The sequence below is a fragment of the Paenibacillus agaridevorans genome (genome assembly GCF_018604145.1).
Taxonomy (GTDB): domain Bacteria; phylum Bacillota; class Bacilli; order Paenibacillales; family Paenibacillaceae; genus Pristimantibacillus; species Pristimantibacillus agaridevorans.
Genome location: NZ_CP075889.1, coordinates 7,225,343 through 7,340,685 on the forward strand (window position 1 = coordinate 7,225,343; position 115,343 = coordinate 7,340,685).

General features: G+C 54.2%; 89 protein-coding genes, 1 pseudogene and 1 riboswitch (2 of these 91 running past the window's edge). Of the genes and pseudogenes, 83 read left to right on the plus strand and 7 right to left on the minus strand.

What is annotated here, in order from left to right; all coding sequences use genetic code 11:
* Window positions 1-629, minus strand: partial view of a sigma-70 family RNA polymerase sigma factor gene (locus KJW29_RS29035; RefSeq protein WP_214627256.1) — the 5' portion only. It extends 334 nt beyond the left edge of the window; the window shows 629 of its 963 coding nt (coding positions 1-629); its start codon is at window positions 627-629; its stop codon lies beyond the left edge, outside the window.
* Between the two features lie 143 nt (window positions 630-772).
* On the opposite strand from KJW29_RS29035, the gene spoIIR reads away from it, so the two are divergent.
* The 20 genes from spoIIR to KJW29_RS29135 all read left to right on the plus strand — a co-directional run bounded on the left by spoIIR (window position 773) and on the right by KJW29_RS29135 (window position 26,448).
* Window positions 773-1,510, plus strand: coding sequence for a stage II sporulation protein R (spoIIR, locus tag KJW29_RS29040; RefSeq protein WP_214627257.1), 738 nt, complete (start codon window positions 773-775; stop codon window positions 1,508-1,510).
* Window positions 1,511-1,605: 95 nt separating this feature from the next.
* Window positions 1,606-3,378: a response regulator transcription factor gene (locus KJW29_RS29045; RefSeq protein ID WP_214627258.1), complete on the plus strand. Its 1,773-nt coding sequence runs from the start codon at window positions 1,606-1,608 to the stop codon at window positions 3,376-3,378.
* Window positions 3,375-5,150, plus strand: a complete 1,776-nt coding sequence (locus tag KJW29_RS29050; protein ID WP_214627259.1) for a sensor histidine kinase — start codon at window positions 3,375-3,377, stop codon at window positions 5,148-5,150. Before KJW29_RS29045 ends, KJW29_RS29050 begins: the two co-directional genes overlap by 4 nt.
* 127 nt (window positions 5,151-5,277) lie before the next feature.
* Window positions 5,278-6,678, plus strand: coding sequence for an ABC transporter substrate-binding protein (locus tag KJW29_RS29055; protein WP_214627260.1), 1,401 nt, complete (start codon window positions 5,278-5,280; stop codon window positions 6,676-6,678).
* 99 nt (window positions 6,679-6,777) lie between these two features.
* Window positions 6,778-7,665, plus strand: a complete 888-nt coding sequence (locus KJW29_RS29060; RefSeq protein WP_214627261.1) for a carbohydrate ABC transporter permease — start codon at window positions 6,778-6,780, stop codon at window positions 7,663-7,665.
* On the plus strand, window positions 7,662-8,492 hold the full coding sequence (locus KJW29_RS29065) for a carbohydrate ABC transporter permease (protein WP_214627262.1): 831 nt from the start codon (window positions 7,662-7,664) through the stop codon (window positions 8,490-8,492). The genes KJW29_RS29060 and KJW29_RS29065 overlap by 4 nt, the downstream gene beginning before the upstream one ends.
* Window positions 8,493-8,543: 51 nt before the next feature.
* The gene (locus KJW29_RS29070; protein WP_246608427.1) at window positions 8,544-10,517 is read left to right on the plus strand and encodes a glycoside hydrolase family 127 protein; all 1,974 of its coding nucleotides are present in this window, start codon (window positions 8,544-8,546) and stop codon (window positions 10,515-10,517) included.
* A 93-nt stretch (window positions 10,518-10,610) separates the two neighbouring features.
* Complete coding sequence (locus KJW29_RS29075; RefSeq protein ID WP_214627263.1) at window positions 10,611-11,546, plus strand: glycoside hydrolase family 43 protein; 936 nt, start codon at window positions 10,611-10,613, stop codon at window positions 11,544-11,546.
* Window positions 11,547-12,208: 662 nt separating this feature from the next.
* Window positions 12,209-13,861, plus strand: coding sequence for a transposase (locus KJW29_RS29080; RefSeq protein WP_214627264.1), 1,653 nt, complete (start codon window positions 12,209-12,211; stop codon window positions 13,859-13,861).
* A 541-nt stretch (window positions 13,862-14,402) separates the two neighbouring features.
* A complete protein-coding gene (locus tag KJW29_RS29085) occupies window positions 14,403-15,434 on the plus strand; it encodes an L-threonylcarbamoyladenylate synthase (protein ID WP_246608428.1) in 1,032 nt (343 codons plus the stop codon).
* 37 nt (window positions 15,435-15,471) lie between these two features.
* The gene (locus tag KJW29_RS29090; RefSeq protein ID WP_087569919.1) at window positions 15,472-16,059 is read left to right on the plus strand and encodes a manganese efflux pump MntP; all 588 of its coding nucleotides are present in this window, start codon (window positions 15,472-15,474) and stop codon (window positions 16,057-16,059) included.
* A gap of 52 nt (window positions 16,060-16,111) precedes the next feature.
* On the plus strand, window positions 16,112-16,702 hold the full coding sequence (locus KJW29_RS29095; RefSeq protein ID WP_214627265.1) for a low molecular weight protein arginine phosphatase: 591 nt from the start codon (window positions 16,112-16,114) through the stop codon (window positions 16,700-16,702).
* Window positions 16,703-16,774: 72 nt separating this feature from the next.
* A riboswitch (ZMP/ZTP riboswitch) is annotated at window positions 16,775-16,855 on the plus strand.
* A 247-nt stretch (window positions 16,856-17,102) separates the two neighbouring features.
* Window positions 17,103-17,561 carry a ribose 5-phosphate isomerase B gene (rpiB, locus tag KJW29_RS29100; RefSeq protein ID WP_087570017.1) on the plus strand — a complete coding sequence of 153 codons (459 nt, stop codon included), beginning with the start codon at window positions 17,103-17,105 and terminating at the stop codon, window positions 17,559-17,561.
* Between the two features lie 292 nt (window positions 17,562-17,853).
* Complete coding sequence (locus KJW29_RS29105; protein WP_214627266.1) at window positions 17,854-18,462, plus strand: TIGR01440 family protein; 609 nt, start codon at window positions 17,854-17,856, stop codon at window positions 18,460-18,462.
* A 39-nt stretch (window positions 18,463-18,501) separates the two neighbouring features.
* Window positions 18,502-19,749 carry a serine hydroxymethyltransferase gene (locus KJW29_RS29110; RefSeq protein WP_143810351.1) on the plus strand — a complete coding sequence of 416 codons (1,248 nt, stop codon included), beginning with the start codon at window positions 18,502-18,504 and terminating at the stop codon, window positions 19,747-19,749.
* Between the two features lie 995 nt (window positions 19,750-20,744).
* Window positions 20,745-22,427 (plus strand): peptide ABC transporter substrate-binding protein, encoded by a 1,683-nt coding sequence (locus KJW29_RS29115; protein WP_179215717.1) that lies wholly within the window; start codon window positions 20,745-20,747, stop codon window positions 22,425-22,427.
* Between the two features lie 133 nt (window positions 22,428-22,560).
* On the plus strand, window positions 22,561-23,493 hold the full coding sequence (locus tag KJW29_RS29120; protein ID WP_187103261.1) for an ABC transporter permease: 933 nt from the start codon (window positions 22,561-22,563) through the stop codon (window positions 23,491-23,493).
* Between the two features lie 3 nt (window positions 23,494-23,496).
* Window positions 23,497-24,453 carry an ABC transporter permease gene (locus KJW29_RS29125; protein WP_087569913.1) on the plus strand — a complete coding sequence of 319 codons (957 nt, stop codon included), beginning with the start codon at window positions 23,497-23,499 and terminating at the stop codon, window positions 24,451-24,453.
* Window positions 24,454-24,487: 34 nt separating this feature from the next.
* Entirely contained in the window at window positions 24,488-25,489 is a 1,002-nt protein-coding gene (locus KJW29_RS29130) for an ABC transporter ATP-binding protein (protein ID WP_087569912.1), read from the plus strand.
* Complete coding sequence (locus tag KJW29_RS29135; RefSeq protein ID WP_087569911.1) at window positions 25,486-26,448, plus strand: ABC transporter ATP-binding protein; 963 nt, start codon at window positions 25,486-25,488, stop codon at window positions 26,446-26,448. The genes KJW29_RS29130 and KJW29_RS29135 overlap by 4 nt, the downstream gene beginning before the upstream one ends.
* 1,099 nt (window positions 26,449-27,547) lie before the next feature.
* Here KJW29_RS29135 and KJW29_RS29140 read toward each other — a convergent pair.
* On the minus strand, window positions 27,548-29,758 hold the full coding sequence (locus KJW29_RS29140) for an Ig-like domain-containing protein (protein WP_246608910.1): 2,211 nt from the start codon (window positions 29,756-29,758) through the stop codon (window positions 27,548-27,550).
* Window positions 29,759-29,982: 224 nt separating this feature from the next.
* Between KJW29_RS29140 and KJW29_RS29145 the strand changes: the two genes are divergently transcribed.
* The 4 genes from KJW29_RS29145 to KJW29_RS29160 are packed head-to-tail and all read left to right on the plus strand — an operon-like array spanning window position 29,983 to window position 34,149.
* Window positions 29,983-31,071 (plus strand): D-alanine--D-alanine ligase family protein, encoded by a 1,089-nt coding sequence (locus tag KJW29_RS29145; protein ID WP_246608429.1) that lies wholly within the window; start codon window positions 29,983-29,985, stop codon window positions 31,069-31,071.
* A 4-nt stretch (window positions 31,072-31,075) separates the two neighbouring features.
* A complete protein-coding gene (gene alr, locus KJW29_RS29150; protein ID WP_214627268.1) occupies window positions 31,076-32,398 on the plus strand; it encodes an alanine racemase in 1,323 nt (440 codons plus the stop codon).
* A complete protein-coding gene (locus KJW29_RS29155; RefSeq protein WP_214631459.1) occupies window positions 32,382-33,098 on the plus strand; it encodes a D-alanyl-D-alanine carboxypeptidase family protein in 717 nt (238 codons plus the stop codon). Before alr ends, KJW29_RS29155 begins: the two co-directional genes overlap by 17 nt.
* On the plus strand, window positions 33,088-34,149 hold the full coding sequence (locus tag KJW29_RS29160; protein ID WP_214627269.1) for an acyltransferase family protein: 1,062 nt from the start codon (window positions 33,088-33,090) through the stop codon (window positions 34,147-34,149). Before KJW29_RS29155 ends, KJW29_RS29160 begins: the two co-directional genes overlap by 11 nt.
* 104 nt (window positions 34,150-34,253) lie before the next feature.
* Here the strand turns inward: KJW29_RS29160 and KJW29_RS29165 are convergent, their stop codons facing one another.
* A complete protein-coding gene (locus tag KJW29_RS29165; protein WP_214627270.1) occupies window positions 34,254-35,060 on the minus strand; it encodes a helix-turn-helix transcriptional regulator in 807 nt (268 codons plus the stop codon).
* Between the two features lie 164 nt (window positions 35,061-35,224).
* On the opposite strand from KJW29_RS29165, the gene KJW29_RS29170 reads away from it, so the two are divergent.
* From KJW29_RS29170 to KJW29_RS36970, 34 genes and pseudogenes are all read left to right on the plus strand, one after another.
* Entirely contained in the window at window positions 35,225-35,935 is a 711-nt protein-coding gene (locus tag KJW29_RS29170) for a hypothetical protein (RefSeq protein WP_214627271.1), read from the plus strand.
* The gene (locus tag KJW29_RS29175) at window positions 35,932-37,785 is read left to right on the plus strand and encodes an FAD-dependent oxidoreductase (RefSeq protein ID WP_214627272.1); all 1,854 of its coding nucleotides are present in this window, start codon (window positions 35,932-35,934) and stop codon (window positions 37,783-37,785) included. Before KJW29_RS29170 ends, KJW29_RS29175 begins: the two co-directional genes overlap by 4 nt.
* A gap of 300 nt (window positions 37,786-38,085) precedes the next feature.
* Window positions 38,086-38,715, plus strand: coding sequence for a uracil phosphoribosyltransferase (gene upp / locus KJW29_RS29180; RefSeq protein WP_087569500.1), 630 nt, complete (start codon window positions 38,086-38,088; stop codon window positions 38,713-38,715).
* Between the two features lie 235 nt (window positions 38,716-38,950).
* A complete protein-coding gene (gene wecB / locus KJW29_RS29185) occupies window positions 38,951-40,099 on the plus strand; it encodes a non-hydrolyzing UDP-N-acetylglucosamine 2-epimerase (protein ID WP_281426299.1) in 1,149 nt (382 codons plus the stop codon).
* 192 nt (window positions 40,100-40,291) lie between these two features.
* Window positions 40,292-40,525 (plus strand): AtpZ/AtpI family protein, encoded by a 234-nt coding sequence (locus tag KJW29_RS29190; RefSeq protein ID WP_214627274.1) that lies wholly within the window; start codon window positions 40,292-40,294, stop codon window positions 40,523-40,525.
* A complete protein-coding gene (locus KJW29_RS29195) occupies window positions 40,518-40,901 on the plus strand; it encodes an ATP synthase subunit I (protein ID WP_214627275.1) in 384 nt (127 codons plus the stop codon). Before KJW29_RS29190 ends, KJW29_RS29195 begins: the two co-directional genes overlap by 8 nt.
* A 9-nt stretch (window positions 40,902-40,910) precedes the next feature.
* Window positions 40,911-41,693 carry a F0F1 ATP synthase subunit A gene (atpB, locus tag KJW29_RS29200; protein ID WP_214627276.1) on the plus strand — a complete coding sequence of 261 codons (783 nt, stop codon included), beginning with the start codon at window positions 40,911-40,913 and terminating at the stop codon, window positions 41,691-41,693.
* Window positions 41,694-41,800: 107 nt separating this feature from the next.
* Window positions 41,801-42,013 (plus strand): F0F1 ATP synthase subunit C, encoded by a 213-nt coding sequence (gene atpE / locus KJW29_RS29205; protein WP_214627277.1) that lies wholly within the window; start codon window positions 41,801-41,803, stop codon window positions 42,011-42,013.
* A gap of 84 nt (window positions 42,014-42,097) precedes the next feature.
* Window positions 42,098-42,580, plus strand: a complete 483-nt coding sequence (gene atpF, locus KJW29_RS29210; RefSeq protein WP_214627278.1) for a F0F1 ATP synthase subunit B — start codon at window positions 42,098-42,100, stop codon at window positions 42,578-42,580.
* Window positions 42,577-43,116, plus strand: coding sequence for a F0F1 ATP synthase subunit delta (locus KJW29_RS29215; RefSeq protein ID WP_087569493.1), 540 nt, complete (start codon window positions 42,577-42,579; stop codon window positions 43,114-43,116). Before atpF ends, KJW29_RS29215 begins: the two co-directional genes overlap by 4 nt.
* A gap of 25 nt (window positions 43,117-43,141) precedes the next feature.
* Window positions 43,142-44,647: a F0F1 ATP synthase subunit alpha gene (gene atpA / locus KJW29_RS29220; RefSeq protein ID WP_087569492.1), complete on the plus strand. Its 1,506-nt coding sequence runs from the start codon at window positions 43,142-43,144 to the stop codon at window positions 44,645-44,647.
* A 325-nt stretch (window positions 44,648-44,972) separates the two neighbouring features.
* Window positions 44,973-45,833: an ATP synthase F1 subunit gamma gene (gene atpG, locus KJW29_RS29225; RefSeq protein WP_108994774.1), complete on the plus strand. Its 861-nt coding sequence runs from the start codon at window positions 44,973-44,975 to the stop codon at window positions 45,831-45,833.
* A 42-nt stretch (window positions 45,834-45,875) separates the two neighbouring features.
* Window positions 45,876-47,279: a F0F1 ATP synthase subunit beta gene (gene atpD, locus KJW29_RS29230; RefSeq protein ID WP_187103277.1), complete on the plus strand. Its 1,404-nt coding sequence runs from the start codon at window positions 45,876-45,878 to the stop codon at window positions 47,277-47,279.
* A 24-nt stretch (window positions 47,280-47,303) separates the two neighbouring features.
* A complete protein-coding gene (locus KJW29_RS29235) occupies window positions 47,304-47,696 on the plus strand; it encodes a F0F1 ATP synthase subunit epsilon (RefSeq protein ID WP_187103278.1) in 393 nt (130 codons plus the stop codon).
* Between the two features lie 316 nt (window positions 47,697-48,012).
* Entirely contained in the window at window positions 48,013-50,241 is a 2,229-nt protein-coding gene (locus tag KJW29_RS29240; protein ID WP_214627279.1) for a methyl-accepting chemotaxis protein, read from the plus strand.
* A gap of 194 nt (window positions 50,242-50,435) precedes the next feature.
* Entirely contained in the window at window positions 50,436-52,100 is a 1,665-nt protein-coding gene (locus tag KJW29_RS29245; protein ID WP_214627280.1) for a spore germination protein, read from the plus strand.
* Entirely contained in the window at window positions 52,097-53,359 is a 1,263-nt protein-coding gene (locus tag KJW29_RS29250) for a Ger(x)C family spore germination protein (protein WP_214627281.1), read from the plus strand. The genes KJW29_RS29245 and KJW29_RS29250 overlap by 4 nt, the downstream gene beginning before the upstream one ends.
* Before the next feature lie 9 nt (window positions 53,360-53,368).
* Window positions 53,369-53,608: a hypothetical protein gene (locus KJW29_RS29255; RefSeq protein WP_187103282.1), complete on the plus strand. Its 240-nt coding sequence runs from the start codon at window positions 53,369-53,371 to the stop codon at window positions 53,606-53,608.
* Between the two features lie 2 nt (window positions 53,609-53,610).
* Window positions 53,611-54,762, plus strand: coding sequence for a GerAB/ArcD/ProY family transporter (locus tag KJW29_RS29260; protein WP_214627282.1), 1,152 nt, complete (start codon window positions 53,611-53,613; stop codon window positions 54,760-54,762).
* Between the two features lie 313 nt (window positions 54,763-55,075).
* Window positions 55,076-55,441 (plus strand): NADH-quinone oxidoreductase subunit A, encoded by a 366-nt coding sequence (locus KJW29_RS29265; protein ID WP_087569483.1) that lies wholly within the window; start codon window positions 55,076-55,078, stop codon window positions 55,439-55,441.
* The gene (locus KJW29_RS29270; RefSeq protein ID WP_087569482.1) at window positions 55,432-55,950 is read left to right on the plus strand and encodes a NuoB/complex I 20 kDa subunit family protein; all 519 of its coding nucleotides are present in this window, start codon (window positions 55,432-55,434) and stop codon (window positions 55,948-55,950) included. The genes KJW29_RS29265 and KJW29_RS29270 overlap by 10 nt, the downstream gene beginning before the upstream one ends.
* Complete coding sequence (locus KJW29_RS29275; protein WP_214627283.1) at window positions 55,947-56,603, plus strand: NADH-quinone oxidoreductase subunit C; 657 nt, start codon at window positions 55,947-55,949, stop codon at window positions 56,601-56,603. Before KJW29_RS29270 ends, KJW29_RS29275 begins: the two co-directional genes overlap by 4 nt.
* Window positions 56,604-56,611: 8 nt before the next feature.
* Complete coding sequence (locus KJW29_RS29280) at window positions 56,612-57,712, plus strand: NADH-quinone oxidoreductase subunit D (protein ID WP_087569480.1); 1,101 nt, start codon at window positions 56,612-56,614, stop codon at window positions 57,710-57,712.
* Window positions 57,712-58,722 (plus strand): NADH-quinone oxidoreductase subunit NuoH, encoded by a 1,011-nt coding sequence (nuoH, locus tag KJW29_RS29285; protein ID WP_214627284.1) that lies wholly within the window; start codon window positions 57,712-57,714, stop codon window positions 58,720-58,722. The genes KJW29_RS29280 and nuoH overlap by 1 nt, the downstream gene beginning before the upstream one ends.
* Window positions 58,723-58,739: 17 nt before the next feature.
* Complete coding sequence (gene nuoI / locus KJW29_RS29290) at window positions 58,740-59,192, plus strand: NADH-quinone oxidoreductase subunit NuoI (protein ID WP_214627285.1); 453 nt, start codon at window positions 58,740-58,742, stop codon at window positions 59,190-59,192.
* The gene (locus tag KJW29_RS29295) at window positions 59,193-59,723 is read left to right on the plus strand and encodes an NADH-quinone oxidoreductase subunit J (RefSeq protein ID WP_108994781.1); all 531 of its coding nucleotides are present in this window, start codon (window positions 59,193-59,195) and stop codon (window positions 59,721-59,723) included.
* 4 nt (window positions 59,724-59,727) lie between these two features.
* On the plus strand, window positions 59,728-60,030 hold the full coding sequence (gene nuoK, locus KJW29_RS29300; RefSeq protein ID WP_214627286.1) for an NADH-quinone oxidoreductase subunit NuoK: 303 nt from the start codon (window positions 59,728-59,730) through the stop codon (window positions 60,028-60,030).
* A gap of 7 nt (window positions 60,031-60,037) precedes the next feature.
* Window positions 60,038-61,951, plus strand: coding sequence for an NADH-quinone oxidoreductase subunit L (gene nuoL / locus KJW29_RS29305; protein ID WP_214627287.1), 1,914 nt, complete (start codon window positions 60,038-60,040; stop codon window positions 61,949-61,951).
* Window positions 61,948-63,576, plus strand: coding sequence for a complex I subunit 4 family protein (locus KJW29_RS29310; protein ID WP_246608430.1), 1,629 nt, complete (start codon window positions 61,948-61,950; stop codon window positions 63,574-63,576). The genes nuoL and KJW29_RS29310 overlap by 4 nt, the downstream gene beginning before the upstream one ends.
* A 3-nt stretch (window positions 63,577-63,579) precedes the next feature.
* Window positions 63,580-65,133: an NADH-quinone oxidoreductase subunit N gene (locus KJW29_RS29315; RefSeq protein ID WP_214627288.1), complete on the plus strand. Its 1,554-nt coding sequence runs from the start codon at window positions 63,580-63,582 to the stop codon at window positions 65,131-65,133.
* Window positions 65,134-65,915: 782 nt separating this feature from the next.
* Window positions 65,916-69,275: a S8 family peptidase gene (locus tag KJW29_RS29320; protein WP_214627289.1), complete on the plus strand. Its 3,360-nt coding sequence runs from the start codon at window positions 65,916-65,918 to the stop codon at window positions 69,273-69,275.
* A gap of 52 nt (window positions 69,276-69,327) precedes the next feature.
* Window positions 69,328-69,573: a DUF1146 domain-containing protein gene (locus KJW29_RS29325; protein WP_108994785.1), complete on the plus strand. Its 246-nt coding sequence runs from the start codon at window positions 69,328-69,330 to the stop codon at window positions 69,571-69,573.
* A gap of 286 nt (window positions 69,574-69,859) precedes the next feature.
* A complete protein-coding gene (gene murA, locus KJW29_RS29330) occupies window positions 69,860-71,299 on the plus strand; it encodes a UDP-N-acetylglucosamine 1-carboxyvinyltransferase (protein ID WP_214627290.1) in 1,440 nt (479 codons plus the stop codon).
* Window positions 71,300-71,459: 160 nt separating this feature from the next.
* Window positions 71,460-71,650: pseudogene (locus tag KJW29_RS36970) on the plus strand (hypothetical protein); the annotation flags it as partial.
* A gap of 448 nt (window positions 71,651-72,098) precedes the next feature.
* Here the strand turns inward: KJW29_RS36970 and KJW29_RS29335 are convergent.
* A complete protein-coding gene (locus tag KJW29_RS29335) occupies window positions 72,099-73,754 on the minus strand; it encodes a sensor histidine kinase (RefSeq protein WP_214627291.1) in 1,656 nt (551 codons plus the stop codon).
* Entirely contained in the window at window positions 73,751-74,428 is a 678-nt protein-coding gene (locus KJW29_RS29340) for a response regulator transcription factor (protein WP_214627292.1), read from the minus strand. The genes KJW29_RS29335 and KJW29_RS29340 overlap by 4 nt, the downstream gene beginning before the upstream one ends.
* A gap of 258 nt (window positions 74,429-74,686) precedes the next feature.
* On the opposite strand from KJW29_RS29340, the gene KJW29_RS29345 reads away from it, so the two are divergent.
* From KJW29_RS29345 to KJW29_RS29390, 10 genes are all read left to right on the plus strand, one after another.
* Complete coding sequence (locus tag KJW29_RS29345; RefSeq protein WP_214627293.1) at window positions 74,687-76,414, plus strand: efflux RND transporter periplasmic adaptor subunit; 1,728 nt, start codon at window positions 74,687-74,689, stop codon at window positions 76,412-76,414.
* Complete coding sequence (locus KJW29_RS29350) at window positions 76,411-77,172, plus strand: ABC transporter ATP-binding protein (protein ID WP_425517471.1); 762 nt, start codon at window positions 76,411-76,413, stop codon at window positions 77,170-77,172. Before KJW29_RS29345 ends, KJW29_RS29350 begins: the two co-directional genes overlap by 4 nt.
* Window positions 77,114-78,286 carry an ABC transporter permease gene (locus KJW29_RS29355; RefSeq protein WP_214627294.1) on the plus strand — a complete coding sequence of 391 codons (1,173 nt, stop codon included), beginning with the start codon at window positions 77,114-77,116 and terminating at the stop codon, window positions 78,284-78,286. Before KJW29_RS29350 ends, KJW29_RS29355 begins: the two co-directional genes overlap by 59 nt.
* Before the next feature lie 483 nt (window positions 78,287-78,769).
* Window positions 78,770-79,993 (plus strand): stage II sporulation protein D, encoded by a 1,224-nt coding sequence (spoIID, locus tag KJW29_RS29360; protein WP_214627295.1) that lies wholly within the window; start codon window positions 78,770-78,772, stop codon window positions 79,991-79,993.
* 169 nt (window positions 79,994-80,162) lie between these two features.
* The gene (locus KJW29_RS29365) at window positions 80,163-80,894 is read left to right on the plus strand and encodes a M23 family metallopeptidase (protein ID WP_108994799.1); all 732 of its coding nucleotides are present in this window, start codon (window positions 80,163-80,165) and stop codon (window positions 80,892-80,894) included.
* A gap of 177 nt (window positions 80,895-81,071) precedes the next feature.
* On the plus strand, window positions 81,072-81,359 hold the full coding sequence (gene spoIIID / locus KJW29_RS29370) for a sporulation transcriptional regulator SpoIIID (protein WP_087569465.1): 288 nt from the start codon (window positions 81,072-81,074) through the stop codon (window positions 81,357-81,359).
* Window positions 81,360-81,509: 150 nt separating this feature from the next.
* Window positions 81,510-82,499, plus strand: a complete 990-nt coding sequence (gene mreB, locus KJW29_RS29375) for a rod shape-determining protein MreB (protein WP_087569464.1) — start codon at window positions 81,510-81,512, stop codon at window positions 82,497-82,499.
* Between the two features lie 244 nt (window positions 82,500-82,743).
* Window positions 82,744-83,607 carry a flagellar hook-basal body protein gene (locus KJW29_RS29380; RefSeq protein ID WP_214627296.1) on the plus strand — a complete coding sequence of 288 codons (864 nt, stop codon included), beginning with the start codon at window positions 82,744-82,746 and terminating at the stop codon, window positions 83,605-83,607.
* 31 nt (window positions 83,608-83,638) lie between these two features.
* Window positions 83,639-84,478, plus strand: coding sequence for a flagellar hook-basal body protein (locus KJW29_RS29385; RefSeq protein ID WP_087569462.1), 840 nt, complete (start codon window positions 83,639-83,641; stop codon window positions 84,476-84,478).
* A gap of 20 nt (window positions 84,479-84,498) precedes the next feature.
* Window positions 84,499-85,005, plus strand: a complete 507-nt coding sequence (locus KJW29_RS29390) for a DNA-directed RNA polymerase subunit beta (protein WP_214627297.1) — start codon at window positions 84,499-84,501, stop codon at window positions 85,003-85,005.
* Window positions 85,006-85,483: 478 nt separating this feature from the next.
* Here KJW29_RS29390 and KJW29_RS29395 read toward each other — a convergent pair whose 3' ends face one another.
* Both KJW29_RS29395 and KJW29_RS29400 read right to left on the minus strand, forming a co-directional pair.
* Window positions 85,484-86,977 (minus strand): MDR family MFS transporter, encoded by a 1,494-nt coding sequence (locus KJW29_RS29395; protein ID WP_214627298.1) that lies wholly within the window; start codon window positions 86,975-86,977, stop codon window positions 85,484-85,486.
* A 55-nt stretch (window positions 86,978-87,032) separates the two neighbouring features.
* Complete coding sequence (locus tag KJW29_RS29400) at window positions 87,033-87,632, minus strand: TetR/AcrR family transcriptional regulator (protein ID WP_214627299.1); 600 nt, start codon at window positions 87,630-87,632, stop codon at window positions 87,033-87,035.
* Window positions 87,633-87,839: 207 nt separating this feature from the next.
* Between KJW29_RS29400 and KJW29_RS29405 the strand changes: the two genes are divergently transcribed.
* The 15 genes from KJW29_RS29405 to KJW29_RS29475 form a co-directional block, all read left to right on the plus strand.
* Window positions 87,840-88,367 carry a CDP-alcohol phosphatidyltransferase family protein gene (locus tag KJW29_RS29405; RefSeq protein WP_214631371.1) on the plus strand — a complete coding sequence of 176 codons (528 nt, stop codon included), beginning with the start codon at window positions 87,840-87,842 and terminating at the stop codon, window positions 88,365-88,367.
* Window positions 88,368-88,542: 175 nt separating this feature from the next.
* Complete coding sequence (gene fabZ, locus KJW29_RS29410) at window positions 88,543-88,974, plus strand: 3-hydroxyacyl-ACP dehydratase FabZ (RefSeq protein WP_087569458.1); 432 nt, start codon at window positions 88,543-88,545, stop codon at window positions 88,972-88,974.
* Between the two features lie 38 nt (window positions 88,975-89,012).
* Entirely contained in the window at window positions 89,013-90,722 is a 1,710-nt protein-coding gene (locus tag KJW29_RS29415) for a phospho-sugar mutase (protein WP_214627300.1), read from the plus strand.
* Between the two features lie 43 nt (window positions 90,723-90,765).
* A complete protein-coding gene (locus KJW29_RS29420; protein ID WP_246608912.1) occupies window positions 90,766-92,880 on the plus strand; it encodes a DUF5693 family protein in 2,115 nt (704 codons plus the stop codon).
* Window positions 92,844-93,989 (plus strand): polysaccharide pyruvyl transferase CsaB, encoded by a 1,146-nt coding sequence (gene csaB / locus KJW29_RS29425; RefSeq protein WP_214627302.1) that lies wholly within the window; start codon window positions 92,844-92,846, stop codon window positions 93,987-93,989. The genes KJW29_RS29420 and csaB overlap by 37 nt, the downstream gene beginning before the upstream one ends.
* A gap of 7 nt (window positions 93,990-93,996) precedes the next feature.
* Complete coding sequence (locus tag KJW29_RS29430; RefSeq protein ID WP_214627303.1) at window positions 93,997-94,755, plus strand: WecB/TagA/CpsF family glycosyltransferase; 759 nt, start codon at window positions 93,997-93,999, stop codon at window positions 94,753-94,755.
* A 226-nt stretch (window positions 94,756-94,981) separates the two neighbouring features.
* Window positions 94,982-96,130, plus strand: coding sequence for a glycosyltransferase family 4 protein (locus tag KJW29_RS29435; RefSeq protein WP_087569453.1), 1,149 nt, complete (start codon window positions 94,982-94,984; stop codon window positions 96,128-96,130).
* Between the two features lie 387 nt (window positions 96,131-96,517).
* Window positions 96,518-100,687: an S-layer homology domain-containing protein gene (locus tag KJW29_RS29440; protein WP_214627304.1), complete on the plus strand. Its 4,170-nt coding sequence runs from the start codon at window positions 96,518-96,520 to the stop codon at window positions 100,685-100,687.
* A 558-nt stretch (window positions 100,688-101,245) separates the two neighbouring features.
* Window positions 101,246-104,107 (plus strand): hypothetical protein, encoded by a 2,862-nt coding sequence (locus tag KJW29_RS29445; RefSeq protein ID WP_214627305.1) that lies wholly within the window; start codon window positions 101,246-101,248, stop codon window positions 104,105-104,107.
* A gap of 124 nt (window positions 104,108-104,231) precedes the next feature.
* Entirely contained in the window at window positions 104,232-106,709 is a 2,478-nt protein-coding gene (locus tag KJW29_RS29450) for a hypothetical protein (protein WP_214627306.1), read from the plus strand.
* Window positions 106,710-106,776: 67 nt separating this feature from the next.
* Window positions 106,777-107,319: a hypothetical protein gene (locus tag KJW29_RS29455; RefSeq protein WP_214627307.1), complete on the plus strand. Its 543-nt coding sequence runs from the start codon at window positions 106,777-106,779 to the stop codon at window positions 107,317-107,319.
* 204 nt (window positions 107,320-107,523) lie between these two features.
* Window positions 107,524-107,805 (plus strand): alpha/beta-type small acid-soluble spore protein, encoded by a 282-nt coding sequence (locus tag KJW29_RS29460; protein ID WP_214627308.1) that lies wholly within the window; start codon window positions 107,524-107,526, stop codon window positions 107,803-107,805.
* A 321-nt stretch (window positions 107,806-108,126) separates the two neighbouring features.
* Complete coding sequence (metK, locus tag KJW29_RS29465; RefSeq protein WP_214627309.1) at window positions 108,127-109,335, plus strand: methionine adenosyltransferase; 1,209 nt, start codon at window positions 108,127-108,129, stop codon at window positions 109,333-109,335.
* Window positions 109,336-109,522: 187 nt separating this feature from the next.
* The gene (locus KJW29_RS29470; protein ID WP_214627310.1) at window positions 109,523-113,962 is read left to right on the plus strand and encodes an Ig-like domain-containing protein; all 4,440 of its coding nucleotides are present in this window, start codon (window positions 109,523-109,525) and stop codon (window positions 113,960-113,962) included.
* Between the two features lie 177 nt (window positions 113,963-114,139).
* A protein-coding gene (locus KJW29_RS29475; RefSeq protein WP_246608431.1) for a stalk domain-containing protein crosses the window boundary here: on the plus strand, window positions 114,140-115,343 show its 5' portion. 1,520 nt of this gene lie beyond the right edge of the window; the window shows 1,204 of its 2,724 coding nt (coding positions 1-1,204); it begins with the start codon at window positions 114,140-114,142; its stop codon lies off the right edge, out of view.

Sequence of the window (115,343 nt, forward strand, 5' to 3'; positions counted from 1 at the left end):
GTTTCGGCCGCCTGAATAAAGGCTTTGGCGAACGCCCAAGCCTGTTCCTCATGAACGTTCAAGTCTCCCCGCGCGGCTTGTTCGCTGCCGTCAACATTCGCTCCCTGGAGCTTTTCTTTTGCACGGCTGAAAATTTTGCGGCAGTTGGCCGCGGACTTCTGCACGATGCTTGCGATCTCGTCGTAATCGAAGTCCAGCGTCTCGCGCAGCAGGAAGACGGCGCGCTCGACAGCGGACAGCCGCTCCAGCATGACGAGCATGACATAGGTAATGCTCTCCTGCCGCTCGATATAGTCGGCGGGATTGCCGCCGCTGACGGCATCCCTTTGTCCCAGCAGGGCAGGAGCGCCTGAACCGCCGGCAAATCGTACGGCGGGCTCAGGGAGCCATTGCCCGACATACAACTCGCGGCGCTTGCGCGCCGATTGTTTGAGGTTCAGGCACCGATTGGTCACCATCTTGACTAAATAAGCCTTCTCGTGTTCGATTTCGCTGCGGTTTGTCGAGAGCGAGTAATCGGCAAGCGCATCCTGCACGATGTCCTCCGCATCGCCGAGCGAGCCCAGCATCCGGTATGCCAGCGATATCAGCAATGGACGGTACGAAAGGGCCGTCGTCGTATCCAACATCCTTTACTCAACTCCTAGCATCAAGTCTATCATTTTTTCGGAATAATAGGTTTATAGAGGGGCAAGTCGGGACATAATGACGGATAGAGACGTTCCGGAACGCAAGCAGACGCACCGGCGGGTGCGCGAGAGGAGCTTGTGTGATGTCCCACTATTATTCTTCGTCTTTCCATTATTCCGCTAAACCTTATCGTTTTCCATACCGCAAATCGTACGGATTCATTCTTATGGCAATTATTGTGCTCATTATGAGCTGGGAATCTCAAAAAATGGACGCTGCTCTCGCTACCGGCGACATTCCGACGGAAGCCATCCGTCTTCGTATATTAGCTAATTCCGACAGTGCCGCCGATCAGATGGTCAAGCGCATCGTGCGCGATGAGATCGTCAAAGCGATGAACGGCTGGGCAACAGGCCCGCAAAATATCGAAGAAGCGCGCCGCACGATCCAGTCTAAGCTTCCCGAGCTGGAAACGGTCGTAGCAAGCGTGCTTAAGAGCAGAGGCTTCGAATACGATTCTTCGGCCGAGCTCGGACTGGTCGAGTTCCCTACGAAGATGTACGGCAACAAAGTATATCCTGCCGGACAATACGAAGCGCTGCTCGTTACGATCGGCGAAGGGAAAGGTCAAAACTGGTGGTGCGTGCTGTTCCCGCCTCTTTGCTTCGTGGATGCGGCAACAGGCGAAGCGTCCGCGGCAGCTGAGGTTGAAACGGCCGTTGCGGCTGAGGCGAACGAGGAAGCCGCGACGAACGTAAAAGCGGCGTCGGCCACAGATGCCGGTGATGCCGGGTCCGATACTCCGGAAGCGCCGAAAGCAAAGTTTTTCTTGTGGGAAATGATACAGAAGTTCATCGACTGGATCAAGTCCTTGTTCTAGGGAAGAACAGCCAATCAAAGTCCACCTATCCAAATATTATCCCCCATGCCGCGCCCTGTCTTTTACTATAATAGAAGTGTGGGGAGGGATTGTGGATGAAGATATTGATCGTGGACGATGAACCGAGACATCGCAGAGGGATGAAAAATATGATTCTAACGCTGCGCCCCGCAGACCTCGTCCTGGACGCGAAGGACGGAGCGGCGGCGCTGGCGCTTATCAAGGAAGAGCGGCCTGACGTGGTGCTGACCGACATCCGCATGCCCAATATGGACGGACTGGAATTTCTCGGGATGCTGGAGCGGGAAAATGTGAAGCCCAAGGTTGTTATGGTATCTGCTTATGATCGTTTCGAATACGCGCAAACCGCGATGCGGCATGGCGCTTATGATTATTTGGTGAAGCCGGTGGACGAGGGCAAGGTAGAGAGCCTCTTGCAGCGGGTGGAAGCAGCCCTCAGGGCGGAGACGATTCGCGATTCGGAGTCCGAGACGCTTAAGCTAAAGCTCCAGGAGGCCGCTTCCGCTTACAGGAAGCGGCTGCTGCTGTCCTGGATGAACGGCATTCTAAGCGAAGCGGAACGGGAAGAGCTGGCGGGGCTGGATTGGCTGCGGGGGCCTGGCGCTATAATTCTGACCCAGTTCCATCCGGCGACTGGCGAAAGCGGCGATTCCGGGACCGGTGCGCTCATCGCCGAGATGGAGCGGGTGTGCGGGCGTTATGGCCCTGCATGCACCTTGCCGCTGGACGTGTCGCCGGGCGGCGGCTGCGAGCTGCTGACATTGTTGCCGTGGCTATCCCCGGCGTTTGCCGAAGGAGAACATGTTACGGGCCTGGCGGTAGGCGACAGCTGGAAGAGGTCGGACTCGTCCGAATCCGGCTACGAATGGAGCCGCAAGACCGACACTCTATCCGCGCCTGCTTCGGCTGATGAAGCGGAGCTGCTCCGAGACTTAAGGTCGCCATCCGTCCCTGCCCCGACAGACGCGGAGTGGCTGCTCCAGGACTTAAAGTCGCTAAACGAAGCTTGGCTTCGCCGCGGACGGTTGTGCCACACTGTTGGCAGAGCTCGGAATTCGATGTGGGAAGAGGGGCAGCGGGCATTTCGTCATGCTCGCTCTGCAAGCGCTTACCATTTTTACGAAAGAGAAGGCGGCGTGCTTTTGGGAGGTGAGCCGTCGGCATCATGGGATTCGGGCGCCGCGATCGACAGCGAAGCGTTGTACGAGCTGCTTCAGCGCAGAGATCCGGAAGCGGCTATCGAGATGAATGCGAAGGCTTTCGAACGGCTGGCCGACGGATGGCGGCTGCCGCCGCCGTCGCTCAAGGAGCATGCCGCGCTGCTGCTGATGAAGATCAAGAGCCGCAACCGCGAGCATGTGGACCGCGAGGTCGGGGGAGAGCTGGCCCAAGCCGCGGTGACGGGCGTGCCGGCATGCCGCACCTACCTGGAGCTGACGGCGCTGATGGAGGAGAAGCTGCGCGAGGTGCACGCCGCGCTGCATGCGGGCAAGGACGGGCGCGACAAGGAGCTGGCGGAGGAATGCCTCAAGTGGATCGCGGAGCATCGGAAGGAGCCGGTCACGCTGGAGTCGGCGGCCGAGCGGTTCTACTTCAACCCGTCGTACTTCAGCACCTGGATCAAAAATAATACCGGCCGGACGTTTACGGAGCATCTGCTGGAGGCCCGGATGAACAGCGCGGCCAAGCTGCTGGCCGACAGCCGACTCAAGATCTACGAAGTCGCCAAGGAATGCGGCTATTCGGACACCAAATATTTCTGCCGCGTCTTCAAAAAGCAATTCGGGCTGTCGCCCGAACGCCATCGACAGATGTCCCAGCGGCAAAGGAGAGACGAGACACCATGAGAACGACGTTCCGCACCCGCCTTCTGGTCAGCTACGTGCTTCTGATCGTAGTGCCGCTTGTGACGGCGGGCATCATCTTCTACAACAAAAGCCTTGAGGTCGTCGTCGGCCAGGCCCAGCAGAACGTCCAGAGCATCGTCGTCAAGAACAACGAAATCATCGATACGAAGCTCGGCATCGTGGATCGGAACAGCCAGGCCTTGTTCGTGGACAGGCAGCTGTTCGAGCTCTTTAACACGCTGGACACGAGCGACGAAGCGGAGCTGCTTGCCGCCGACAGGATAGTCGGCAGCGCGCTCCGCTCCTACTTCGCCCAGATCGAAGACGTCTACGCGTATCAGCTGTGGACGTCTTATTTCACATACGGGCAGACGCTGCCTCAGGGCAAGCCGCAAGACTCGGATATTTACCATGAGGCGCAAGAGGCAGGCGGCAAAACGGTCTGGTACCCGACTTACGACTTTGCGGACATGTTCGGCCAAGCTTATCTGGATGACAGCCGGCTGGACTTTCAATACTTGTATTCGGCCACGAGGGTGGTCGATTTCTCTTATCTCAGCAATTCCTCGCTGGAGCGGCTGGGACCGGACGTAGAACGGCCTGTGCTTGCGGTGAGCTTTAAGGCCGACTCGCTGACCAAGCTGTTCGAGCAGAGCATTCCCGCCAACTCCCGCTATATGGTTATCGATCGGAGCAATGTAATCGTTGCGGGAAGCGATACGGAGGCCATCAGCACGAGATACGAGGGGGAGTGGACTCAGGAGCTGCACGAGGAGGGGAGCGGAACGCGGCGGATGACGCTGGACGGCGAAGCCGTTATTATCTGCTTCGATCGCTCCAAGGTGACGGGCTGGCTGTCGATCGTCATTACCCCGGAATCGGTGCTGGCTCAGGAGCTGGTGCCCGTCATCCGTACCTCCACCGTGCTGCTCTCCCTTGTGATGGGCGCTGTCGCGCTGGCGCTCGCTTATTTTATCTCCGGCAAAATTACGAATCCCATCAAACGGCTGCTGGGCGCCATGAGATCGGTCGGAGAGGGCGACTTTCATACGCAGCTGGACGTTCGCTCCAGCGATGAATTCGGTCTCCTTATTCAGCGGTTCAACCGGATGAACGACCGCATACGGCTGCTGGTAACGGAGAATTACGAGAGCCGGCTCAAGGAGCAGGAAGCGGAGATTCGGGCTTTGAACATGCAGATGAATCCGCACTTCCTGTACAACACCTTAAACGTGATGAACTGGACCGCCATCGAGAATGGACAGAAGGAGCTCAGCAAGATGCTGGTCTGTCTCTCCCATATGCTGCAGTACACGACGCGCAAAGAATGGAGCTCCGTCCGGCTCGCCGAGGAGCTGGAATGGATGAAGAGCTACTTCTACATCATGTCGGCCCGGTTCGAGGACAAGTTCACGGTTCATTACGATATCGATCCCGAGCTGTACGACTGCAAGCTGCCGCGCCTGCTGTTTCAGCCGTTCGTCGAGAATGCCATCCTGCACGGCTTCGTCCACCTGGAGACGGGCGGCATTATTCATATACGCGCTCGCAAGGAAGGCGGCGATTGTCTATTCGAGGTGGAGGACAACGGCAAGGGGATGAGACCGGAGGCGGTGCAAGCCATTTTGGAGAAGGAATCGGCGTCCATCGGCATTAATAATACGATTGCGCGAATCCGGCTTGCCTATGGCGAGCGGTACGGAGTCGATATTATCTCAGGGCCCGGAGAAGGGACGCGGATCGTCATTACGCTGCCGCACGAAACCAATTAAAGTCCACCAATACAAAGATATTGGGAATATGTAAGCGTTACCGGGTGCTCTATACTGAAATCATCATAGACTGCAGCTATGAAAGAGATGGCATGATCATCGCTTATTCGGAAAGGGGTATATTCACATGTTGCGTAGTAAAAAAACGATAGCCTCGCTGCTGGCGCTAACGCTTCTTGGAACGACGATACTCGCCGGCTGCTCTCGTCCTTCGAAAGAAACGGATACGGGGGGCAATAGCGGGCAAGAGGGTTCGCCTGCGCCGATCACGCTGCGCATGACGGTATGGGGCGCGCCTGACGAGCTGGCTGCTTACAAGGTCGCCATCAAGCGATTCGAGGATAAATACTCGCATATTACAGTCGATCTGCAGCATATCGCCGCGGATTACGATACGAAGCTGACGACGATGGTCGCGGGCAACGATGTGCCCGACATCGCCATGATGGAGTCCGGCACCATCGCTTATCCGCTGGCCGAAGAAGGAAAGTTCTTGAATCTGCAAGAGTTTCTGGACAACGACCCGCAGATCAACGTCGACAGTCTCGTGCCGAACCTGCTCTATTCGCTGGAGCCGGGTCACGTGATCGGGATCGCGCCGGGGCCGGAATCGTTCGGCCTGTTCTACAACGAAGACATGTTCAAGGATGCCGGCGTCGAGCCGCCTCCTGCCAAAGCGAGCGAGGCATGGACATGGGATGAATTCGTAGAAGCGGCGAAGTTGATGACGATCGACTCGCAGGGAAGGAACGCGAACGACCCCGCTTTCGATCCGAAGAACATCAAACAATTCGGCATCAACTTCCCGACCTGGTGGGGCGGCTACAGCAATTTCATCTATTCCAACGGGGGCGACTTCGTCTCCGCGGACGGGAAGACCTTCGCTCTCAATCAGCCGGAGGCGGTCGAGGTGTTCCAAAATATCGCCGATCTGATGAATGTGCACCATGTGGCGCCGTCGCCGGTTCAGTCGAAAAACATTCCGGGCACCAATGTGGCGCTGCAGACTAAGAAAGTCGCGATGGTCATCGACGGCCAGTGGGCGTCCACTTCGCTTGCGCAATCCAACTTTAACTACAACGTGGGCGTGCTGCCGGTCATGAAGGAGCCTATGACGACGATCGTTGCCGGCATGTTCTCGATGTTCAAGTCGACGAAATATCCGCAAGAATCGTGGGAGCTGATCAAATATTTGATCGATCCGGAATCGTCCATCGACATGATTACGGCAGGCACCTGGATGCCGTCCTATAAGAGCTGGTACACGGAGAACGATCTTCTGGCCAGATGGACGGAAAATCTCGCTTCCCGTCCGTCGGGCTACAAGGACGCTATCGTAGAAGTGCTCCTGAACAGCAGCCATCAGACGCCTACGGGCTACGTCAAAAACTTCAGCAAAATCATGGATGTCGTCTCACCCGCATTGGATAAAGTCTGGCTTGGCCAACAGACGGCGCAAGAGGCGCTGGACGGCGTCGCCGCCAAAGCGCAGGAGCTTGTGCAAGGTCGCCGCGACATTCAGCAATAAATGATAACGGGAAGGGCGGCGGCATGAGGCGCGTGGTTAGACAGCCTCGGCCGCCGCGTCCCGGAGCATCGACAGGTCGGCCTGCAACGGGAGGTATACATGAGAAAAGGGCTATTGTACGGCTTGCTGTTCACGTCTCCCGCGATTTTGGGCTTCCTGCTGTTTACGCTGGGTCCCATGATCGCGAGCTTGGTGCTTAGTCTTAGCGACTATAGCGTGTTCAAAGAAGGAACTGCGTTCATCGGTTTTGATAATTATGTCCGCTTGTTCAGCGGAGAAGACGATTTGTTCTACCAATCGCTGGGCGCTACCTTCTATTTCGTGGCGCTGCGCGTGCCGGCGGTTATTCTGATCTCGTTCGCGGTCGCGCTGCTGCTCAACATGAACGTCAAGGGGAGGGCGCTGTTCCGCACCATTATTTATTTGCCCAGCATCGTGCCGGCCGTGGCGTCGGCGATGATCTGGATGTGGCTGCTCAATCCCGATCTGGGACTGATCAACACCGTGCTGGAGTGGCTTCATCTGCCTACCAGCAATTGGCTGTATGCTGAGAGCAGCGTTATTCCGTCCGTCGTGCTGACGACGTTATGGGGCATCGGCGGTACCGTCATTATTTTTCTGGCGGGCTTGTCCGGCATTCCGAAGCAATATTACGAGGCAATCGACGTGGATGGCGGCGGCTGGTACAGCAAGCTGCGCCACATTACGATACCGATGGTGACTCCGACGCTGTTTTTCAACACGATCATGACGATTATCAGCTCGTTCCAGGTGTTTAACGAAGCTTACATCCTGACGGATGGAGGCCCTAACAACAAAAGCTTGTTTTACGTGTTCTATCTATGGCGCACCGGCTTCCGGGATACGGAGATGGGTTACGCGTCGGCGCTTGCATGGGTGCTGTTCGTCATCATTCTGTTCTTTACCTTTATCGTGTTCAAAAGCTCCAAGTCATGGGTGTACTATGAAGGAGGAGGGCGCTCATGAAGACATCAAGACTTACGCTCGCAGCGGGTTATGCCGCGCTTATTCTCGTATCCGTCATGTTCATTACGCCTTTTATCTGGCTGATCCGAAGCTCGCTCATGAATTTGTCGCAGATCTTCACCATGCCGCCGGAATGGATTCCGAACCCCGTGCAATGGGGCAACTTCAAAAAGGCGCTAACGATTCTGCCCTTCGACACGTATTTCATGAACACCTTCATCATCGTCATCGGCGTGCTGGTCGGCACGATCGTGACAAGCACGGTCGCGGCGTTCGGGTTCTCGCGGATCCAGTGGAAGGGACGGGATATCGTGTTCGCCATCCTGATGTCGAGCATGATGCTTCCCGCCGCCGTGACTTTGATTCCGAGCTTCCTGGGCTGGCAGATGTTAGGCTTCTACGATACGTATTATCCGCTGATCGCTCCCGCCTACTTCGGAGGAGGCATCTTCAACATCTTCCTGCTGAGGCAGTTCTATCTGACAATTCCGCGGGACTTCGACGAGGCGGCGGTAGTGGACGGAGCCGGCTACTTCGGCATCTACTTCAAAATCATTCTGCCCCTCAGCCGCTCCGCCGTCATCGTCGTTGCGCTGTTCACCTTCCTCGGCACGTGGAATGACTTTATGGGTCCGCTCATCTACTTAAAGAGCGACCATCTGTTTACGCTGGCGCTGGGATTGCAGATGTTCCAGGGCACCTACACCGCCCAGTGGGACTTGCTTATGGCCGCGTCCGCCGCGGTCGTGCTGCCGTGCGTGATCGTATTCCTGGTCGGGCAGCGGTACTTCCTGGAGGGCATTACGCTGACTGGTTTAAAAGGATAGCATGGTTAGAACGGAGATCATCGATACCAACAAGAGAGAGGGAGAGTTTCCATGCCGATTGCTACATCCCCGCTGAAGCGCTGGGGCAACGTTCCGTTCACGAAGGTGGAGATCCATGACGGCTTCTGGCGCCGGCGCCTGGAATACGTGCGGAGCGTGACGCTGCCGGCTTGTCTGGAGAAATGCGAGACGACCGGCCGTATCGCCAATTTCGAGAAGGCGGGCGGCACGAAGGAAGGAACGTTCGAGGGAATCTATTTTAACGATTCCGATGTGTACAAGGTGCTGGAGGGCGCCGCTTATTCGCTTATGCTGAATCGCGATTCCGCGCTGGAGGCGGAGATTGACCGGATCGTCGATGCGATCGCGTCGGCGCAGGAGCCGGACGGCTATCTTTGCACCTACTACACGCTGACGGCGCCCGAGAGCAAGTGGACCGATATGGAGAAACACGAAATGTACAACGGCGGCCATCTGATCGAAGCGGCGGTCGCCTATTACGAAGCGACGGGCAAGCCGGCTATACTGGATGTCGCACGCAGGCTGGCGGATCATTACGACTCGCTTTTCGGGCCCGGCAAGCGTCATTGGGTAGAGGGGCATCAGGAGATCGAGCTGGCGCTGGTCAAGCTGTACCGGCTTACGGGAGAAGAGCGGTATTGGAAGCTGGCTCTGTGGCTGCTGGAAGAGCGCGGTCACGGCCATGGCGTCGGCCGAATCTGGGATATCCCGGAGTGGGGCCCCGCTTATTGTCAGGACGATGTGCCGGTCAAGGATATCGAGAAGGTGACGGGACATGCCGTTCGCGCGATGTATCAATACGCGGCCATGGCGGATGTCGTTCACGCTTCCGGGGATCCGGCATATACGGCGGCCCTGCACCGCGTATGGGCGCACACGGTAGAGCGGAACATGTATATTACCGGCGGCATCGGTCCGTCGCATCATAACGAGGGCTTCACGCACGATTACGATCTGCCTAACGAGACGGCTTATTGCGAAACCTGCGCGGCCATCGCGATGGCGTTCTGGAACCACCGGATGAATCTGCTGTTCGGCGACGGCGTCTACGCCGACATCGTGGAGAGAGAGATGTACAACGGCGCGTTGTCCGGCATCTCGCTTCACGGCGATCGGTTCTTCTATGTCAATCCGCTGGCCTCTCAAGGCGGACATCATCGCGTGGCGTGGTTCGACACCTCCTGCTGCCCGACGAATCTGGTGCGCTTTCTGCCTTCTATCGGCCAATATGCGTATGCCATCGCCGACGGCGGCATTGTCGTCAATCAGTATATGGGCGGCGAGTCGGAGCTGGCGTTGGCTGACGGGCGGTCCGTCAGGCTGAAGCAGACGACGAACTATCCGTGGGAGGGCAGTATCGCGATCGACGTGGTTGATCTGCGGTTGGCAGAGGGTTTGGGTTCGGGCTTAGTTACGGGCGGCTCGGGAGGCGATGTGGGGAACAATGTTGGAAGCAATGTTGGAAGCAATGTGGGAAGTTATGCGGAAGGCAATGCGGTACAATCGTCTGCGGCCTGCGACAGCTTCCCCATTCGGCTGCGGGTGCCGGGCTGGTGCGGGAGCTACCGGATTCTGCTAAACGGCGTTGCGCTCTCGGGAGCGGATGCCGTGACACAGAACGGCTATCTGGTTATCGAGCGGAGTTGGACTCCGGGAGACAGTCTTGTACTGGAGCTGGATATGCCGGCAGAGAAAGTGCGTGCGCGCGGCGAAGTGGAGTCGAATCGGGGGCGGGTCGCCATCCAGCGTGGTCCCGTCGTCTATTGCCTGGAGCAGGCGGACAACGGGGGGCTTCCCTATGACGGCTGCGTGATTGAGCCGGGCTCGTCCTTCGTCGCCCAACATCGCCCCGAGCTGCTTGGCGGCGTAACTGTGCTTAGCGGCTCGGCGTCAGACGGAACGCCTATCGCACTCGTGCCGTATTATGCCTGGGACAATAGAGAAGCGGGATATATGCAGGTGTGGCTGCGTACGGCGGAGGATCGCAGACTGTACTCCGTATAAGGGGGAGCGGTCGGCGAATGCTGAACCAGGTCGTTCGCAGCTGCATGTCCCCTTCGGCGAAACAAAGTTCGCCATAATCAGAGGAGGAAGCCAATGAACGTAAGTGAAAGTAAAGCTGCTGTGACATCGGGCAATCCGATTCTGCCGGGTTGGTACGCCGACCCGGAGGCGCGTATCTTTGAGGGAAGGTATTGGATTTATCCCACCTGCTCGGCTCCTTACGACGAACAGACCTGGTTCGACGCCTTCTACTCGGACGATCTCGTGCACTGGAGCAAGGCGGAGCGGATTCTCGAGATGAGCAGCATTTTGTGGGCGAAGCGGGCGTTATGGGCTCCATCCCCGATTGAGAAGAACGGGCGGTACTATTATTATTTTGCTGCCAACGATATTCAGAGCAACGAGGAGCTCGGAGGAATCGGCGTCGCTGTAGCAGACCGGCCCGAGGGGCCGTATCGCGATGCGCTGGATCGACCGCTGATCGACCGGTTCGTGAACGGCGCGCAGCCGATCGATCCCCACGTTTTTCTGGACGACGACGGGTCCGCCTATTTGTATTACGGCGGCTGGGGACGATGCAATGTCGTGAGGCTGGGCGAGGACATGATCAGCATCGTCAATTTCCCGGACGGAGAGACGTTCAAGGAAGTGACGCCGGAGAAGTTTGTGGAAGGGCCATGCATGATCAAACGGGACGGGTGCTACTATTTCATGTGGGCGGAGGGAGGCTGGGGCGGGCCGGATTATTCGGTCGCGTACGCCATCTCGGATTATCCCGTGGGACCTTTCGAGCGCGTAGGCAAAATCCTGCAGCAAGACGCCGCCGTCGCCACTAGCGCGGGGCATCATGGCGTGCTGCAAATTCCCGGTACGGACGAGTGGCGCATCGTTTACCATCGCCGGCCGTTATCGGAGACCGATCCGAATCACCGCGTCGTCTGCATCGACCGGATGACGTTCGCGGCGGACGGGACGATCGAGCCGGTTCGGATCACATTCGATGGCGTTGCTGCTCGTAATATGGGTTAAGGCAATAGACAGGCGGTTCGATGATAAAAGCGCAAGTCCGAGGGAACCGTTTCCCTGGAGCTTGTGCTTTTTCGCCGTATGGAATATTGCCAAAAATTAATGTCCGGTTGGAGCTCCGAAGGTACAGCTTCGAAAGTAGCTCCGGGGTATCCTGTAACCTGTTTTTTCGGGTTGCAGCTCCCAAAGTAACTCCGCGTTTACACTGTAACCTGTTTTTTCGGGTTGCAGCTCCAAAAGTAACTCCGCGTTTGCACTGTAACCCGACTTTTCGGGTTTCGGCTCCCAAAGTAGCCTCGCGGCACCCTGTAACCCGATTTTTTCGGGCTACAGCCCCAAAAGTAGCTCTGCGGCACCCTGTAACCCGACTTTTTCGGGCTACAGCCCCAAAAGTAGCTCTGCGGCACCCTGTAACCCGACTTTTTCGGGCTACAGCCCCAAAAGTAGCTCTGCGGCACCCTGTAACCCGATTTTTTCGGGCTACAGCTCCAAAAGTAACTCCGTGGCATCCTGTAACCCGATCTTTGAGACTGTCGATTAACTCTAGAACATGCACAAATAAAAATCCCTAAATATCCATTAAAACCACCCGTTTTCTTCAAATATCTCTAAATAACTCCCTATATCGTGGTATAATAGATTTATATTGAGGGGAGAGAATGACAATGGCAGTCGCGTTCAAACAGTTTGAGCAGCTTTCATTTGCGGATATCGAGGTTTACTCCGTGTTGCCCGAGCATCCGATCTGGAGTAAGGTCGATGAACTCGTGGATTTTAGCTTCGCGGATCGCATTTGTGCTCATCTCTACTCGTCGCGCGGTCCAAAACCCTATGCACCATCCATAAAGTTTAAGCTGCACGTTGTCCAGCGATATTACAACCTTTCGGATCGCGAGATGGAGGAGCGCGTCATTGGCGATCTCTTCATTAAGCGGTTTTTGGGCGTTCCGGTCAGTTTTATGGGGTTCGACCACAGTACGATCGGCCTTGACCGCGACCGGCTGGGTTCGGCATTGTTTGACGCTTGTCATCACCACATTCTCGCACAAGCCAAACAAAAGGGGTTGTGGGGCGACAACAAGGACATTTGGATTGTCGATTCCTTCGTAACGCAAGGGAATGCCGTTTACCGCTCATCCTATCGTCTAATCAAACATGCCTTTGTCCGGGTGCTCAATCATTTGAAACGTGCGTACCGGCAATTGTTTGACCGCGCACTTACCGGGCTTGACTTGCGTCCGTTGACCGCCAAGCTTCCTCCCCATGCGACGCCTGAGGATCTCGCCGTTGCTTTCAGCCAATTGGTTCTAATGGCGTACGAACTGCTGCACTGGTTTGAAAAGGATTCGATTCGCGACTTATTCTGGACATGGTCTTATCCGGAACGACGACTGGTTTCGTTGGAGCACCAGGCCATTCTGTTCCAGATTTTAATGGAGAATGCGTACCCGGAAGACCCGAATGATCCCCATGTACCCTACAAAAAAATAGAGCGTAAAAAACGGCTCAAAGACCGTATTGGCAGCGCAGTCGATCCGGAAAAGCGAAATGGTGCCAAAAGTAAAACCGTACAATTCTTCGGTGACAAGGTACAGGTGGTCATATCAGAAACCAATGGCATCGTGCTCAATGCGGAACCGATTGCAGGCAATGAGCCGGATGGCGAACGTCTGCAGGAACTCGTGAGCGCTGTGATGAAAGAGCATAACGCCAAGCCTGAGTATGTCTTGGGCGATTCTGCGTACGGATACGGCGCGCACCGTAAGGCGTTAACGAAAGAAGGCATGCAACTTGTAGCACCACTAAAATCGGTTGGCGTCAACGCGAAAGGACTCATGTCCAGCGACTTATTCCACTACGATCTCGAAACAGAATCGGTCACCTGCCCCCAAGGTCAAGTAACCACTCAGGCTCACGACATGCGGGGGGAGCTTGGCAAGCAATATATCTTCGCCAAATCGCAATGCAAGAACTGCCCGGTTAGAACGGAATGCACGACGAGCAAAAAGACCGGAAGAACCATTTTCATCAGTGATTACTATGCGGAATTCAAGCAAGCAGAAGTCTTTAATGCGACCGATGAAGGCAAGACTTTACTACAGAAGCGTGCGAACATTGAACGGAAATGTAATGAGATGAAAAACCACAACGGGCTGGGCAGAACGCGATTACGTTCCCGGGAGAAGCGACGTATAGACACAAAAATTGTGGCCGCGGTGACGAATCTGAAGCAAATCGTTAAACATGCGCAGGGTTCGCTTACGCTGAGTTTTCAGCGAAAGCGTGGCTCTGGTCAGCTACGGGCATTTTCCGGTTAAGGGGAGCAAAAGGAACAAAAAACGGGCATGATATGCCCGGATTTGGACGCCACAAGGGGCTAGAAGTAAAAAAATACAAAAAACACGATGCGGGATAGTCTGAGGGTTATTTAATCGACAGTCTCTCTTTTCGGGTTACAGCTCCAAAAGTAGCCTCGCGACGCCCTGTACCCGAATTTTACGGGCTACAGCTCCGGAAGTAGCTCCGCGACTGGGCCGGGAGGAGACTAAATACCGCTCCGATAAGGCGAATAAGGTCGTGTGTCTGTTACAGTAAACATACATATTCATATTGGAGGATAACGTCTTACCCGTCCTTTAGGAGGAAGGAGCGGATTTTTGAACTCGCACTTATACTGCGTGTCAGTCTAATCCTTTTCTTGTGCTATAATAACGGTGCAACGGTTATTTTAAATATAGCAAGGATTGAATCATACAGATGATCGAGACTATAGTTTGGCAATCAGGCCCTTCGAGCAATATGACTGGCGGCAACGCACCGGGCAGGAAGGAGCTCTCCACAGCCAAGGGGGAACTCTCCATGGCAAAGGATGAGCTCTCCATGGCCGCGGACAAGCTGCGTTCTGGCGGGCTGGTGGCCTTTCCCACCGAGACGGTATACGGCCTCGGCGCGGATGCGCGGAGCGACGAAGCTGTCGCAGGCATCTTCGAGGCCAAGGGGCGTCCCTCCGACAACCCGCTGATCGTGCATATCGCGCGCCGGGAGCAGCTCGACGAGCTGACGGTATCCGTCTCTCCGCTGGAGGAGGCGCTTATGACGGCCTTTTGGCCGGGGCCGCTCACGCTCGTGCTGCCCGCCCAAAAAGGAGCGCTGTCGCCGCTGGTGACTGCGGGGCTGTCCACCGTCGCCGTCCGGATGCCGGATCATCCCGTCGCGCTGGAGCTGTTGCGGCAGGCCGACTGCCCCGTCGCGGCGCCGAGCGCCAATCGGTCGGGCCGTCCCAGCCCGACGACGGCCGCGCATGTGCTGGAGGATCTCGGAGGCCGCATACACGGCATCGTGGACGGCGGAGCGACCGGCTTAGGGCTGGAGTCTACGGTCGTACAGCTGGAAGACAACGGCCTTGTCCGCATCCTGCGACCGGGAGGCATAACGTCGGAGCAGCTTCGGGCTGCGCTGCCGGAAGCCGTCGTCGTAACCGACGACGAACTGCATGGGGAGTCTGCCCCGCGTTCTCCGGGCATGAAGTACACGCATTATGCGCCGCGCGGCGAGCTGACGCTGGTGCGCGGCGACGACCGCGACATCGTGGCGGCCGCCATCCAGCATGCCGTGGAGGACTGCAGTTCCGCCGGTGTCGCGACCGGCGTGCTCGCATTCGACGAACGGGCGGCGCAGTACCAGGCGGATCTCGTCATTGGCATGGGCAGCGAGGCGTTGCCTCAGGAGGCGGCCAAGCGCCTGTACGCCGCGCTGCGCGAGTTCGATGCCGCGGGCATTCAGCGAATCTGGGCGGAAACGCCGGGCCCGGACGGGATCGGCGCTGCGCTTCTCAATCGGATGGTCAAGGCGGCAGGCGGCCGCATCCTACTCGCAAATCCCGGGAATTAGTATGAACGACCTCTTGTCCGCATATGTTGGTTAGAGAATGCGCGGTGGACAAGGGGAGATTGGATTGGGAGATGCGAATCTATTTGCCGGGCAAGTGCTGACGCTGTTGTGCATAGCGGCGGCGCTAGGCTTTGACGCTTTTTCGCTTGGCCTGGGAATCGGGCTTAAGGGAATCAGGGTGCGGGATATTCTGAAGCTGGGCTTCGTGATCGGACTGTTCCACGTCTTGATGCCGATCGGAGGCTTAATGACGGGACACCTTGTCAGCGATATGTTGGGGCAAGTTGCATCGACTGCCGCTGGCGTGCTGCTCATTCTGCTTGGCTGCCATATGATGTACAGCTCGTTCAAGGGCGAAGAGGTGCGGTCTTTCGATCACCGCACGGCCTGGGGGCTGCTGGTGCTTGCGTTCAGCGTCAGCATCGACGCCTTCTCGGTGGGTATTACGCTGGGCATGTTCTCGGCGGATCTGTGGCTGACCATTACTCTGTTCGGATTGATTGGCGGGCTAATGTCTATGCTGGGCTTGTTGCTGGGCAGGAAAGTCGGCGGCAATCTGGGCGAATACGGCGAGGCATTAGGAGGCGCGATCCTGCTCGTATTCGGCGCATTATTTGTCTTTTAACGCAGAAGGGCCCTGAGCCCATATCAATCGAATGAGAAAGGGGAACACTGGGATGAAACGAATCTTGTTCGTCTGTACCGGCAACACATGCCGCTCTCCGATGGCCGAGGCGCTGCTGAGAGAGCAAGCGGCCAGGAGGGGCATAACGGTAGCCGTCCGATCCGCCGGCGTGTCCACCGTCGACGGTCTTCCGATCTCCTCTCATGCACTCGAGGCGCTCCGCAGACGGGATATCGCGCATAACGGTTCCTCCCGTGCTTTGACGGCTGAGGCCGTTGCTTGGGCGGATCTCATTTTGACGATGACCACGGGTCATAAGCGAAGCTTGCTTCATGTCCATCCGGATGCGGTGGACAAGACGTATACGCTCAAGGAGTTCGCGGGGGCGGATGCCGCCGTGCTGAAAAATATCGAGGAGCTCGAAAGCCTGTATTCCGACATGCAGATGAAGGGCGCGATTGGACAGCAATTAACGAGCGAGGAGCGCAGGCGGATGCTGGAGCTGGAGCGAAGCATTCCCAGCTTCGATATCGCCGATCCCTTTGGAGGCGCGTTATCCACCTACGAGAGCTGCTCCGGAGAGATCGAGGATGCGGTCCGCAAGCTGCTCGACAAGCTGACGGGTCGGAGTCTGATCAAGTGAAAACGGGCGTTCTTCCTCCGAATTCCGGATTGCTTTATATCACGCCATGAGATATGATGAATATACAAACACGGTTTCCGATGTAACTGGCGACGGAAGTGGGTAACCACGGTGGAGCATCGGAATATACGGCCGGTCGCCTGGGCAAAGAGCGTCATGCTGCAAAGCATGTCTGCTCTTTTTTCGTTTTTTTCAAGATGCGAGAATGCATAAGCTGTCGCTTAGCCGCTTTGCCTTGCCTGTACGGTTGTCGTCCGCGGTCGGCTGTTGTCGAATTCTTAACATAAAGCAGAACAACTCCGATAGAGCTTTTCCCGCCGTAGAGGTATACTAACAGCATGAGGGGATTTGCCTAGCGCAAGGAACCGGGCAAGGAAATTCTGGAGAAGAGGTGTTGGCATTGAAGATTGCGATTGGAGCCGACCATGCGGGCTACCGCTTGAAGGATGTAATCGTTCCGTTATTGGAGTCGCTTGGACACGAGATTGAGGATGTCGGCTGCGACTGCAGCCAGTCCGTGGATTATCCGGATTATGCTATGCCAGTCTGCGAATCGGTTGTCTCGGGCAAAGCCGAGCGCGGCATTTTAATCTGCGGCACGGGCATTGGCATGTCGATTGCCGCGAACAAGGTTCCGGGTATTCGCTGCGCGCTTGTGCATGATTTGTTCTCCGCGCAAGCGACGCGCGAGCATAACGATACAAACGTGCTTGCCATGGGCGAACGTATTATCGGACCGGGCGTAGCCGAAGAGATCGTCAAGGTGTGGCTGTCGACTCCGTTCTCCAACGGCGAGCGTCATGTAGGCCGCGTCAACAAAGTGATGGAGATCGAGAAAAAGTTCAACTCGCGCCCTTAATAGTGAGTTCAAAAAGTTCGGTTATCAGTACCGAGAAGATTGAAGGCGACTAGAAACTGAGGAGCGGTACACGTTTTCGAAGAAAACGACATCGGGAGCATGCGCTTAGCAGAGCTACGTGAGCACCTGCAATGTTTCCGAAGGAAACATACTTCCTAAGCATATGCTTAGGTTCGGTTGCGTTTAATATTCGATGTCGAGTAAGCTTCTCGGTATACTTCGTAATGGGAATCGGACTTTTTGAACAACCTCTTAATAGCGCGGGCGATTCCTTAGTAGGAGGCGTTGAACGATGACGACGGAGAAGCGAATCCCCGATCCATCTCTCTGGTCCGCCGATGTCGAGCGCATCGTCCGGGAGCTGGCCGAAGCCGGCCGCCTGCGTGCCCATGAGCTGCTCGTAATCGGCGCCAGTACCAGCGAAGTAATCGGCGAGCGAATCGGCACGGCAGGCGCGCTTGAGGCCGCTGCCGCCATATATGCGGGCGTGGAGGCAGCACGCAAAGATATTGCATTCATTCCCGCCTATCAATGCTGCGAGCATCTAAACCGGGCGCTTGTCGTGGAAGAAGAAGCGGCTCGGCGATACGGTCTTGAGCTTGTGCATGCCGTACCTATTCCCAAAGCTGGAGGGTCGATGGCGGCTTATGCTTACGGCAAGCTTTCGAATCCCTGTCTCGTGGAGTCGATTCAGGCTCATGCGGGTATAGACATCGGGGATACGTTCATTGGGATGCATTTAAAGAGGGTGGCCGTACCCGTACGCCCTTCTATCCGTTCCATCGGAGAAGGACATGTGACGATGGCCATAACCAGACCGAAGCTTATAGGCGGTGCTCGCGCCGTATATGAGCCGCAGAACGTCTTAACCGCCGAGCAATCGGCGGATCATTGTGAGTAATGAACCACACTATATTCTATTTCAGGAGGAATCATCATTATGGAACATCTACGTAAACAAGATCCAGAGGTATTGAAGGCACTTGGCCTTGAGCTGCAACGCCAACGCGACAACATCGAGCTGATCGCGTCCGAGAACATCGTAAGCGAAGCTGTCCTTGAAGCTATGGGCTCCGTATTGACGAACAAGTATGCAGAAGGCTACCCGGGCAAACGTTACTATGGCGGCTGCGAGCATGTCGATATCGTCGAGGATCTGGCCCGCGATCGCGCCAAGGAGCTGTTCGGCGCCGAGCACGTAAACGTACAGCCGCATTCCGGCGCACAAGCGAACATGGCTGTGTACCTGGCTGCTCTTAAGCCTGGCGACACCGTACTCGGCATGAACCTGGCTCATGGCGGTCACTTGACGCACGGCAGCCCGGTTAACGCATCCGGCTTGCTGTATAACTTCGTGGCTTACGGCGTACAAGAGGATTCCTTCACCATCGATTACGAAGAAGTTCGCAAGCTGGCGTTCAAACACCGCCCTCGCATGCTCGTGGCGGGCGCGAGCGCTTATCCGCGCATCATCGACTTCGAGAAACTGGGCCAAATCGCGAACGAAGTCGGCGCGCTCTTCATGGTTGACATGGCGCATATCGCAGGTCTGGTTGCAGCCGGTCTTCACCCAAGCCCGGTGCCGCATGCCCATTTCGTTACGACAACAACGCATAAGACGCTTCGCGGACCTCGCGGCGGCATGATCATGTGTCGCAAGTCCTGGGCGGCAGCCATCGACAAGGCCGTATTCCCAGGCTCCCAAGGCGGCCCTCTGATGCATATCATCGCAGCGAAAGCAGTTGCGCTGGGAGAGGCTTTGCAGCCATCCTTCAAGGAATACGCCCAGAACGTCGTGAACAATGCGAAGGTGCTCTCCGAGGAGCTTCTGTCCAAGGGCATCAACATCGTATCCGGCGGCACGGACAACCACCTGATGCTGATCGATACGCGCAGCCTAAACATTACGGGCAAAGCTGCCGAGCATGTACTCGACGAAGTAGGCATCACCGTGAACAAAAACGCGATTCCATTCGACCCGACGAGCCCGTTCGTCACGAGCGGCATCCGTGTGGGTACGCCTGCGGCTACGGCTCGCGGCATGAACGAAGATGCGATGAAGGTCATCGCGGAAGTTATCGCGCTGGTGCTCAAAAATCCGGAAGACAGCGCGACATTGGATAAGGCTCGCGGTATGGTGCGCGATTTGACGGCCCAATTCCCGCTCTACCCAAGCATCAACTACTAATTAAAAACTTTGCATGAAAAAAGCACCGTTGTGGCAAAATGCTACAACGGTGCTTTTTTGTCGTTATAGGAAATGATGCAACCATTTCGAATGCGGGTAAGCAGAGTTCCGTTGGATTTTAATATCACGCCAAAGATCCATATAAGGGCCCTTATGAGGCTGTCGAATCATTGTGAGTAACGGAGCTGAAACGTTCTGCATTTCGTTAACGGACCTCAGAGCCTCTAATTGCAGCATTTTCGCGAAATTGAAAATCTAACGGACATTGCAGCTCGGATGGTTCAAATAGGGGCGCTTGTGTCCATTAGATTATAGAAACATTATCTAATCGATCAATAGCGACGCTCCTGTCGATGAGGAAACAGCCGTTTTGACCTAGAGCCTCTTAGAAGGTTATGCATGATGTAAAACTGTTCCAAATGATTGAATAACGGAGTTGAGTTTTGATAGTTCGATTACATGAGTTTTATTTGTAAAAATATAACTATAATGTAATCTTGATTTCAATGAAAACTAGGGTTTATGTTGTTCTAAAACGCCTTGAAATGAAGAAAAAATACGCAAACAAGAATCGTAATGGAGTTAAAAACCGAAACCAATAAATAATCATCCTCCGCAAAAGTGGAAATGGATGCAACATTGTACAAGCGTATAGACGCGTTACAATATCAATACTTAGGCGCATTGTCGCCTAAATGCTCTAATGCATATACGTATTAGTGCAAATTCGCATCAACGCGTTAAAGGAAAGGTAACATGGCGATTTGTCAGGTGGCTCATAATGTTTCCGATCTAGGGACATAGTAAAAAAGCGGCTGGAAAGTTTTTCGAAGAAGTTGTCGGTTGACAATTATTAATTTTTGGTTGTATATTGTTTAACGTCGAATAAATAATAATTCATGTGAGAAATGATGACATTTTCAATGAAATTCAGTTTTCAAGTCCCATTAACACGGCTGTAAAAAAATTATATATAAAATTAGGAGTTGATGTATGTGAAAGGGAGTTTCAAAAAGCCGGCACAGTTCATGCTAGTTTTGATCGTCGCATTCAGCATGCTTTTGACTGCTTGTACAAGCAACAACAACAAAGCGGCTAATCCGGGCAACAAGGACGGCAACAACGCCGGATCGGAAACGCCAGCTGCTCCGCAAGAATTCCGCTTCACTCTTGCAAGCGAACCGCCAAGCTTGGATCCTGCTCTGATGACGGACGCCCAGTCCAGCATTGTGGCAGCAGGTTTGTATGAGGGCCTTACTCGTCTGAACACAAAGGGCGAGCCTGAAAATGCAATCGCTAAAGAACTGACTGCTTCAGAAGATGGCAAGACGTACACGATTAAACTCCGTGACGACGTGAAATGGAGCAACGGCGACCCTGTAACAGCAAACGACTTCGAATATGCTTGGAAACGCAGCTTGAACCCTGAGACGGCATCCGAGTATGCATATATGTTGTTCTACCTTGAGAACGGCGAGAAATACAACGCCGGCGAAGCTACCGCTGACGACGTAGGCGTTAAAGCGCTGGACGAATACACGTTGGAAGTGAAGCTCTATACTCCTGCACCTTACTTCCCGAGCTTGCTTGCTCACTACACATACCTGCCCGTACATCCAGCAACTGTCGATGCTGCTGCCGACTGGGCTGCGGAAGCTGCGACGATCGTATCCAATGGACCGTTCCTTCTGAAGCAATGGGCGCATGCGGACAAGCTGGTTCTTGAGAAGAATCCCGATTACTACAACAAAGATGCGATCAACTTCGACAAAGTAACCATCTCTCTTGTCGAGGACGAGAACACCGTATACCAATTGTTCGAAACAAATAAAATCGACTGGATCGGCGCTCAAGCGGGTTCCGTGCCTACCGACCTGACGAAACAGCTGATCGAAGAGAAGAAAGCGGAAGTGACTTCCGTAGCTTCGACTTATTATTACCTGTTCAACAATGAGAAAGCTCCCTTCTCCAACGTAAAAGTACGTAAAGCATTCTCCATGGCGATCGATCGTCAATCCCTGATCGACAATGTAGCTCAAGCGAACCAGCAACCGGCATTCGGTCTGGTGCCGCCAAGCATCACAGGCGCTGGAGGAAAGTTGTTCCGCGAGACGTATCCGGACACCTTCTTCACGGAGAACGTTGAAGAAGCGAAGAAGCTGCTTGCGGAAGGTTTGGCCGAAGAGGGCATGAAGACTCTTCCGGAAGTAACATTGCTGTATAACACAAGCGAGGGCCATAAGAAGTTGGCTGAAGCGGTAGTTGACATGTGGCGCAAGACGCTGGGCGTAGAAGTGAAACTGGCTAACCAGGAGTGGGGCACGTTCCTCGAAACTCGTAAAGCCGGCCAGTTCGACATCGCTCGTTCCGGCTGGGGCGCTGACATCAACCACCCGATCAACTTCACGTATGACCTGATTCACCCGAAATCCGGCAACAACGACGGTCGTTACAACAACCCTAAAGTGCAAGAACTGCTTGATGGTTCCCTTGTAGCGGAAACGCCTGAGAAAACGATTGAAATGTTGGCTGAAGCCGAGAAAATCGCCATTCAAGACGACATGGCTGTATTGCCGGCTTACTACTACACGACTGTAACGATGGTTAAACCAGGCATCGAAAACGTAGTATCCGACTATGCGGGTCACATCGACTGGGTATTCGGCAGCAAGAAATAAGGTCACTTTAACCGTGGCTTTCTCAAATAAGAGCTTGAACAACCTCTAAGAGTAACGGTCAAAAGGGTATATATAGTCTCTATATATACCCTTTTGAAATGCAAATAAAGATTGTGAGAGAGTGGGTGATCGTATGCTCCGCTACATTTCCGGCAAGTTTTTATTTATGGTTCTCTCTTTGTTTATTTTGGTAACGGCAACGTTCATGCTGATGAACGCTATCCCGGGGAGTCCTTTGCAGTCCGAGAAGGCGACCAGCGAAGCCGTCCAGAAAAACTTGGAAGCGTATTACGGCCTCGACAAGCCGCTGTATGTACAGTACGGGAAGTATCTCGCCAACCTTCTGCAAGGCGACATGGGGATATCCATGAAGAAGAAGTTCCAATCGGTTGACAAAATGATTGCACAATCGTTTGGCCCCTCATTAAGACTGGGTATTTCGGCGATCGTGACGTCCGTAGTCGTAGGTTGCATTCTCGGCATTTTGGCAGCGATGTACCATCGCAAATTTATCGATAATCTGGCCATGATTATAGCTGTTATCGGCCTCGCAATACCAAGTATCGTGCTTGCTCCCGTCATGCAATATTTCCTTGCCACTAAGCTGGGCTGGTTTGAAGTCGCCGGTCTCAATGGACCGATGGATTACGTATTGCCTACGATCGCGCTGGCCTCCGGTCCGATCGCTTTTATCGCACGTCTCCTCAGATCCACCATGATTGAAGTATTAAACGCAGATTTTATTAAAACCGCCAAATCCAAAGGGCTTGCCGGTTATGTCATTGTCGCAAAGCATGCGCTTCGGAATTCCATGCTCCCGGTTGTCACTTATTTGGGCGTTCTGACCGCCGGCATCATTACGGGCTCCGTTGTCGTAGAGAAAATTTTTGCGATTCCAGGCATCGGCAAACACTTTGTTACGAGTGTTATAGATCGCGATTATCCGCTTATTATGGGCATTACCATATTCTACGCCGTTATTTTGATGATTAGCCGTTTCTTGTCGGATATTGCATATGTACTGGTGGATCCGCGCATGCGAGCCGGCGGAAAGGTGGGGAAATAAACGATGTCTAACTTCAATCCGAAACCGCGCGGCAAGGAACGGTCGGACACGCTTACTCCCGACATGTTCGAGAAGCTGCGCCGCGAAGAGGTTCGCGTCGACGAAGTCGGCCGTGCAACCCTGACCGCCTGGCAGGATATCTGGAAGCGGCTTACGAGCAATAAGCTCGCGATGCTGGGTTTCTGGATTATCGCCGCCCTGGTGGTTTGCTGCCTTGTTGTTCCCTTAATTTGGCCATTTGACCATTACACGACAGAATTGACGAATACGAACCAGGCTCCGAACGGAACGCATTGGTTCGGCACCGATGAGCTAGGCCGCGATATGTTCGAGCGTGTCTGGAAGGGCGCTCAGATTTCCTTGTTTGTAGGCGTCGTCGCGGCGCTGATCGATTTGGTGCTCGGCGTTATATACGGCGGCATTATGGGGTACTACGGCGGCAAAGTCGACGAGGTCATGAACCGTTTCGCCGAAATTTTGTACTCCATTCCCTACCTTCTTGTCGTTATCCTGCTTTTGGTCGTTATGGAGCCAAGCTTGACGACGATTATCGTCGCGATGTCGATTACGGGCTGGATCAACATGGCCTGGATCGTGCGCGGCCAAATCATGCAGCTCAAGAATCAAGAATACGCGCTTGCTTCCAAGTCCCTTGGCGCTGGCGCAATGCGTATTATTTTCCGTCACCTGGTGCCGAATGCGATGGGACCGATTCTCGTTACGCTGACCCTGACGATCCCGAGCGCGATCTTTACCGAAGCGTTCCTGAGCTTCCTGGGTCTGGGGGTTCAATCGCCAGCTGCTTCTTGGGGTACGATGATCGACGACGGCGTAGGCGGTATTTTCAACTATCCGTGGCGCTTGTTCTTCCCGGCCATCTTCCTCAGCGTAACCATCTTTGCCTTTAACGTCTTCGGGGACGGTCTGCGCGACGCATTCGATCCGAAGCTGAAAAAATAACAACACAGCACAACCGAGAGGAGGTCAACCCAAGATGAAGACCTTGCTGGAAGTGAAAAACTTAAGCGTATCGTTCGACGTATATGGCGGAGAAGTACAAGCCATTCGAGATATATCCTTCGATGTAAAGGAAGGCGAATCCGTGGCGATTGTAGGCGAATCCGGCTCGGGCAAGTCCGTAACCGCCCAATCCATCATGAGGCTGAATCCGTCTCCGCCTAGCCGCATCAAAAACGGCTCGGTGAAATTCGATGGTCAAGAGCTGCTCACCTTATCGGAGAAAGAGATGCAGACCGTGCGCGGCAACAAGATCGGCATGATCTTCCAAGATCCCATGACGTCGCTAAACCCGACACTGACCGTTGGCGCGCAAATAACGGAAGGTCTGATCAAGCATCAGAACGTCAGCAAATCGCAGGCGACTGCGCGAGCGATCGAGATGCTGCATCTGGTCGGCATCCCGAATCCGGAGCAACGGATCAAGCAGTATCCGCATCAATTCTCCGGAGGCATGCGGCAACGTGTCATGATCGCCATCGCTTTGGCATGCAACCCTAAGCTATTGATCGCGGACGAGCCGACAACGGCGCTGGACGTGACGATTCAGGCGCAGATCATGAGCGTCATGAAGGATCTGCAACAGAAGATGGGCACTTCTATCATTCTTATTACGCATGACCTCGGCGTCGTGGCCGACGTCTGCGACCGCGTTATCGTCATGTATGCAGGTCGTATCGTTGAGACGGGCACGAAGTGGGAGATCTTCCAGAACCCGCAGCATCCTTATACAAGAGGTTTGCTGCGTTCTCTGCCTCGTCTGGACCAGAAGAAAGACGAGCCGCTTATCCCGATTCCGGGCACGCCGCCGGATCTCATCAAGCCGCCTGCGGGCTGCAGCTTCTGCGCGCGCTGCGACGAAGCGATGAAGGTATGCGTGGACAACGATCCTAACTTGCATCCTATCAAAGGCAGCGAATCCCACGCGGCCGCTTGCTGGATGCTTCATGAATACGCGAACCGGGAGGTGCCGGTATGAGCAAGAGCACCCCATTATTAGAGGTTAATGATCTTCGCAAATTTTTTAACCTCGGCAAAGGCAACATATTGAAGGCCGTCAACGAAATATCGTTTTCGATCGGCCGCGGCGAAACCGTGGGCGTCGTAGGCGAATCCGGCTGCGGCAAGTCGACCGCCGGACGTACGATTCTGCGGCTGTACGAGCCGACCAGCGGAGGCGTGACGTTTGAGGGCAAGGATATCTACAAGCTGCGCGGCGCGGAGCTGAAGGCGCTGCGACGCAATATGCAGATGATCTTCCAGGACCCGTACGCGTCCCTGAATCCAAGGATGACGGTAACCGACATCATCGGCGAGGCGCTCGATATTCACAAGCTTGCAGGCAGCAAGGCCGAGCGGAAGCGCAAGGTCGAGGGGCTGCTTGATCTCGTCAACCTGAATCCGGAGCATGCGACCCGTTACCCGCATGAATTTTCCGGCGGTCAGCGCCAGCGTATCGGCATTGCGCGGGCCTTGGCCGTCGATCCGAAGTTCATCATCGCCGACGAACCGATCTCCGCGCTCGACGTGTCGATCCAGGCACAGGTGGTCAACCTGATGCAGGAATTGCAGCGCAAGATGGGGCTGACGTATCTGTTTATCGCTCATGACCTGTCCATGGTGAAACATATTTCCGATCGCGTCGCCGTGATGTACCTGGGCAAAATCGTGGAGCTTGCCGAATCCGGCGAGCTGTACGACAACCCGCGCCATCCGTATACGAGAGCGTTGCTTTCCGCGATTCCGATTCCGGATCCGCAGGTCGAAGCGACCCGCGAGCGCATCGTGCTTAAGGGCGATTTGCCGAGTCCGATCAACCCGCCGAAGGGCTGCCAGTTCCATACGCGCTGCCCGCTCGCGACGGATAAGTGCAAGACGGACGAGCCGAAGCTGGCGGAAGTCAGCAAGGGCCACTTTGCGGCTTGTCACTACGCGTAAGAGCTTTATACATGAAGCGAAGCCTAATGTTTGCGGACATCGGGCTTCGCTTTTTGTGTTTTGATATATAGAATTTTAAAGTTTTGGGGTGGAGTGCTAGTTCGGTCGTTGTAGCTACGGTACGCGTACCGAGTATGAACATGCCCGATTTCTGCGTGCACCTGAGTAATAACACGCCTGAGTCCGCGCATGCCCGAGTATGAGTATGCCCGAGTTCCGCGCACACCTGAGTAATAAAACGCCTGGGTCCCGCGCATACCCGAGTATGAACATGCCCGATTTCTGCGTGCACCTGAGTAATAACACGCCTGAGTCCGCGCATGCCCGAGTATGAGTATGCCCGAGTTCTGCGTGCACCTGAGTAATAACACGCCTGAGTCCGCGCATACCCGAGTATGAGTATGCCCGAGTTCCGCGTACACCTGTTTAGTTTGGTCAACAAGCACGTTTTGTTCACGCTTTGTCGCCATAACGGCTTTGCTTTGCAAAGCTGAAGGTCGCGCTTATCTTCAAGAGAACCCTCGTATATCACATAAGGAAAATAGAGGGAAAAGATCCCTATAATCCTGAAAAATCGGAGTGTCGGCTCCACTTAGAGGGAAAACCTCCCTCTAATCGGGGTGGTTCAACCCGAAAACAGCGATTTGCTGGGAATTAGAGGTAGGATTTCCCTCTAAAGAGCAAGCGAGGGCGGGGACGGGGTTAATAGAGGGAGCTTTTCCCCTTATTAGAGAAAGGGGCAGACAGGAGAGAGGACAAGCAGGAGTGACGCCGTTGGTTCTTTCTGACGCAAGTACAGGAAGGACCGTCAGGATGTTCTGCGAAAAAAATATAACAGACATCAGCGGCACTATTCGCCCGTTTTTTGTCTCCAATAAACTTTAACAGTCAGGGAAGACGCTATTTGATTGGAATCAAACAAAATGCTGCCGGGATCGTACAAATAGAGTCGATTGTGTCTGTTGGATTTTAGAAGATAGAAAAAATCCAAGAATAACGTCGCCCATGTCCGTTACGTGCCAGACAAGGCAAACTTGTATGAAAAAAAGCCTTCCAGACCGAAGAAATATCGGCTGGAAGGCTTTTGACCTTTATTTGATTATTTCACCGTTACCCGGAACGACGCGCTCTTGCCGCCGAAAGATGCCTTGATTGTAGCCGAGCCTTTGCTCACGGCGGTGATCTTGCCGTCTTTCACGGTAGCTACGCTTTCCTTGGACGAAGTCCATACAGCGGCTGTAGTGGCGTCAACGGGGCTGCCTGTGAGATAGACGGCCTGGATCGTTACGCTGTAAGTGCCGCCGATCGAGAGCTGTGCGGACTTGGCGGACAACTGCAGCGACTTCAGCTTGGGAGTAACGAGTACAGGGATTTCTACCGTCTTGCCTTGGTAGGAGCCCGTTACCTTGGTCGAGCCTACATTAAGAGCCTTGACGGAAGAAGTGCCGCTTACGGTTGCGATATTGCTGTTCGCAACGGTCCAGTTCATCTTGGTGCCGATGGAAACTTTTTTGCCATCCTTATAATACCCGTATACTTTGATCGACTTGGAACGGTTCGGATTAAGCTCGATAATGGTAGGATCCACCTCGAACCTCACGATTTCTTCCTCGATCTTCACGCGAACGGAGGCTGTCTTGTTCAAGTACGTGCCCGTCAATGTGACGGTGGACGCCTCCAAGCCTTTCATTGATTTCTCCAGCAGCAGAATGTTGTCCGATGTTGTCTTCCATTCGATCGACTTGGAAATATCGGCTTCCTCGCCATCCTCATAGATCACGCTCACCTTCGGAAGATCGGAGGACTTGCCGGTGATGATGCTCAAATCCTTTGTCTCGGCGATAAGCTTAACCGGTTTGAGGTGGACGGTCAGCGTGACTTCGGCTTCGTAGCCTTGCGCCGTTGCGGTGAAAGTCGTTTCCCCCAGCGCCTTGGCCGTCCACTTCGTGCCGTCCAGCTCGGCGATCTCGTCATCGGAATTCGTCCATTTCACGAGTTTGGAGATATCGATGGTGGAGCCATCGAACGTCGTTGCCGTAATCTTCGGCAGCTCGCCCGAAATGCCCTTGAATCCGTCGATTTCCGTTTTCTCTGCTTTGATCTTCCGGATGCTTGGATAGACGGTTACGTCGATGCTGCGGCTGATGCCTAGATGCGAAATTGTAATTTTGGTCGTGCCTACGCCCTTCGGCGTAACTTTGCCTTGCGATACGATAGCTACGGATACGTCCGACGAAGTCCATGTCCCTTTGGCCGTCACGTCATCCTTTTCATTTTTGTTGTCCAATACTTCGGCCTTAATCTGCAGCGGACTATCCTGCAGAAGCATATGGAATTCCTTCTCCGGCGAAAGCCTGATGGATTGGTACGGCGTACGCACGACCACGCTCAGCGTGTCTGTCACGCCCAAGTGAGATACCGTAATCGTCGTCTTGCCCGCGCCTACCGCAGTGACGACGCCTTTGTCTACCGTGGCTACCTTCGTATTGGCGCTTGTCCACTTGGCTTCGTCCGTGACGACAAGAGTGCCGCCCGTTTTCGGTGACGCCGTGGCGATCAGCTTGCGATCATCGGAACCGATCTCCAAATCCAGCAAGTCGCCAGGCTGTTCCGGACCGATCTCGATCGATTTGTAAGGGGAAGTAATCGTCAGCTTAATGGTGTCGGACTTGCCCTTGAACTTGGCCGTGATCGTTGCCGTTCCGGCGCCTACGAGCGTAATGCGTCCTTCATCGACGGTCGCGACAGAAGAACTGGAGGATGTCCACGTCGCTTCGGCGGAAATATTAATGGGCTCTGCCGATCCTTTTTTGCCTTGCAATTCGAATACAAGCGATTCGTCGCCCAGCTTAATGTCCGCAATGGACGTCGGTGCAGTGCTGCCGTTCTGAAGCAGAATAACCTCGTCGTAGACGAAATCGGATTTTGCCTTAATCGTTGCGCTGTAGCCTTTATAAGTAGCGGTAATGGTCGCCGTTCCCGAGCCGACCCCCGTCAATACGCCTTTGTCTACTTTGACCGCGGAGCTGTTCGATGTTTTCCAAGCAGCCTCAGTCGTGACGTCCTTCTTGGACGTGGAGCCCGATATGGAAGCCAGCACCGTGACGTTAACCTTGTCGTCCTCCACGAACATCTCGAGCGAAGAGGTGACGGAATTGTAATCGGCATCCTCGTAATCCATCTCGATTCCCGTGACTGTATCCTCGGCCGCCTGCGCGACCCCGCCGAACGTACCCAGCATAAGTGCTAATGCCAACGTCGCTGCAAACCATCTACGGGCGTCCTTGAACGACAAGCTCCAACTTTTCATCAAATTCACTACATCCCTTTCCTTTCTTTCGTGGAATCAATTGCTTCTCTATTGTTATAACGGCATTTTCCCTTCGAAAATGAACAACAACAATGATTTGTTATGTTTCAGGCTACGTTAACGTTAAGTTAAGCTTAAGCTTTTTTTATGATTTGCTTTCAATCCTTTTAATGATTGAGGTATATCGTTAGTGGAGGATGTTCCATTCCCTTGAGGAGGCTGCAATGATGAAAATAAATCTGTTCGTGCTGTACGGCGGCAAATCCGTCGAACACGAGGTGTCGCTGAGAACGGCGTTCACAATATTCAATGCGATTGATCGGGAGACTTACGCTGTGTACCCCGTCTATATAACCCGCGAGGGAGTCTGGCGCTGCGACGGTCTGCAGGAGCAGAAGCCGGGCTCCATGGACGAGCTTGCGTCTTTGGGCGGCGACGATAAGGCGGGCAACGCCGCAGCATCCATCGGAGGCGTGTTGCTTCATTATTTCTCCATCCCCGGCAAAAGGGTCGCGCTGCCGCTGCTGCACGGCTCTTACGGCGAAGACGGTACCGTTCAAGGACTGCTGGAGCTGCTGGATATTCCGTACGTCGGCAACGGCGTGCTTGGGGCGGCGGCGACGCTTGACAAGGACGTAACCAAGCGTCTCCTGGCTCAAGCGGGGATCGGTCAGACGCGGTACATCTCCTTTAGTCTGGAAGAGTGGCTGGAGCAAGGTCCGGCGCTGATAAAGAAGGCGGAGCGGAAGCTGGGGCTGCCGTGTTACGTGAAGCCGGCAACGCTCGGCTCCAGCATCGGCATCAGCCGGTGCCAGGATGTCCGGGAGCTCGCGGAGGGCATCGAGGAAGCATTCCGTTATGACCGCAAGCTTGTCATCGAACGGGAGATTAAGGGCCGCGAAATTCAGGTGGCGGTTATGGGCAACGATCGTCCGATCGTTTCGCTGCCGGGCGAATTCATTCATCGCCATACTTTCTTCGACTTCGAATCGAAATATATGGACAAGGAGCTGGTCATGTCCATCCCTGCTTCGCTGCCGGAAGGCGTGACGGCCCGGATTCGGGAACTGGCGTTGCAGGCATATCGGGCGCTGTGCTGCTCCGGTCTTGCGAGAGTGGACTTTTTCCTGGATGCGGACGGAGAGCTTTATTGCAACGAAATTAACGCGCTTCCCGGCTTCACGGGCACCAGCATGTATCCCGTTATGTGGGAGAGGACGGACGGCACGACCTATGCCGAGCTCATCGGGAAGCTGATCGATTACGCGTTCATGAGACATGCGGACAAGGGGACCATTCGTTATACGAGGTGAGGACATGTACAGGGATACGGTTGCGCAAGTGGACTTAAGCGCCATAAGAGACAATATCGGGGACATCAAAGCCTCGCTGCCCGCAGGCGTTAAGCTGATGGCCGTGGTAAAAGCGGGTGGATATGGCCATGGCAGCGCGGAGTCGGCCGCGATGGCCGAGCGGGGCGGAGCGGATATGCTGGCGGTCGCCTACCTGGACGAGGCGTTGGAGCTGCGGGCGAAGGGCATCGCCCTTCCCATCCTTATATTGACCCCGATCCATCCTGCCGAAGTGATGTTTGCGCTTGAGCATGATCTGATGGTTACCGTAACGGAGGCGGAATGGTTCCGACGCATGGCGCCTTATCGCCCCTCCTCTTGCCTCGCCAAGCTTCAGGTCCATGTAAAGGCGGATACCGGACTCGGAAGGATCGGACTCCGAACTCGGGAGGAATGGGAGGCGCTCGTTCCTTGGCTGAAAGCGGAGGACGTGGAGGTCGCGGGGTTTTATACGCATTTCGCCACGGCGGGACAAGCGGATACAAGCTTCCTGGAGCGGCAGTACAGGACGTTCCTGGAGATGAAGGCATGGGTCAAATCATCCGGCGTCGAGGTGTCGCATTATCACTGCGCGGGCAGCGCGGCCGCGCTGCGGTTCCCCGGACTCGCCATGGACATGGTGCGGATCGGAGCGGCGATGTTCGGCTTTTACCCGGAGAAGCTGGTGAGGTCGGTATCGCTAAGACCCGCCATGAAGCTTAGGAGCACCTTGCTTCAAGTGAAGCTGCTGCGTAAAGGCGAATGCATCGGATACGACAACTCCTACATCGCCAAAGGGGACGAGTGGATCGGCACAGTGCCGATCGGGTATGCCGACGGCTGGTCCCAAAGTTTGCGGGGCTCGGAGATGCTGGTGGAGGGCAAGCGGGTGCCTGTAGTCGGCAAAATATGCATGGACCAGCTTATGGTCAAGCTCCCCGGGCATTGCGAGCAGGGAGCGGAGGTCGTTTTGATTGGGCGGCAAGGGGATGAAGTCATCACCTTCGCGGAGCTTGCCGGTTTCCTAGGGAGCGTTCCGCAGGAAATCTCGACGTCGTTAACCGGACGAGTAGAACGTATCTATACGCGATTGGAGGAACCTGAACGTGAGGATGCAAAGTTCGAGAACCGAATATATAGGAGAAACGAGAGCGGCAAAGCCTTTGCGGGCGAGTGTGCCGCAGGCGGCGTTTCGGCCAGGCGCGGCGCAGCAAAAGGGCGAAGGGAGCAGAAGGCTTGGCAGAGAGGCCGTCTATGGCGGACAGCTGGCGCTCGTCAACCGGGAGCATCCTGTGCGGGACTTCCATAATCCCGTCCTGAAGGGCGTCGCAGACGCAGATCTTCATGTGCTTGAAGAGGAAATCGCGTTGGAAACGGAATGTTTGGGCCAACTAGGGAAGCTTATTCGCGCTGCAGGCGCTTGGGAGGAAATCGTCGTCGTCAGCGGTTTCCGAACGATGGAGGAGCAAAAGGCGATCTATAATGGTTCGCTTGCGGAGAACGGCCCTGTGTTCACGGCAAACTATGTGGCTTTGCCAGGCTGCAGCGAGCATCAGACGGGACTGGCCGTAGACGTGGGGGAGAAAACCTCGGGGGAGCTGGATTTCATCGCGCCTTCTTTCCCGGATCATGGCGCCTGCGCCGTCTTTAAGACGTTGGCGGCATTCTATGGTTTTATCCAGCGTTATAAGGAAGGCAAAGAAGAGCTGACGGGCATTGCGTGCGAGCCGTGGCACTTCCGATATGTCGGCGTTCCTCATGCGGCATGCATGGAGAGTCTGGACATGTGCCTCGAGGAATACATCGCGTATTTGAGAGATTTCTCTTACGCAGGGAAACGGCTCGAGCATGCGGGAGACGGCTGGAGGGCGGAGAGTTATTACGTGGTCGCCCATCGCGATGAAGACACTCCCGTCCCGATTCCGGCATGCGACGCGTATAGGATATCGGGCAACAATGCCGATGGCTTCATCGTCACGGTTTATTATGGAGACGACCATGAGATCTAATGCCGCCGGAGGGCGTTACGGGGGCGTCGATGCCGTCAAGCCCGCGGCGGCGTTCCTGGTCGTCGCGATCCATACGGGACCGTTGCTCACTTACGGGGAATATGCCGACTTTCTGGTGACGGGCGTGTTGGGCCGATTGGCGGTTCCGTTATTTTTCCTGGCATCGGGTTTTCTGTTCTTCCGCAAGCTGACAGGCAGACCGCGGAAGGATGAACGGGCGCTGCGCAAATATGGCGGCAAAATCGCGATGCTGTATGCCGTTGCCATCGTCATCTACCTGCCGCTTAACATATACAAAGGCGATTTCGCCGGGAGCGTCACGGCCGGAGGGTTGCTAAGGGATCTATTGGTCGACGGCACGTTCTATCATCTTTGGTACTTGCCAGCGTTATGGCTGGGCATTCATCTCGTCTATTACCTTCATAAAAAAATATCGATTAACGGAGTTCTGGCCGTCACAATCGTGCTCTATGCAATCGGTCTGCTAGGTGACAGCTACTACGGCCTGGCTGTTCGGTCCGACATGCTTGAAGGCGTCTATGACTGGATGTTCCTATGGTTCGACTACACGCGCAATGGCTTGTTCTTCGCTCCCGTGTTTATAGCGCTTGGGTTATGGGCGGCGAATCGCCCCGAGCGGACGCCTCGCGGATCTGGGCTGCTTGCGCTGTTCCTGCTGTCATTGGCCGGCCTATTCGGGGAGGGGATCGCGCTGCGGGCGGCAGACTGGCCGCGGCACGACAGCATGTACATCCTGCTGCTCCCGGCTGTGGGCGCGCTTTTTCTGTTGGCGCTTAGATGGAGAATTCGCGTAAGCCCTCTTGCGGGCTCCCTCAGCCAGTGGATCTACCTCATGCACCCCGCAGCGATCGTCGCCGTCCGCGGAATCGCAGGTGCGACGGGGCTTGACGATTGGCTGGTCGGCCACTCGTTATTGCATTATGTGTCCGTGTGCGCGGTATCCATCGGGGCTGCGCTGGCCGTGGCGCTGCTGACCGAGCGGCGCAGGCGAGCGCGTCGGCAGCAAAGTCAATCGGCGATTCAAGCATAAGAGCGGGCTGTTGCGGATGATCATCCGCGATACGGCCCGCTCTTTATCGTTATTTTTTCCTGCATCTTCTTGCGGAGCCTGATGACATTCTGGTCCCGTCTTGCTCAGACTCTTGTATTCTGTCCGTTACGATAGTCGCTGGGCGTTTGTCCGGTCAAGCTGTGAAAAGCTTTGTAGAAGTTGGCGATATTCGAATATCCGCAATCAAGCGCGATGGCGACCACGGTTAGGTCGGTTTCTTCCAAACGGGAGATGGCGTGCCCGATCCGCTTGTGTTTCAAATATTGAGACGGTCCAATGCCGTTGGCTTTCGTGAATGCCTTGGAGAAGGCGCTGGTATTCATATGCGCGATCGCGGCCAATTCGGCAAGCGTGATTTTACGGTCGTAGGCATGCTCGATATAGGCAAGGACAGCACCCATCCAGGGCGGGATGCGAGTAGCCTGGGCCGGCGCTACGGATTCCTTTCGCGCAATATGCGTCAAAAGCTCTGTCGCATGGGCCGCAATCATAACCTTGTTATAAGCTCTTCGCGACTGCTCCTCTTGGTCGATTTTCCGCAGCAGCTCCAGCAATGTCGAATCGGCATGGATGATGCGATGAGCGTAGCCCAGGCTGCGCTGCGTAAACAAAGCGAGCAGACCGACGTCGTACAAGTAGCGCGGTTCCAGCTCTATAACCAGAAAAATCAAATCCTCTTTAACGCCGATCTCTTCGAGTCGGCGTTTCTCTTCGTTATTGAGCAGCACCACATCGTTTTTCCGGATGGGACTACGATGTCCTTCGATGTTCCAGACCGCTTCTCCCTGCTGTACCCAAACCGCCTTGAAGCAATGCGAGACATAAGGTTTGTTCGACTTGTTAGCATTTTGAAAGGTTTGGCGACGCACCGTTAGCGTATGGATATCCACAAGAACGCACCTCCGGATTTCTAAACTACGATTCAAAAAAGGAGAGATACTGATCAAAAAAGGAGAAGAGAATTTCCCTTGATTTGATAAGCTTAGATTAACATGCAATATCGTTTGACTGCAAAAAAGCATACAGTCGGACAAAAATGAATGGAGGAGTAACGGTGAACTACGATCTTGTTATTCTGGGCGCGACAACGACAGGGCTTGGTCTGGCCCAAGCTGTGCAGCGCCAGAAGAAGACGCTGATTGTCAACGCGACGGAGATGGTGGCCTATGATGTTGTAAATAGCTACAAGCAGCCTGGCGTATATACACAGGGAGCCGCCTACAACAAACAGTTTCTTGACTTGCAGGCCGATGTATTGCTGGGCACCCGCACGATTTCCATTGAGACGGACCATTCAGGTTATGTGCTGAAGCTGCATGGTTCGGGCGGCTATCAGACGGTCAGGACGGAACGATTGGTGGATACGACGCTGGAGCGAAGCGGGAAGCAGGTCGTCAAGACGCTTAACGCGGTAATCATCCAGCCGCAAGGAGCGGAGCTTCCTGCTGTTCAGTGGGCCGGCATGAAGCTGGTGGCGGAAGAGCAGACGCATGCTTATCGTACGGCTATATTGAAGCTGGAATGCGAACCCTCCTGGACGTTGGACCAGGCGCGCCACCGCTTGGTAAATCGCTGGACTCTGCGTCCCGAAGAGCTTGCGTCCTGGCGTATCGCCTCGATCGCGCATGTCTTCGATCAATGGACGGGCGATCGTCCGGCACAATTGGCGGAAGGTTATATGTACTTGCCGGCGGAGGCCTATGCGGGGCCGGAAGAGAGCTTGCAGGCGGGCGTTGAACTGGGAAGGAGCTGGATAACGGAATGAGACATCGGTATATGGAAGAAGGATTGGTTAAAGAGGTTGAAGTGGAACAGCCTGCCTTTACGCAGCATGTTGATGTTCTCGTGGCTGGCGTGGGAACAGCCGGCGCATTGGCGGTCATTGCAGCCTCGGCTCAGGGAGCGAGCGTGCTTGGGATCGACCGATTGCCCGGCATCGGCGGCATGGGGACGATGGGGTATGTATCGGGGTATTACTACGGTTTGCCCGGCGGGTTGCATGTGGACATTGACGAAGCGGCCGGGAAGATGGGCAGGGAGCACTTTCTTGATCGGGTAGAGGCCAAGAAAACGATTATGGAGGACCTGATCACCAAACATGGCGCAACGCTTGCGCTAAATACGGTAGTAACAGGCGTATTCATGGAAGGCGATACGATCAAAGGAGTTTCCTTGTGGTCGGAAGGCAGACAGTGGCTGGTCGGCTGTCAGACGCTCATTGATGCTACTGCGGATGCGGTCGTATCGATGATGGCGGGCAGCGCCACGCGCAGCGGGCGCGAATCCGATGGGAGAACGATGCCCTTTACCAGCGTCAAGGTTTGGCTGACCGCGCATGGTTCGATCAGCCGCACCAACCACGACAGCGGTTACGTCAATCAGTACGACCCGTTCGAATTATCGCGCGGCATTATGCAGGCCCATGCCAGCCAGCAGCTGGCCGTGTTCGAAGATGCTTCTAAGCGCGTGTTGTTCTTTGCGCCTTTTATCGGAATTCGCGAAGGCAGGATTATCGAGGCCGAACAAGTGATCACGATTCAGGATGTCCTGGCCGGTCGCCCCGAAGCGGAAACGCTGTTCTACGGCTATGCGGATTTCGACAAACACGGCAAGGACCATGCTCTCGAAAGTATCGAGCTGCAGGACTTGTATGTGGCAGCCAACCTGAGCACGGCGTGTTTTTCGGTTCCTGTCACGCGGGGCACCATGACGCCAAAAGGGATCAAAGGGCTGCTGGCCGCAGGTCGTCACATAGGTATGGACCACGAAGTTGCCAGTCTGCTTCGGATGCAGCGCGATATGCAGAAATGCGGAGAAAGCGCCGGCGTTCTGGCTGCATTGGCGGCCCGGAGCGGGGTGGATGTCAGTCAGGTGCCTTATGAGGAGGTTCGCGACATCTTGCGGGCGAGCGGCGCATTGACGGTCGAACATAACCGTGGCGTCATGTTCGATGATTCCTTCCGACGGGAAACCATAGAGTGGATGAACGATCCGGCCGACATTCGCGAGGCGTTGGCAAGTGAAATGCCGGGCGTAGCTATCTACTCCTGCAAGCTGCTTGGCCGTTCCATTGCTCCGCATCTCATCGCTTGGTTGACAGACCAGGACGTCGAGCTTCGTTATGGCGCCGCGATTGCATTGGCTCTGACAGGAGATCCTGCAGCCGCTCCGGTTCTGCGGGAAATGGTAGATCGGCGTGATGCATTATACTTCAAGGATTGCCGCCGAACGAATCAATTCCGCAGCGTCATCGCCGTTTATTTGCTGGGACGATTGACGGACGCGGCAAGCGTGCCTCTATTGTCGCGAATGCTGACGGACGAGGAGGAATACGGGCGCCCGCTTTACCATGTCATCAAGGAACCGTCCTATAAGCTGAATACATGCAAGGAATTCAACGAATTGTATTTCCAGCTGATGTCTCATGCGGCTGTCGCGCTCATTCGGATAGCGGAGCAGCGCGCGGAGCATGAAGCTTCGATCAAGTCGACGTTGGGGGAAGCGTTTGCCGATGAACGCCATATTCGCCGCACAACCTCTTTGCCTGAAGGGACGTTCGAATACGATACGATGGCCAATATTCGCCATTACGCGTTAAACTTTTGCCGAGGCTAGCAATAGCCGCGTTCGAATAGCAAGCAGCCTGTGCGCAAGCGGCATGGGCACCATTTAAGAAGAGCCGCCTATCGGGTAACCACCTGCCCAGGCGGCTTTTTTTCATGGCGAGCTTGGCGGCGACCCTTCCCTCCCATGCAGGGATTGCGGCCTGTGGACAGGGCGTGTTTTTTTATTTTTCCGACCTAGATGCAAGGCCCAAAGTACAGTGCTATAATATATGGGATTGTGAGCGTGATAAAGGCGAGGCTTCATTGCCACAATAGAAGGCATAAGGAAATGTAGGAGGAATTATGCTCCATGAGCAAATTGGTAATTTGTGATCACCCCTTGATCCAGCACAAGCTGACTTTCATCCGCAACAAGGAAACGAATACGAAAGACTTCCGGGAGCTTGTCGATGAAGTGGCGACCTTGATGGCCTACGAAATTACGCGCGAAATTCCGCTCGACACCATTAAAGTGCAAACGCCTGTGGCGGAGACGGTGGCGAAGGTCGTATCGGGCCGCATGCTGGGTTTAATTCCGATCCTGAGAGCGGGTCTCGGCATGGTCGACGGCATTCTTAAGCTAATTCCGTCCGCCAAAGTGGGGCATATCGGCTTGGCAAGAGACCACGAAACGCTGCAACCAAAGGAATATTATATAAATCTGCCGACAGACGCGCCGAACCGGCTGCTGATTGTCATCGATCCCATGCTTGCTACCGGCGGCTCCGCGATCGCGGCCGTGCAGTCGCTCAAGCAGCGAGGCTGCGACCAGATCAAGCTGATGTGCCTCATCGCCGCTCCTGAAGGCGTCAAGGCGTTCCAGGATGCGCATCCGGACGTTGACGTATACATAGCGGCCCTGGACGAGCGGCTCGACGAGAAGGGCTACATCGTCCCGGGCCTCGGCGACGCAGGCGACCGCATGTTCGGCACCAATTAAATAGACAGCTGCCTTTAATCAAGATATTGGAATTCAAATAGAAGTTCAAAAAATCTGCTTTTCAGCACCGAGAAGGTTGGACGAAGCCGAGGACTGAGGAGCGGAACATAGCAGAGCTATGTGAGCACCGGAAGTGCCGGCTGAGTTCAAGATTCGACGTCGAGTAAGCTTCATGAGTGGGCTTCGTGATCAAAAGCGGATTTTTTTGAACTACCTTTATTGGGAGTGGGATGTATTGTCTAAGATTAAGGTAATGACTATATTTGGAACCAGGCCTGAAGCCGTAAAGATGGCTCCGCTCGTGCTGGAGCTGCAGAAGCGGGACCGCGACATCGTCTCGATGGTGTGCGTAACGGCGCAGCACCGCCAGATGCTGGATCAGGTGCTGGAATTTTTCGAGATTGAGCCAAACTACGACCTCAACGTGATGAAGGAGCGTCAGACGCTGACGGAGACGACCGTACGCGTGCTGGAGGGGCTTGAGCCCGTCCTTGCCGAGGCGAAGCCGGATATCGTGCTCGTCCATGGCGACACGCAGACGACGTTTCTGGCCAGCTATGCGGCTTTCCTGAAGCAGATCAAGGTCGGGCACGTCGAAGCGGGCCTCCGGACGTGGAACAAGATGTCGCCGTATCCGGAAGAGATGAACCGGCAGCTCGCCGGCGTTCTGTCCGACGTTCATTTCGCTCCGACGGATTGGTCGGCGAACAATCTCCGCAAGGAGAACAAGTCGGAAGAGACGATCTATATTACGGGCAACACGGCGGCCGATGTGTTTCAATACACGGTAGACGATTCCTTTACGCATCCCGTCATCGAGTGGGCCCGGGGCAAACGGATGATTCTGATGACGGCGCACCGGCGCGAATCGCTGGGCGAGCCGCATCGCAACATCTTCCGGGCGGTCAAGCGCATTGCCGACGAGCACGAGGACGTCGCGATCGTCTATGCCGTCCACCCGAATCCGGCGGTAAGGGAGCCGGCTCGCGAAATACTCGGCGACCACCCGCGCGTTCGTCTGATCGAGCCGCTCGACGTGTTCGAATTCCATAATATTTACCCTCACGCCTACATGATCATGACGGATTCCGGCGGCATGCAGGAGGAGGCGCCGTCCTTCGGAGTCCCTACGCTGGTGCTGCGCGACACGACGGAGCGTCCGGAAGGCATACAGGCCGGCACGCTGGAGTTGGTCGGCACCGACGAAGAGCGCGTTTACGAACGTGCGAACGATTTGCTGAACGACACTTCCCTGTATTGCCGGATGAGCCAATCGGCAAATCCTTACGGCGACGGAAAGGCTTCCGAAAGAATCGTGGATGCGATCCTGCATCATTTTGGGAGAAATCCAAATCGGCCGGATCCGTTCACACAAAGTTCATAGTTGTCATGGCACCCTGCCCCCGAGTGCGAAATATACAGCATACAGTAGTACTGTACGGTTGCGAGGACGGGGGAACCCACATTCTATAAGGGTTTCTCCAATTCCTTCCGCGCAAAAAACGCCGCTGTTTTCATTGACAAACCTTGCGGCGCTTGGATAAAATAAATGAGGATTGACAGGGGTTGTGGCGATATGAACCAGAATGGCAATCAAGACAATCCATGGAAGGCCGCGGCGATGGTCGGGGCTATTGGCGTGGATGTTGGAGTTTGCTTGTTTTTGGGCTATTGGCTAGGCTCCATGGCTGGGGAACGCTTGGGCGATCCGAAAGCCTGGACGGTCTCCGGACTGTTCGTCGGTCTGGCTGTCGGTATCCTTTCAGCCATTCTGATCGTCAGAAAGGTGATGAAGGATTTCGATGGATAATATGTTGAAATCGGCATTTCGATGGTTGATCTACCTGCTGTCGACATGTTTGATTGTATGGGCATTCATCCCCTCGGTTAAGCCTATAATGTTAGGCATAGCGGCGGGGCTTTCAGTCAGCGCTATGAATGCGTTTTTTTTGAAGCGCAGAGTAGGAATGATAGCGGATGCAGCAATGCGGGAAGGCAGCAAGCGTAAGGGGATGGGATTCGGCAGCCGAATTGCGATGGTGCTGCTTCTGGCCATGTATGCCTTGAAGAATCCCGATGTAATGAACTTGCCGGCAGCACTCGCGGGCACCATGGTTATGCCGTTTTTGTTACTGGCAGCGGCCATTGCTCAGACGATTAAGGAAAACAGCAGCGGAAAGGGGTGATACAGTACTATGCATTTATTTCCTATCGTGAACGTTAACGGCATTGAATTCGATTTGTCGGCGATTATCGCAATTCTAGTTTCTTGCGTAATCACCTTCATTGTAGCAAGACTTGCGGTTCGGAACTTGTCGGTGGACAAGCCGTCCAAGATGCAAAACTTCATGGAATGGGCCGTGGACTTCATGCACGGCACGATCGCAAGCTCAATGCCGGTTCACAAAGTCAGACCTTATCTGGCGTTAGGCATGACCTTGATCATGTTTATCTTTATCTCCAACTTGTTGGGATTGCCATTCATGGTGGTGACGGATGCTCATGAACCTATCAAATGGCTAGGGATTGATCAGGCGTATCTCGACAGTCATGGAGGCGCTGCCCATATCGCTTGGTGGAAATCGCCTACAGCCGATTTGGCCGTAACGGCGGGCCTTGCGATCATTGTGTTCGTGCTCGTCCATTTCCTGGGTCTGAAACTGAATAGAAAGCATTACCTGCACCACTATTTCCACCCGTATCCGGTGTTCTTCCCAGTCAATATTATCGAGACAATCGCTAAGCCGCTTACGCTGGCACTTCGTCTTTACGCCAATATCTATGCAGGCGAGGTTCTGATCTCGACAATTCTGATGATGGGCTTTGCTGGGATTCCGTTCATGATCGCTTGGCAGGGCTTCAGTATTTTCGTCGGCGCCATTCAAGCGTTCCTGTTCACGGTTCTTACCATGGTTTATATCTCGCAAGCGACTGTTCATGATGATGATGAACATGTCGAAGCGGCAGCCAAGCATTAACGGCGGCAAGAGCAACAAGCTTTGGAATGCGGAAACACCCGTTCTGTAATCCAAGGTTATATATACATGAACAAAAATGACTACCCAAAACGAGGAGGATTTTTCAAATGGAAGTATTGGCAGCAGCAATTGCAGTTGGTTTGGGCGCGATCGGCGCAGGTATTGGTAACGGTATGATCGTAAGTAAAACGGTTGAAGGTATCGCCCGTCAGCCAGAACAAAAATCGGCGCTTCAAACAACTATGTTTATCGGTGCCGGTATCGTCGAAGTTGTTCCAATCATCGGCGTAGTTATCGGTTTCTTGGCGTTCTTCAAATAAGAATCGTACCCGGCGGGGAAGGCCTAGCCCTCTTCGCCTTTGTTTTGACTACAGAACCTTTATGAAACAGGAAGGAGTGCGGCTATGAGTTTCGTTCCCACTAATACAATAATTACGATCGTGGCTTTTCTTATATTGTATTGGGCTTTAAATAAGTGGGCGTTCGGTCCGTTGTTCGGGATTATGGAGAAACGCAGACAGCTCATCCTCGAGCAAATGAATTCTGCGGAGTCCAGCCGTAAACAGGCCGAAGCGTCGATGGCTGAGCAAAAGGCTGCACTGGATCAAGCAAGGCAAGAAGCCTATGCGATTCTGGAGCAGGCCAGAACGACTAGCACGAAGCAAGCGGACGATATCGTTCAATCCGCGAAGGCCGAGGCTGACAGACTGAAGGATAACGCGCTAAAAGATATCGAAAGCGAGAAAAACAAGGCGATCGCTGCGCTTCGTTCCGAAGTGGGCGGCATCTCCGTGCAAATCGCGTCGAAGATTATCGAAAAGCAGGTTGACGAGAAGTCGCAAGAGCAGATCGTTAACCAATACCTGAAAGAGGTAGGAAGCAAATGAGCCGCGACACGGTCGTAGCGAAGCGCTACGCTAAAGCGTTGTTTGAGCTCGCTTCCGCCGAAGGCGTCGTTTCGGAAGTGGAAGCGCAGCTAAAGCTGATCGCCGACGCTCTGAAGCAGGATGAGCAAATCGGCAAGTTTCTTTCTTTGCCGAGCGTGGATCCCGCAGCCAAACTTGCGGTATTGAAGTCTGCATTTGGCGACCGCATCTCGGTGCTGGTTCTTAATACGCTTCAACTTATGATATCCCGTGGACGCCAGTCCATCATTGCGAACGTACACGAAGCGTTCGTTAAGATCGCGGGCGAAGTGCTCGGACAAGCCCATGCGACGGTTTATGCCGCTCGCGAGCTGTCCGAGGCGGAGCTTGCCGGTGTCGTGGCCGAATTCGGCTCCATCACGGGCAAAAAGATCATAGCTGAGCAATCGGTCGATCCATCGCTGCTCGGCGGCATCCAGGTTCGTATCGGCGACCGCCTGTACGACGGAAGCCTGTCCGGCAAGCTGGATCGTTTACAAAAAACGTTTAAATTCTAAAGCACTGTAGATAGGGGTGAACGAATTGAGTATCAGACCTGATGAAATCAGCACGCTGATTAAACAACAGATCGAACAATATAAATCCGAGATTCAAGTCGTGGATGTCGGCACGGTCATCAACGTCGGTGACGGTATCGCCCGCGTACACGGCCTTGAGAACGCGATGCAAGGCGAGCTGCTCGAATTCGCGAACGGCGTAGTCGGCATGGCCCTCAACCTGGAGGAGTCCAATGTCGGCGTCGTTATCCTCGGTCCTTACACGGATATCCGCGAAGGCGACCAAGTGAAGCGCACGGGCCGTATCATGGAGGTTCCCGTAGGCGACGAGCTGCTGGGCCGCGTCGTTAACCCGCTGGGTCAACCGCTGGACGGCAAAGGACCTACGAACACAACTCATACACGCGCGATCGAATCCCCTGCACCGGGCGTTATCGACCGTAAATCCGTTCATGAGCCTATGCAAACGGGCATCAAAGCGATCGACGCGATGGTTCCGATCGGCCGCGGCCAACGTGAGCTTATCATCGGCGACCGTCAAACGGGTAAAACGGCGATCGCGATCGACGCGATCATCAACCAAAAGGGCAACGGCGTTAAATGTATCTACGTTGCCATCGGACAAAAACAATCCACTGTTGCAAACGTTGTGGAAACCCTTCGCCGCCACGGCGCTATGGACTACACGATCGTCGTAACGGCGAGCGCTTCCGAGCCTGCTCCGCTTCTGTTCCTGGCTCCTTACGCAGGCGTATCCATGGCCGAGTACTTCATGTACAAAGGCGAGCACGTCCTGATCGTATACGATGACTTGTCGAAGCAAGCAGCGGCATACCGCGAGCTTTCCTTGCTGCTTCGCCGTCCTCCGGGTCGCGAGGCTTATCCGGGCGACGTCTTCTACTTGCATTCCCGCTTGCTGGAACGCGCTGCGAAGCTCAGCGACAAGCTGGGCGGCGGCTCCATCACGGCGCTTCCGTTCATCGAGACGCAAGCTTCCGACGTATCGGCTTACATTCCTACGAACGTAATCTCGATCACCGACGGACAGATTTTCCTGGAGTCCGACCTGTTCTACTCCGGTCAACGTCCAGCGGTTAACGTTGGTATCTCCGTATCCCGCGTAGGCGGATCGGCTCAGATCAAAGCGATGAAAAAGGTTGCCGGCACGCTTCGTCTGGACCTTGCGGCATACCGCGAGCTTCAAGCGTTCGCGCAATTCGGCTCCGACCTCGACAAATCGACGCTTGCCCGTCTAAACCGCGGTGCGCGTACGATGGAGATTCTCAAGCAAGGCGTTAACGTGCCTATGCCGGTCGAGAAACAAGTTATGTCCATCTACACAGCTGTTAAAGGCCATCTGGACGACATTGCGATCGAAAATATCGGCCGCTTCGAGCGTGAATTCCTGGCATTCCTGGATTCCAATCATCCGGAGATCGGCGCTTCCATCCGCGACACAAAAGACCTTGTCGCGGACAACGAGAAAGCTCTCGTAGCAGCGATCCAAGCCTTCAAAAAAAGCTTTGCTTAAGAGGAAATTCAAAAAGTCCGCTTCCCATCACGAAGTATGCCAAGAGGCATAGTCGACATCGAATATTGAATGCAGGCGAAACTAAGCATATGCTTACGATGTATGTTTCCTTCGGAAACATTGTAGGTGCTCACATAGCGCTGCTATGCTCCGCTCCTCATTTTCTACCTGCCTTCAATCTTCTCGGTGCTGGAAACCGAACTTTTTGAACACGATATTAACACAAGATTACAATAGATCTTCTTACGCTCGGATACGAAGTCCGGGCGTAGGCCCTTACCACGCTCCGGACCGATTCGGGGCAAATGAAGGCGGGTGAAACCTAATGGCAACAAACATGCGCGATATTAAACGCGAGATCAAGAGCAAGCAGAACATGAAGCAGATCACGAAGGCGATGGAGATGGTCGCAGCCTCCAGGCTCAGAAGAGCTCAACAGGCAGCGCTGGCGTCCCGTCCTTACGCGGACAAGCTGAAGGAAGTCGTAGCCAGCATCGCGGCTGGTACGAAGGACGTCAAACACCCGATGCTGGAAACCCGCGAGATTAAGAAGACGGGCTATCTCGTTATCACCTCCGACCGTGGTCTGGCTGGCGGTTACAATGCGAATATCTTGCGTAAAGTGACTCAGACCATTCAACAAAAGCATAAATCCGCGGACGAATATGCATTGTTCGTCATCGGGCGCAAAGGCCGTGACTACTTCCGCCGCCGCAATATGCCAATCGTTGAAGAGGTAATCGGATTGGCGGATTCCCCGACGTTCGCCGACATCAAGTCGGTATCGTCGTCGGCCGTCAAGATGTTTGCGGACGGGTCGTATGACGAGCTTTACCTGTACTACAATAAATTCGTCAATGCGATCTCCCAGATTCCGACGGAAACGCGCTTGCTTCCTCTCGAGGAAATTAGCGAAGGTACGAAGGTATCGACCTACGAATACGAGCCGTCGCCGGAAGGCGTATTGGAAGTGCTTCTGCCGAAGTACGCCGAGACGTTGATCTACAGCGCCGTGCTTGACGGCAAAGCGTCCGAATTCGGCGCTCGTATGACTGCCATGGGCAGTGCGACGAAAAACGCGACGAAGATGATCAGCCAGCTGACGCTAACGTACAACCGAGCGCGTCAAGCGGCCATCACGCAAGAGATTTCCGAGATCGTTGCGGGAGCTAACGCACAATCTTAATAGATAATTTTGTATATACCGAAGGAAGCAGGAGGGAAAGCAATGAGAAAAGGACGCGTTGTATCCGTCATGGGTCCGGTCGTCGACCTTGAGTTCGAACGCGGCAATCTGCCGGAGATTCTGAACGCGGTTAAGATCGACCAGAAAGCAACAAACGGCGGAGTCGACATTAACCTTACACTTGAAGTTGCCGTTCATCTTGGCGACAACATGGTTCGCGCGATCGCGATGAGCACGACGGACGGTTTGGTTCGCGGCATGGAAGCTGTCGATTCCGGCGCACCGATTACAATTCCGGTAGGCGCTCCGACGCTGGGTCGCGTATTTAACGTACTTGGCGAACCGATCGACGAAGCTGGCGATGTAACATCCGACGTCAATCTTCCGATCCACCGCGCAGCTCCAAAATTCGACGAATTGTCCACGCAAGCGGAAATTCTCGAGACGGGCATTAAAGTTATCGACTTGCTTGCTCCTTATACAAAAGGCGGCAAGATCGGCTTGTTCGGCGGCGCCGGCGTAGGCAAGACGGTAACGATCCAAGAGCTGATCAACAACATCGCGCAAGAGCACGGCGGTATCTCCGTATTCGCCGGCGTAGGCGAGCGGACGCGCGAAGGCAACGACTTGTACCACGAGATGAAAGACTCCGGCGTTCTCAGCAAGACGGCGATGGTATTCGGACAAATGAACGAGCCGCCAGGAGCGCGCGCGCGCGTTGCCTTGACGGGTCTGACAATGGCCGAGTTCTTCCGCGACGAAGAAGGCCGCGACGTTCTTCTGTTTGTCGACAACATCTTCCGCTTCACGCAAGCGGGCTCCGAGGTTTCGGCCCTTCTGGGACGTATGCCATCGGCGGTAGGTTACCAGCCAACGCTGGCAACCGAGATGGGTCAACTGCAAGAGCGTATCACATCGACTAAAAAAGGTTCCGTTACATCGATCCAAGCGATCTACGTTCCTGCGGACGATTACACGGATCCGGCTCCTGCTACGGCGTTTGCCCACTTGGACGCAACAACGAACCTGGAGCGTAAAATTTCCGAGATGGGGATCTTCCCTGCGGTTGATCCGCTGGCTTCCTCGTCCCGTATCCTGTCGCCTGAGATTCTGGGCGACGAGCACTACAACGTTGCTCAAGGCGTTAAGAGAATTCTTCAGCGCTATAAGGAGCTTCAAGATATTATCGCGATCCTCGGTATGGACGAGCTGAGCGAGGAAGACAAAATTACGGTTGGCCGCGCTCGCCGCATCCAATTGTTCTTGTCCCAGCCGTTCCACGTTGCCGAGCCATTTACAGGAAACAAAGGCATTTACGTTCCTGTTAATGAGTCTGTACGCAGCTTCAAGGAAATCCTTGAAGGCAAACATGATTCTCTGCCGGAAGAAGCGTTCCGTTATGTAGGTGTCATTGAAGACGCCGTGAAGAAAGCCGAAACGCTTTAATAGCGGCAGGCGGGAGGAGTCCATATGAGTACCTTTCTGGTAGAAATCGTGACGCCCGAGCGCAAAGTATACGAAGAAACCGCGAACATGGTAAGCGTGAAAGGAGTGGAAGGCGAGTTAGGCATACTGCCTAATCACATTCCGCTCGTTACCCCGCTTCGCATCGCGCCTGTTACAATCAAGCGCGGCGGCGTAGTTGATATCATTGCCGTGAACGGCGGTTTCATCGAAGTGCGCAAAGACAAAGTCGTCATCCTGGCGGAAAGCGCCGAGCTCGCGAGAGACATCGACGTGAGACGTGCCGAAGCCGCTAAGAAGCGCGCCGAGGAACGTTTGGCCAAGCGCGAAAAAATCGACTACCACCGGGCGGAATTGGCGCTGCAACGCGCGCTGAACCGTCTGAGCGTGGGCAGATAATACAGGATGGAATGAGAACGAAGCAGGGATTGACTCTGCTTCGTTCTTTTTTTGACCACAATTAGGCAATTCGATGCGAGACAGGCCCAAAACCTAACATAAATTTAGTTGCATATACCTAATTTGATTAAAACGATAAAATAAAATGACCAATAAAATCAAATATGATATTTTAAATATCAAAAATTTTAGAATTATAATTATTTTGAAGATATTTGTAATTGCCCGATATAAAGTTATCCAAATGTCGATTCTTGTATGTTAATATAGTTAACATCGAAAGAGAAACAGTGGATAAGGATCGGGGGAGTTGCGCATGTTTGACTGGCTTGGAGCAAAGACGGGATTCCCGCTGTGGATTTCGTGGCGACTGAACAAGGATATTAAAGAGGATGTCGAGCAAACGTTCGAAGGTTTCGCAGAGACTCGCAAGGAATTGCTCATGAACTGGGCAGAGGATGAATGGCGCCAGCTCGAGAGACTTGGAGCCTCCATTCAAGAGGTATGGCAAGGGGATATAACGCAGCTGCAAATCAATGAATCTCTGGACAAGGTAAACACGCAGCTTGAAGTCGCATTCGCCCGAGCGATCGATATGACGGAGATCTTCTTGTTGGACGCTGAGCGGAAGGTTGTTGCAACCACGTACAAAGCTCATCTGGGAACGGCATATGGGATAGACAGCCTGATCCATGCCGGACTGGCTTACAGCGCTCAGCCCGGCGGCGTGGCGAAAAATTGTTTGTTCGGGCCTTACCATGACGAGTTGACGAAGTCCATCGGACCGCGTTCGTCTTCCTTCCACGATGCGATGACGCTGCTGTTCATGCTGCCGATTACAAGCGGCGGCAAGCTGCTTGGCACTTTATGCGGCCGTGTGCCGAACGACGTCATCGGAGACTTGATTCAGCGGGAATCCGGCCATATCTATCCCGACTCCGGAGACAACTATCTGTTTATGGCGGAGCCAGGTCTGAACAAGCAGATCAAGCCCGGGACTGCGTTGTCGCGAAGCAGGTTCGAGGATCGAACTTTTACGCATGGGGAGAACTTGAAGGATGGTGTAACGACGGAATGGGGCACGGTAACCGTAAGAGAACATACCGAGCTGGAGCTTCTGTTCACCGATCCCGCGACCGGCGAGCTGCATCCAGGGGTATCGAACACGATCCGCAACGGCAGCAATCTATTCGTGGAGTTCCCCGGTTATTCAGACTATCGGCATATTCCCGTAATCGGCAAGGGTGTAACCTTCCAGCTCCCGCATTGTCCGGACAAGTGGGGGATGATGTGCGAAGGCGATCTGGAGGAAGTGTACCGGCTTCGAAGCATCGGGTGGAGGCAGCGCAGACTACATCTGTTCGCAACGGTAGCAGCCAGCTTGTTGACTGCGGCATTAATCGGGATGATCGCGAGCGCGGCCTCTCCTTGGATAATCGCGGCTGCGGCCGGAGGCTTCAATCTGTTGTTCGGTCTCATCGTGATCGGCGCATTCAAGCGCAAAGAGGAGAACCGCGTCGTGCATCATATGCGTTCATTAACGCGATTTATCCGGATGAATGCAGAGGGCAAGGGAGACCTGACCCAGCGGCTGCCGCTTCAAGGATTCGATAACGACGAGCTGAAGGATATCGCGAAATGGCTGAATAACATGATGGATTCTCTGGAAGGTATCATGCTGCAGGTGCGGCTCGCGGCCTCGGACGTTACGACAAGCCAACGGACGCTTCATGAATCCGCTGCGATTACGACAAGCTCGACCGGACGGGTTAGCAGCCAAGTCTCGAATATGATCGGCAGCATCCGGCTTCAGCTCAAGGACATCGACATGGCAAAGGAATCGGCCGACACGATGAGGGACACGCTCCTCCTCATGGAAGAGGAGGCCGGGCGCCAGATTAAGGTGGCACAGTCCGAGGTCGATCGGATCGGCGACAAGATGAAACATATCTCCGAGAAGGTCGGGGAGACGAACTCAACGATTCATACGTTCATGGATACGGTGCAGGAAATTCAGAATGTGCTGAAGGTAATTGAACAGATTTCGTCCCAGACGAATCTGCTTGCGCTGAACGCCTCCATCGAGGCAGCGAGGGTGGGAGAGCAAGGGCGGGGCTTCGCGGTCGTCGCGAACGAAATCCGGAAGCTGGCTACGATGACCAAAGAATCGACGGAAGAAGTCCACTCCATCACGCACAACATCTACGCCGAGGCGAAGAAGGCTTTCGCGTCCATGGAAGAAGGCACGAGGGTCGTCGAAGAGGGCAATCAGCTCGTGGCTGCGGCAATCGGCACCTTAAACGAGGTCGGAGGCAGGGATGCGCACAAGTCGGCAGTCGTTGAAGAAGTCGTACAGCTGCTGGAGAACATCGCGCTCGTCAGCCGCCAGAACCGGAAGGTGTCTGCCGAGGTGGAAGGGCGCGTGCAGGAGCTGATCGGCGAGATGAACAACGTGCAGCAAACCTCGCAGCACGTTGAATCCATTACGTCGCTGATGCATCAATTGGTCGGGCAGTTCAAGCTGACGGAAACGCGCGTTAGATAAGGGAATTCAGTTATATTCAGGAGATTTTAATGGAAAAGCCGCACGGTCGACGCAAACGCGTCTTCCGTGCGGCTTGTTTGCGTTCGCAGACGGCTGATTCTCGAGCAGAGGCAGATGATGCCCAAGATACATAGTTTTACCATGGATGAGTCATCCTAATAAGTAACACGACCGGAAGAAGGGAGGGGCCCGCCATGTTCGGGATGTATATGTCAAAAAAAGCCGGCAAGGACCAAAAGAAAGAACGGCGTTCGCCGAACGCGGACAAACACGTGAACGAACAAATGAAAGATTACGAGCACCAGCCCGTTGTTCCGGTACTGACCGAGCTGCTGGACAAGATCAAAAAGGAGATGGGCGAGAGCTCGGATCTGATCATACGAGGTTTGGACTTGACTGATCGTCAAGGCAAGGACGGGGACAAGGATATTGCGCTTGTCTATATTCAAGGACTAATTGAAGATGAACGATTGGACAAGTTCGTGATTCAAACGATTCAACAGGATCCCGAGCTCCCTTCTCAGTTAAAGCAGCTAAAGGAAAACGTTCGGCAGACGAATACGGACTCGCCCGAAGAGCCTGTTCTTAGCCGGATCAAGAGTCATCTCATCGCCCTCGGATTAATTGCGGAAATCAAGACGTTTAAGGATTTGTTTGAGAAGCTGTTTCTGGGATACGCCCTTATCTTTATTGACGGCTCCCCCTCCGGTATCGGCTGCAATGTTTACGGAGGACCCAAGCGCTCGGTAGAAGAGCCCAAGACAGAGATGATGATCCGCGGTCCGCGGGAAGGGTTTACGGAATCGCTTCGTGTAAATACGATATTGCTTCGTCGGAAGATTCGCAGTCCGAAGCTGTGGCTGGAGCAGATGAAGGTCGGCGAAATTACGCAGACTCCGGTCGCCATCATGTATATCAAGGGGCTGGCCGATGAAAGCGTGATCGAAGACCTCAAGCGTCGAATTAAGGATATTAAGAACGACGGCATTCTGGAATCCAGTTATATCGAAGAGATGATCACCGATCAGAAGTGGACTCCTTTCCCGACCATCATCAGCCATGAGCGGCCGGACGTCATAGCCAGCAATCTGCTGGACGGAAGAGTTGCTATTATCGTCGACGGAACGCCCTTCGTACTGGTGGTGCCGTCGACGCTGAACATGTTTTTTCAGGCTGCGGAGGACTATTATCAGAACTACCAGATGGCGACGTTTCTCCGCATGCTGCGTTTCTCCTCGTTCTTTATCGCCCTCCTCATGCCGTCGATCTATGTCGCCATTATCGGCTACCATCAAGAGATGATTCCGACCCAGCTGCTGCTTAAGCTGGCTGCACAGCGGGAGGGCGTGCCTTTCCCCGCCTATCTGGAAGCTTTCATCATGGAGCTGGTGTTCGAGATTTTGCGTGAAGCCGTGCTCCGAATGCCGAGCACCGCGGGCAGCGCAATCTCGATCGTCGGCGGTCTCGTTATCGGGCAATCGATCGTTGAAGCGGGCATCGTGTCATCGGCAGTCGTTATTGTGGTGGCATTTACGGCCATCTCCAGCTTCGTCGCGCCGATATACAGCTTGGGCATCGCGGCCAGACTGCTGCGTTTCTTACTGCTGATCGCGGCATCTACCCTTGGTTTCTATGGTATTGCGCTCGTCATGCTGCTCATTCTGCTGCACATGAGCAACTTAAGCTCCTTCGGCATTCCTTATCTGAAGCCGTTTGCTCCGTTCAACTGGAAGGACTTTAAGGATACGCTGCTTCGCGTACCGCTCTGGATGATGAAGGAACGTCCGCAGCAGATAGGTGACGGCGACCAAGTACGAGACAACTCCGCTGCCGAGCCGAGAAGGGAGCCGTCGCAATGAAGCGGAGACTTCCCCTGTGGGGAACGCTATGGTCGGGTATGGCGAAACGTCTGATCAAACGGCTTACGCTGACAGTAATTATCGCATCCGTCCTGATTCCGCTGGCAGGTTGCTGGGATATTCGTTACTTGGACAAGCTCGGCGTCGTCATCGCGCTTGGGGTAGATGATGATCCCGACGGCAAATTCCGCTACGAGTTGACGGTGCAGGTCGTTCTGCCGCAGAACGCGACATCGCGGGACGGGGGCGGGAACGGAAGTCCCGTCATGACATTGACGGAGAAGGGCGACACGGTGTTCGAGGCCATCCGCAAGATGTCGGCGAAGACTTCCCGCAGGCTGTTTTTCTCGCACACCCAGTTGCTGGTCATCCATGAATCCACGGCGAAGAAAGGCATCTTCCCGCTGATGGATTTGATCGATCGCAATGCGGATATTCGAACCGATATCAGCGTCGTTATCGCAAGGGGCGTTAAAGCGGCCAAGCTGCTGCAGATTCGAACTCAGATGGAATCGGTGCCGGCCAATCAGATCAAAGAGACGATTCTGGTGGATCAGAATGCGAAGGGGCAGTTGTACAGCGTTCTCGTCCGCGATATTACCCGAATCTCCAAATCGGAGGGGCAGCAGATTGCGGTGCCGGCAATCGGGGTGGAAGGTGACCCAGAGGCGGGCAGTACGAAGGAAATCGTCGACCGCATCAATCCAAAGGTGCTGCCCGAGCTTAAGACGATGGCGGTCTTTGACGGCGGCAGGTTGATCGGCTATTTGCCTCCGAAGCAGTCGCAGGGACTGACATGGTCGCTGAACAAGCTGCAGAACACGGTCTTGAAATTTCCGTGCGTAAACGGCAAGGGGCATTACATAATGGAAGTCATTCGCACGGGTACGAAAGTCAAGGCGGAGAAGCCCAAAGGCGAGAGCAAATGGCCGACGGTCAAGATGGAGATTCGGATGCAATCCAGCGTGCACGAAGTTACTTGTCCGGGCTTGTCCATTAACGATGAGCAAACGCTGCTCGCTCTGGAGGAGAAGCTCAACGCCGTAGTCGAACAGGAGATCAAATCGACAGTCGATTGGCTTATGGATCGCAAGCTCGACGCGTTGGGATGGGGAGAGCAAATCTACAGGGACCAACCCGCACTCTGGAAGCAGATGAAGTCTCGCTGGAAGACGATTTTTCCGCAAATCCAGTACGAAATTCATTGCATCAGCCATGTGGAATCCATGGGGGCAAGAACCGATGCCATATCGGAATGAGGTGAAGACATGCTGCATGTGCTCATCATAGTCGCTTGCGCGATCACCGTGACGATCTTTATCTGGAGGCGAAACCGGGACAAGGGGCAAGTCCGCGAGGCGAGCTGGGCGATCGTTATCCTGTGGGGAGCGGCCGCCCTGCAGATCGCCATTGCAAGGCATCTGCCGGTCAGTCTTCCGACGGATTGGATCTCGATGCTGCTGGAGCCGATTTACGTGCCGATCGTAGCGTGGTTAAAGGGGGGATAACAATGTCCATGAGGTCTGGCTTCGTCAATAACGAAATCACGTCCAGGCAGGTATCCAAGTTGTTATATTTATTTTCGGTGGGAAGCGCGGCGCTCATCGTGCCGACGGCGACGGTCACCATCGCCAAACAGGACGGCTGGATTTCCATGTTATTGATCGTACCGGTTCAATATGCCATCGTGCTCGTCTATCTAGCATTGATGAGACGCTTTCCCCGAATGACGATCGCGCAATATGCGGAGTTTATCGCCGGGAGATGGATCGGGAAGTCTATCGCTCTAACGTTCGTGTTTTTTTTCTTCATCCTGAGCACTTTGGTGCTGCGGAACATGGTCGACTTCATGAGCAAGACGGTGCTGCCGCAAACGCCGACCTGGTTTATCAGCGGAACATTTATGATCGTTATCCTGTACGGCGTGTTTCTCGGCATCGAGACGATCGCCCGCACGGGAGAAATTTTGTACATATGGAGTCTGTTCGTGCTAGTCATCATCACCCTGTCGCTCATGAACCAAGTTCATCTGGAATTTTTTGAGCCCGTGCTTGCAAACGGCTTGATCGCTCCGCTTAAGGGCATGTATCCCGTGCTGGGCTTCCCTTTGACGGAATGCGTCTTTTTGACGGCGATTCTGCCCATGGTTAAGGAGAGCGAGCGGGAGAAGCTGAACCGGGGAATTTTTGGAGCCGTCGCGGTGACGGGAGCGATCACGACGCTGATCGTTTTCCTGCTGATAGCCGTCATGGGATCGGGCGAGACAACCCGAAGCCCGTTTGCGGTATATGAGATGGCGAAGCTCATAAACATAGAAGAGATACTTGTTCGCGTCGAGATCCTGTTCGCCGTCGTCTGGATCGGCACCGTATTCGTAAAATTGTCGCTAAGCGTCTACGTTCTTTCGGTGTTGCTGGGGCAGGTGCTTGGGCTGCGTGCCTACCGTCCGCTCGTATTCCCGCTCTGCATGCTCATTGCTCCGCTCTCCTTGATCATCTACCGCAATGGCGTACATTCGACCAACTTCGCCATGAATGTATGGACCGTATACAGTGTCATGCAAGGGCTGCTCGTCCCTCTGCTGCTTCTGCTCGCGGCGCTGCTCATGCGCAAGCGAAGCCGCAAGGACGGCAGATTCCCTAGCAAGGAGCCGAACGCGTAGCGGCGCGAGCTAGCCCAACTCCGTCATAGGGTTGTTCAAAAAGTCCGCTTCCCATTACGAAGCAATTCTGGAAGCTTACTCGACATCGAATATTGAATTCAGCCGAACCTTCCGGTGCTCACGTAGCTTCCACTACGCTCCGCTCCTCAGGTTCTAGCTTCATCCAATCTTCTCGGTACTGAGAACCGAACTTTTTGAACTCTCTTTCATAGACGGTCGTGGAAGCATTTGTTATAATTGTGAGGAAAAATGGGCGGCAACTTTCCTGGCAAGTCGAACAGATCCCATACCATCCTGTGACGGAGGCGATCCTGTGGAGAATTACGTCAATCACTATGTTGTCGTCGCGATCTTCGTCGTGCTGGGCATTCTGCTCCCCGTCGTCGCATTGCTGCTGGGCAGAGCGCTCCGGCCGCATAAGCCGACGGAACCGAAGAGCTCCACGTACGAGAGCGGCAACGAACCCGTAGGCGAAGGTCAGGTTAGATTCAACATCCGGTATTATATGTTTGCGCTTATGTTTGTCATCTTTGATGTGGAAACCGTTTTCTTATATCCTTGGGCCGTTGCATACAATAAGCTCGGCCTTTTTGTTCTGATCGAAATGGTCATTTTCGCCGGCATGCTGCTCATTGGACTCCTATACGCATGGAAGAAGAGGGTGCTTAAATGGACTTGAGCCTGGAATCGATTAGTCTGGAAGAACGCAAGGAGCTGGAACGCAATGTATTCATGGGCACGCTGGAAAGCCTCAAGGCTTGGGCGCGCAGCAATTCGCTGTGGCCGATGACCTTCGGACTTGCCTGCTGCGCCATTGAAATGATGGGGACGGGAGCCTCTCATTACGATCTTGACCGATTCGGCGTCATGTTCCGCACGTCGCCGCGGCAGTCTGACGTCATGATCGTCTCGGGCACCGTGACCAAGAAGATGGGACCGCTGCTGCGCCGCCTGTACGACCAGATGCCGGAGCCCAAGTGGGTCATCGCGATGGGTTCCTGCGCGACCGCGGGAGGGCCCTACGTGAAGTCCTACGCCGTCATTAAGGGCGTGGACCAGATCGTCCCCGTCGACGTCTACATACCGGGCTGTCCGCCTAATCCGGCTGCGCTGATCTATGGCATCAACAAGCTGCAGGAGAAAATTCGCTACGAAGCCAAAACCGGGAAGCAGGTGACCGGCCGATGAGCGAGGAGGAGAAGAAGGAGCCCGAAGCCGCCGTCGATCCGGAGCGCGAGGCGAAGCTGAAGGCGGCCGCGGAGGCGCGCGCCGCTAGAGCGGCCGCCAAGGCGCAGGCGGAAGGAGGCACGTCCGCAGGAGGCGGGGAGGGCGATTCCCAGGCGGAGGTGCCCAAGCCGCCGTCGATCCGGCTGCCGGAGCTTGAGCTGCTGCAGGCAGTGGTGCGCAGAGAAGTGGCGGACGATGCGCTGGACGAGGCGTATCTAAACGAGCTAAACGACGACATGCCCACGCTTGTGATCAAGAGCGGGCATTGGCAGGCGGCGGCTCTGCTGCTCAAGGAGCATGACGAGCTGCGCTTCGATTATTTGCGCAATGTTACCGGCGTCGATTACGAGACGCATCTGGAAGTGGTCTATCATCTGTTATCCCTGGCAAGCAAACGGGTCGTTGCCGTTAAGATCCGAACGGATCGGGACGGAGCGTCGGTGCCTTCCGCAACGCCGGTATGGAGATCGGCGGAATGGAACGAGCGCGAAATCTATGACCTGCTGGGTATCGACTTCCCCGGCCATCCCGACATGAGGCGCATCATGATGCCGGACGACTGGGTGGGGCATCCGCTTCGCAAAGACTACGAACCACTGGATTCGGAGGTGTAGCCGCTACCATGATCCGCACAGAGGAACTGCTGCTTAACGTTGGACCCCAGCATCCCAGCACGCACGGCGTCTTCCGGATCGTAGTCAAACTGGATGGAGAAGTCATCACGGAAGCGACTCCGGTTATGGGTTATCTGCATAGAGGGACAGAGAAGCTCGCGGAAAATTTGAATTATACCCAGATTATTCCTTATACGGACCGGATGGATTACGTATCGGCGATGACCAACAACTATGTCCTCGTCCATACCGTCGAGAAAATGATGGGTCTCGAAGTGCCGCTTCGCGCGGAATTTCTCCGCCTGATCGTCATGGAACTGCAGCGGGTGGCCAGCCACCTCGTCTGGTGGGGCACCTACCTGCTCGACATCGGCGCGATGAGCCCGTTTCTGTACGCCTTCCGGGACCGCGAGATGATTATCAATTTGTTTAACGAGCTGTGCGGCGCGCGGCTAACCTACAATTACATGCGGGTAGGCGGCGTAAAGTGGGACGCACCGCCCGGCTGGATGGATAAGGTCGAAGCCTTTATCCCCTATATGGAGAAGAAGCTCGAGGAGTATGACAAGCTTGTGTCGGGCAACGAGATCTTCCTGGCGCGCATCCGAGGCGTAGGTCGATATGACGCGGATACGGCCATCAGCTACGGCTTGTCCGGCGCCAACCTGCGCTGCACGGGCGTGAAATGGGATCTTCGGAAGGAGGAGCCATACAGTCTGTACGACCGGTTCGAATTCGACGTGCCCGTCGGCGCGAGCGGCGACTGCTACGACCGTTACCGCATCAGGCTGGAGGAGATTCGGCAAAGCCTCCGCATTCTAAAGCAGGCGGTCGCGCAATTTCCGAAGGATGGCGAGACGATGGGCAAGGTGCCAAGAGCCATTCGTCCGCCCGCAGGAGAAGCTTATGTGCGCATCGAGTCGCCGCGGGGAGAGATCGGCTGCCATATCGTATCCAAAGGCAAGGCTGAGCCGTACCGGCTCAAATTCAGACGTCCCTCCTTCGTCAACCTGGGTATCCTGCCCAAGCTGCTGGTCGGAGAGACGATGACGAACCTCATTACGATTCTCGGCGGCATCGATATCGTGGTCGGGGAGGTGGATTGCTGATGGGGGGTTGGCTGAACGAAAGCATGACCTGGGGCAACGCGTTCTTGTTGTTCGTCTGGGCCGTCGTGTTTTTGCTCATTGTGCTTGGATTCGTCACGTATGCGATCTATTACGAGCGGAAGGTCATCGGCTGGATGCAGCTTCGCGTGGGACCCAACCGCGTGGGACCGCTGGGACTTCTGCAGACCGTCGCGGATATTCTAAAGTTGCTGATCAAGGAGGATACGATTCCCCGCAAAGCGGACCGGCTGCTCTTTATCCTGGCTCCCGCGCTCGCGTTCGTGCCGGCCTTCGCGGTGCTTGCGGTCATTCCGTATACGGAGAAGCTGTATTTTGCCGATCTCAACGTGGGACTGCTCTATTACGTGGCGCTGTCCGGCATTACGACGCTGGGGATGGTGCTGGGCGGATGGGCCTCCAACAACAAATATGCGCTTCTGGGCGGCATGCGCTCGGCGGCCCAGATGATCAGCTACGAGGTGCCGCTTGTTATCTCCGTCGTCGGGGTCGTTCTGCTGAGCGGCAGCCTGAACCTGAGGGCGATCGTCGCCGCGCAGGGAGATTGGTTCTGGCAGTGGAATTTTCTGCCCCAGATTATCGGCTTTGTGGTCTTCTATATCGCGGCCGTATCGGAGCTAAACCGGACGCCGTTCGACCTGCCGGAGGCGGAATCGGAGCTTGTGGCCGGCTATCACGTCGAATACAGCGGCTTCCGCTTCGCGTTTTTTATGCTTGCCGAATACGTCTACGTCTATGCCATCGCGGCACTGACTACGGTTTTATTTCTGGGAGGATGGCATCCTCCGGCGCCGTTTCTTGATTTCGTGCCAGGTATCGTCTGGTTCCTGCTCAAGTTCGTCGCCGTCGTCTTTTCGTTCTTCTGGATACGCGCCACCTTCCCGCGCGTGCGCATCGACCAATTGATGGGGCTGGGCTGGAAGGTGCTGCTGCCCGTCGCGCTGCTCAACGTGTTCCTGACGGCCCTGTACCTGGAGCTGTTCGTCAAATAACGATTGGAGGAATCGCCATGCTAAGCGGAATGCTGCAAAGCCTCGGCGTCACGCTGAAGTCGATGACGTCGCCCAAGGTCACGACATCCTATCCCGACGAGCCGATTCATATGCCGGACCGCTTCCGCGGCATCCAGCACTTCATCCCCGAGCTGTGCATCGTCTGCAACCAATGCGCCCGCATTTGCCCGACGGACTGCATTACGCTGACGGGCAAGCCGAACCCGGATCCCGAGAAGCGGGGCAAGGTCATCGATACTTTCGATATCAACTTCGAAATATGCATCCTGTGCGATCTATGTACGGAGGTGTGCCCGACAGAAGCCATCGTCATGACGAACCACTTCGAGCTCGCGACGTACAGCCGGGACGACTTGTACAAGGACGCAGAGTGGTTGACGGACAACAACACGCTCGTGCGCAAGGATAACAACAACATCGGGGCTCCGGCCAAAGGAGGCGCCAAATAATTGTTTAACGTGGAGGTTAACGGACCATTTGTCGCCTTCTTCGTCTTCGCCGCCATTATGATCGGAGGCGCCGTTCTGATGATCAGCCTGGAGAAGGTCGTCCATATGGTTGTATCCATGGCGGCCGTCTTCCTTGGCCTTGCGGGGATGTATGTGCTGCTGGACGCGGAATTCGCGGCATTCGTCCAGGTGCTGATCTACGCCGGCGCCGTGTCGATCCTGATGGTGTTCGGCATCATGATGACGAAACATAACGCGGCGAAGGAGCCCGTGCGCCCGCTGCACGAGACCTTGGCTGCCGTCGGGGCGCTCAGCCTGTTCGGGCTGCTGTTCTACGCGATCCGCCAGACGGACATTCCCGAGACGGGGGCAGCCGGGGCAGGCGGGGCGCCCGGTGCGGTAACGGACAACACATTAGCGATCGGCGAGCTGCTCTACACGGGCTATATCGTGCCCTTCGAGCTGTTGTCCGTTCTGCTGACCGTGGCTTTTATCGGAGCCATCTCCCTGGCCAAGAAGGAGGCGGAATAACGATATGCTGCCATCTTACCTGACGCTTGCCGCCATTTTGTTCTGTATCGGCCTGTACGGCGCACTCGCCAAGCGCAACGCCATTATTGTCCTGTTATCGCTTGAGCTGATGCTGAACGCGGTCAATCTGAATTTGATTGCCTTCTCGAAGTATGGAGTCGTCCCGTCCTTGACGGGGCAGATTTTTTCGGTCTTTACGATCACGGTCGCCGCTGCGGAAGCCGCCGTTGCCGTAGCGGTGCTTATCGCGCTGTTCCGGTCGCGCGGCACCGTTGACGTCGAACATATGAATGCCATGAGGAGGTGAAGCGGGTATGGACTTCTATACGAAATCGGCCTGGGTCATTCCGCTCATCCCGCTTGCCGCGTTTCTGGCGCTCACGGCGCTAGGGCGGAATTACCGCAAGGCCGGCGTCATGATCGGCACATTCGCCGCGCTGGCGTCGTTCGCGATGTCCGTGCTGGTGCTGGTGGAACGGTTCGGGCAGGATGCGGTCGACTACAACTATAGCTTCGACTGGATCCGAATCGGCGGCTATACCCTCGAGATCGGCTTCGAGGTGACCAATCTGACGGCGCTGATGCTTATCGTCGTTACCTTCGTCGCTTTGCTGGTCAACGTGTATTCGGCCGGCTATATGAAGAATGACGAACGAATTACCGTCTTCTACGGTTACATATCCCTGTTTACCTTCTCCATGCTGGGGCTGGTGCTGTCGGACAATATGCTCTCCCTGTACATCTTCTGGGAGCTCGTCGGCGTATGCTCCTTCCTGTTAGTAGGCTTCTGGTATACGAAACCGGCCGCCAAGGCGGCTGCCAAGAAAGCTTTCATCGTGACAAGAATCGGCGATGCCGCGCTCTTGATCGGCATTCTGCTCCTGTTCTGGTACATGCCGGATCATGCGCTTGGCTTTACGATGATAGAGAGCGTCTTCGAGGGGCAAGGAGGCATCATCGCCACCGGCATTACGACCGTGATCGCGCTGCTTATCTTCCTCGGAGCGGTGGGCAAATCGGGACAATTCCCGCTGCATGTCTGGCTGCCGGACGCGATGGAGGGACCTACGCCGATCAGCGCGCTTATTCACGCCGCGACAATGGTGGCCGCCGGCGTCTACCTGTTGGCGCGTACGTTCCCCATTTTGGAGGCTTCCTTGTTCGCGAGCGATGTCGTCGCTTACGTCGGGGGCTTTACGGCATTGTTCGCCGCAACGATCGCTCTTGCGCAAAACGATCTCAAGCGCGTATTGGCCTATTCGACGATCAGCCAGCTAGGTTACATGTTTATGGCGATCGGGCTTGGTTCCTGGACGGGCGGCATCTTCCATCTCTTTACGCATGCCTTCTTCAAAGCATTATTGTTCCTCGCCGCAGGCAGCGTTATCCATGCCGTCCATACGCAGAACATTCAGGAGATGGGCGGGCTGCACGCCCGCATGCGCGTAACGACGGCGACCTTTGCTGTCGGGGCGCTTGCGCTGGCAGGCATTCCTCCGCTGGCGGGCTTCTGGTCGAAGGACGCCATAATGGCGGTCGCACTGGAGCAGAACCTCTTTCTCTTTGCGGTCGGTCTCGCGGGGGCGTTGTGTACGGCTTTGTACATGACAAGAGTGTTCGTGTTGGTCTTCCTTGGCAAGCCGAAAACGGGCTCGGAGGGCGGATTGGAAAGTCCGACCGTTCGCGCTGGCGGAGCGGGAGGGGCGAAGGAGTCGCCTCGTACGATGACCTTGCCGCTTGTCGTGCTTGCGCTCGCGGCTATCGCCGCGGGCTTCGTGGAGACGCCATGGAACGGCTGGCTTGGCGGCTGGCTGTCCGGCGAAGAAGCGGTTGCGCATGTGAGCCCGGCTGCCATCATAGGGTCAATCGCAGTGGCGGCAGCAGGCATTTATCTAGGGTGGCGATTCTACGGATCAGATCGGCTTCGTCCCACCGTCGTCAAGGAAGCCGCGCCTTGGCTCTTCCGACTGCTGGAGCGCAAATATTACGTAGACGAGGCTTACGAGTTCGTCTTCGTAAGAGGGCTTCGAGCTCTCGGCACCTTGTTGGGCGCCTTCGACACCTACATCATTGGCGGCCTTGTTAAGCTGGCGGGCTCGGCAGCCGGCATATCCGGCAAGATGGCTCTAAGGCTGCAGAACGGCAGCATCGGGACCTACAGTCTGGCCGCCGTCATCGGCATGGTCGTGCTTGCGGCCGCGATCATCGGAAGGAGGCTGTTGTCATGAGCATTCTCTCCGACATTCCGGTATTGTCGATTCTGCTGCTGCTGCCAGTGCTTGGACTGCTTGTTCTGTTGCTTATCCCCAAGAATCGTCATCGCGCCATCACCGCCGTTGCCGTCGTCGCGACGCTGCTTCCTATCGTGTTGTCGCTGTGGCTGTACACCGACTTCGACAAGCAGCAAGGGGGAGCGACTTACCGCGAAGACGCGGTCTGGCTGGAAGTGCCCGTTAATCATGAATGGACACAGGAAGCCGACATCATCTTCTCCTTTGACTATTCGCTTGGCATCGACGGTTTGTCTCTGCCGCTCTTGCTGCTGACGACGGTCGTGACGGCGATGGCGGCGCTTGCGGCTATTCACGTCAAAAAGCGGCGCAAGGCGTTTTACGCCTGGTTCCTGCTGCTGGAAGCGGGTATGCTGGGCGTGTTTATGGCACGCGATTTGTTTCTGTTCTTTATCTTTTTCGAAATTACGCTGGTCGCGGCTTACTTCCTGATCGGCATCTGGGGGTATTACAACCGGGAGAGGACGGCGAATCAATTCCTGATTTATAACGGAATCGGTTCCGCGCTCATGCTGATCGCTTTCGTCCTGCTCGTTAATACGGCAGGCTTCCGAATGGAGGAAACGGCCCGCGGCCTGGAGATGATCTACAGCGGAAGCTATGCCGATATTTTACGGAATCTGGCCGATCCCAATGCTTGGGTGAATCTGCCCGGCGCAGCGGCGGGCGGAACCAATCCGTTCGAGATGAGCGGCGGCATGGCCTGGACAATTTTCGTGCTTCTGTTGATCGGTTTCGGCATCAAGCTGCCGATATTCCCGTTCCATACCTGGATGCTGAAGGTGCATGCGGAAGCTCCTCCGGCCGTTGTCATGATCCACTCCGGCATCCTGCTGAAGATGGGGGCGTACGGCTTCATCCGCTTCGGCTTGCTGCTCTTTCCCGAGCAGGCGCGCGAATGGGCGGTGGCGCTTGCGACGCTTGGGCTCATCAACTTGCTGTACGGCGCCGTGCTTGCGTTCCGGCAGACGGAATTCAAGCTGGTGCTCGCTTACTCGTCGATCAGCCATATGGGCATCGTGCTGCTGGGGCTTGCGGCCTTTAATGAAATCGGGCTGCAAGGAGCGATAGTCCAGCTGGTATCGCATGGCTTCATCTCCGCGCTGCTGTTTCTGATCGTCGGCAGCTTGTATGAGCGGACGGGAACGACGGAGCTTCCCGCGCTTGGCGGCTTGGCAAGATCGATGCCGTTTATGAGCGGCATGCTGCTCGCCGCGGGACTCGCTTCGTTAGGCTTGCCGGGGCTCTCCGGCTTCGTCGGCGAGCTGCTGTCGCTGCTGGGTCTGTTCGAATCCATGCGCTGGGTGACGGCTGCCGCGGTGCTTGGCATTATTTTGACGGCGGCTTATATGCTGCGAAGCGTGCTTGGCATTACGTTCGGCGAGAGGCGGGAGGAGCATGCGGCGCTTAGGGATGCAAGGTTCGTCGAGGCGCTGCCCATGATCGTGCTGCTGGCGTTTATTGTGCTGCTGGGCTGCTACCCTTCCGTACTGACGGATACGGTGGGAGTCAGCGTCGAAGGGTTTATGGATCAATTATTCGCAACCAGGTCAGGAGGTTAGGTCATGCCGGACAATACGGGATTTTTGCCTCTTACTTGGCCCGACATGCTGCTCATGTCTCCTGAATTGCTGCTGGGCGTCTGTTTTATCGCATTGGTCGTGCTGGACTTATTTCTCCCTAGAAGGATAAGCCGCTCCTGGATTGGCGGTTTGACGCTGGCAAGTTTGCTGGGCGCTGCTCTGCTTGTGTGGCTACGCATGAACGAAATGAACGATGGAGCAGGAGATGCGGAGGTGCTCTCGCTCCTCGGGGACAGCTATCGGATCGACGACTTCGGGAGTTTGATGAAGCTGATCTTCCTGCTCGGCACGGCGCTCGTCGTCTTGCTGGGACTAGGGACGGCTTCGCGCGACGACTCCATTACGGATAAAGGCGAATATTATTACCTCCTGCTGCCGGCCGCGATCGGCGCCATGGCGATGGCTTCTTCCGCCAATCTGGTGACGCTGTACATCGGCCTGGAACTGATGAGCATGACCAGCTACGTATTGGTCGCCATGCGTCGCAGGAATGATCGATCCGCGGAAGCGGCGTTTAAGTACGTCGTGACGGGGAGCATTTCGTCGGCGTTCATTTTGTTCGGCATGTCGTATTTGTACGGGGTCACCGGCTCGGTGCAGCTCGGCGAAATTGGCCAGGCCCTGCCTATGGCGGTGGAAAATTACGAGGCGTTCGTCTACGTCGGCTTCGGCATGATGCTGGCGGGCTTCGGCGTAAAGGTCGCCGCCGCGCCGTTCCATGCCTGGTCGCTGGACGTCTATCAGGGGGCTCCGACGCCGGTTGCCGCGTTTCTCGCGGTGGTATCCAAGGGAGCGACGCTTGCCGTCGTGTTGCGCATTTTGTACTCGACGGGATTGTTCGCAGCGATCGACTCGTCGGGCAAGGGAGTCGGCGACGATATGTTCTTCGCGGTGCTGTTGGTTGCAGCCATCGCAATGCTCGTAGGTACGCTCGCCGCGCTGCGGCAATTGAACGTGAAGCGGCTGCTGGCGTTGTCCGGCGTTGCCAACGCGGGTTACTTGCTCGTCCCGATCGGGCTGTCCATTACGATGGTACATAGCAACAACGTGACGGAGCTTATCTTCTATCTCGCGGCTTATCTGCTGATGACGATCGGCGCCTTCGCCGTATTGACGGTTGTGAGACGCGCGGTCGGCCATGACGAGCTGAAGGGATTCGCGGGCATGTATTATCGGGCTCCGTGGACGGCGGCTGCCATGGTTATCTTTCTGCTGTCGCTGGCGGGACTGCCGATCTCGGGAGGTTTCTTCGGCAAGCTGTTCATCCTGTTGGGGGCGGCGAACGCCAAAGCCTACTGGATCGTGGCGGCGATGGTGCTAAGCAGCGTAATCTCGTATTACTTCTACTTTGGTTTTATTCGCCAGATGTTTATGCGGGGCGGTTCCGAAGAGCGGATCACGATTCCGCCGGCAATCGGCATCGTAATCTGGTTCTGCGCGGCCGGCACGCTGATCCTCGGCGTTTATCCGGGATTGCTGGTGGAGGGGATCGACGCCGTGTTTTCGTTCCAGGGAGATTTGATGAACGTAGAATAGTGCTAGAGTTGAGCAGGTTGGGGAGAGGACGAGGAAAGTGTAGGAAGAAGGAAGAGCTCAGGAAAACGAAACGGAAGAGAACAGGAAGAAGGAAGAGCACGGGAAAACGGAAGCTGGAAGAGAAACGGAAGAGAACAGGAATAGAACGGGAATATGGTGGGGAGGCCCTCGTGGCGGAGTCGTTATGCATGTCATAATGACTCTGCGAAGCGGGGGCTTTGTTGTTGGCGAGGAATGTTCGTTGTAGCCCCGGAATTTGCGGATTGCAGGCACGAGTGGGAGTTTGAAGGAGCTGTAAGCCGATTTTTTCGGATTGCAGGGTGCGAGAGGGAGTTTTTCGAGGTCTAAGTCGATGAGGCCGACCTAGCCGCGCCTCCGCCACCCATTTCGATGGATCACAGTTGGGGCATTAAACCGAGTTTGTGTGAGTTGCAGTCTGAGTGTGAGAGTAACTATTGGCGGATGGGGCTCGTGAGAATGAGGCGTAAGAGAGTGGCTAAATGTGATTTTTCTGCTGTGTGTGGGCAGGGATTCCAACGGGAATTCACCTTTTCATGGGGCGAGAGAAATGGGGCAATGCAGGTCGGTCGACGGAGTTAAAAAAATAAGTGGCGACGGACCGAAACCTTGAGGCTTGTACGAAGGTATAAAGGAGGAGAGTGATTCAGCAGGTTGGCAATGTAGGTCTTTTCGGCTGTTTCCTTTTTTGGTGCTACTAAAAGAAGGGGTTACGTATGGAGGAGTCGAATGACTACTAAAATACGTAAAAAGGCAGAATATTAATGATTACAATACGCAATTGGTTCACGCATAGACAATCGCTTTCGGACGCGCAGCCGCGCCTCGAGCGCCTCACCCCACCGGGAGGCGCTCATCGTCTTGCTCTCGCAGCGCGAGGCGGCTTGCGCCGCGCGCTGCTCGCCCTGCTGCTCGGGAGCGTCGCTCTCGGGGGGCTGGCCGTCGCCGGCCCAGTCCCCGCCCTGTCGCTCGCTCCCGGCAGCGAAGCGCCTGCCGCCGCGCATGCGGCAGGCGCAGCCTCTACGGAGCAGCCGCAGAGCTGGCTGCTCCGCTGGACCGACCCCGCGCAGGCGCATGAGCTGCGCGGGACAGAGGTGCTCCGCCGCCAGCCGGACGCGGCGGTGGAAGTGGTGCGTCCCGCCGGCGACAGCGGCGAGGACGTAGAGACCTGGCTGCGCCGTCTGCGCGGCGAGCCAGGGGTCGCTTACGTGCACCCTAATGGCGTGGTGCACGTGCTCTCCGGCGCCGGGGCAGACAGCGGGGCCGCCAATGCGGCCGGCACAGAGGGCAAGGCTGCGTCAGCCAGATTTGGCGACGCAAGTACTCTTGATTCGAAGTACGGACTGGCAGCAGTGTCCAAAGCCTCGCCATCGAATCCATCTGCCGGCCTTGACGACGTACAGATTGCTCCGTCAAGCAAGTCCGGATCGTTGGATGCCAAGAGCGAGCCGGTCAATCGCGCAACGTCGCCATCGAATCCATCTGCCGACCCTGACAACATGCAGACTGATCCCGCAACATCGCCATCGGCTGCCCAGAACGAGCAGGAGGATCCAACGGCTTTGCCATCCGATGCGCCGAGCCAGTCTCCAGCCGCGGACTCTCCGGCGGGGGCGCCGGAGGCGGGACTGGCCGCTGCGAAGCAGCAAGCCGTGAAGGCGAACGATCCGGAGCTGGCGAAGCAGACGCATCTCGCTCTGATTGGCGCCGCCGAGGCGTGGAAGACGGTTAACGGCAATACCGGCATTACGATCGCGCTGGTCGATACCGGCGTGGATCTTGACCATCCCGATCTGAAGGATAATCTGGTGAACGGCGTCAATCTCGTAGAGCGGGGCAAGCCGCCGGAGGATGACAACGGTCATGGCACCAGCGTGGCGGGCGTGCTTGCCGCAGCGGGCAATAATGGAGTTGGCGTGGCAGGCGTGATGTGGAATGCCAAGCTTATGCCAATTAAGGCGCTTGACCAATGGGGCGACGGCACGGAGGAAGATCTGGGCGAGGCTATCTTGTATGCCATGAAGAACGGCGCCAAGATCGTAGTGCTGTCCGTTGGCCTGCACCGCGAGTCGCCATATATGCAGGACATCGTCAATCAAGCCGAAAAACAAGGGGTGCTGCTGGTCGCTGCCGCGGGCAACGACGGTGTATCCCTCGGCTCCAAGGCTGCGGTGAAATACCCCGCTGCTTATCCGACCGTGCTTGCCGTAGGCGGAGCGCGCGCCGACCGCACGGCCGACACGCGCTCCAATCCCGGCTACGAGCTGGATATTATGGCGCCGTGGCATGTGTACACGACGGCCGTCGGAGGCGGGTACAAGAAGGAAGAGGGCACGTCGATGGCGGCCCCGCAGGCGGCGGCCGTTGCTGCGCTCGTCATGGAGCGAAACCCTTCTTTTAAACCGTATCAAGTAAGAGAACTGCTTCGTCAGACGGCAAGAGACATGGGGGCGGCGGGCTTCGATTCGACGTCGGGCTACGGTCTGCTGCAAGCGGATCGCGCCGTTCTTGGCACGTTGTCCAAGGATGCGCACGAGCCGAACAATTCCAGCGGGACGGCATCGACGTTGCCCCTGCGAGCGAATCTGAACGCCGAGCTGTCGTCTGCCAAGGACGAGGATTGGTACATGGTCGATATTCCTTATGACGGTAAGCTGACGATCGGGTACGAGGGCCGAGTTGCGGCTGGCAGCCCGACGCCTACGGTCCGCTTCGGTTATTACGAGGGCGGCAAGCTCGTGCGCGAGGAAGATACAAAGCTTGCCGGCAAGTCGATTGAATTCGCCGTAAATAAAGGGTCGGGACGAATCAAGGTGCAATTCAGCAATCCTGCCCAGACTCAGGCGCTGTCGTATGCTTTAACGACCTCTTTCGCCATTCGCGAGGATGCTTACGAACCCAATGACCGTATAGGGGACGCCTACGCGCTGCAGCCGCGTTCGCAGACGGTGAGCGGCAATTTTCACAAGCAGGCGGACAGGGATTGGTACGTTGTCGATTTCAAGCAGAACGGCCAGCTCAAGCTGTCCCTGAGCACGAATACCGCAAGGATCGATCCCGGCATCTCCGTGCAGCGGGAGGGCCAGACGTTAATCATCTACGACGACCACGGAGAAGGCGCTTCCGAACAAACGCCAGTCATATCCGTCACCGCGGGCAAATATTATATTCGTGTTCACAATGCGATCTCTCTGGATGCAAGTCCAGTCGCAGGTACATATTCGTTGACCATGGATTTCCAGCCGGCGCTGGTTGACCCGGGCGAGCCGAACGACAAGTCATACGAGGCTTTGTTAATGAAGTCGGGCACCGAATACGTAGGAGTAATTGATAAGTCCGGCGATACGGACTGGTTCCAATTCCGGCTGGGCAGCGACAGCGCGGCAGGACTGACCGTGACAGGCGTGCCGCAAGGCGCCACGCTGAAGCTGGAGATCTTCGACAAGCGCATGAAGCTGTCAGGATCGGGGACGACTGATGCGGCTGGCAGCTTGAAAACGAAGGACCAGGTTCTGGAGGCAGGGGTCTATTACGTCAAAATTACGGCGGACCGCGTGTTTCAGAACAATTATTACCGTTTAAAGCTAAGCATAGATGAGCTTGTCGCAGGCTTCCGGGATATATCCGGCCACTGGGCGAAGGATGCCATCGTCAGCTTAAAGGGCAAAGGCATCGTAAACGGCTCAGCGCCATACCGCTTCGAGCCGGACCGTTCCGTAACCCGGGCGGAAGCCGTGACGATGATCATCAAAGCCTATAAGCCGATTGTTGCGGCGCCGTCTACGGGAATGTTCAAGGATGTTGGATCGCACTGGGCCCAAGATTCCATTGCAAAGGCCGTCGCCAAAGGCTGGGTGAAAGGATATCCGGACGGGACCTTCAAGCCGGATGAGCCGATTACGCGAGCGGAGATGGCTATCATAATCGGCAACGCCGAGGGTTTAAAACCGAGAATACAGACGACGAGACCGTTCAACGATGTCGCGTTGTACGATTGGTACACTCCCATGCTGAGCGCCATGAAGCAGGACGGCAAGCTTAGCGGCGTGGAAGCGAATCTGTTCAAGCCGAATGACACGGCAAGCCGCGCCGCATTCGCGACGTTGCTGTACCGATATGTATAATGCCGTGTCTGCCCTTAGGGGATATGACGGATGAGGAGGACGGTTGGCCAAGATGTCCGAGATATGGAACACAACGGGAATGACGGGGTTATTTTCGATCGTAGTGGAACTGCTCAGTATTTTCTTCGTCTGGATGCTGCTGCAGGAGGTAAAGTGGGAGACCTTCTTCCAATACCCCCGCCGGCCCAAGGCCAGAATGCTGCAGGTGGTGCTTGCGGTCGGGATCGGCCATCTGTTTGCCGGCTTTATATTGCAGTATTGGGGTTACAGCGTCATGCTTCGAGGTTTTGTCGAATAACATGCGCGAAACATGTCAACAATGGGTAATACATAGCTTCACATCTTGACGGCAATTGTCGATAACCATTCTAGGCGCTCCCGAATTGGCAATTGCAGCCCAGGATGTAAATCGCGGAGCGGCGGGGCAAATGAATCTTTCCAGAATAATTTGGGAAAAAAATGTTCTTGTCGATTATTGTTGCCAGATGTTATGATGAAGTTTAGTGAATGCTCGAGGACTGCCAAAAAACGACAGGTTCAAAGGCTATTTGAAACAGAAATTGCAATTCGCGGAGGGACACAAGATGACCAAAATTATCGTCCGCGGAGGCCAGCGCTTATCGGGAACGGTCCGCGTCAGCGGCGCCAAAAATGCAGTGCTCCCCATTCTTGCTGCCTCATTATTAGCGACGGAAGGAGACAGCGTCATCTGTGACGTGCCCCTCCTCGACGACGTTATGACGATCCAGAGCGTGCTTGCTTCATTGGGCGCTCAGCTTACTTATAATAACGAGACGATGCGGATCTCCGCACCGATTATTCATTCTTGCGAAGCTCCTTACGAGCTCATCCGAAAAATGCGAGCTTCCTTCCTGGTTATGGGTCCGCTATTGGCCCGCATCGGCAAGGTACGCATCTCGCTTCCCGGCGGCTGTGCCATCGGCACTCGTCCGATCGATCAGCACTTAAAGGGATTCGAGGCGATGGGCGCCGAGATTACGCTAGGCCACGGCTTTATCGAGGCAAGCGTTAAGGATCGCCTAAAGGGCGCCAAGATTTATCTGGACGTTGCAAGCGTAGGCGCCACCGAAAACATTATGATGGCCGCCGCGCTGGCGAACGGCACGACTACGATCGAAAACGCGGCGAAGGAACCGGAAATCGTGGACCTCGCCAATTATATTAACGCCATGGGCGGCAAAGTGCGCGGCGCAGGCACCGGCATGATCCGAATCGAGGGTGTTGAGCGCCTGTCTGGTGCAAGACATAATGTGATTCCGGATCGCGTCGAAGCGGGCACCTACATGATCGCGTCCGCCATTACGGGCGGCGACGTGTTCGTCGAAGGCGCCATCGCCGATCACTTGATGCCGGTCATCTCGAAGCTGCAAGAGATGGGCGTCGAGATTGTGGAGAGCGACAACGGCATTCATGTAAAAGGACCTCAGTCGCTTAAGGGCGTCGACGTCAAGACGCTGCCGCATCCGGGCTTCCCGACAGATATGCAGTCCCAGATGATGGCTCTGCTGCTTGTGTCCGAAGGCACGAGCGTCGTCACGGAGACGGTTTTCGAGAATCGGTTCATGCATGTCGAAGAGTTCCAAAAGATGAATGCAAACATTAAGGTGGACGGCCGCTCGGCCATCGTAACCGGAGGCGTGCCGCTCTCTGGAGCAAAGGTGACGGCCACGGATCTTCGCGCGGGAGCTGCGCTGATCTGCGCGGCGCTTCGCGCCGACGGAGAGACGGAAGTAACCGGATTGCATCACGTGGATCGTGGTTATGTTGACATTACGGGCAAGCTGGCTGCGCTCGGCGCAGACATTCGCCGTGTCGCGCTGGACGATGAGCCAGTGCTGGCAAGCACATCGGTACAGATCCAGCAGCATGCCGAGTCCGCACAGCCGAATCCGCAAGTCGCAGCAGCGAAAGCCGCAGCGGTTGCCGCATCCAGTGAACCGGTCGTCGCGTTCAAGCGCGACAAGGAAGCGGTTGTGTTGAAGGTGCAGCCGACCTGGGCGTAACATTTGCGCGCATCATTCTTATAACGGGAGACGACTGTACAGCCCTGGAGCGAATAGGCTCCGGGCTGGTCAAAGGAGTCTCCTGTTTGTTTTGCGGACAAATTGTTGTTCGGCTCATTTGCTACGGGACTCCCACTCAAAAAACTCTTCCTACTTGCATCCGTTTGACAACAACCAGGCCGAACGCGATTTGCGTATGGTCAAGGTCAAGCAGAATGTTCGCACGGAGCAGGGGGCGAAGGTCCTTGCCGTCTGCGGGGCGTGGTCTCCACTTTGATCAAGCAACGCCTTCCCGTTCTTTCTTCGCTATCCCAAGCTTTTCACGGAGCTCCGATTTTGCCAGGTACCTAAGTAGTAACGAAAAATCATACACAATACGTCTGAAAAGTTGGTGAGCGGGCGTGTGAGTATGAAATATCATACACAATGCGCCTGAAACGTTGGTGAGTGAGCGTATGAGTATGAAAAATCATACACAATGCGCCGGAAACGTTGGCGAGCGGGCGTATGAGTATGAAAAATCATACACAATGCGCCGGAAAGGACGGTGAGCGGGCGTATGAGTATGAAAAATCATACACAATGCGCCGGAAAAGTTGGAGAGCGGGCTTGTGTATGAAAAACATACACGATGCGTAAGTCGGAATTTCAGGCAATCCGCCGCATGCCGGCATGGGTTGTTCCCGTAGCCATTAGGCAGGCTGCAAGAACAACCCGTCTTTACTTTCAGGCGCACGCGAGGCTACCGGAACCGAGAGGTCTCAGAGGAGAGGCGCTATAAAGGTGGCTCGCGCCCGCTTCATCTCTGTACGGGCAGCCTCACGACAAAGCAAGCTCCCTGCGAGGAGGACGGCTCCCCTTCAGGCCCGCCGTGCTCCGTGACGATCCCGATCGTGCCGCCGTGCAGTTCGACGATCTTGCGTGCGATGGACAGGCCGAGGCCGCTGCCGCCGACGCTTCTATTGCGGGACGGATCGGCCTTGTAGAACCGCTCGAATACCCGCTCTCGTTCCTCAAGGGGAATACCGGGACCCGTGTCGCGAACGGACACGAGGATGACGCCGTCCTCTTCGGCCGCGGCTATAACGATAGCTCCGCCGCTTGGCGTAAACTTGATGCTGTTCGCCAGCAGATTGGTCCAGACGCCGTTCATTAGCTCGGCATCGGCTGTTAAGGCGAGCGGTTCGGCTTGGAGCTCGACGCGCAGCGACTTGCGCTGCCAGGCCGGTTCTCCGGCCAAAATAATTTCCCGCAGCTGGCGGTCCAATCGGTAAGGCGCGGGATGGAAGGGATGCTGTTCGGAGTCGAGAGAGGACAGCTTGAGCAGATTGTCGCTTAGCTTGGACAGCCGGCTGCTCTCCTGCTGAATGATTCCGACATACCGCTCCTTCTCTTCGATCGTCACGTCATCCGCGCGAAGCGCCTCGGCGAAGCCGTGAATGGATGTTAAAGGCGATTGAATCTCATGCGAGACATTGGCGACGAAATCCTGCCGCATCGACTCGATCCGCGACAAGCCCTTCGCCATTGTGTTCATACTGCCCGCGAGCTCGCCAAGTTCGTCACGGCGCTTGACCGGCAGCCGAACGGCGAAGTTGCCCGACGACATGCGAAGCGCGGCATCGTTAATATGTTTGATCGGACGGACGAGGAAGCGCGCGGCGAACAAGATAAGCACGGAACCGATCGCCAGCAGCGCGAGGAGCAAGGTGGCCGTCGTCAGGATAAAGTTGCTGTTGCGCGGATATCGATTATGCTGCAGGAAGATCGACCACTGCTCGCCGTCCAGCGTGACGAGACGGCCGATGGATTCGCCGACCGAAGGCTGGCGTGGGGGCAAGCCGGAGCGATATCCCCATATGCGTGGACTGCCCTCTCCCGTCCATGACTCGGCAGGTACGGCTTTATCTGCTGCATCACCGCTATTCGCGGCATCGGCCGGCCGGCTGCTGTCAGTTTCCGCGGCGGTTTCCCGTTGCGAGCGTATGCCTGAGTACTCGTTATCGAAATCCGAGGCGCTGGCCGACTCATTGATTGTTCCCTTTGAGCTGCCTCTCGTTTCGACCTCAATAGAATCGTTGGCAGATACTCCGTTTGTTGCTTCTACCCCTCGTCTTTCCAACCAGGGCAAAACGCCTGGCGGCCGAAATCCGTTTACTCGCCGCTGGAGTTCCTCCGCAGACTCGCCAACCGAGATGCGTTCGCCTTTGGAGCTGACCGCAAGGATAGTCATGTCCTCGATATCGGCGATTTCTTCGAGGAACCCGGACAGCGAGGATGGTTCGACGACATGATGGAGCTGCCGTATCCGCTCGAAGGCATCGTCGTAGTTCTGGGCAACCGAGCCGCGGGATCCCTTGAACAACTGGTTCGTCAGCAGGAACGCCAGCGCGATGCTTAGCACGACAACCAGCAGGAACGTCGCGACAATGCGGACGTATAGGCTGCGCGTCATCCGGCGGCAGACTCCAGACGATAGCCGAGTCCTCTCACCGTTTCGATGCGGAAGCCGAAGCTCCCTTCGGGGAATCGGGTACGGAGCCGCTTAATATGGACGTCCACCGTTCTCTCATCGCCCTCGTAATCGACTCCCCATAGCTGGGTAATGAGATCCTCCCGAGAAAAGGTTTTGCCGGGATAGCTGGCCAGCCTGAATAACAGTTCGAATTCCTTAGGCGGCAGCGACAAGGTTTCCTCGCCGCAGCAGATGCGGAAGTCGGCATAGTTCATGCTGATGCTGCCCAACTCGATGTTCTGGGAAGCGGTAATCCGGTACCGTCTGAGCAGAGCCTTCACGCGAGCTTGCAGCTCTGGCGGGTCGAATGGCTTGACCATGTAGTCATCCGCTCCCAGCTCAAGTCCCTTCACTTTGTGTATCGTCTCCCCTTTGGCCGTCAGCAGCAGCAGCGGAATGTCGTAGATTCCGCTCAATTCGGAGCATAACGCCCAGCCATCCATCCGGGGCATCATGATGTCGATGATGGCGAGGTCAGGCTTTACGGACTTCAACTTCTCCAACGCTTCAATGCCGTCCCCGGCCTCCACGACCTGATGGCCGTCCCTCTTGAGAAATAATCCGATCAGCTCGCGAATGTTGGGATCGTCGTCGACGACAACGATTTTGGGCATGCCGGTGTCCCCCGATCTACACTAATTTCTGTACCCTCAAGCATATATGAACAAGCTTAGACCAAGCTGAACCGAATATGAAAGGAAGCTGAAAATAGTGAACCGGAACGAATGAGGATGCGTGCGATGCAACGTATCACTTCTGGTACCCCGTCCGCCGGGACCTGCGTTCGGGCAGTAGACAAGGACGTTCATATGCCGTTCATGAACCCATGCTATAGTCCCTCTTGATATCGATAGTCGGAAGGTGGAGTGGACATGAGGAAGTGGATGATCGGCGTCGGTGTAGTGCTGGTGGTAGTAGCGGCAGCAGGCTCCGGCGGCTACTATTATTGGGATGCCCAGCGCCCGTTGGCCGCCGCGGCCGAGGCGACGTCGGTCTCAGCAAGAGCGACGAGAGGGGATATTGTCCTCAAAGTGAGCGGTTCCGGCTCCGTGGCGGCCGAGACGAAGGAATCGGTCAAGGCGGGCCTTAACGGAACAATCGAGGAGCTTGGCTTTAAGGCGGGAGATCATGTGACTGCCGGGCAGGTGCTTGCCGTCTTCGAGAAGGAGGATGTGAGCGGCCAGATCGACCAGAAGGTGCTTAGCATCAAGAAGCAGCAATTGCAATTGGAGCAGTACGAGAAGCAATATAAGGAAGCGGCTGTGGCGGATGAGGCGGATCCAGCCTCACTGGCATCGATTCAGCTTAATATTGAGGTGTTGAAGCTGGAGATGGCGGCTGGCGAGAAGGAACTGGCGGAGCTGAGGGAGCAGCAAGCGGAACGGCTGGAGGTTACAGCTGCGATTGACGGAGTGGTAACGGTCAGCGAGGTCGCTGTCGGAGATACAGTGCAAGCCAATACCATCATTGCGGATATCGTTGACTACAATGCTCTTACCTTCAACGTTCAGGTGGACGAGCTGGATATGCCTCGGATTACCGTAGGCCAGTCAGCGGAAATTCATCTCACCGCCTTTCCCGACAAGACGTTCGAAGGCGAGATTCTGGAGCTCGCCAAGGAGGGCTCGGTATCGGGCGGCGTGGCGGCATACGAGGTTGCCATTGCGCTCAAGGAAGTGGAAGGCGTTCTTGCCGGCATGTCCGGACAAGCGGATATGATTATCGATTCCCGCGAAAATGTAGTCGTCGTCCCTGTGGATGCGGTCGTGGAGCTGATGGGCCGGACTTATGTCCGCGTGCCTGCCGAAGGCGCTTCGGACGCTTCCTCGCCGGAGACGGGGCAGCCCCCGTCAATGCCGGGCGGCGAGCGTACGGGCGGCGCCGCAGGAGCAGGAGCGGGTGAAGGCGCGGCAGGTCCGGGCGGCGAGAGCTGGAGTGGCGCCGCAGGCGTAGGAGCGGGTGAAGGCGCAGTAGGTCCGGGCGGCGGCCGTAGATCCGCCGTGCAAGGCGGCGCTGACGGCGAAGCAGTGCCAGAGAGGCGGGCTGCCGGAGCTGGAGGGGCTATGGTTGCTATTCCTGCTATGCCTGCAGACGGACAAATTCCACAAAGGCCATCGTCCGGTCCAGGACGCGCGGAAGGGGAAGTCCCGATGCCGTCCGGTCAAGCTCGTTCCCAGGAGACGACCTTGGCTTCCTCAGCGTCAGGCGACGCAGACGGACAGTCCGCTCCTGCCCAGGCTCCGGAAGCCCAAGCCCCGGGTGTCGGGGGACAGACGGCCCCCGACCTGGCAGGCGATGACCGAATAAGCGCCATGGCGGAGCGAATCGGACTTGGCGGTCAGTTGAAAGAAGTCACGGTAGGCCTTAGCGACGAAACGTATGTGGAGATCGTATCGGGCTTATCCGAGGGCGATACGGTGCTTGTCCCGCTGCCGCAGGGTACGGTTGGAACAGCCCCGTCGTCCGCGGGTGCCGAGATGATGTTCCCAGGCGGCATGGGCGGCAACTTTGGCAATTTCGGCGGCGGAGGCTTCGGCGGAGGAGGCCAGGGATCAGGCGGCATGCGCGGTGGAATGCCGCAAGGCGGCGGTGCCCGATGATGCAGGCGAATATGGAGCCTCTTATCGACATTCGGGAGCTGTCGAAGAGCTACGTAATGGGAAGAGAGAAAGTGCGCGTCTTAAACGAAATATCGCTGCAGGTTATGCCGGGTGAATTTGTTGCGATTGTGGGGCCCTCGGGTTCGGGCAAGTCCACGCTTATGAACGTTATCGGTTGCCTGGACGCGCCGAGCGAAGGAAGCTACAAGCTGGACGGCATAGAGGTGAAGGGGCTGAGCGACAACAAGCTGGCCAATATTCGCAACCGTAAGATCGGCTTTATCTTCCAATCGTTCCACCTGCTTCCGAAGCTGTCCGCGATCGAGAACGTGGAGCTGCCGCTCGTCTACCGGGGCATGTCTTCGAAAGAGCGGCGCGAGCGCTCCACCCGCGCGCTCGCGCAGGTCGGCTTGTCGGAGCGAATGTTCCACAAGCCAAGCGAGCTGTCCGGCGGTCAGCAGCAACGGGTCGCCATCGCTCGCGCGCTCGCCGGGCATCCGCCGATGCTGCTGGCCGACGAGCCGACGGGCGCTCTGGATACAAAGACCGGTCAAGAGGTGCTCGCGCTCATTGAGCAGCTCAATGCGGAGGGCCATACGATTGTGCTCATTACGCATGACCAGGAAGTAGCCCGCCGTGCTTCGCGCATCGTCGTTATGAGAGACGGCTGTATGACCGAGCAGGAGAGGAGGGTGGAGCATGAAGTTGTCCCAAGGCTTCCGAATGGCCTTCTCCAGCATCCTGTCCAACAAGCTTAGAACCGTTCTGTCCATGCTGGGCATCCTGATCGGGGTGGCTACGGTCATCGCGCTAGTCGCCATGGGCGAAGGCTCTTCCCGTCAGGTTGAGGAGCAAGTATCCTCTCTCGGAACCAACATGCTCTCGGTCACGATTACCGGTCGCGGCACGGACACGACATTAACGAAGGACGAGGCGCTCGAGCTTGCCAATATCGAAGGCATAGCCGGCGTATCGCCGGTCGTGAGCTCTTCGGCGTCGGTGAAGTACGACAAGACGAGTACAAACGTCACCGTCGACGGCATTACGACGGAGTACGAGCTTGTGCAGGACTTCAGCGTGCAGAGCGGCCGGTATATTACGGCGATGGACGAGCGCAACAAGACGCGGGTCGCGCTGATTGGCGTTACGACGTCAGACGAGTTGTTCGGCAGCGATGATCCGCTGGGCAAGGTCGTACTTGTCAACGGCATGCGCTTTACGATCGTCGGCTTGCTGGAGCCTAAGGGAAGCTCGCTAGCCGGCTCTAACGACGAGAAGCTTCTCATCCCGCTGTCGGTTGCCCAGCGTATCTTCAATAGCGACGGCGTCCGGACGGTGTATATTCAGACAACGGAGATGGATGTCATGGACGCCGTGACGTCGAGGCTGGAGACCGAGCTGACGGGGTTGTTCCGCGGCGATTCGAACAGTTATCGCGTCTTCAATCAGCAGGATGCAATGGACACGCTCAATGCCGTTAACGAGACGATGAACACCATGCTGGTCGGCGTTGCGGCCATCTCGCTGGTGGTCGGAGGCATCGGCATTATGAATATTATGCTCGTCTCCGTGACGGAGCGGACAAGGGAGATCGGCATCCGCAAGTCTCTTGGCGCCAAGCGGCGCGACGTGATGCTGCAATTCCTGATCGAGGCAATGTCGATCAGCACGCTCGGCGGCGCGCTGGGCGTAGCGCTCGGATACGCGGCTTCCTTCGTCATCGAGACGGCTATGGATTCGCCGACGGCCGTCTCCTCGGATATGGCGCTGTACGCATTCCTCTTCTCGGCCTGCGTCGGCATCGTCTTCGGTCTCTTCCCGGCTTACAAAGCCGCCGGCCTGAAGCCGGTAGACGCGCTGAGGCACGATTAACGGTCCTGCGGCGATGATTGGATGGTAAGGCACAATTCGCAATTTCATAGCTAGTTTTTCCAACAAACAGGTAATGATCCGCCCTTCCGGCGACGATCGTTGCCTGTTTGGTTTGGCTCTAGACGCCCAAGGATGACAACGCAGTGAAATCGAATAAGAAAGAGACGATCAGGAGAACGAAACGAAAAAATGAAGCATAGAAGTATACTTCATTGACCCCAGCCGCTGCCGAACCTGATTTTGTTCTTCTACCCTACCAATCCAGCTCATAGAATGTAGTACAGGCGGTTAAGAGGAGGTTAAGAGAATCCTCTCATCCGTGCTGAATGAAAGAGGGCTGCGCAGCCTGTCAGGGAAGGAGCGTAGGGTAGCATAAGAGCAACAGGATGGTTTGGCAGGTCGAAGGCAATTCGTATTCCGGGCAATAAGCAATGGTGGTCTGTCTTCGGGGTAGGAATCGCGCTGGGCGGTGTCGTCTTCGGTATGCGATGGTTTCTGATGGAAGCGGACAATGGGCTCGCGAAGGATGTGTACCCGGCATCCATTCCCTTTGCGATCCGGGCTACAGACGGTGATCAAGGACAAGCGATCGAGGAATCTGGCAGCATACAGGAAGACGGGTTGGGTTCTAAAACAGTTGACAAGCCGGGCACTCACGCTGGTGCTTTGCCTGTCGTCGAGTCGGAGGATGGGGACAAGCAGCCAACTGATAGTGAAGCCGGTACGCCGGGTATTGAGCCTAAAGGAGCAGATAGCGATGCGATGCCGCCGGCAACATTGCAGCAAGCTCCGGGAGACGTAACCGCGGAGGACAAGTCCGGGACGCAAGTCGAGCCTGCCGTTAAGGGCGCGCTTGAGGGAGTAACCGTCCGAGTCTATCTGACCGGTACGGGCACGGTAGAGAAGGTGCCGATCGAGACCTACGTAATGGGTGTGCTGGCGGGGGAGATGCCGATCGACTTCGAGCTGGAGGCGCTGAAGGCGCAAGCGATCGCGGCAAGAACCTATATCGTTCGCAGACTGGCGTCGGGCGACAATGAGCTGGCGAGCCGGGGAGCGGATGTCTCGGATACGGTGGAGCATCAAGTCTACGTGTCGAAGAAGGAGCTCGGCAGGCGTTGGGAGGGAGATGCGGAGGCGGAGAATCTGGCGAAGCTTGCCCAGGCCGTCCGCGAGACGGAAGGACTCGTTGTCACCTACGAGGGAGAACCGATTCAGGCAGCCTTTTTCTCGACCAGCAACGGATACACGGAAAATTCCGAGGAGTATTGGACGATGTCGCTCCCTTACTTGCGCAGCGTCGACAGCCCATGGGACAAGTCGATCTCGCCCCGATACGAGCAAGAGGAGACATTCGAGCTCTCGCGATTCTATAAGCTGATGGGAATGAAAGGAAAGAAGGCGAAGGGCAAGCCCTCTATTAAACTGGTCGATAAAACGGAGGGCAATCGAATCAAGTCTATATCCGTCAACGGGACGGCCTTTACCGGGAGAGAAGTGAGAGAGCGGTTGGGACTGGCATCCTCGCAATTCAGTTGGAAGATTGGCAAGGAGGGCATTACGTTTACAACCTACGGCTTCGGGCACGGAGTCGGCATGAGCCAGTGGGGAGCGAACGGGATGGCCAAGGAAGGCCGTACGGCCGTGGATATTCTGCTTCATTACTACTCGGGGACCAAGGTCGAACAAGCCTCGAATCTACCATAAGAGGCCGCAAAGGTTCCTATCGATCTTGATGTGATACTCGATGCATACTCTATTGCGCCGAAAGCCGTACTTCTTGAGCATGTACGATTAGGATAAACTCTTAAAAAATGCTATGTCTCACGTATAAACCTAGCAGATCTGGCAACAATGGCTAGTGAGGTGATAGCTAATGAATGAACAAAACCAAAACAAAAACAAGCAAGAAACTCCCAAAAATAGTCTGGGAGGCGCGTCTGCCGCAAACTCTAGCAGCGGACTGAAGAAGCTATTCGCAAAGCGATGGGTTTCTCCAGCGATCTTCATGGCTGCGGCAGCAATTATCGTTACTCTCATGTGGATCTATCAGGGGTCGGGTGAGACGGACCAAGCGACAATGGGTCCGGACAACGCCGCTGAAGAAGCACAAGGGAACGAAGAGACAGGCAAGGGCGAGGATGTCGTGGGCGTGATCACGGGCGACGAGAAGATGGCATGGCCGGTAGTCGATTACAATGCGCTGCAGAAGGAAACGCTGTATTATGATGAGGACGCAAGCGAGGCCGAGAAGGAAGCGGCGCTGATCCAGGTCGGCAACTCCTTTACGGCTCATACGGGCATCGACTTTGTTGATCCCAACGGTACGCCATTCGATGTTCTGGCGGCGCTGTCCGGCAAAGTAACTTTGGTGAAGCAGCATCCGACGAACGGCACTATCGTGGAGATCAGCCATGGCAACGGTCTGGTGACGGTGTATCAGAGCCTCTCGGACGTTCAAGTGGCAGAGGGCGACGACGTTGAGCAAAACACGATCATCGCCAAGGCGGGCCGCAGCGAGCTTGAGAGCGACCTCGACGTGCATCTCCACTTCGAGACGCGTCTCAACGGATCGCCGGTCAACCCGGCGGATTATATCGTCAAGTAATTTCGCACTAGGACGAAAGTCGTCCGAAACCGCGGGCAGGCAAGGGATTTTTCCCTGGCCTGCTTCTTTTTTTGCAAAAATATTCACTTTCCGGGCTTGTCACGCTTGGCCACAACGAATATATACCCACTCCACTCATATAATGTACCAAACTATCTCGAGTAGGGAGGCGGGAACGTGCACGATTACATCAAAGAGCGAACCATTAAAATAGGCCGCTGCATCGTGGAAACGAAGCATACGGTGCGGACGATCGCCAAAGAATTCGGCGTGTCCAAGAGCACGGTGCATAAGGATTTGACCGAGCGGTTGCCGGAGATTAACCCGGACCTGGCCGACCAGGTAAAGCACATTCTCGAGTACCACAAGTCGATCCGGCATCTTAGAGGAGGCGAAGCGACCAAGATCAAGTACAAGAAAACCAGCTCCAAGAAGCGCGAAGTGCTCGCTGCGGGCAAGGTCTGACATTACCCGAATATTCATCAAAAATTGCTTGGCGAAGAGAGGATTTTGGTCTTTTTTGACGAATAATGTACGTTAGGGGTTTTTCCACGGATGTTGGAAGGCCAAATGGAACGCCTACGTACAATTTATTAGTTGGGGGACTTACGCCTTATGCTAAGCAAGGATATCGGGATTGATCTGGGGACGGCTAATGTATCCATTCATGTAAAGGGTAGAGGTATTGTGCTTGACGAGCCTTCGGTCGTTGCGATCGAAAGCGATTCGAAGCGAGTGCTCGCGGTCGGCGAGGACGCGCACCGTATGGTTGGACGTACGCCGGGCAACATTGTGGCGATCCGTCCGCTGCGGGACGGCGTCATCGCCGACTTTGAGATTACGGAAATTATGTTGAAAGCGTTTATTGACCGGGTGGATGGCCGCAAGTGGTTTAGCCGTCCCCGCATTCTGATCTGCGCGCCGACAAACATTACGTCCGTCGAACAGAAGGCGATACGGGAAGCGGCGGAGAGAAGCGGCGCGAAGGAAGTTTACCTGGAGGAAGAACCGAAGGCCGCGGCTATCGGGGCCGGCATGGACATCTTCCAGCCTAGCGGCAACATGGTTGTGGACATCGGCGGAGGCACAACGGATATAGCGGTGCTGTCTATGGGCGACATTGTAACGGCATCTTCCATAAAGGTGGCGGGCGACAAGTTCGACGATGCCATCATGAAGTACATCAAAAATAAGTACAAGCTTTTGATCGGGGAACGGACCAGCGAGGATATCAAGATCAAGATCGGCACTGTCTATGCGGAGAATCGGAACGAAGAGATCGATATTCGGGGCCGGGATATGGTGTCCGGCTTGCCGCTGACCGTAACGATTCGCTCTCATGAAGTGAGAGAGGCGTTGTGGGATTCTGTTATGTCGATCGTAGCCGCAGCCAAATACGTGCTGGAGCAGACGCCGCCGGAGCTGTCGGCGGATATCATCGACAGAGGCGTGATTCTGACCGGCGGCGGAGCGCTGCTGGGGGGCATGGACGCGTTGCTGGCGGACGAGCTTAAGGTGCCGGTGCTCATAGCGGAGAACCCTATGCACTGCGTCGTTAAAGGGACGGGCATTCTGCTCGATCACTTGGACAGGCTCAAGAAGTAAGCCCTGCGGCATAGGAGCTTTGGATGGGGACCCAGGCACAGGGGCAGCATGGCGGAGCAAGGGCGGACAAGCTTGGCGGAAGCGGCGGATTCCCGCAGGTAGGGCGCCTTAGGGGGGCGCGCCGAGGCGGAATATAAGTCTCTGGTCTCATGTTCAGCTATTAAGCGGTCTTGATTCCGGACCGATAAATATAGAAGAGTCATCACATTGAGCAGAACTTAGGGCAGAACTTAGGAGGAGTACCGTGCTAAGAGGTCTTTATACGGCAGCGTCCGGCATGATCGCGCAGCAACGCCGACATGATACGGTTACGAATAATATATCCAATATCAATACACCGGGATACAAACAGACGAACGCCGTGACGCGTTCATTCCCGGAGATGCTTCTGTCCATGACGGGAGTGCAAGGCGCAGAGCGAACGGAGATCGGCCGATGGACGAGCGGGGTGTTCGCCGAGGAGAGCCTGTCCATTCATCTGCAAGGCGACTTGACGCAGACGAATCAATCCTCCGACTTCGCGTTGATCTCTGACATCGAAGTGGATGGCCTTACTTTCGACGCATCCGGCAAGAGGGTATCGGCTGACGGCGAGGTAGTCTTTCAGCCTCAGGCATTCTTTACGGTCCAGGATCCGTCTGGCGAGATCCGTTACACGCGCGGCGGCAAGTTTACGTTAACGGGTGACGGCTTCCTGATGACGGGCGATGGTTCATTCGTGCTTGGCACGAACGGACAGCCGATTACTCTGCCGCAAGGCGTAGGGCTCGACAACCTGGTGCTTACGGCGGATCAACGCTTTATCGACGAGGATGGCAACGATGTCGGCGCGCAGCTGCTCATCTCCCGGATCGAAAATCCGAATGATCTCGTGCGCGAAGGCAATGGCAACTTCCGCTTCAAGAACGGCGAGGGAGAAGTGCAGGCGATTGCAGCAGATGAGCGTATCGAAGTCAGACAAGGCTTCATAGAGCGCTCCAACGTCGATGCGGCGCAAGCCTCGGTGGATCTTATGGCGGCGCTGCGCGCATACGAAGCGAACCAGAAGGTCATCCAATTCTACGATCAGAGCTTGCAGAAGGCGGCGAACGAGATTGGCCGCGTTTAATGACTAAGGGAACAAGGGGGAATTACGCGGCATGAACGCTTCGATGATTAACGCCATGGTGTCGATGAACGCCCTCCAGCAGAAGCTGGATCTGTTATCGGATAATATTGCCAACGTCAACACGGTCGGTTACAAGAAGAAGGAAGCGTCCTTCGAGGATCTGCTGACGAACATGAAGACGCAGCCGGGTTCATTCGAACGGCCGGGACGGCTGACGCCGTTGGATCTCAATCAAGGCTGGGGCGCACGGGTAACGATGATTCAGCCCAATCTGACGCAAGGTCCGCTTAAGTCGACGGACAATGTTTCGGATCTCGCCATCGAAGGCAACGCCTTGTTCGAGGTCCAGGTAGATGGAGCGGGGACGCGCGCTTACACGCGCAACGGAGCGTTCCAGTTGACGATGCGGGCAAACGGTGATACGATTTTGGCAACGGAAGACGGTTATCCGGTTGTGGCGAACGTGCCTGACGGCAATGGCGGATTCGTGGAGGGCAACGTTGTGCTGCCGGCAGGGTACACGCTGCGCGTGGATGCCGATGGCACGGTTCGCGGCGTATCCTCCGAGAATACGATTGAGCTCGGCAGCATCAAGCTGCTGCAAGCTTCCCGCCCTGCGGCGCTTACGCCGGTGGCGGACAATTTGTTCACGATTGCGTTCGGCATTAATGTCGACGACGTCGTGCAGGAGATTGTGCCGACGATGGATAATCGGATCGCTCTGCGTCAAGGCTACTTAGAGCAGTCTAATGTACAGCTTACCGACGAGATGACAGAGCTAATCAATGTCCAGCGCGCTTATCAATTGGCAGCAAGAGCGTTATCGTCCAGCGATACGATGATGGGTATTGCGAACACGATGCGCGCGTAGGATGGAATGAAGGTGATCGTATGGCTGACGAACGAAGAGATTCGAGCCGTATCGAATTGGAAGACAGACCAGCCCCGGGCGGAGTCAGAGCAGGCGGAGCAACGGCCGAGCTGAGGACTCCTATGAGGAGCAGCGGATTGTCCCGTATGGAACGGCATGGCGGATCTTCGTCGAACTCGAGCTCGAACTCGAGCACAGCGAATGATCAAGAGAAGGAAGTCCCTGCTAAGAAGGCGAAGCTGACCTTCAGGAAGAAGGAGTCTGCGGAGCCAGCGAAGCCGGAAGCGGAAGAGCCGGTGAACGAACCGGAGTGGGATGAGGAAGCAGAAGAGGAACGCGAATACCCGAGATGGGCGGTCGTGTCTTTCTGGCTGTTCCGCAAGAGTATCGTCCCCGTCGTCATGATTGTGATGCTCATCGTCGGCCTGTATGCCGGATATGTGTTCCTCGGCGACGCTCCCAAGGATGAAGTGTTCAAATGGTCGACTTGGCAGCACTTGTACGACCTCGTTTTTGCAGAGTCTTGATTAGCTATATTCTCCAGGCCCATGGCCTGACGCGCGAGTCCTCCTGGAGACGGGGGGCTTTTTTGTTGTTTAGGAGAGACGTTATTTGGAAAAATCCGTTCCGTTCGCGACATGCAACATGCGAGTATGAAAAATCATACACAATGGAGCCGGAATGGTGGATTCGGGGCACACGAGTATGAAAAATCATACACAATGGAGCCGGAATGGTGGAATCGGGGCACGCGAGTATGAAAAATCATACACAATGGAGCCGGAATGGTGGAATCGGGGCACGCGAGTATGAAAAATCATACATAATGGAGCCGGAATGGTGGATTCGGGGCACGCGAGTATGAAAAATCATACACAATCGAGCCATAACAAAAGCCCCTCCATCAGGAGAGGCTCTTTATCATGTCAATTAGCTCAAGGAACGAGGAGCAAGGAAGCAAGAAACTTGCAAGACTCCCTGCTGCCCTGCTGCCTCGTTGCCTCATTAATGCGTTGCGCTCATGCGCGCCTTGGCAGCTCCCTCTTCTTTGGGAGACACGGATCTTCTAATGAAGAAAGACAATACAAGAGCGACGATCGCGAAGATCATGCCCAGCCGGAAAGCGTCGTGGATACCTGCATTCAAAGCGAGGGCTCCAAGCGCAGGATCGGTCGGATCAGCCGCCGTAAGTGCATAATCCTTGGTTCCAGACGACATTACGCTGATGAAGAACGCGATGCCAAGTGCGCCGGCAACTTGCTGCAGGGTGTTCATGATAGCCGTGCCATGCGGGTAATACTGGCGAGTCAACTGGTTCAGACCATTAGTCTGAGCCGGCATCATGATCATGGACATCGCTATGCTCATTGTGCAGTGCAGCAGAACGATCGTCGATGTTGGGGTATCGAGCGTGATACGCGTGAATAACCACATGACCAGCACGAGAATCGCGCAGCCTGGAATAACCAGCGCTCTCGGGCCGAACTTATCGAACAGCTTGCCTGTAACAGGAGACAGAAAACCGTTCAGAATGCCGCCCGGCAAAAGCACGAGGCCTGCTGCGAATGCGGTCATGCCCATACCTTGCTGCATCAGAATCGGCAGCAGCATCAGTGTGGAGAACAGCGACATCATAACGATGATGACCTGCACGGTGGCAAAGGAGAACATCGGAGCTTTAAACGCCCGAAGGTCCAGGATCGGCGTCTTGGAGGTGAGCTGACGCCAGATAAATAAGGCAAGCGCTACGGTTCCAGCAGCGACGAACGCGTATACGCGTGGATTCGACCAGCCGTTCTCCACTTCGCCAAGGCTGCTGAAGCCATAGACGATGCCGCCGAACGCGATCGTGGACAACAGGATGGAGAGGATATCAACCCGCGGTTTGGTTACATCGGTAACGTTCTTGAGGAAGATAAACGCAAAGATGACTGCAAAGATCGCGAACGGCAGTACGAGATAGAACAACCATCTCCAATTCATGGATTCCAGAATCAGACCGGAGAGGGTTGGTCCGATCGCAGGCGCGAACATGATGACGAGGCCGATACTGCCCATGGCGGCTCCGCGCTTCTCGGGCGGGTACAGAACCAAAATCGTATTCATCATTACCGGCAGCATAAGGCCTGTGCCGAATGCCTGGATGATGCGTCCTACGAGCAGGAAGGAGAACTGCGGCGCAATGGCGCACACGAGCGTTCCGACGGAGAATAGAATCATGGCGCCGAGGAACATTTGTCTCGTCGTAAACCACTGTACGAGCAGGGCCGACGCCGGAATAAGCACCGCGACGACAAGCATGTAGCTGGTCGACAACCATTGGATGGTAGTGTAGGCAACGTTGAATTCCTTCTGAAGATCAACGAATGCGATGTTCAGCAACGTTTCATTAAGGATGGAGAAAAATGCGCCGATGATGAGCGAGATCAGTATCGGCAGTCGTTTGATATTGCCCAGATCGATCGATCCGGGTCCTGGCGCGGATGCTGCGCTTTGCATGAAAGGTACCCTCCGTATTCATAAAAAATAAACAATTTTGTCTTGTAGTGTGGACTTATTGTTCCCGTACAATTCCATGCAGAAGAACATGAAGAGCGGCTTTGTACAGCTCCAGTGTTTCCATTGGATTCATGCTGCCGGCCGTTTCGCTGATGCCCCGCACCATACCTTCTAATATAATGCCGTATTGCCTGGCGTTGCCCGGCTTGAACTCTCCGCTGACAATGCCTTCCGTCATAAGGCCCTCGTAGAAAAGCCGATTCTTCTCGATCTTGGCCGCGAGCAGCTTTCTGACCATGCTGGATTCCTCGGCGTGGCCTTCAATAAACTCACACGCAGCCATATAGAGCGGATGAGCGAGCCCCTGCTTGGTGGAGAATTCAATGACTCCGAACAGTTGATCGGTAACCGTGTCGTAAGCGGTCTTATGGACCTCCCAATTGCGATACCATTCTGTCTCGAGCAGCTCGGCAATATGCAGGAAAAGCCCTTCCTTGCTCTTAAAGTGATAATAAATGTTGGCTTTGCTGCATTGGGCGGCTCCGGCCATCTCCACGATGGAGGCGGCGTTGTACCCCTTTTTTGCAAATAACTCGCTTGCGACCTCGACGATTCGATGTTTGGTTTCTTCGCTTTGGAGTTGTTTTTTGTTCAAATTTCACCTTCTTTCTAAGTAGGAAAGTTGGGGCCGACTACATCATACTGAACGCTAAGTCAGTATTTTATCATGGAGGGAATTTTTAGGCAATCAGTCCCGGGACTGAGGTCGATATGGATTTGTTTTCATTTTCGAGGAGGTAGTTTATAATAGTTGGGAACCAAGGTAGACCATGTATGGACAATCGCCGGGGAGCGTGATGTGTTGAATCTGCCGAATTTGTTGACGTCGCTGCGTTTCGTCCTCATTCCCGTCTATATCGGAATATTCGTCAGCGGACACATGATTCCCGCGTTTCTTGTCGTGGTCGCCGCCGGCGTGACGGATGTGCTGGATGGTCATATCGCCAGAAGGTACGGTCAGGTGACTCCCGCAGGGGAGATGCTGGACCCGCTGGCCGACAAGCTGATGCTGTTCACGGTGATCGTGTCGCTGCTCGTTTCGGGGCATATTTCCTGGTGGGCGGCAGGTGCGATGTTTTTGCGCGATTTGGGAATGATAACCGCAGGGCTTATCGCCCACTTCCGCAAAAAGAAAAACGTGCCGGCCAATTGGATGGGGAAGCTGACAACGGTCATGTTCTATGCGGCCATCATGTTCATCTTCTTCGAGGCGTCGTTTGCTTCGACATACTTATGGATTGTGATCGCTTTTTCGTTCGTGACCACGTTCGTCTATGCGGCCTCGTACCGGACATTGAACCCACCTCAGCCCAAGATCCCTCACATGTAACGCTTTAGCATCATCATCGCACAGGACAGAAAGAGGCCGGGCGACGAACGCTTCGGGTTCTTCGCCAAGCCTCCTTATCTTAACCTTCGCAAACTGCAGTTTTGCGCAGGATAACCTTAGTGTTTCTGACTAGGACATGTTTTATACGGACACGGACATGAGAGGAGCTTATTAAATGTTAGATATCAGCCAAATCCAGGAGATTATACCGCATCGCCCGCCTTTCCTGCTAATCGACCGCATCTTGGAGGTGGAGCCGGGCGTCAGAGCCGTCGGCATCAAAAATGTAACGATGAACGAGCCGCATTTTGTCGGCCACTTCCCGGGTTATCCCGTTATGCCGGGCGTATTGATCGTCGAGGCGCTGGCGCAAGTCGGCACTGTAGCTATGCTCATGGTGGAAGCGAATAAGGGCAAGCTGGGCTTCTTCGCGGGCATTGACGGCTTCCGGTTCCGCGATCAAGTGAAGCCGGGCGATACGCTCACGCTGGAGGTACAGATTACGCGCCTCAAAGGACCGATCGGCAAGGGACAAGCTACAGCGAAGGTTGGAGATAAGATCGTTGCAGAGGGCGAATTGATGTTTGCGCTGTCGGAGCGGGCCTAGATAAAACCAAATTTCGATAAGTGGCGGAGGGAATCCTTATGATAAACAAAGAACAGATTCAATTGCAATATGAAGGCTGGTTGGGCGATCCATTGATCGATGCCGCGACCAAAGAAGAGCTGGCCGGCATCTCGAGCCAAGAAAACGAAATCGCGGATCGCTTTTACCGCAACCTGGAGTTCGGCACGGGAGGTCTGCGAGGCGTAATCGGCGCCGGCACGAACCGGATGAACGTGTATACCGTGGGCAAAGCGACGCAAGGGTTCGCGAACTGGCTGTTGTTGCAAGGCGAGTCGCCATCCGTAGTAATTGCACACGACTCCCGCCGCATGTCGCCAGAATTTTCGCTGGACGCCGCGCTGGTGCTGGCGGGCAACGGCATCAAGACGTACCTGTTCCGTTCGCTCCGTTCGACGCCGCAGTTGTCCTATGCGGTAAGAGCGCTGAGCGCGAGCGGAGGCATCGTCGTGACGGCAAGCCATAACCCGCCGGAGTATAACGGCTACAAGGCTTACGGGTCGGATGGCTGCCAATTGATCCCGGAGGATGCGGAGCAAGTCATCGCGGCTATTGCGCGGATCGATAGCTTGGGCGATGTGAAGCGGATTTCGCGCGAAGAGGCCGAGGCGCAAGGACTGCTGGTTTGGCTGGACGAGAAGGCGGATCGTGAATACGTAGAGACGGTCGTCGGAGAGAGCTTGAACCGGGAATTGCTGCAAGGGGAGCTGGGAGAAAAGTTCAGCATCGTATTCACGCCGCTGCACGGTACCGGCAATGTGCCGGTTCGCGAGGCGCTGAAGGGCGCAGGCTTCCGCAATGTACATATCGTGCCCGAGCAGGAGCAGCCGGACGGCAATTTCACCACGGTGAAATCGCCGAATCCCGAAGAACGAGAAGCGTTTACGCTTGCGATCGAGCTGGCGAAGAAGGTCGGCGCGGATATCATCATCGGCACGGATCCGGACGCCGACCGTATGGGCGCAGTGGTGAAAAACAACGAAGGCGAATACGTGGTGCTGTCGGGCAACCAATCCGGCGCCATCATGGTTTATTATAAGCTGAGTTTGCTTAAAGAACGCGGCCTGCTACCGGATAACGGCGTCGTCGTCAAGACGATCGTAACCAGCGAGATGGGCGCGGACATCGCGAAATCATTTGGCGTGGATGTAGAAAATACGCTGACCGGCTTCAAATATATCGGCGAGAAAATGACAAGTTACGAACAAACAAGGGAGCGTTCCTTCCTGTTCGGCTACGAAGAGAGCTACGGCTATCTGAGCGGAACTTATGCCAGGGACAAGGACGCGATCGTCGCCTCGCTTCTCATCTGCGAAGCGGCGGCTTACTACAGCAGCCAAGGCAAGACGCTGTATGACGTGCTGCTGGAGCTGTATGCGGAGTACGGCAGCTATCTGGAAGGGCTGGAATCCCGTACGCTCAAGGGCATCGACGGCGTGGCGCAGATCGGCGCCATCATGAACGACTGGCGTTCGAACCCGCCCGCGGAGATTGGCGGCGTCAAGGTGACGGAAGTGCTGGACTACAGCAAGGGCCTGGACGGACTTCGTCCGGAGAACGTGCTCAAGTACCGTCGCGCCGACGGTTCCTGGTTCTGCCTGCGGCCGTCGGGCACGGAGCCGAAGATCAAGGTTTATTTTGCGGTGAAGCAGGATTCCCCGGAGTCGGCGAAATCCGCTCTGCAAACGTTGAAGGAAGCCGTTATGTCCCGCGTCGACGGCGTTCAGTAATCGATAAGCAAGCTTAGAGGTGGAACGGAGGATTTACGTGCGTATGTTATGGCAGCGATGGAATAGGCAAGCGAAAATAGGGTTATGGGTCATTACGCTGATCGGAATCGTGGCGGCATTGCCGCTGGGCCTTCAAAGGATGACGATGGAGGACTCCGCCAATACGGTGGAGTACGCATTCGATTACAGAGATCTGATCGAGGTGGCTGAACATCAGGCGAATCCACGGGAGTTTCTGGACGAGCAGCTGGGATTGCTGAAGGAAGCGGGCGTCAATACGATGGCCGTCTACGAAAGCACTCTAAAGGAACTTAGCCAGGCAGGAAGGCTGACGTATTACAACGAGAAGGACGCCGCGCTTCTGCAGGGCAAGCTGCCTAGCGAACGCGTCAATTATACGTACATCCTGTTCGCGGGCGAGGAAGAGGAAGAGAAGGTGGGCAAGGTCGTGCGCGAGGCGCTTGACCGTTCAGGCGTCACTTACCGCGACTGGTCCTTCGGCGATCGGAACGGCATGGTGGTGGAGCAAGCTCTGACCGCCGTTCATCTCAAGACGATGGATTTCGACCCGATGTCGCTGGAGAAACTCCGCGAAAAGGGATTCCACATTCTCGCGAGATTCTCGGACAGAGTGGTCCCTTATGATGCGGAGCGTACCAGCGCGCAGCTTGCCATGCTCAAAGATTATGGCGTGACAAGACTGCTGTTCGACGGCGAGAAGTCCAAGGGCGCAAGCGATCAAGGCGCTCTGGGCAGCCTGGATAGCTTCGGCACGCTGCTTAATGATTACGGAATCGGGCTGACGGCGATCGAGAATCTCAAGAAACCGCAGCAAGGCATTCATAAACTTGCTTATTTGACAGATTATAATGTGGTGAGGGTGTATTCCTTATCGCCTGAAGACAGTATCGAGATGACACGCGAAGGCATTGCCGACCGCTTTCTCCTGGCCGCCAAGGATCGCAATATCCGCATGTTCTTCTTGAACACGATGCTGCAATCCAGCATGGATACCGGCAAGCTGAACCATTCCGCGGACAAGCTGGCGATGGTAATGGGCGGCGAGGACGGCGTTATCGCCCAGCTCGAGGAGGCTGGCTTCCCGCACGGGATTGCGCAGCCGTTCGAGTCCGTCAACGCATCGTGGGAGAAGCCCGTGCGCGCGGTAGTCGCGCTTGGAGCCATCGCGATCATTGCGCTTCTGGTCGCCGCATTTTTGCCCGCGCTCGCGATACCGGTATTCCTGCTCGGACTCGTGGGATCGGCAGGCCTGTATGTGCTTAACAGCTCGCTTATGGAGCAAGCGCTCGCGCTGGGCGCCGCGGTAAGCGGACCGACGCTCGCGATGATCTGGGTCATGAACCGCATCTATGCCCGGACCATCGGCAATCGTAGGATGGTGGGCGGCGAAACCTGGAAGGTAGGCGGAGCTTCTTACGAAGGAGAGCCAAGAACGCAGTGGGTATTCCCTGACGTGCCTGCCGGCAAGCGGATCGTCACCGCACTTAGCTGGTTTATCGTCGGCACGCTGATAACGCTGTCGGCGGTACCGCTCGTGTTCGGCCTGTTGCACAATATTACGTACAGCCTGGTGCTGGAGCAGTTCCGCGGCGTCAGCGTCTTGTTCTTCGCTCCGCTGTTCCTAGTGGCCTTCTACGTGTTCTTGTATGAGGGCAGCGACGGTCATGGCGTTGTCAAGCGCGCGGTCGGCATCCTGTCTCGTCCCATCACTTTATTGATGGTCGTGGGCGCGGTTGTCATCGGCGCTATCGGTTTCTATTATATTTCCCGTTCGGGCAATGCCGGACAAGTAAGCTCCATCGAGCTGCTGATACGCGGCTGGCTGGAATCGACATTCGGCGTACGTCCGAGATTCAAGGAATTTATGTTAGGCCATCCGCCGCTTCTGCTGGGCTTGTTCCTGGCGATTAGATACCGCGCGGCTTGGGTGCTCATTATCGTCGGAACGATGGGGCAATTGTCCATGGTAAGCACGTTTACTCACTTGCATACGCCTCTGTACATCTCGACGATCCGCACGCTGCTTGGTCTCGGAGCGGGCATTCTGATCGGACTCGTATGTATCGGAGCATGGATCTTACTGGAGGGAGCTTGGCGCAGATGGGTTCAGCCTCACATTCGCAAACCGTCCGCATAGCCATATCCGGTTACTATGGCTTCCGCAACAGCGGAGATGAAGCGGTCCTACGCTCCATCCTGCTGGCGCTTGAAGAGCAGGGGGCCGCTCAAGGCGTTCGTGTCCAGCCGGTCGTCCTCAGCGCCGATCCGGCGTGGACGAGCTCCATGTACGGCGTGGAAGCGGCGCATCGCATGCGTCCGGCCGACATTTTGCGGACGCTGCGAGGCTGCGACGGCCTCATTAGCGGCGGCGGGAGCCTGCTGCAAGACGCTACGGGAACGAAGACGATTCCGTATTATACCGGAATCATGAGACTGGCCCAGCTGCTGGGCAAACCCACGTTCGCATACGCCCAGGGCATCGGACCGGTAAATCGCCGCTGGATGGATCCGCTCATTCGCGGCGTTATGCGGCGAAGCGCTTATGTGTCCGTTCGGGATGCGGAATCTGCAGACTTGCTCGCACGCATTGGCGTAGCGCGAGAGAGGATCGAGGTTGTTCCCGATCCCGTTATGGGTTTGCCGTTGCCGGCCCTGCCTCCAGCTAATGCTTGGGGCTCCGACTCCGGGACGCCGATCGTCGGCGTGTCGCTGCGGAGCTGGCGCCCGGACGGCGCCGACTTGACGCGCGCGGCGGAAGCGCTGATCGCGCTGTCGAAGCGTCGCTCCGTCACGCTGCGCTTTCTGCCGTTTCATACCCCTTCCGACGTGGTGACGTCGCAAGAGATGATCGCACGGCTGCGAGGCAAGCTTGGCGAGGGAAGCTCGGCGGAGCTGGCTGCTCCCGGCGATGACCCGCAGCAGATGCTGCTGGAGGTAAGCCGTTGCGATGTGCTGTTCGGCATGCGCCTTCATGCGCTTATCTACGCGGCGAACCGGATGGTGCCGATGCTGGGACTGTCCTACGACCCCAAGATCGACCATTTCCTGCATCGCATTGGCCTGACGGCGATAGGCGATACGGAGCAGCTGGATCCCGAGCTTTTTGCCAACGAAGCGGTCGCGCTGCTCGACAATCCTGACGAATGGCGCAAGAAGCATGTACCCGCAATCGACCTTTTGAAGCAACAATCGCAACAACCGGCGCAACAAATCGTAACTTACTTGCGTCAATATAGATCGAGGTGATTTCCTCATGTCGAAACAACATCCAACCGTGCCGATCTTTGGCATACCGTTCTCGAAGATGAGCATGGACGAGACGGTCCGTTATTTGACAACGGCAATCGAGGAAGGACGCCAAACGCATATCATTACGGCTAATCCGATTATGATTATGGCGGCTTTGGACAATCCCGCATTTGCTGACATCATGAATAAAGCCGATCTCATCGTACCGGACGGTGCGGGAGTCGTATGGGCTGCAAAATATGGCGGAAACCCCGTCGCCGAGCGCGTCACGGGCTTCGATCTTATGCATCGTCTGCTAGAACAGGGCGAGAAGCGGAGATGGAAGGCGTATCTGCTTGGCACATCGCAAGAAATTATCGAAGCGGCGGCGGAAAAGCTTCAGCTTCAATATCCACAGGTTCGCATCGTCGGGTATCGCAACGGATTTTTCGGACCGGACGACGACGCGGAAATCGTGGACGAGATTGCCGCGCTTCAGCCGCATTTGTTGTTCGTGGCCAGAGGCATGGAAAAGGAAGCCTGGAATGTGCAGTACAAGGAGAGACTTGGCGTTCCGTTTATCATGGGCGTCGGGGGCAGCTTCGATGTCGTGTCAGGAAAGCTGAAACGCGCCCCGATGGTGTACCAGAAGCTTCGTCTGGAGTGGCTGTATCGGCTGCTGCAGGAGCCGACGCGCTACAAAAGAATGCTTGCGTTGCCGAAATTCGTCGTGAAAGTGATCCGCAACAAAGAAAATGTAACAAAATCCCGCCCAATTGGGTGAAACTAGGCCTTTTTCAATGAAAATTGGTTGAAAACGGCGTTGGTATTTCTTTTTCGATCAGGGTATAATTCACTCTGGAGCAAAACGAAGAAGCGTTGGCGGCGACTGACGGATCGCAATCGTTCCCGAATCGTTCGCATAAGGTATCGTTTCGCAGTGAAAGATAACGGGGTAATAGCTTGTTAAGCGACCTGCTTAGGCTTTCAGAAAAAGGAGAGTTGTACACATGCCTATTGGCTTCTTGTATTCCATAGGATTCGTAATCGCATTATTGCTTGCATTGGGGATGACCCCGCTCGTTAAAAAATTCGCATTTAAGATCGGCGCGATCGACAAGCCGAATCATCGGAAAGTACATACGCGCATCATGCCGCGTATGGGCGGGCTGGCGATCTACGTCGCATTTGTGGGAGCCTTCCTGCTAGTGCAGCCGTTCATTCCCGAAGGGCTGTTGCGGCCGCAAGACGTCAATATGATTAATGCCCTGCTCGTCGGCGGTACAATCATCATCATTTTGGGCGCCCTCGACGACCGCTTCGAGCTGTCGGCGAAGGTAAAGCTGCTGGGGCAAGTCGCGGCTGCGTGCGTCGTTGTATTCGGCTTCAACGTACACATCGACCTTGTAAACGTACCATTTGGTGAAACCATGCAGCCAATCGCGCAATGGATCGGCATTCCGCTGACCATTTTATGGATTGTCGGCGTTACCAACGCCATTAACCTGATCGACGGACTGGACGGACTCGCTGCCGGCGTTTCCGGTATCGCCATCGCAACGATTGCGATAATGGCCTCGCTGATGGGCTTCCAGCCTGTTATTCTGCTTAGCACGCTGCTTTTGGGCGGCATTATCGGCTTCCTGGTGTTTAACTTCCATCCGGCCAAGATCTTTATGGGCGATTCGGGCTCCCTGTTCCTTGGCTTTAGCTTGGCCACCTTGTCCATGCTGGGTTTCAAGCAGGTGACGATCGTATCGTTCGTGACGCCGCTTTTGATCATCGGCGTGCCGTTGTCCGACACGTTTTTCGCCATCGTTCGCCGCTGGGTAAACAAGAAGCCGATCTTCGCGCCGGATCGCGGACATCTGCATCACCGTCTGCGCGACCTTGGCTTCAGCCATCGTCGCACGGTTCTGATCATTTGGGGAGTGGCTGCCCTATTCGGAGCCATCGCTATTGTACAATCCGCTGTCGTGCAGTCCAGCGCGGCTAACTGGATTACGTTCGCTGTAATTTGCCTGCTCATGTTCTTCCTGCAGATCGGCGCGGAGCTGACGGGCATTGTCGACAAGACGCGTCGCCCGCTCATCAACTTCCTGGTGCGCATCGGCTTGATTAGAACCGCCAAGACGCAAGCGCAATCGCGCGGCAAATAAAGTCATTATTTCTGTATTCCGAGCTCCGCAACCTGCTTTTACGCAGGGTGCGGAGCTTTTATTTTTGGCTACACAATAGCGCCAGGGGGTCGCAAGTCCCAAGTTGATCCCAATTGCCTCTAATATCCAAGACGTCCCTAAACATATGCTGCGCTCGAACCGATAAAGAAAGTACGTAACTTTTCTGATGTCAGTGCGTCTATCATGTAGACTAACTAAATCTGACTAAAGAGGAAGAGGGAGGAATTATAATACGTGGCTTCGACATGTTCGGCGCGAGAGGTCAAGCTTTCTGACGACTTTAGACCTAATCCGTCCCAACGTTCGTATGCTCCATGCAATTAAACCCGTATTTAAGGAATGACCTACATAAAGGAGGAACATGTTTTGAAAAGAGCATTATCACTTATTCTGACCATCGCCTTGTTCGTCACGCTGCTGCCGAGCTTCGCAGCCACTCAGACGGCTTCGGCGGCGGGAGTATTTTTCTTATTCCCTAACGAGCACGATACGCCAACCAATGCCCGCATTGTATCCACTGAATCGATATCTCTTCAAGGGACGATTAACGGCGTTGTGGGCAGTTCCATCAGCTATAACGTTAAGCAAGTGACGGCTTCCGGCACGGTATTGAACACGACTGAAGAAATTACGACAGGGATCTCTACAACCGGAGACAATCGAATCACCGTCAGCAGCCTGATTTTGTTCCCTGGCCTTAATAAAATCACATTTAAAGGTATTGCTGGCTCCTCCGAAGTTAGCGAATCCATTTATATTGATTACCGAAACAGCCCGATGCTGTATGATCTTAAGATTACGTTCGAGAACAGGGATTATGAAATGCCTGAATCTCAGCCTACCATGCTGTACTCTACGGCACCTGCAATTCAGGACAAAGGTCAAATCGTCATATCGGGCAAGGCCCCGAACGCAACCAAGGTGACTATAGTCATTAATGGCCGCAGCTATGATTTCAACGTGTCCACGGCGTCGAGCGAAAGCCGCTTCAGCACGTCGCAGCTGACGATTGACAAGGGCATCAATAACATCACGTTTAAGGTTATTAATGGCGGGCAAGTCGTGGAAACAACTCGCGAGGTAGCCTTCTATAACGGAGAAGTTACTTACTATAATCTGAAAATCAAGGATTCTCAAACAACTCCGCAAGTCGTCAACCTTGAGAACAATCTAAACTTCCTGACGCCAAGTGTAGCTGCGAACCAGCTCCAAATCAGCGGAACGGCAATCATTCCGCTCCCGCTGCGCGATCTGCCAACCAATCCGAACGTCATCATTGATCCAAATGGATCAAGCGTGAACTTTGCTTCAGAATTGGCAAATCGTCTCAAGATGGAATTGCAAGAAGGCAACGGAACAACGCAAGTCATATCGCCAGTAGGGAGCAGTATTACTTATACTCCCACGACTATCGACAACACTTCGACCAAGTTCATAAGCGTTAACTTCACCTATTTGTTGCCTGAGCTTACCTTTGACCAATCCAACCGTATTCGTTTCATGGCGCCTAACAATTCTGCATTTAATTATTCGAACTGGACAAGCTTCACCGTGCGTGATAGTGATGTTGCCTATATCTACGACATTAACTATCTGTCCGGCTTCGATAGCTCCATGACGAGTCCAACGACCAACGTGTCGCGTATTCTGGGTCTCCAAGGCACGGATATTGCGAGCGATGGCGTTAATGTATTTTCGATGCCGATGGCCGTAGAAATTTTGGTTGGTAATCATGCGGCGCTTGGCACAGCTTTAGGAAATTTGTTCAAAGTGAACGGGTTGCAAGAGAGCGACCCGAACGCTAAATTTAAACAAATCAATTCTGCAAGCACTACTCCTTTGACTGAGGTTGTCTACCGGACGGTTAATGGACAATCTGTGCCTTTTCTTAGAGCGTTCGTACAAATTAATGAGCTCCCGAGATCCGGGACCAACACAGTAGGCTTCACTCTGAACAGGACGACTGAAGTATCATCAGAGACGAAACAGATTATTGCCAAGCTGCTTTACGGCCCTCATATGAAGTTCGATAAAGTTGTAGACGGGATGAAAGTGGAATTCGACTCTGTTCGTGAATCCAAAGACAGCCTGATTAGCAAACTGGGTGACTTGAAGGGTCAGCTCTTCAACGTTGTCAACAGTGCCGAAATTAACTATGGAACTTCTGTCTTCCTCTATATTAATAACGTTGAGATACCGCTTGAGCAAGACGGAACGATTACCAAGTTCAAGCCGACTAATCTAGGCAGCAGTACTACTGCGAACCATGAAGCAGCTAGAGATCGGATTTTCGGCGTGCTTAACAAAGCCGGGGACAACACGATCAAATTCGTATTCCGTTCGGAAAAGAACAACTATGAGAATACGCTGAAATTTACAATCGTACCAAGCAATCTGCCGGTTATTCCTGCACCGAATACGAATGGCGTTTTCCCATACAGCTTAAACCTGACTACACCGTTGCCGAACGATCCGAATTTCCCTAAACAAGGGACTGTATTCACAACCAAAGAAGCATACTACAACGTATATGGCACATTCGATTTCGTCGATCTGGGCAGCGACTTCAGCAATAATTCCAATACGGCACATGCTGCGTTAGGGGATAAACAAAATTATATCGTGACGATTGCTTCGCCGAATTGGAAAACGAACGTAAAATGGCATCTCGGAATGGAGTTTACTCCAACACGAGGCGGTGTTCCGCTTGCGGGGTATGAGACGACTCCATTTAATAGTACAGGCGCGAACTCGAGTTCGAATCCATCGACTGACGAAGCAGATATTGACTTCTTTTATGATGTAGACGGGCAATATTTCTATTACAAAATTTCAAAACAGGTCATGCCGTCAGACGGAAGCGCGATGGTGTATGTCACTACCGTCTTCAATGCGGGAGAAGCAGGACCGCGGGCGACGCATCGTCTGGAGATCGACTCGGTATCGATTCCGTACACGATCCAGAAGCCGCTTAAAGAAGAGCGTGTTACGAATCAAAACTTCGTGGAGGTCATTATTTCGTCTCCAGGCGCAGATTCCATGACGATTAACAAACAGGCGGCAGAAAAAATAACTTACATTAATTACAATGAAGGCGAAAATCTAATTGAAGCCTTCCGAGTCGTTGTCAAAGATCTGCGTGCTGGGAGAGAAACGGACATTGATTTCGAAATCACGCGCGGTCAAGACAAAATTAAAGAAAAATTGAAGATCAAATACGTTCCGACGAATATCCCGGGCGCACAGATGCTGGAAACCATGAAAGCATCGCACAAGCTGTTTAACAACGCGCTCACTCTGACATTCGGCAGAAATACGCAGTTGATTCGTCCGAAATACAATAACTCGTCAGGCGAAGCGACGCAGGTATACAACGGCAACGATATTCTGTTCGCCATTGCCAACCCGAATGACGGCATCGTCAATCGTCATATGTACGATAGCCAACCGCCTAACTACTCGGCGAACAGCCAGGCGGAAGGCAATCTGCATATCGGATACCGATTCCAGGATCAAGCCCGTCAGTTTATCAAGGCGAGCCCGCTCTTCTGGATCGATGCTGGACTTGCAGACAACCCGGATCCATCATCACCGGCCTATGACCCGATAACAAGCGGTTTGGATCCATTCCCGTTCCCTAACGTTGTCGGCAAGCACACAGGCACATTCGCAAGCCGCTGGAACCAGTTCAACCGCGAATTGATCCCTAGCGCACCGGGCAGCCTGACGATTACGTATGACTCTAACGTGGTCCAAAGCGCGGGAACGACGATTACCGTCTTCCGATTTGATCCTTACAATAGTACTTGGGAGAACATTGGTGGCGTTGTAGACGAGAAGAAACGGACCGTAACGGTACCGTTCACGAAGTTCGGATACTATGTGGCCGTTAAGCTCACACGCGGCTACAACGATATTACAGATCATCCTTATGCTCGTGAGGCGATGGAAGCAATCTTCGCCAAAGGCATCATGAACGCCATTGATCCAATCGGTATATTCGGCGGAGACCGCTATGTGACTCGCGGAGAGTTTACGCGCATGATCGTCAGAGCTATGGATCTACCGCTTAACTACGAGGGAGATCACCACTTCTCCTACTACCCGGAGACGATTACGAATGCCAACAACGCAAGCGCGATCTATGACTATCGCTACATTGAGACGGCGGCAAGAGCTGGTATCGTCAACGGCAAGCGCCCAGGATTCTTTGACGAGGATGTAGAGCTTTCACGCCAAGAGGCAGCGACGATCCTTGCAAGGGCATTGCAGTTGAAGCTGGAGACCGATTCGACGAAAGCGAAGAGCGCGCTGGATAAGGTGTTTAAGGATTCCGGCACGTTCGACTTCTATTCCATACCGTCCGTCCTGGCGATCCAGAAGAAAGCCTTCATTCAAGGCAAGCTGATTAATCCGCTTGAGCCGAAGGATGGATCCGTATTCGAGCCGAGAGCGCGTCTGCTTCGAAGCGATGCGGCGATTATCATGGCGCGTGTCATGAATGATATGAAGAAGCTTCCTAAGATTTATAACTAACTTTGCTTAAACGGCGAAGGTCAGCGATCGTGCTGGCCTTTTCCGTACATAATCGTTTCAATCTTCTAATGATTGGGTAATGAAGCTTGTACTAGCTTCATAGAGGTTGTTCAAAAAGTCCACTTCCCATTACAGTATTTCTATAGGTGCAAACTTATCCATGGAAAATGTTTTGCATCGACGGTGTGTATGAAAACAAGCTATACTAATAAAGTGCAAAAGTGAGTGCGTAAAAATGAGACGATCCTCATAAAAAGATTTTTATGAGAATCGCAACTTTTTCGCGGAACCAACGTTTAAATACATGATGATGTCACAAGGGCGACGCAATGATGTTTCGTAACGGCATATACAAGGGATTAACTGGGATGAATTCTCATATTCCTCTTTACGGTAGCATGAGCCCATTGTATAATGTTAAAGTGATGCAGCTAGTCTAGCATCTATATTTTCATGGTTTACAAGTTTCTACGACATTGGCTTACATAGGGTTAACCGTGTCCGTAGACATTATTTATACTAATATATGCTCTACTCTGGGAAGGGGGTGAATCGGCTATGAGGGAAACGAGCAATTCACTATCTGTACTAAACTCTCAACAACCGAAGCAATTTAGAGGAGGAGAAAAAAAGGTTATGAAGAAAAGTTTATCCCTGTTAGTTGCGATCGCAATGGTATTCTCCATGTTCGCAACTGTAGTTTCCGCAGCAGAAGAACCAACTGCTGGTGAATATCTTAACGAGCTAGGTGTTATTTTGGGTAACCAAGACGGCGACCTGAAAGAAGACCAAACTTGGAAGCGTCAAGACATGATCGTTCTTCTTTCCCGTTTGTTCGGCGCTGAAGACGAAGCAAAAGGCGCTGCAAAAACTCACGAGTTCAAAGACGTAACTGACAAAAACTACGACGGTTACATCTCTTGGGCAGTTGAAGAAGGTTTGACTAAAGGTAAAAGCGCAACAGTATTCGGTTTCGGCGACGAACTGGAAACTCGCGACTTCTACGCGTTCATCCTTCGTGCACTTGGTCAAGACGTAGACTACGAAGAAGTAGATGCAGTTGCAGTGGAACTGGGCCTTGCTCCAGAAGACACTGACTTCGACGATATCCCACTTCGTGGCGAAACTTACGTTGCAATCGTTGGCGCTCTGAAAACTGAAGTTGAGCCAGGCGTAACGCTTGAGCAAAAACTTGGTTTGGTTAAAGTAGCTGACGCTGTTTCTTCTGCTTCCGCAGTAGGCGTGAAAAAAGTTGAAGTTAAATTCAACGCTCCAATTGACACGGCTAAAGCCACTTTCTCTCTGAAAAAGGGCACTGCAGTAGTGAACATCTCCAAAACAACTTTCAATGAGGCTAAAACTGCTGCAACTCTGGAAGTTACTGTTCCATTGAACGGCGACTACAAAGTAACTGTAAGCGGACTGGGTCTGGCTGAAGGTAAAGACGCTGCTTCCTTCACGGCAACTGAAGAGCGCGTGGAATCCATTTCTATCGATTCCAATGGCTATCGTACAGCACAACTAGCTAACATGAACGACGTTGAAGTAGCGGTTAAACTTCTTAACCAATATGGTGAAGAAGTGAGCGCAGGCGTTGCAGGCGACGTTAGACCTACTGCAAATGCTGGTACTGGCGCTTCTTACGCTAGCGGCGTTGTTACTATTAAAGACATTCTTTCCACAGTTAACTCCCTTACTCTTACTGTTGTAGATCTGAAATTCGCAAAATCTGCGACTGCAACTGTAACTGTAAATCTTGTGAAACACGTTTCGGAAATCACTTTGAAAACTCCAGAAGTTGAAGAGGGCAAATCCCTTGAATCCAACAAAACTGGCGTAATTCTTCCTTTCGAAGCTAAAGACCAATATGGCAATGCTGTTACTGCCCTGAAAGCTGAACATCTGACAGGAGCTAATCCTCCTATCGTATTTATTACTAGCCCTGAGATTTCGGGTGTAGCTATTGCTGACAGTGGCAAAAAATTGAGCTTTAACATCGCCGCTTTCAATGGACCGAAAAAACTCTTCATCCAAGCTATTGTGGCTGCAAGCGGCAAATCTCACAAAATCGAATTTGACGTAAACGGCGCGAAAAGCATCAATACTGTAAGCTTGATTGCTCCTGCAACTCAATTTGGTCTTGGCGAACAAGGCTTCAAAGTTGAACTGCAAGCAAATGACCAATACGGTAATGCTCTTACTGCACAAGAAATCGTAGATCTTGCAAAAATGACAGGGCCTGAAGCTGATCGCAAGCTTACAATCAACACTGGCAACTCCAGCGTGTTCACTGTTGGTGGCTTGACGAAAGATGGCGACAAAGCAGTTATCACTCTTAACAGCGCTGGTCTTGTTAAAGGTTCCGGTCTGTTGCTTGTAACAGTTAACGGTACAGTAAACAATGCTAGTCAAACAATTACGGTTGTTGACGCTAAAGAGCCAAACTCTTTCTCTCTTGTTACTGATGTAACTAAAGCAGTGAAAGATGCTGAGCTTGTTGTTAAAGCTAAATTTGCTGACCAATACGGCAATGAGTTCAAAGGCAATAACAACGTTGTTACTGTTAAAGTAAACAATGACGACTTTGGCACAGGAATTGCTGGTAACAAAACTGTTCAAAACCTGATTGATGGTGTGAAATTCAATGCTACTAAGCATGATGCTTCGACTGTAGTAACTGTTGAACTTTATAATGCAGACAGAACGAGACTGCTTGATTCCGCAACAGTGACATTGACTGCTGTGAAATCGGATGCTACTCTGACTTACGAAGTTGAAGATCTGGGTACACTGCGTGCAATTGCTGTAACTACTGGTACTGATGCTGACGCAGTAAATACTCCTTATGCAAAAACTGTTAAAGTTGTTGGTAAAGATTCCAGCGGTGCAAAAGTAGCATTGCCTGCAAGCGTGCTTAACAATGTTACATTAGCTGACGACAAAGCTCGCGTGGCAAAAGTTGTTGTAGATGGTGTAGATGTATGGAAAGTTGTAGCTGTTGCAGACAAAGAAGGCGACTCTCAAATCAACGTACATTTGCTTAAACCAAATGCAGATATCGTTGTTCAACAAGCCAACTTTAAGATTTCCAAAGCAGCTCCAGTCGTAGCTTCCATCGCTGCTAAACAAAACGACAGTGCTGTAACTAAGATTGCTTATTCAACTCCTGCTACTGCAATTACTCTTCTGACTAAGAATGCCAACCTGTGGTTCGAAGTTAAAGACCAATATGGCGTAGCGGCTGACGGTGCTGGTAACGGTCCTACAGTAATCCTTTACAAAACAACGCCTAACAACGTTGTTAGCACGATTTCTGGTAACAGCATCACATTTGATGCTAACGGTAAATGGAAAATCACTGCAACTTCTGGTACACAAACAGTAGTAGTTGAAGTTGAAGTATCTGGTGTTGCCGACTAGTTGTTACCATCAATAAAACAAAAACCTTTGGTTAATTAACCAAAGGTTTTTGTTTTATAAAGAGAAACATTTTCCTCTCCCTATACGTCTATTTGTGTAAGATTGCAATAAAGGAGCGAACAAGATGTTAAGACGTATTGCAACAGGCGTAATTGTAGGAACGTTAATTGCAACATCAGTACTCCCACAAGCAAGTATTCGAGCAGCGGCTATTACAGGAACGGGACAATTCAAGCCAACAACATTCCCAGCTGTCTATTTGACAAACAATAGTTACTTGAAGTTAAGCTCAGCATACGTTGTGGAGGCTGAGAAAGGAAAAGCATTTGTATTTACCATCACGGTCTACAATGACAGCAATCAAACGATGGATTTGCTGGATTATTGGTTCAGAGTAAAAAACAAGAATGGATCTACTTATAAAATGAAAGTAGTTGATCCTAATGTCAAAGAAGTTATACCAGCCAAAGCAAATCGATCATTTACATACTATGCGGAGATCGACAATAACACATCTATTACCGATATTTCGGTTGATGTAATAAAATGGGATTTTAGTTTACCGAATTATGAACGTAAGTTAAGCTCCATTACGATACCGTCGAGCTATAACAATGTAACGCCATTTAGTCAGTCACAGCAATTTAAATGGAATAATCAATTAATAACTACGAAGTTAAATAAAGGTGTAGTAGCGTCTGATGGTAATGTCCAGCATGTTTCCTTGACGTTTGATATTAATAATAATGGAAATGTACCAGTGCGTTTAAGTAATACAAGCTTTTATATTAAAACGAAAAATGGCGGTATATATCCTATCGATTATGATCCAGGCAATGATTCAATCGCAGCAAAATCAACCAAGCAGCTCACTTTCGGTGCATCATTGCCATCTAATATATCTTTGGAAAAAGCTGTGATGGTTTGGGCAGAGAAGTCCGAGACGGTGGGATACGCGCTCCCGCTTGTTATACATGAGATAAAAACGCAGTCTGAGCAATTACAAGTAGCTGATGTACTGAAGCTAAGTTTTAATAATCTACAACTCGAATCTAAGATTAAACAAGTGACGGCAGTGTCTGTTACGAATGTGTTAAACAGATTAGAAGTAAAATACGAATTGGCTAACAAGGGCAAGACAAACGTACCTTTGCCACAGCTTGCATTCGAATATAAATCATCAAATGATTTTGTATACCCTCTTGAGATGAAGGAAACGGATGGAAAAGGAATTAATCCAGGTTTGAACAAGGAGCTCGAGTTATCTGTAGAGTTACCGGCTACTGAAACACAAGGCAAAGGAGCTCTGTATGTATACGAAATCGTTAAAATGAATGATAAAGACGTTAAACGCCTGATTGGCAAACACAATGCAGCGGTGTCTGCTCCAGTATCGACCAGCGATAATGCTTTCGGCAAGGGAATTGATTATAAGAGCGGTCAATCTGAATATAAAGTATCTGTAGACAATATATACAGAAGTCCTTGGAATAATGAAGATTTGATTCAAGCCGAAATAAAAGTCTCTAACAGCAATGGAAAAGGAAAAGCTGCCCCTCTATTGAATCTAACTGCGGAGATCTATCTTGACAATGTAATAATCGATGTTCCGGTTGATTTAATAAAAACGAATAATGGTATCAGTATCGGGGCTGGCCAATCCATTGAGTACTTACTTATTGCAAAAATCCCGTATACTCAAGAGTTTTCAAATCTAAAAGTAGAAATTAAGGAGAAGGTCGGGGAGATCACGACAAAGGTCGGCACGTTCTCGGGCAGCAATGCAGTTAAACAACCTTCTTTAAGTACTATAGGCAAAACAATCAGCACTGCACGTAATAATAAAAAATCAGAACTAGTCGTTCAAGGAATAAAGGTATTCGAGGGCCGCAACACGGACATGATTTATGTCGATATGGGATTAACTAATAAAGGTATTCGTTTTGACCAACTTTCTAACTGGGTAGCATTCTTCCGTAACAAATCGGGGATGGTATTTCCAGCAAAAATGGCGAATACAGCTGACTATGTCAATCCTTTAGGTCTTGTTAACACTTACGCGTATGCAATAATTCCTAAGAACGTTGGATTTACAGATTTTGAATTACTTGTAGGAGAAGGAATTATTCAATCTGCTTATGCTGGACCGACGGAAACTGCGACTGCCTTCGTAAATCCGTCCCGTATATCTTTAGATTATAAAGCACCAACGCCAGCTACTACATTTGATGAGCTAAATTTGTATCCCTACACTCTCAACTTAAATAATATACGTACCAGTATTTTGAGTAATGAATCTTTTATTCTGGATTTCAATTACAGACTTGAACAGACGGGGACTGGTGAAAAAGATTTAACAGAGAGAGAAGTATGGTTAGAAGTTATTGATGCAGCGGGAGCACGGTATGAGAAACAACTGAAAATCAATGAGGATCTACTTATCAAAGGCACACAAAAGAAAACGATTATATTTGAAGATAGTAATTTATATGTTAACATTCCTCGATTCGGAACCTATACCTTAAACTTGTATGAGGTCATTAACAATCATAAGAGATTAATAGCCGAGAAGAGAATGGACTGGTTCACTACTTCTTCATAATTGGCAATAATACCGCCGATCTAGTATTCTATTACATAGAGATACTAGAAGGAGAGGAGACTTCGTAGTGAAACAGAAGGTATGGAAGCTGGCCGGAGCGGCGGTTCTGATCGCGACAGGCGTATGGGTCGGCATGGTGGCCGGTAATCCGCTCGCGGCGAACTCAAGCGCTGTGACGCCGGGTACGATCGAAGATCCGGTCGTGACGAAGAGTTACGTGGATGAACAGATCGCGAAGCTGACGAATGGCGGAACGATCGGTAATGGCTCAGGCAACAATGGAGGTAACAACTCAGGCGGCAACGGCGGCGACGGAGGGTCTAGCGGAGGAGCAGCAGTGAAGCTTGAAGTTGTCGAGCTGCCAGTAGGCAAGACGTTGATGGCGGCCGCAGGGACGGAAGTGGTTGTTCGCGTTGGCAAAGCTATCGCATATAGCGCGACAACGGACGGTTTGTCTGACCTGACGGAAGGCATTGACATTAAGAACGGCAAAGACGTGCCTAAGAACCATCTCATTTGGTTCCCGCGCGATGGTCGTGGCATCAAAGGTCACGCAGACGAAACTGTTCCACTCACGTTAGTTGTTAAAGGCCCTTATACCATTCAATAATGGGATACCCCATAATCAGTCGAAGCAGCTGTTATCGCTTATACAAGCGGTAGCGGCTGCTTTTTTATTAGGTACAGCACTTTTCCTAAATAATCACCGCATGTCATAATCTTCACATAATGACAATAGATTATACGCTTGGGAAAGCGCAGTGCGAAGCACAATAAGGTCGTAAATCAAACTTTGCCGGAGGTGCTTTCTATAATGAGTCGCTCAAATAAAGTGATTGTGCCGCAATGCAAATCGGTCCTGAATCAAATGAAATATGAAATCGCCGCTGAATTCGGTCTGATGAATGGCGGATATACGGCAGGTAGCGTGGATACGGAATTTGCTGGAGAGCTTGGTGCAGTCCATGCGTCCGGTACGGGCAGCGTAAACTGGTCCACATTGTCCTCACGCCAGGCGGGGTCCGTCGGAGGAGAGATTACAAAGAGACTGGTCTCCCAGGCCGAACAGGTGCTGAATGGCGGTTTGACGCTCTAAGGCGAACATTTGGATCACCTTTGAATCTGGATTGACGCTTTAAGGCGGACATTTGGATCACAATTGGATCTGGCTTGACGCTCTAAAGCAAACGTCCGGATCACATATGGACCAGGAATGTCGCTCTAAGGCATACGCCCGAATCACATATTTACTATGGTTGACAAGATCGGTGTCCATTGACACTAAGCGACATTTTAGGTATTATGACTTTTTAGAAGAAGAGTTGTCTAACAACCTTTTCCTTCGCGGAAAAGGTTCATTTTTTGTGTAAAACGTTTATCTTTATTAGATACTAAGGTTTGTAGGAGGTTGATAAGGATGTCGGTAAAAGGACGCCACTTATTCACATCAGAATCGGTAACAGAAGGCCATCCTGATAAAATATGCGATCAGATCTCTGATGCCGTACTTGATGCATTCCTCGCGGCTGACCCAAATGCGCGCGTAGCCTGTGAAGTTTCCGTCGCAACAGGACTCGTACTTGTTATCGGAGAGATTTCCAGCAAAGCGGATTTCATTGATATTTCATCGATTGCACGCAAAACAATCAAGGACATAGGTTACACGCGAGCGAAGTATGGCTTCGATTCGACCACATGCGCGGTTCTGACATCGCTTAACGAGCAGTCCGCGGATATTGCCCAGGGCGTTAACGCCGCGCTTGAATCGCGTGAAGGCAAAGATATGAGGCAGGAGAACGAAGATATCGGCGCAGGAGACCAAGGCCTGATGTTTGGCTTCGCGACCAACGAGACGCCTGAGCTTATGCCGCTGCCAATCGCTTTGTCGCACCGTGTTGCGCGTCGCTTGGCCGAAGTGCGCAAAAATGATACGCTGGGTTACCTTCGTCCGGATGGCAAGACGCAAGTAACGATCGAATACGTGGATGGCAAGCCCGTACGCGTCGATACCATCGTTGTCTCTACGCAACACGCCGAAGAAATTACGTTGGAGCAGATCCAGCAGGATATTATGGAGCATGTGATCAAGCCGGTTGTACCTACGGAATGGCTGGATGAACAGACGAAATATTTCATCAACCCTACAGGCCGTTTTGTTATCGGCGGTCCTCAAGGCGACGCAGGTCTGACGGGCCGCAAAATTATTGTCGATACCTACGGCGGTTATGCGCGCCATGGCGGCGGCGCATTCTCCGGCAAGGATCCAACAAAGGTTGACCGCTCCGCGGCTTACGCAGCGCGTTACGTGGCTAAAAACATTGTTGCCGCGGGCTTGGCCGACAAATGCGAGATCCAGCTTGCTTACGCCATCGGCGTAGCGAAACCCGTATCCATTAACGTCGACACTTACGGCACGGGTAAAGTATCGGAAGAAATTCTCGTTGATCTGATCGCGAAGAACTTTGATCTTCGTCCCGCAGGCATTATCAAGATGCTGGATCTTCGCCGCCCGATCTATGCGCAGACAGCTGCTTACGGTCACTTCGGCCGTACGGATGTCGATCTGCCATGGGAGCGCGTAGACAAAGCCGAGAAGCTGAAAGCCGATGCAGGCGTACCTGCATAAGAGATCAAGCAAGATGCAAGCTAACAGTTCTTCTTCATTCCTTCATCATTGATCGCAACCTTAACGTCGTTGCTACCGTTATGTTCCATGACGGAGTACGGCGTTTTTTGTCGTTAGCCTAAATTATTGGGGCGCAAAAGCCGACAAATAGGGTACGAGCGTAAAGCCTAAGGAGTGAATATTGATCATGAAAGTAACCCGCAAGCTGTCTATACTACTTGCAATTGCCTTGCTTCTGCAGATCGGCTTGCCTGCTGCAGGATGGACCCTGAACCAGAGCGCCGTGACGGCGGCACCAGCCGGACCGGTAGCCGTTAGTTTATCGCCCGCCGATAATTTGACCGGAGTGCCGTTAGGCGCCAATCTGATCCTGACCTTCGACGAAGCCGTCCGGGCAGGGGCCTCGACCTCATACATATCTATATACAAATCGTCCAATAACAGCCTGGTGGAAGCGATCAGCGCCACTTCCGGGCAAGTGAGCATCAGCTCCAGTACGGTAACAATCAATCCAACGCTCGCCTCGACGAATTACAAGTTCGAGCTGAATACGGAATATTATGTGATGATTGATGCCGGAGCATTCCTCAACGTGTCGAACGGAGCGGCTTATTCGGGCATTCAGAACGCGACGCGCTGGAACTTCCGCACCGTTGTGACGGAAGATACGGTGAGGCCGACATACCTATCTCGCACGCCGGAGGGCGGTACGCACGCCATTACGACCTCGCTCTCCATCACATTCAGCGAGCCTGTCTATGCCGCTTCGGGCAACATCGTCCTGAGTTCGACAGATGATATGCGATATATTCCGGTCACGGCAAGCAGCGTGACGGGCAGCGGCACCAATACGATCTCCATCATCCCGGACGGAGCTCTCATGCCAAGCACTACCTATACGGTGACGGTTGCAGGCGACAACTTCGAGGATTCATCCGGCAACACGTTTGCGGGCATGTCCTGGTCGTTCACGACAGCAGCGGCGCCTGTCAATCTGTCTTCGGCGGATCCGTTCCAACCTGCCGACAACGCCATCTTGGTACCGATTGACAGCAATCTTACGATACGATTTGATCAGGCGGTACAAAGAAGCGCCGGCAAATCTATCGAGATCCGCCGAGTTAGCGACAATGCGGTCGTGGAAACTATCGCGGCTAACTCCTCAAGGGTGACGCTCAGCGAAGGAAACACCGTCGCGACGATCGATCCCGTTTCTAACCTCGCCGCAAGCACAGCTTATTATGTCGTTATCGAGCCAGGTGCGTTCACGAGACCTGCTCCAAATACGTCGGATTGGTTCTATGGAATCTCCGCGGCGACGATCTGGAATTTTACGACAGGTTATGGCAACGATGTTACGCCTCCAGGTCTTACCGGCGTTACGCCGACCTTCGGAGGCACAGCCAGCGGCACCAATACGCTGCTGACCTTAACCTTTAACGAAGAAGTATATCCGAATACAGGCAATATCGAAATTCGCCAGTATAACGGTGGGACGTTGTTCCGCTCCATCCCTATTACGTCGCCGCGCGTAACGGGCGGCGGTACAAAGCAGATTACGGTAGATCCAAATAAATATATTTCATCTTCCGATCCGGCGAAGTCGTTCGTCAACAACACCCGTTATTACGTCACGATAGGCAATCGCGCGATTAGAGACGGCGCAGGCAATTTCTACGCCGGCATCTCGAGCACAACGGGTTGGACCTTCACAGTTACGCAGGATGGCACGCGTCCGATGCTAAGCTCCTTGACGCCGGCGAATGGAGCTACTGCCGTTCCGGTCCAGTCGCAATTCGCAGCCTTATTCGACAAGCCGGTCATGACCGGACCTGGAGCCATTACTTTCAATCCGGCGAGCTCGAGCGGCTCGGCTGCTTCCGTCACGGGATCCTTTAGCGTAGATCCCGCCAATAACAAAAGGATCCTGATAACACCTAGCCAGCCCCTCTCGGCTAATACGAACTACTATGTCAATATCGAAGAGAATGCTGTGATGGATCTTGTCGGCAACTCTTTTGTCGGGATTCTCAATACGTATCAGTGGACGTTCCAGACGATAGGCGGAGACACGACGCCGCCGACGATCACCAGATCGGAAGTTGGCGGCTCCATCATTCGCTTGATCTACAATGAGCCGCTTAATGCGGACCTGAAGCCTTCGCCAGCGAGTTATTACGTCACAGTCGCCGGCGCTCCGCGCAACGTCACAGCCGTGAAGGTAGAGGGCAATATCGTCGTGCTGACGTTGGCAAGCTCCGTGGGCAGCAATCAGAAGGTAGTGCTGTCGTATACGAAGCCGACTACTGGGCTAGTTCAAGATATGTCTGGCAACCAGGCGGCTACGATTACGAATCTGGAAGTGTCGAACGGCTCGACGGGCACCGTGCCTGTCGTGAGCAGCGGAACGGCCTATGGCAACACGGTCAATCTTAATTTTAGCGAGTCGCTGTTCTCGGTCAACACCTTTGCTTACACGCAGTTCACGGTTACGGTCGGCGGGGCCAGCTACAGTCCGACGGCGATCTGGCATAGCGGGAACATCATTCAGCTGACGGTCAACGCTTCCATAACGAGCAGTCAGCCTGTATACGTATCCTACACTCCGAACAGCTATCCATTATTAGGCGTGTCAGGCAATACGGTAAGTGCGTTCAGCAATTATACGGTGAACGGAGGTAATACGGGCGGCGGTACCGTAGGCGATTATTTTGCGCCGACGGTAGTAAACATCACGGCTAACGGAACGTTGGTGTCCGTCAAATACAATGAACCGTTGAATTCCAGCACGGCGCCGGCCATTTACCAATATAGCGTAACGGCCGACGGCAGCGCGAGAACGATCAGCAACGTCATAGTGGCAGGCGACACCGTTTACTTGACGTTGACTTCGGGCGTGGCTACAACGCAGCAGATTCTGGTATCCTATATCGCGACCAATGCGACGTTAAAGGATTATTCCGGCAACTCCGCGGCTTCGTTTACGAATATTACCGCTAACAGCGGTACGGGGACGGGCAACGGACAGACAGGCGCGCTAAGGGGCGCCATTCTGAAAGGACGGACATTGACGTTAACCTTCAACGAGACGCTTAACCAGGTGTATGTGCCTTCGAGCAGCACGTTCGTTGTTCGCATCAACAATCTCGTCAGAACGATCAGTACCGTGCAAGTAGCCGGATCAGCCGTTATTCTTACATTGTCCTCTCCGGCTAATGTTGGAGAATCGGCAACCGTCTCGTATCTGCCAACAGGCGTGGGACTTTTGACGCTCGGCGGCCAGTCCGTGGCCAGCTTTACGAATGCCAACGTCGCGAACCAGACGACGCTGCTGGATAATCTGACCGGCGATTATGAAGCATCGGACGGCGGAGGCATCGCGATCAAGTATACAGGCGCGACGACAACGGCCGACACTTCGCCGGCAGGCGTATCCGCAAGCCGTTATACCGTGAGCAACGACAAATTTATAGCGGCGGTGACGACAGCGCGTAATGCGGGCCTGACAAGCCCGAGAATCGTGTTTAAGGTACCGGATCACGAACGGGCCGGTATTGCTGCGATCAGCCTGATCGCGCTGGAGATGGCGAGCAAGCAAGGCGGAGACGTGACGTTCGGAGTAGAGCATAAGGGGGCCACTTACGAGGTGCCGCTCAAGCTGCTGAACTTCGCCAAGCTGTCTTCTTCCGTTGGAGGCAATGGTGTATCCAGCCAGTTGCTCATCACGATTGATCAAGGCGCTAATAACCAAACAGCTGCTTTGTCCAAAGCGCTGAACTCGTCCAAAGCCCAAATCATTGAAGGTCCCGTTTATTATGAGACATTTGTAGTCAATGGTTCTACAAAGGTTGCGTTGACGGATTTCAGCGGTTATGTAGGAAGATCGCTAAAAACGACGGCCAACATCATTGAAAGCCAGTCTGCTGCCGTCTGGCTGGACCCGGTAACGGGTACGCTCTCCTACGTTCCGACGATATTCAAGGAGGAGAGCGGCGGAACGAGGGCCATATTCAAACGCAAGGGCAACAGCTCTTACGCGCTCGTCAAGAATACGTCGAGCTTTAGCGATCTGAGCACGCATTGGGCGAAGGATACCGTGCAAATGATGGCTCGTAAATTTATTGTCGAAGGACATTCGACGACGAAATATGAGCCGGAAAAATCGATCACGCGCGGCGAATTCGCCACTTATATCGCCAAAGGACTCGGATTGACGGGGGATAGAACGGCGGCGGCCAAATTCTCGGACGTGAACAAAGACACGGTGATGGGAGCGTATATCGGTGCTGCATCCGCAGCCGGCATCGTCAACGGAGTCAGCGCCTCGTCGTTTAAACCGAACTCTCCTATAACTCGCCAGGACATGGCGACGATGATGATGCGCGCGGCGAAAGTGGCGGAATTGAACGTAACGCTGCCAGGCAGCGTGGACTCGTATCTGCAGCCTTTCGGGGATCGGGGCGGCATCAGCTCCTACGCCAAGACGAATATGGCGCAAGCGATCTATCTCGGCATCATTAACGGCAAGTCGAGCACAAGGTTGAGTCCAACGACGAACGCTACCCGGGCCGAAGGCGCGGTCATGATTCAGCGTCTCCTTGAGAAAGCCGGCTTCTTGTCCACATAGTAATGTAAAACGGCAAGAATGGAATCCCTTGATTCCGTTCTTGCCGTTTTTCTATAGAGAGGCGATTAACAATATTTTTCGATACATGAAGGATGATAAGAGTCTTTTATGCAAATGGGCGTAACTTTTCTATTAAACTTGTAGTCTATTATAAGTAGACAACAGAGGATGGGAGAGTTGCAAAATATAATGGGCAAGTTGAAGCAAGGCAAACACGGTCGGATGAAGAGAAGAGGGCATTTAGGGACTAAAGTGATTATCGTGGCGATGAGCGGCATCCTCATTGCAGGACCGGTCGCGTCTATAGCGCCGGAGGGACTGGGGCAATGGCTGGCTCCTCAAGTGAGCGCAGCAACGGCATCTCAGCTCAAGCTGAAGTCGCAATCGATCTTAACATCGGGCGCCAAGCGTCTGGACTATAGTTTTACTACTACAAGAAGCAATAAGAGCGTTAAGACGGACGTGCATGTGATCGAAGTCGATCTGACGAATCCATACGTGTCGTTGGACACGATCAGCGGGAAGTCGGGAAGCGTCGGACAGCGGAACAACATTCTTAATATGACCAAAGAAAGCGGAGCCATCGGCGGTATTAACGGCGATGTTTTCATCATGTCCAATAGCGAAGGCGCGCCGCTCGGGGCACAGGTGCAAAATGGCGTGTTGACTTCGACTCCTTCCAGATTGAGCGGCATGTACGCCTTCTCCCTTACGAAGGATCGCCAGCCCGTCATCGATTCGTATTCCTTTACGGGGACGGTTACGGCATCGAACGGGAATACGTTTAATCTGGAGGGAATCAACAAGTCCGCTTATTTTGGCGAAATGGACGGGGTTACATACAGCCATTCCAACATGATTTATATCTATACAAGCGCATGGGGCGGCGCGGAGCGTCCGATGAATTCCGCGACCAAACCGACGGAAGCGCTGGTCATTGACGGAATCGTTACGGAAATTTCCGTTGAGACGGCCATAAAGACCGCCATTCCGGAGAATGGCTATATTCTTCGCGCCGGTCAAGGCGATGCTGCCAAATTCATAAGAGAGAATCTCAAGGTAGGCGAAGCCGTAACGGCGGATTACGCCCTGAGGTCGAAAACGAAAGGCGTCAATGTTGATCCGGCGTCATTCTCCATGCTGATCGGCGGACATACTCTGCTGGTAGACAATGGAGCCGCTTCGGCGTTCTCGCGCGACATTGCAGGCGTCAGTGGCAATTCTTATACATCGAGATCCGGCATCGGCTACTCCAAGGACGGCACGAAGGTTTATTTGATTACGGCGGAGAAGTCGGGAAGCAACACAGGACTCAGTCTGAAGGAGCTTCAGCAAGTGATGGTACAGCTCGGCGTGTACAAAGGGCTGAATCTCGACGGCG

Bases quoted from the DNA above. Each gene is read 5' to 3' on its own strand.
- spoIIR (WP_214627257.1), top strand. From the start codon at position 773: ATGTCCCACTATTATTCTTCGTCTTTCCATTATTCCGCTAAACCTTAT.
- KJW29_RS29045 (WP_214627258.1), top strand. From the start codon at position 1,606: ATGAAGATATTGATCGTGGACGATGAACCGAGACATCGCAGAGGGATG.
- KJW29_RS29050 (WP_214627259.1), top strand. From the start codon at position 3,375: ATGAGAACGACGTTCCGCACCCGCCTTCTGGTCAGCTACGTGCTTCTG.
- KJW29_RS29055 (WP_214627260.1), top strand. From the start codon at position 5,278: ATGTTGCGTAGTAAAAAAACGATAGCCTCGCTGCTGGCGCTAACGCTT.
- KJW29_RS29060 (WP_214627261.1), top strand. From the start codon at position 6,778: ATGAGAAAAGGGCTATTGTACGGCTTGCTGTTCACGTCTCCCGCGATT.
- KJW29_RS29065 (WP_214627262.1), top strand. From the start codon at position 7,662: ATGAAGACATCAAGACTTACGCTCGCAGCGGGTTATGCCGCGCTTATT.
- KJW29_RS29070 (WP_246608427.1), top strand. From the start codon at position 8,544: ATGCCGATTGCTACATCCCCGCTGAAGCGCTGGGGCAACGTTCCGTTC.
- KJW29_RS29075 (WP_214627263.1), top strand. From the start codon at position 10,611: ATGAACGTAAGTGAAAGTAAAGCTGCTGTGACATCGGGCAATCCGATT.
- KJW29_RS29080 (WP_214627264.1), top strand. From the start codon at position 12,209: ATGGCAGTCGCGTTCAAACAGTTTGAGCAGCTTTCATTTGCGGATATC.
- KJW29_RS29085 (WP_246608428.1), top strand. From the start codon at position 14,403: ATGGCAAAGGATGAGCTCTCCATGGCCGCGGACAAGCTGCGTTCTGGC.
- KJW29_RS29090 (WP_087569919.1), top strand. From the start codon at position 15,472: ATGCGCGGTGGACAAGGGGAGATTGGATTGGGAGATGCGAATCTATTT.
- KJW29_RS29095 (WP_214627265.1), top strand. From the start codon at position 16,112: ATGAAACGAATCTTGTTCGTCTGTACCGGCAACACATGCCGCTCTCCG.
- KJW29_RS29105 (WP_214627266.1), top strand. From the start codon at position 17,854: ATGACGACGGAGAAGCGAATCCCCGATCCATCTCTCTGGTCCGCCGAT.
- KJW29_RS29110 (WP_143810351.1), top strand. From the start codon at position 18,502: ATGGAACATCTACGTAAACAAGATCCAGAGGTATTGAAGGCACTTGGC.
- KJW29_RS29120 (WP_187103261.1), top strand. From the start codon at position 22,561: ATGCTCCGCTACATTTCCGGCAAGTTTTTATTTATGGTTCTCTCTTTG.
- KJW29_RS29125 (WP_087569913.1), top strand. From the start codon at position 23,497: ATGTCTAACTTCAATCCGAAACCGCGCGGCAAGGAACGGTCGGACACG.
- KJW29_RS29130 (WP_087569912.1), top strand. From the start codon at position 24,488: ATGAAGACCTTGCTGGAAGTGAAAAACTTAAGCGTATCGTTCGACGTA.
- KJW29_RS29135 (WP_087569911.1), top strand. From the start codon at position 25,486: ATGAGCAAGAGCACCCCATTATTAGAGGTTAATGATCTTCGCAAATTT.
- KJW29_RS29140 (WP_246608910.1), bottom strand. From the start codon at position 29,758: ATGAAAAGTTGGAGCTTGTCGTTCAAGGACGCCCGTAGATGGTTTGCA.
- KJW29_RS29145 (WP_246608429.1), top strand. From the start codon at position 29,983: ATGATGAAAATAAATCTGTTCGTGCTGTACGGCGGCAAATCCGTCGAA.
- alr (WP_214627268.1), top strand. From the start codon at position 31,076: ATGTACAGGGATACGGTTGCGCAAGTGGACTTAAGCGCCATAAGAGAC.
- KJW29_RS29160 (WP_214627269.1), top strand. From the start codon at position 33,088: ATGAGATCTAATGCCGCCGGAGGGCGTTACGGGGGCGTCGATGCCGTC.
- KJW29_RS29175 (WP_214627272.1), top strand. From the start codon at position 35,932: ATGAGACATCGGTATATGGAAGAAGGATTGGTTAAAGAGGTTGAAGTG.
- upp (WP_087569500.1), top strand. From the start codon at position 38,086: ATGAGCAAATTGGTAATTTGTGATCACCCCTTGATCCAGCACAAGCTG.
- KJW29_RS29190 (WP_214627274.1), top strand. From the start codon at position 40,292: ATGAACCAGAATGGCAATCAAGACAATCCATGGAAGGCCGCGGCGATG.
- KJW29_RS29195 (WP_214627275.1), top strand. From the start codon at position 40,518: ATGGATAATATGTTGAAATCGGCATTTCGATGGTTGATCTACCTGCTG.
- atpB (WP_214627276.1), top strand. From the start codon at position 40,911: ATGCATTTATTTCCTATCGTGAACGTTAACGGCATTGAATTCGATTTG.
- atpE (WP_214627277.1), top strand. From the start codon at position 41,801: ATGGAAGTATTGGCAGCAGCAATTGCAGTTGGTTTGGGCGCGATCGGC.
- atpF (WP_214627278.1), top strand. From the start codon at position 42,098: ATGAGTTTCGTTCCCACTAATACAATAATTACGATCGTGGCTTTTCTT.
- KJW29_RS29215 (WP_087569493.1), top strand. From the start codon at position 42,577: ATGAGCCGCGACACGGTCGTAGCGAAGCGCTACGCTAAAGCGTTGTTT.
- atpG (WP_108994774.1), top strand. From the start codon at position 44,973: ATGGCAACAAACATGCGCGATATTAAACGCGAGATCAAGAGCAAGCAG.
- atpD (WP_187103277.1), top strand. From the start codon at position 45,876: ATGAGAAAAGGACGCGTTGTATCCGTCATGGGTCCGGTCGTCGACCTT.
- KJW29_RS29235 (WP_187103278.1), top strand. From the start codon at position 47,304: ATGAGTACCTTTCTGGTAGAAATCGTGACGCCCGAGCGCAAAGTATAC.
- KJW29_RS29240 (WP_214627279.1), top strand. From the start codon at position 48,013: ATGTTTGACTGGCTTGGAGCAAAGACGGGATTCCCGCTGTGGATTTCG.
- KJW29_RS29245 (WP_214627280.1), top strand. From the start codon at position 50,436: ATGTTCGGGATGTATATGTCAAAAAAAGCCGGCAAGGACCAAAAGAAA.
- KJW29_RS29250 (WP_214627281.1), top strand. From the start codon at position 52,097: ATGAAGCGGAGACTTCCCCTGTGGGGAACGCTATGGTCGGGTATGGCG.
- KJW29_RS29255 (WP_187103282.1), top strand. From the start codon at position 53,369: ATGCTGCATGTGCTCATCATAGTCGCTTGCGCGATCACCGTGACGATC.
- KJW29_RS29260 (WP_214627282.1), top strand. From the start codon at position 53,611: ATGTCCATGAGGTCTGGCTTCGTCAATAACGAAATCACGTCCAGGCAG.
- KJW29_RS29270 (WP_087569482.1), top strand. From the start codon at position 55,432: ATGGACTTGAGCCTGGAATCGATTAGTCTGGAAGAACGCAAGGAGCTG.
- KJW29_RS29275 (WP_214627283.1), top strand. From the start codon at position 55,947: ATGAGCGAGGAGGAGAAGAAGGAGCCCGAAGCCGCCGTCGATCCGGAG.
- KJW29_RS29280 (WP_087569480.1), top strand. From the start codon at position 56,612: ATGATCCGCACAGAGGAACTGCTGCTTAACGTTGGACCCCAGCATCCC.
- nuoH (WP_214627284.1), top strand. From the start codon at position 57,712: ATGGGGGGTTGGCTGAACGAAAGCATGACCTGGGGCAACGCGTTCTTG.
- nuoI (WP_214627285.1), top strand. From the start codon at position 58,740: ATGCTAAGCGGAATGCTGCAAAGCCTCGGCGTCACGCTGAAGTCGATG.
- nuoK (WP_214627286.1), top strand. From the start codon at position 59,728: ATGCTGCCATCTTACCTGACGCTTGCCGCCATTTTGTTCTGTATCGGC.
- nuoL (WP_214627287.1), top strand. From the start codon at position 60,038: ATGGACTTCTATACGAAATCGGCCTGGGTCATTCCGCTCATCCCGCTT.
- KJW29_RS29310 (WP_246608430.1), top strand. From the start codon at position 61,948: ATGAGCATTCTCTCCGACATTCCGGTATTGTCGATTCTGCTGCTGCTG.
- KJW29_RS29315 (WP_214627288.1), top strand. From the start codon at position 63,580: ATGCCGGACAATACGGGATTTTTGCCTCTTACTTGGCCCGACATGCTG.
- KJW29_RS29320 (WP_214627289.1), top strand. From the start codon at position 65,916: ATGATTACAATACGCAATTGGTTCACGCATAGACAATCGCTTTCGGAC.
- KJW29_RS29325 (WP_108994785.1), top strand. From the start codon at position 69,328: ATGTCCGAGATATGGAACACAACGGGAATGACGGGGTTATTTTCGATC.
- murA (WP_214627290.1), top strand. From the start codon at position 69,860: ATGACCAAAATTATCGTCCGCGGAGGCCAGCGCTTATCGGGAACGGTC.
- KJW29_RS29335 (WP_214627291.1), bottom strand. From the start codon at position 73,754: ATGACGCGCAGCCTATACGTCCGCATTGTCGCGACGTTCCTGCTGGTT.
- KJW29_RS29340 (WP_214627292.1), bottom strand. From the start codon at position 74,428: ATGCCCAAAATCGTTGTCGTCGACGACGATCCCAACATTCGCGAGCTG.
- KJW29_RS29345 (WP_214627293.1), top strand. From the start codon at position 74,687: ATGAGGAAGTGGATGATCGGCGTCGGTGTAGTGCTGGTGGTAGTAGCG.
- KJW29_RS29350 (WP_425517471.1), top strand. From the start codon at position 76,411: ATGATGCAGGCGAATATGGAGCCTCTTATCGACATTCGGGAGCTGTCG.
- KJW29_RS29355 (WP_214627294.1), top strand. From the start codon at position 77,114: ATGAAGTTGTCCCAAGGCTTCCGAATGGCCTTCTCCAGCATCCTGTCC.
- spoIID (WP_214627295.1), top strand. From the start codon at position 78,770: ATGCGATGGTTTCTGATGGAAGCGGACAATGGGCTCGCGAAGGATGTG.
- KJW29_RS29365 (WP_108994799.1), top strand. From the start codon at position 80,163: ATGAATGAACAAAACCAAAACAAAAACAAGCAAGAAACTCCCAAAAAT.
- mreB (WP_087569464.1), top strand. From the start codon at position 81,510: ATGCTAAGCAAGGATATCGGGATTGATCTGGGGACGGCTAATGTATCC.
- KJW29_RS29385 (WP_087569462.1), top strand. From the start codon at position 83,639: ATGAACGCTTCGATGATTAACGCCATGGTGTCGATGAACGCCCTCCAG.
- KJW29_RS29390 (WP_214627297.1), top strand. From the start codon at position 84,499: ATGGCTGACGAACGAAGAGATTCGAGCCGTATCGAATTGGAAGACAGA.
- KJW29_RS29395 (WP_214627298.1), bottom strand. From the start codon at position 86,977: ATGCAAAGCGCAGCATCCGCGCCAGGACCCGGATCGATCGATCTGGGC.
- fabZ (WP_087569458.1), top strand. From the start codon at position 88,543: ATGTTAGATATCAGCCAAATCCAGGAGATTATACCGCATCGCCCGCCT.
- KJW29_RS29415 (WP_214627300.1), top strand. From the start codon at position 89,013: ATGATAAACAAAGAACAGATTCAATTGCAATATGAAGGCTGGTTGGGC.
- KJW29_RS29420 (WP_246608912.1), top strand. From the start codon at position 90,766: ATGTTATGGCAGCGATGGAATAGGCAAGCGAAAATAGGGTTATGGGTC.
- csaB (WP_214627302.1), top strand. From the start codon at position 92,844: ATGGGTTCAGCCTCACATTCGCAAACCGTCCGCATAGCCATATCCGGT.
- KJW29_RS29430 (WP_214627303.1), top strand. From the start codon at position 93,997: ATGTCGAAACAACATCCAACCGTGCCGATCTTTGGCATACCGTTCTCG.
- KJW29_RS29435 (WP_087569453.1), top strand. From the start codon at position 94,982: ATGCCTATTGGCTTCTTGTATTCCATAGGATTCGTAATCGCATTATTG.
- KJW29_RS29445 (WP_214627305.1), top strand. From the start codon at position 101,246: ATGAGGGAAACGAGCAATTCACTATCTGTACTAAACTCTCAACAACCG.
- KJW29_RS29450 (WP_214627306.1), top strand. From the start codon at position 104,232: ATGTTAAGACGTATTGCAACAGGCGTAATTGTAGGAACGTTAATTGCA.
- KJW29_RS29460 (WP_214627308.1), top strand. From the start codon at position 107,524: ATGAGTCGCTCAAATAAAGTGATTGTGCCGCAATGCAAATCGGTCCTG.
- metK (WP_214627309.1), top strand. From the start codon at position 108,127: ATGTCGGTAAAAGGACGCCACTTATTCACATCAGAATCGGTAACAGAA.
- KJW29_RS29470 (WP_214627310.1), top strand. From the start codon at position 109,523: ATGAAAGTAACCCGCAAGCTGTCTATACTACTTGCAATTGCCTTGCTT.